We start from the raw sequence: 115,343 nt of genomic DNA, 5'->3' as shown, positions 1-115,343 counted from the left end.
TAAAAACGTTAAAGTCTCTTCCCCTGATGCAAAATCAAGCGCGATGATGGGCAGGTTGTTTTTCATGTTTCCAGCTCCTTCCGATGCATTCACTTACAGATTGAAAGCCGTGTTGGCGCAGCACACGGGGGAGCTGTTCTATGATTTCCGGGCAGACGAACGGATTGACGAAGTTCGCCGTGCCGACGGCAACCGCACTCGCTCCCCCAAGAAGAAATTCTAATGCATCCTCTGCGGTCTGAACGCCGCCCATCCCGATAATCGGAATTTGAACGGCCTGGCTGACTTCGTATACCATCCGGATGGCGACCGGTTTGATCGCCGGGCCTGACAGTCCGCCCGTTTTATTTGCTAAAATCGGCCGGCCCGTCTTGAGATCGAGCCTCATCCCGATGAGAGTATTAATCATCGTCAGACCGTCAGCACCGGCCGCTTCAATCGCTTGGGCAATTTCGGTTATGTTTGCGACATTAGGCGAAAGCTTCACATACACAGGCACTGCGGAAACTTCTTTCACCGCTTTTGTCAGTTCGGCCGCCATGACGGGATCAGTACCAAAAGCAATCCCCCCCGTTTTGACATTCGGACATGAAATGTTAAGCTCAAGCGCATGCACATTCGGCGCTTGGCTGATGTGCTCGGCCACTTCTTTATAGTCGTCCACCTGAGAACCGGCGACATTTGCGATAATCGGCGTGTCAAATTGTTCGAGCCAAGGCAGCTCATGATTGAGCACATGCTCAAGGCCGGGATTTTGCAGTCCGATGGCATTCAGCATTCCCGCGCTTGTCTCCGCCACTCTCGGTGTCGGATTTCCGAAGCGGGCTTCGTTCGTCGTTGCTTTAATCATAATGCCTCCGAGGCATGATAAATCGTAAAATCCGGCATATTCTTTCCCGAAACCGAAACATCCGGAAGCGGGGATGATCGGGTTTTTCAATTGGAGACCCGGCAGATTCACCTCTAACATTACAGCGCCACCTCCTCAGCTTTAAATACAGGCCCGTCCAGGCAGACCTTTACATAGGATGTATCGCTTTCACCCGTGCGGCACACGCAGGCGAAGCAGGCCCCGATGCCGCAGCCCATCCGCTCTTCCATCGAAAGATAAACCTCTTTATGGCCGTACTGCTGCTTCAGAGCTTTCAGCATCGGTGTCGGTCCGCAGCTTAGCAGGACATCGAATTCGAGCTGCTTTTCACGGATGACATCGGTGACAAATCCTTTCTCTCCATATGTTCCGTCAGCCGTCGCCACATAGGTGTCTCCGTACGCACGGCATTCCTGTTCGTAAAAAACATCCTTTGCTGATTGAAATCCAAGCACATGAATGACGTTTACGCCTTTTTCCGTCAGGCGCTTTGACAGTTCCTGCAAAGGCGGAACCCCCACTCCGCCTCCGACTAACAGCGCGGTTTTGCCGGGTTCAATCCGCCGGACGGGAAATCCGTTGCCGAGAGGGCCGAGAACGTCTATCCTGCCGCCCTTTTTTTTCCCGGACAAAAGACGCGTTCCCTCACCGTCAGCTCTGTAGATAACGGATACTTCATCCGCGGCGAAATTGACGTCCGCAATGCTGAGCGGTCTTCTTAATAGCGGTGTGACCGCGTCACTCACCTTCAGATGAAGAAATTGACCCGGCTCGGTAAGGTGCCGGACAAGCTCTCCTTTCAGCACCATCTTATAAATCCGGTCGGCAATTTCTAAGTTGGATTGAACAGTCAAATGCGCTTTTTTCATATCGTGACTGCCGCCTTTTGATTGGTTTCGGATGCAGGCATATGATCCGCCCGGAATGTCATGCTTTCCAATACCCGCAAAATGGCTTCGGCCGTATCTAAAGATGTCAGGCAGGCGACTCCGTTCTCAACGGATTCGCGGCGGATTCTGAAGCCGTCTCTGGCCGGCTGTTTGCCCTTGGTCAGCGTATTGATGACAAATTGCGCTTCGCCGTTTCTGATCACATCGAGCAGATTTTTCCCTTCTTCGCCGATTTTCCCGACGACTTGAGCCGGAATCTGAGCGTCTTTCAAATAAGCCGCCGTTCCTTCCGTCGCCAAGATTTTATAGCCGATGGCGTGGAATCGCTTGGCGATCAGCAGTCCTTCTTCTTTATCTTTATCAGCAACGGTCAACAGCACTGAGCCGTAGTTCGGGATTTGAATGCCAGAGGCAATCAGCGCTTTATAGAGCGCTTTTTCCAAGGTTGAATCTTTGCCCATGACCTCTCCCGTCGACTTCATTTCAGGGCCTAACGTAATATCCACTCTTCTCAGCTTCGCAAATGAGAAGACAGGCGCTTTCACGAATACCCCCTGCTGTTCAGGCTGCAGCCCCTCTTGATAGCCGAAATCAGCAAGCTTTTGGCCGAGAATGACCTTTGTCGCCAGATTCGCCATCGGAATCTTAGTGATTTTGCTTAAGAACGGCACGGTTCTGCTTGACCGCGGATTTACCTCAAGCACATACACCTCACCTTGCGAAAGTACGAACTGGATGTTCAGCAACCCGATGATGTTAAGGCCTTTTGCCAAGGCTACAGTGTATTGTTCGATTTTTTTCTTAATGTCTCCGCTTAAAGACTGAGGCGGATAGACGGCGATTGAATCCCCTGAATGGACGCCGGCCCGCTCGATATGCTCCATAATTCCCGGAATAACGACTGTTTCGCCGTCAGATACGGCATCGACTTCGATTTCTTTCCCCGTCAGATAACGGTCGATTAACACCGGATGCTGCGGGTTGATTTTGACCGCATTTTTCATATAGTGAAGCAGCTCTTCTTCGTGATAGACGATTTCCATCGCCCGGCCGCCGAGCACATACGAAGGGCGGACAAGTACCGGATAGCCGATGGATGCAGCGATTTTGACCGCTTCGTTCACCGACACGGCGGTTTTTCCGAGCGGCTGCGGCACATTCAGCGCCTCAAGCGCCTGCTCGAACTTATCCCGGTCTTCCGCACGGTCTAAATCTTCAAGTGATGTACCGAGAATTTTGACGCCGCGGGCGCTCAATTCTTCCGCAAGGTTGATCGCCGTCTGGCCGCCGAATTGGACAACAACGCCTTCCGGCTGTTCCAAATCGATGATGTGCATGACATCTTCTACCGTCAGCGGTTCAAAATACAGTTTGTCTGATATGCTGAAATCAGTGGACACCGTCTCAGGGTTGTTGTTGATAATAATCGCTTCATAGCCTGCCTGCTTGATGGCCCAGACAGAATGAACGGTCGCATAGTCAAATTCGACGCCCTGTCCGATGCGGATCGGGCCGGAGCCGAGGACGACGACGCTTTTTCTTGATGTTACCTCAGACTCGTTTTCTTCCTCATATGTGCTGTAAAAATACGGGGTTTCTGATTCGAATTCCGCCGCGCATGTATCCACCATTTTATATACAGGCTTGATGGCTGCTTCTTTTCGCATTTGATACAGCTCTTGTTCCGGCATATTCCATTCCCGGCTGATATATTTGTCGGAGAAACCGAGTTCCTTCGCTGTCTGCAGGACGGCGAGGCTGCCTTTTTCCGCTTTCAGCTCGGTTTCAAAAGCGACCAGCTTAGAGAGCTTGTGCAAAAAGAATACGTCAATTGCGGAAAACTCATGAAGCTGCTCCACTGTGTAGCCTCTTCTGAACGCTTCTGCGAGATAAAACAGCCGTTCATCTCCGGCCTTTCTGATTCGTTTTTCCAAAAGCCCGTCAGAAATCTCTTCCGCATCCTTCAGTTCCAGGTGATAGACATCGGCTTCCAGTGAGCGGACCGCCTTTAACAGCGATTCTTCAAGGGTGCGTCCGATGGCCATGACCTCTCCGGTGGCTTTCATTTGCGTCCCGAGCCTGCGGTTTGCCGACTCAAATTTGTCGAACGGCCAGCGCGGGATTTTAGAAACGACATAGTCAAGCGCGGGCTCAAAAGCCGCATATGTTTTTCCCGTTACGGGGTTCATCATTTCATCAAGAGAAAGCCCGACTGCGATTTTCGCCGCAAGCTTTGCGATCGGGTAACCCGTCGCTTTTGAAGCGAGGGCAGATGAGCGGCTCACCCGCGGATTCACTTCGATAATGTAATATTGGAAGCTGTCGGGATCGAGCGCGAGCTGAACATTACAGCCGCCTTCAATGCCGAGCGCGCGGATCAGCTTTAATGAAACATTGCGCAAAAGCTGATATTCCCGGTCGCTCAAAGTCTGGCTCGGGGCAACGACGATGCTGTCGCCCGTATGGATGCCGACCGGATCGATATTTTCCATATTGCAGACGACGATCGCGTGATCTCTGCTGTCTCTCATGACTTCATATTCGATCTCTTTGTAACCGGCAATGCTTTTTTCCAGAAGGCACTGATGAACGGGGCTGAGCTTTAATCCGTTTTCGACGATCTCTTTCAGTTCCGCTTCATTAGAGCAGATGCCGCCGCCCGTTCCGCCTAATGTGTAAGCGGGGCGCACGATAACCGGAAACCCGATCCGGCCGACAAATTCCTCGGCTTCCTGTAAAGTGCGGATGATCTCACTTTCCGGCACCGGTTCATTCAGCTCATTCATCAGCGTACGGAATAAGTCGCGGTCTTCCGCCTGCTGGATGGCGGACAGCTTTGTGCCGAGCACTTCCACCCCGCATTCCTCAAGAACCCCGAGTTCAGACAGCTCGACGGCAAGATTCAGTCCGGTCTGTCCTCCCAGAGTCGGCAGGATGGCGTCCGGCCGTTCTTTTCTGATAATACGCGTGAGAAACTCCGGCGTCAGCGGCTCTATGTATACCCGATCAGCCATTTCCGTATCCGTCATAATCGTTGCCGGATTCGAGTTGACGAGAATGACTTCATAGCCTTCTTCCTTTAAAGCGAGACACGCCTGTGTGCCCGCATAATCAAATTCCGCCGCCTGTCCGATAATAATCGGGCCTGATCCGATCACTAAAATCTTTTTAATATCTACGCGTTTTGGCATACCGCTTCCCCTTCTTTCTCAGTTGTTTCGATCAAGTCAATGAATCTGTCAAATAAGTGATTGGCGTCTTCCGGTCCCGGTGAAGCTTCAGGGTGGTACTGAACCGTAAATGCCGGCAATGTTTTATGCTTGAGTCCTTCGATCGTTTGATCATTGATCGCAATGTGCGTCACTTCAAGCTCTGTCTCATCTATTGAAGAAACTGTATATCCGTGGTTTTGGGCTGTTAAAGCGACTTTCCCTGTCGCAAGCTCTTTAACCGGATGATTGGAACCCCTGTGTCCGAATTTCATTTTTTCCGTTTCCGCTCCCGATGCCAGCGCAAATAATTGATGGCCGAGACAGATTCCGAATAACGGCACCTTCCCGAGTATGCCTTTTATCATTTCAATGGCTTCCGGCACATCTTTCGGATCTCCGGGTCCGTTAGAAAGCATGATGCCGTCCGGCTTGAGCTGAAGCACTTCTTCCGCCGTTACATTGTACGGTACAACGATGACATCGCATTTTCTTTTGTTTAACTCTCTTAAGATGCCGTGCTTCATACCGAAATCGACGAGCACGATGCGTTTGCCGCGGCCCGGACTCGGATATGCCGTTTTCGCCGATACTTGAGCGACTTGATTTCTCGGCAGTTCCGTTTCTTTCAGCCTTGCAAGAACCTCTCCGACATTCTCCTCACTTGAAGCAAACGTTCCTTTTAATGCCCCGGCCGTGCGGATCATTCTGGTGAGTTTTCGCGTGTCGATCCCTTGTAAGCCGGGAATATTTTTCATTTTCAGATACTCATCAAGCGTGTAAGCCGAGCGCCAGTTGGAAGGCAGCTCGCACAGTTCTTTTATGATCAGCCCTTTTACAAAAGGAGTGATAGATTCAAAGTCATCTCTGTTAATTCCGTAGTTGCCGATCAGCGGATACGTCAGCGTCACTATCTGCCCGCAGTAAGAAGGGTCTGATAAAATTTCCTGATAACCGGTCATTCCCGTGTTGAATACGACTTCACCCGCGGTATGCTCCAGGCTCCCGAATGCTTCACCCTCAAATACCGCTCCATTTTCCAGCACTAGTCTTCTTTTCATTTGACGAGTCTCCCTTCTTCATATGCAAGCTTACCGGCAGCCATCGTTGCAACAGGCCAGCCGAAGCACTTCATCTTGTTGAATGGCGTATTTTTTCCTTTAGATAAAAATGTATCTTTGTCAATGGCCGCTTCTTTTTCCAGATCAATCAGGGTGATGTCAGCCGGCGCCCCCGGTGCAAGCGTTCCGTACGGAAGACCGAATGCCTCGCAAGGTTTTACCGTCATGAAATCAACCAGCTGCTTCAGCGTCCACGCCCCGTTTTTCACAAAATGTGTGTACAGAAGCGGAAAGGCAGTTTCTAAACCGACGATACCGAAAGGCGCAAGCTTCATGTCCGTGTTTTTCTCTTCTTCTGTATGCGGCGCATGGTCAGTGGCGATGAAATCAATCGTACCGTCTAAAAGCCCTTCGATCAGCGCCTCTCTGTCCTCTTTGCTGCGAAGCGGCGGATTCATCTTAAAATTGGTATCAAGTCCCGGGATATCTTCGTCACAAAGCAGCAGGTGGTGCGGCGATACTTCCGCCGTCACGCGGATTCCCGCTTTTTTTGCGTCTCTTACGGCTCTGACGGATTCTTTCGTGCTGATATGACACACGTGGTAATGGCAGCCCGCCGCTTCCGCCAGCAGGACGTCACGGGCAATATGTACCGCTTCACAAATGGAAGGTATGCCGTTCAGGCCGTTCGCTTTTGAAAAAGATCCTTCATGCACGCTTCCGCCGTAAATAAGCGAGTTATCCTCACAATGAGCGACAATCGCTTTATTTATTGAAGCCGCCCGTTTCATGGCTTCATACATCATTCCGGCCGTCTGAACGCCGACGCCGTCATCGGTGAAGGCGAATGCGCCCGCTTCATGAAGCGCCTCAAAATCTGTCATTTCTTCCCCGGTTTGTCTGATCGTAATGGATGCGTAAGGAAGGACCCTGACAGATGAGGTTTCTTTGATCCTGTTTTGCAGCCATTCCATCTGCTCTTTCGTATCCGGCACGGGCCTTGTATTCGGCATGGCGGCGACTGTGGTAAAGCCGCCCCGCGCCGCGGCTTTAGAGCCCGTCTCAATGGTTTCTTTTTTCTCCCCGCCCGGTTCTCTGAAGTGGACATGAAGGTCTACGAGCCCAGGTGAAACGAACAGTCCCTCAGCGTCGATCACCGTTTCTCCGTCTTTCGCTGTCAGAAGCCCGGTTTCCGAAATGAATTCACCCGTTACCCGGATATCCTGTACCGCTTTTTCTCCCTGTTCATTTAATATCCAGCCGTTTTTAATGAGATAAGACATAAGCCGCTTCTCCCCTTTTCACATTGGTTTGCAGTGCTCTTTTTAAGACCGCCATTCTGATATACACACCATTTTCCATTTGTTTAAAGATTCTTGATTTTCCGCATTCCACTAATGTTGTGTCAATTTCGACCCCTCTGTTCACCGGTGCGGGATGCATGATGATGGCATGCCGCTTCATGCTCTCCGCCCGCTTTGCGGTCAGCCCGTATGCTTCCAGGTAGCCTTTTTGGTCGGCTTCTGTCTGATGCCTTTCATTTTGGATGCGGAGCAGCATGACGACATCTGAAGCTTGTATGGCTTCATCCGTCTGAACACAGGTGCCGAAGGCGTTTTTCTCATCCTGCCACTGCGGCGGCCCGGAAAACAGCACACGTGCGCCGAGCCTTGTCAGCACCTCGGCATTTGACCTTGCCACCCTGCTGTGTTTGATATCGCCATGAATGGAAACCGTCAGGCCCTGAAAGGTCTCAAATTCCTCTTGAATCGTCATTAAATCGAGCAATGACTGAGTCGGGTGCTGGCCGCAGCCGTCGCCGGCGTTTAAGACCGGAATATTGACTCTGCCGGTCAGATCTTTGTAATATTCATCCGTGCTGTGCCTGATGACGCAGGCATCCGCTCCGATTGATTCCAGTGTTTTGACCGTGTCGTATAAGGACTCGCCTTTTTGAACGCTTGTGCTCGTGCCGTCTAAGCTGAGCACGTTCATCCCGAGTTTTTTTTCCGCCACTTCAAAGCTGAACCGCGTTCTCGTGCTCGGTTCAAAAAACAGATTCGCAACGAATTTTCCCGCGAGATCGGGACGGACTGTACCCTCTTTTATCGCTTTTGCCTCTCGCAGCAGTTCTGTAATTTCAGCCGCGCTCAGTTCAGACATCGCCGTTAAATGATTCATGTTTTTTCTCCTCCGTTTCCGCTTGAAGGCCGTAAAAAACACCCCGGTCTATAGACTCGGGGTGCGGTTAAAGAGAGAAGAGCCGTACAGCTTCTTCCCGTTATAACCCTTCCAAGCCTCTCTGGACTTTCTTTAAAAGGTTTACATATGATTTTGTTTTTCTGATGCAATCGCGTCTTCTTCATTTGCATGCGGCAGGATAAGGTTCAGGATGACTCCGACGATTGCCGCAAGCGCCATGCCGGATATTTGGAACCCGCCTTTTGATACTTGAATAAAAGCCCCTCCGACGCCGATCACGAGGATGACGGATGTGATAATTAAATTTCGCTTGTTTTCATAATCAATGTTGTTGTCAATCAGCATTCTCAAGCCGCTGGAGGCGATGATTCCGAAGAGCAGGAAGGAAACGCCTCCCATAACCGCGGACGGAACAGAGCTGATCAGCGCTGAAACTTTGCCGATAAATCCGAAGCACAGCGCAATCACTCCCGCGCCGCCGATGACAAAGACGCTGAAAACTCTCGTAATTGCCAGGACACCGATGTTTTCGCCGTATGTTGTCGTCGGCGGGCCGCCGATTAACGAAGCGATAATCGTCGCTACGCTGTCCCCCATTATGGAGCGGTGCAGTCCCGGCTTTTTAATGAAATCCTGTCCGACAACTTTACTCAGCACCATTTGGTGGCCGATATGTTCTGACATCGTCACGAAAGCGACCGGCACCATCGCAGCGGCAATGCCCAATGTCACTGACGGCGTGTAGTCTTTGAAAGGGATGATAAATTCAGGAACGGCGAACCATTTTGCATCAATGACCGGCTGAAAATTGACGATGCCCTGTGTCAGCGCAAACAGATATCCGCCTATAATGCCGATCAATACCGGAATCAAGCTTAAAAATCCCCGTAAAAAGATGGCGCAGATAATGGTGATGGCCAAAGTGACGCCGGCTACACTGAAATGTTTCAGGCTGTAAACGAGTTCCTTCGCATTCGGATCAGCATACATTGCCATATTGACGGCTGTGCTTGCCAGTCCGAGACCGATGACGATGATGACCGGCCCGACGACCACCGGGGGCAGCAGCTTCATCAGCCACCCCGTTCCAAGCTGCCTGATGAGAAGCGCGATCAGGCCGTACACAATTCCCGCCAGGAAAGCGCCGACCATGGCAGCCCCCGGTCCTCCCGTCGCCTTCACCAAGATAATCGGTGATATAAAGGCGAATGATGAGCCGAGATAAGCGGGAATCTGGCCTTTTGTCACCAAGAGATAGGCGAGTGTCCCGATTCCGCTCGTGACAAGCGCCACTGCCGGGCTCATTCCGACCAGTTTCGGCACGAGTATGGTTGAACCGAACATGGCAAATAAATGCTGCAGGCTGAATGACAGCCAGGACAATGGATTGGGGACGTCCCTGACTCCCAGGTTTACTTTTTTCTTACTCATGGCGTTTTCCTCCCGGTTGACTTTCAAATGGTATAAAAAAACCTCTTTGCTTTTTGCGCAAAGAGGCATACAAAGCCCGGCCGCGTCGATCCGCCCGGCTTTGTGTTTTAAAATCCTCTTTGCAAACTCTCTGGAATGCATTTAAAAAGGGTGATTATTCATTTTCGTAAATGGCGACCATATCAGTCTGATCAACTTCGCTCAGCTGAACCATCACTTTTTCAGCTTTTGAGGTCGGAATGTTTTTCCCGATATAGTCCGCTCTGATCGGCAGCTCCCGGTGTCCTCTGTCGACAAGCACGGCAAGCTGTATCGATGACGGCCGCCCGACATCAACGAGAGCATCCATCGCAGCTCTCACCGTCCGGCCGGTATAAAGCACATCATCAACCACAATGACCTTTTGGTCTGTGATATCGGCCGGAATGTCCGCGCCTTTTACAAGCGGCTCTTCATTGCTCGTTTTTTTTGTGAGATCGTCACGGTAAAGGGTGATATCGATTTCCCCGACGGTGACCGGATTTCCTTCAATCTGTTCGATCCGCTCGGCCAGCCGCTTCGCTAAATAAATACCTCTTGTTTTAATCCCTACAAGAATGCAGTCATTCATTCCTTTATTCCGTTCGATCATTTCATGGGCTATCCTTGTCAGCGCCCGCCTGATCGCCTGTTCGTCGAGAATAACAGCTTTTTGATTCACTCGTGACACCTCTCCATTCGTATATAAGAAGAAAAAACCCCTCCTGCCAGAGCATAGAGGGGTTCCTTTCCAGGACGAAGACACACATGTATCTTTTCTGTCCTATCCGTTATCCTTCTCAGCCTCTCTGGACTGTGTTAAAGAATCTATTCAGCTTGTTTTTATTATTCCAGAAAAGAAACTCGCTGTCAATGGCTATTTCTCAAATGTTCAATGAGTTTTTTCATATCTTCAGGAAGGGGCGCTTCAAACTCCATGTATTCGCCCGTCCGCGGATGGTCAAAACCTAATATTCCGGCATGAAGCGCCTGACCGTTGAAATCAATGGTTTTTCTCGGTCCGTACTTCGGGTCGCCTGCCAAAGGAAATCCGATATATTTCATATGAACACGGATCTGATGCGTTCTTCCGGTCTCAAGACGGCACTCTACGAGCGTGAAATCTTGAAAACGCTCAAGCACGTGGAAATGCGTAACGGCGTTTTTGCTGCTTTCTCTTGTTACGGTCATGCTTTGACGGTCTTTTTTATCTCTTCCGATCGGAGCGTCAATCGTTCCGTCATCATGTGAAATCAACCCGTGGACAACCGCTGTGTACTTTCTCGTCACGGTTTTATTGACGAGCTGATTAACGAGTGATTCATGCGCCATATCGTTTTTAGCGACCATTAACAGGCCGGAGGTATCTTTATCAATCCGGTGGACGATCCCCGGGCGCATGACGCCGTTAATACCTGAAAGATCATTGCAGTGAGCCATCAGTCCGTTTACGAGCGTCCCTGTCACATGGCCGGGCGCCGGATGTACGACCATGCCCCGCGGTTTGTTCACAACCAAGACATCCTGGTCTTCATAGTAAATGTCCAAATCCATCGGCTCTGCAAGCACGTCCAATTCTTCCGGTTCAGGAATGGTGACGTTTACCTGATCGCCGGGCTGCATTTTATAATTCGCTTTTACGGATTTGCCGTTAACGGATACCAGTCCCTCTTTTACCCATTGCTGCACTTGAGTGCGTGACCAGTTTTCTCCCGTTGAAGCCAAAAATTTATCAATCCGTTCGCTCTTTTGTTCAGGCTGAACGGTTATCTCAAATTGATTCATGTTATTGCTCCTTCTTTTTCCCGCTGTCAAACAGCATATGAATAAATAAAAGTATTACACCGACGCACAGTGAGGAGTCCGCGATATTAAAAATCGGATAGTGATAATCCACGATGATGACATGAATAAAATCCACCACTTCCTGGCGCGCCGCCCGGTCAATAAAGTTTCCGGCCGCACCTCCCAGCATTAAGCCGAGAGAAATTCCGAGTAACATCTGCCCTTTTGCATAACGCTGTATGTAATAAACGATTCCGATAATCACGGCGATGGTAATGACGTAGAAAAACCACATTTGGCCGGCTAAAATCCCCCACGCCGCTCCCGTGTTGCGATGAGATGTGATATAAAGCACCTGGTCGATGACAGGTATGCTTTGTCCCAATTCCATATGGCTGACGACAAGCCATTTGGTCAATTGGTCGGCAATAATAATAAAAAGAGCGATAAGATAATAAAGCACACACGTTCCTCCAGTATACAGTTACTTTTATCCTTTATGAATTTTATCAGTAAAAGATGCCGGAGTAAAGGCAGATCATAAGCGTATACAAACAGACGCTGTCACTCATACAGCGCCTGATCATATGCATAATCTCCGGTTACCCAGTATGGAAGGGTTTTCTTTTCAAATTGAGCGGGATAATAAAAATCATCAGCGGTTCTGGCCGTCGGCAGCACCGCAAGTTTTTCAATCGGAATGGGGGCGCCTGTTTTTTCACAATAACCGTACGTATTGTTTTCAAACTTAGACAGGGCAAGAAGAACATCCTGAAGTTCTTCTTTTATATGATAGATCAGAGTTGCTTCTTGGTCGTTCATTGAAGGTTCAACAGATGCTGACATTTGAAAGCAAGAATATTCGAATAATCTTGATTGAAGTTCTTCTTTCATCATGAGAAGCTCCGTGTGGATTGCGGTCAGTTGATCATTCATTCATCACAACTCCTGCTCTTGATGTTATAGCTTTATTGTTGCCCTCAGAGCGCCATTTGAAGCCCATAAGAATTTTCCTGCCGTTCTAATCGATGACATTGCTGGCATGTAAAAAAGCGCCCGGCTGACACCGGGCGCTTTCTCATTTATTATTTTTGATAATATTTTTCAACGATTTCCGCATTGCGCAGTGATAATGTCGGATATTTCGGATTGGCTCCGACATCTTTAGAAATTACGCGGGAACGCTCACACATCTGGCCTTCCGCTTTTTCTACGGTCATTTTTCCTGTTGTGAAGCTTTGCGCGTTTTCCGGCGCTTCACTTTCGTCTTTTACTGTCAGTTCTGAGACGATAAACAGCTGCGCGATGTTTTCTTTAATGGATGACAAGAGGTCGCGGTTTTCTTTGTTCGGATACAAAGTCAGGCTCGCTTCCAATGATCTTCCGATAATTTTTTCGTTACGGGCTGTTTCCAAAGCTTTCAGCACGTCGTTTCGAAGCTCCATGAAGCGGTCGAATTTTTCTTCTGTCGCTTGACTGTCCGGAACAGCAATGGTTTCCGGCATATCTGTCAGCTGCACGCTCGCTTCTTCAACAAATGATAAGTGAGACCACATTTCATCCGCCGTATGCGGGAGAATCGGCGCCGTCAGCTTCACTAACGCCAGCAGCGTTTCATAAAAGACAGTCTGCATGCTGCGGCGGTCCGGATGATCCGCATGCTCGATGTACACAACATCTTTTGCAAAATCAAGATAGAATGAGCTGAGCTCGATCGTACAGAAATTGTGAATGCTGTGATAAACAACCGCAAATTCGTATTCATCGTACGCTTTTTTCACCTTATCGATCAGCTTATTCAGCTTGATCAGCATATATTGATCCACTTCGCGGAGATCTTTTACATCCACGGCATTGACGCTTGGATCGAAATCGAACAGGTTGCCGTGAAGGAAGCGGAACGTGTTGCGGACTTTCCGGTATACTTCCGCGACCTGCTTCAGAATATCTTCAGAAACCGGGTGATCGGCCTGATAGTTTACGGAAGATACCCATAAACGCAGAATTTCAGCTCCAAGCTGTTTTGCGATTTTTGTCGGGTCAATCGTATTGCCGAGTGATTTACTCATTTTACGGCCGTTTGCATCAAGTGTAAATCCGTGGCTTAATACGCCTTTATACGGCGCTTTGCCGGTGACTGCAACAGCGGTGGAAAGAGATGAGTTAAACCAGCCGCGGTATTGGTCAGAGCCTTCAAGGTATAAATCAGCCGGACGGACAAGATCATCTCGTTCTTCAAGAACAGCCTGATGGGAAGAACCCGAATCAAACCATACATCCATAATGTCTTGCTCTTTCGTGAAGATTCCGTTCGGGCTTCCCGGATGTGTAAATCCTTCCGGCAGGAGGTCTTTTGCCTCTCTTTCAAACCAGACGTTTGAGCCGTGCTGTTTGAACAGCTCAGACACGTGTTCAATCGTTTCGTCAGTGATGATCGGCTCACCGTTTTCTGCATAAAATACCGGGATCGGAACACCCCACACGCGCTGCCTTGAGATACACCAGTCACCGCGGTCGCGCACCATGTTGTAAAGGCGCTGTTCGCCCCACTCCGGCACCCACTTCGTTTGTTTGATGGCATCAAGCAGATCGGATCTGAAATCTTTAATTGACGCAAACCATTGCGCTGTCGCTCTGAAGATGGTCGGTTTTTTCGTTCTCCAGTCATGCGGATAGGAGTGTGTAATAAACTCGAGTTTCAAGAGCGCGCCGTTTTCTTCAAGCTTCTCTGTGATCGGTTTATTGGCTTTATCGTAAAACATTCCTTCAAAGCCCGGCGCTTCGTCGGTCATGTTTCCTTTTTCATCAACGGGGCACAGTACTTCTAAGCCGTACTTTTGGCCGACGATAAAGTCATCTTCCCCGTGGCCCGGGGCAGTATGAACACAGCCTGTTCCGGCATCGGTTGTGACGTGGTCACCGAGCATGACGAGTGAATCTCTGCCGTACAGCGGATGTTCTGCAGTGATGTATTCTAATTCTCTGCCTTTATATGATGCGACAACTTCAGGATTTTCAAAGCCGCATGCCTCCGCTACATTTTCGATCAGTTCAGCCGCCACTACATAACGCTTGTCTCCAACCTTGATGACATTGTATTCAAGATCAGGATGAACGGAAATTCCGAGGTTGGCAGGCATCGTCCACGGCGTCGTCGTCCAGATGATGAAGCTTTCTCCGTTTTCCAGAACGCCTTTACCGTCTTTCACCTTAAACGCAACATAAATAGACGCGGAACGTTTGTCCTGATATTCAATTTCCGCTTCTGCTAAGGCAGATTCACTTGAAGGCGACCAGTTGACCGGCTTCAGACCTTTATAAATATAGCCTCTTTTCGCCATCTCGCCGAAAACGCGGATCTGCTGCGCTTCAAATTCAGGCTGAAGCGTAACATACGGGTTTTCCCAATCGCCTCTGACGCCGAGACGCTTGAATTGTTCGCGCTGTCTTTCGATCTGCTGCCATGCATAATCTTCGCAAAGCTTGCGGAAATCAGCGACGGACATTTCTTTCCGGTTTACTTTTTTGTTTTTCGTCAGCGCCGTTTCAATCGGCAGTCCGTGCGTATCCCAGCCCGGCACGTACGGTGCGTTGTAGCCGCTCATTGATTTATAGCGGACGATGAAGTCTTTCAGGATTTTGTTCAGGGCATGGCCCATGTGGATGTCTCCGTTTGCATAAGGAGGTCCGTCATGCAGCACGAATTTCGGGCGGTCTTTCGTCCGTTCTTGAACAAGACGGTAAATGTCCTGCTCCTCCCAGTCTTTTTGCATGTCCGGCTCACGATTCGGCAGATTTCCCCGCATCGGAAAATCTGTTTTCGGCATTAACAGCGTATCTTTGTAATCCATTTTCATTCCTCCACAACATTTTTCAGAAAATAAAAAAAGCCCTCTCATCCCATAAGGGACGAGAAAGCTTATCTCGCGGTACCACCCTTTTAGAAAAAACGGATCATCCGTCTTTTCCTCTCGAACATCGTAACGTGATGGAACGTCCTTTCCTACTCTCGGTTCAGAAAGGAAACTAAAGGGCTGATCTGCATGATTCCGGCCATCCCGGGCTTACACCTTCCCCGGTTCGCTTTATAGCCTGTTTTGAGTCATGCCGGTCCCTTTCAATCGTCTTTTCATCTGAATTTATGAACGTATTATATTCGAACGGGCCGGAGAATGTCAAGAAAATCTGAAAATTATTCTTTTTCCTCAAATACCGCGTCGACTTCGTATTCCAGCAGATGATCCCAATCATCGTTCTTCAGCAGGTCGAGCTGCGCTTCAATCAGCATTTGGAAACGTGTTCTGAAGACTTTAGACTGTTTTTTCAGCTCTTCGATTTCCATTGCGATTTTTCTTGATTTGGAAAGTGACTCATTGATGATGCGATCGGCATTTTTTTCTGCTTCACGGACGATCAGCTTCGCTTCTTTCTGCGAGTTGCGCTTTACGTCTTCTGCTGCTTCCTGGGCTACGAGAATTGATTTATTCAGCGTTTCTTCGATATTGGCAAAGTGGCCGATTTTTTCGTCCAGCTCGTTCACTTTCGCCTCAAGCTCCGTTTTTTTACGGAGTGCGATTTCGTAATCTTTTCTGACCTGCATTAAAAATTCATTTACTTCATCTTCATCATATCCGCGAAAACCTTTTGTAAACGTTTTGTTATGGATATCATTCGGCGTTAATGGCATATTGCCACCTCCATTTTTACATTTCAGTACGGTTATCTAGTTCACATTATAAAACAAATACGGCACAGATGGAGAAAAAAACTGAAAAAACGACTCATTTTTGCCGTTCAAATGTAACTTTCCATTTGTCTTTTTTCGTTTTTCCGTCAACTTTTGCCAAACTGCATCGTCCGAAGCCGCGAATCGAGAGCATGTCCCCTTCAGCAACCTGATAAGACGGATCTTCAATAGCTTTCCAATTCACCTTAACGAGCCCGTTTTTCACAAGCGCCTGCGCTTTCTGCCGGGATTGCCTGCTCATTGAAGCGCAGACGGCGTCGAGACGCAATGAAGAAACCGTGTCATCCCTTATTTCGACATCTGAAGCGGGAATGTGAAGAGCGGAAAGCTCGATTTTCTCAAGCTTTACCGGCGCTTTGCCCGCCTTGGTCAGCTGAGTGCTGACAAAATCGGCGATTTCAGCGGAGACGATGAGCTGCACGGCTTCCTCTGAGAAAATCAGATCGCCGTATTTCTGCCGCTTTAAGCCGATCCCCATTAATGATCCGAGAAGAGAGCGGTGGTCAATGCTGACGAATTTTTCAGCGTATTGAACGTCAAAAGCCCGAAGCTCAAAATCATCCTGTTCAGGTTCCATATATTCAGGGTATAAAATCGCGCGTTTGCGCTCAGCTCTGTCATATCCTCCGAAAAACGCAAGACCGCAGGCGTCGCCGATAACAGCTTTTACAATCACCTGTTCCCTGGGATCTAAGAAATCAGTCAGCTTCATCCGATACTGGTCCAGGACAATCTGTTTCCATTCAAGCACCTGATCAATAAAAGGCCGCTCGTCTTGTCTGAAGTGCTGGTAAATATCGCTCATGTTCTTTCCTTTCTATGTAAAGAGGCTTGGCTGGTGCCAAGCCCGTATCAAACTGTCGCATTCAAGTATACATTGCGATCATGCGGTATAGGCCCCAAAGCCCCGTCGTGGCAAACCGAAGCACGATAATCGCTACAATCGGGGATATATCCAGCATGGCAATGGGCGGAATGATCCTTCTGAACGGCTCTAAATACGGTTCGCAAATCGCTGCGAGAAACCGTCCGACCGCCGTTTCTCTCGTACTCGGCACCCATGACATAAAGATATAGATGATCAGGGCAAACGAGTAGATGTAAATTAAATAACTCAGAACGGAAAAAATTTGATAAAGAATCATCCTGCTTTACCACCTCTGATGTTCGTCTTCATTTATAAGCTCCGAAATCGTGCCGGAAACGTCGACATTATCAGGCGTGCACAGAAAAATATCTGAACCGATTCTCTGAATGTCGCCGCCGATGGCGTAGACGGTACCGCTTAAAAAGTCGACGATTCTTTTCGCCTGATCATGCTGGATGCGCTGCAGATTAACGACAACCGCCCGCCTGTTCTTTAAATGATCGGCGATTTCCTGCGCTTCCGCATATACACGCGGTTCACTCAAGACCACTTTAGAGGATTTCTGAACACTTTGCAAGCTTACTACGTTCTGCTTGCCCTGCGGCTTCTGAGCGTAAGCAGGCTGTTTATCTTTCTGCTGTTCATGCTCTTCCTGATGATCCTGCTCCGTTTCAATGTATTCGTACTCGTACTCCTCCTCATCCATTGAGAAAAAGTTTTTCAGTTTATTTTTCATGCTCATTTGTTTACACCCCCCGGTTCATTTCCGACTAATGAAGAGCCGATTCTGATAAAAGTTGCGCCCTCTTCAACAGCGATTTCATAATCATTTGACATGCCCATTGACAGTTCCCGGCACGGCGCGTTTGTCTGATTCAGTTTTTGCACCTGATCCCTCAGATCACGCAATTGCCGGAAGCAGGCTCTGATCGTTTCTGTATCGTCTGTCAGGGGAGCCATCGTCATCAGGCCCTCTACAGAAATGTTTCTAAACTCAGAAAGCTCTCTGATAAAGGGGATGACCTCCTCTGCTTTCAAACCGTGCTTAGACGGCTCAAGCGAAGTATTCACCTGCACAAAACAGCGAACCGCATGCTGCGCCCGTTTTTCAATCTCTTTTGCCAATGACAGTCTGTCTAAGGAATGAATATAAGATACACGGTCAACGACGGCCTTCACCTTTCTGGACTGAAGACTGCCGATAAAGTGCCACTCCGGGCTTCCTTTGATGACTTCCTGCTTATGGATAAGCTCGGCATCCCGGTTTTCTCCCAGACTTGTAATACCGGCATCAACGGCCTCTTGAGCCCTTTCAGCTGATACGTATTTTGTAACCGCGATGACGGTAACATCTTCGGGGCTTCGGCCCGATCTGTTACATGCTTCGTTTATTCTTTCGTTTATATGTCGTAATTGATCAGCAACACGCAAGATCTTATGCCTCCTTCATTCCGATAAAGGACATCATGCGTCCCGTTTTCCCTTTGTCGCGGCGGTGTGAAAAGAATAGTTCATGCTCTCGTTCGGTGCATAATCCGCTGACTGAAATGTTTTCTTCCGGAATGCCGCAATGTATCAGAAGAAGACGGTTGACCTCTTTTAAATCAAGCTGATACTGGCCTTTTTCCGTTTCGCATATGGCGGATTCAGCCGTAAAGGGCAGCGCCCGCACTTCATTGATGACGCGGTCGTCGACTGTATAACTTCCCGCGCTGATGGACGGACCGATGACAGCCTGAATATCTGTTAAACGGGAGCCTTCTTCGTTTACCCAGCGTTCCGTCATGATGCGTCCGATTTGTTTGACCGTCCCCTTCCATCCGGCATGGGCAGCGCCGATAATGGATTTCACCGGGTCATAAAAATACAAGGGCACACAGTCCGCAAAACAAAGGGCCAAAAAAAGATTCGCATCTTTCGTGTAGAGCCCGTCCGTCCCGCGGAATGCGGAAGAATAGTCTCTCGCTCCTTTTCCTTTATCCCCGGCTGTCACGTGCCGGACGCGGTTTTCATGTGTCTGGTCGGCGAACACCCAGGAATCCAGATCAGTACCGCATAAGGACGCTATGACTTCACGGTTTGTCACAACATCATGAGCTTCGTCCCGGACGTGCAATCCGGTATTTAATGACTCATACGGAGGATTGCTGACACCGCCGTTTTTCGTTGTGAATCCGGCGATGACCTTTGTGTTAAGCTGATTCACACAGTTCCAGTCTTCTATCATGAGTGCCGAGGGGGTGGTAAGACTAAACGGGTGATATGTATTCATGGAGATCCAACCTTTCGACAAACATTAAAATAGCGTAATTTCCCACTCATTTTAACACAATTTTAAGCATACGTTTAGCGGCTGATTGAAAAATGAGATAAATAAATGTGCCGGAAACATTGAGATTTCCGGCTTTTTACAAGTAAAGGGAGGATTACGCTCCCCCCTTTGGTTCATTTACACGCACTAAGATGACATCTTCCCCAATTTTAACTATATTTCGCCAAGGAATGATCATTTCCTCTTCTTTTCCGAAAAAACCGAGAACTTTTCCGCTGCCGCCTAAAATAATCGCCTGAATTTTTCCCGTTGTCACGTTAATATCAATATCCCCGATGCTTCCGAGTTTTTTTCCGTTCGACACGTTTACCACATCTTTTATTTGAAATTCAGATATGCTGATCATCCGTATCACGCCCTTTGCCCGTTCTTTTTCCTATTATATGAACGGCCGGGCTGAACCTTGTCACATCGGGCAATCTTTTTTGCGGCTGCACCAGCCGAGAATAAATCTCAGCATGATTTTCGTATAGTCCATAAGCTCATCAACGGACACTTCCTCGTTTACGGAGTGGGCGTTTTTTAAATCGCCGGGGCCGTATATGACGCTCGGAATCCCGGCCTGATAAAGCCACCCTCCGTCTGTTACGGTTTGGGAAACATCAATGACGGGCTCCTGTTTTTTGACGGCTGAGTGTGATGCAGCCAAGACAGAAACTGCCGGATGATCCGGATCGATTTCCAGCGCCGGGAACACCTCCCCTCTGTCTTCAATCATCGAAGATCCGCCCCATTTGAACACCGGCCTGTTTTCTTTGAGCCACAGATCACTGTCAGCGACACGATTAATATAGTCTTCGATTTCTGCGGCTGCTTGTTCGTGCGTTTCGTTCGGATAAAAGTGGACGGTGATCCATAACCGGCATTCATCGGCGACAAACGCTGCGTGTCTTCCGCCTTCAATGACGGCGGGGTTGATCGTATTGGTGCCGGGCGCAATGCCGGGATAGCTTTTCGTTACCGCCCAGTGGCGCTCCAGCTCTCCCAAGGCAGTGATGATTTTCGCCATTTTTTCGATGGCGCTCGCTCCGAATGTGCCTCCGCCCGCATGAATCATATTGCGCCTCATGCCGTCATGAAATGTTTGTTTGCTTTTCAATTCTATCCAGCCGGTGATAACACCGCCCTGCCCTTGAATATGCAGGCTGCTCGTATCCGCGACAACCGCAAAATCCGCGTGATAGCCGCGTTTGCAGCATTCCAGCGTCCCCGCCTCGCCGACTTCTTCTCCGATTACAGACTGTACAATGAGGTCGCCCGGAAGCTTAATGCCGGCATCATGGATCAGCTTCAGAGAGAAAAGAACACACGCCAACCCCCCTTTCATATCAGCGGCGCCCCTTCCGATCAGCATGCCGTCTTTTACGAGCGGCTGAAACGGGTCAGAGTTCCAGTCTTCGCCCCCGGCTTCTGCCACATCAATGTGTCCGTTTAAAATCAGGCTTTGATGCCTGCTTGAATCTGTCCCTTTTAAAACACCGACTACATTCGGATCTTCCGGATACACATCCCACATATCGACCGAGCAGCCCGTTTCTTTTAAAAAGCCGGCCACCCACTTCTGAGCTTCTGCTGTATTTCTTGCAGGCGGAGCCGGAGTGGGAAAGGCTATCAACCTTTCAGCAATATGTATGAAGTCGTGCCTCCGTTTCTCCGCCTGGTGTAACAGCATATCAATCTGATGCATTGGAAATCTCCCCTTTGGCTGTATCAAAAAACCCGTTTCATTAAAATGAAATGGGTAAAAAAACGGATTTTCCTCCGCTTTTTTTCACCGCTTCCCTCCGCCGGCATGATCCGGATCAGGTCCGTTAAGGGTTGAGACCAACGTCTCTCTCAGCTGCATGTCAGCAGCACCCCCAGGGTGAATTGATGTTATTTGACGGATGATACCGCTTTTGCACGCGTTAAAAAAGGGCGGCCATTGTTCCATAAGACATTGACAGGCGTATCGAAAAACGCTGTAAGCCGCTCGTCAGAAAGCATATCCCTGATTTTCCCGGAGGCGAACACCTCGCCTTGTTTTAAAAGCAGCGCCTGATCAAATACCGGCAGAATTTCTTCAGCGTGATGGGTGACATAAAGGATGGACGGCGCATTTTCTTTTTCGGCGATCGACGTAATCGTGTCCAGCAGCTGCTCCCTTGCCATAAAATCAAGACCCGTCACGGGCTCGTCCAAAATCAGCAGTTTGGGATCAGCCATAAGCGCCCGCGCAATCAGCGCTCTTTGTCTTTCCCCTTGTGATAATGTTTCATACCGTCTGTCGGCGTAACTGATGGCGCCCAAATCCTTCAGAAGACCGATCGCTTTTTCCCTTACCTGCTCACTCGGAGTTTCGTACAGCCCGATTGAGGCGTACGCGCCGCTGAGGGCGATTTCAAAAGCGGAGTCCGCGGCATATAATTTGTGCTGAAGACCTGCCGAAACAAGGCCGATTTTCCTTCTGAGCCTGTCACCGAGCTCTGTTTTGCCGAATTGATGGCCGAGCACCTGCATCTCTCCTGAAGTGGGGAAGTAATAAGAGCATAACATATTCAGCAAAGCCGTTTTTCCGGCTCCGTTTAATCCGTACAGCACCCAATTTTCGTTTTTCTCAACGCGCCAGTTGATATCTTTCAAAATCCATTTCCCGTTTCTTTTTAATGACACACTGTCCAGCTGTAAAATCATTGCAGTTTCCCCCGTTTACTTTATTTAAATTTTCTAAAAACTTTTACACATTAGAATACATCACTTTTTTGCAAACGTAAACCATCGCATGAAAAAAGCCTTTAAACAAGGTTTAAAGGCTTTTTCCGTTATTGATGGATATTCTTATTCATTTGTTTAATGGCTGCCTTTTCAAGCCTTGAGACCTGAGCTTGGGATATCCCGATTTCCTCAGCGACTTCCATTTGGGTTTTCCCTTGGAAAAAGCGCTTTCGCAAAATCATTTTTTCCCGTTCGTTCAGTCTTCTCATGCCTTCTTTCAGAGCGAGCTCCTCAATCCATTGTGTATCCTTGTTGCGCTCATCGCTGATCTGGTCCATCACGTAGATCGGATCGCCGCCGTCATTATAAATCGGCTCAAACAGTGAAACCGGATCCTGGATGGCGTCAAGGGCAAACACAATTTCTTCATGGGGCACTTCAAGAACTTTGGCGATTTCCTCTGCTGTCGGCTCCCTGCTTGTCTCACTGATTAACCGCTCTCTTACTTGAAGCGCTTTATATGCGATATCGCGAAGCGACCTCGAGACGCGGATCGGATTGTTATCCCGCAAATATCTGCGGATTTCTCCGATGATCATCGGTACAGCGTATGTTGAAAACTTAACATTATGGCTTAGGTCAAAATTATCAATGGATTTCATTAGTCCGATGCAGCCGACCTGAAATAAGTCATCAACATACTCTCCTCTGTTGTTAAACCTCTGAATGACGCTTAAGACAAGGCGCAGATTGCCGTTTACAAGCTTTTCCCTCGCTGAATCATCGCCCTCATCCTGCAATTGCCTAAACAGCTTTCTCATCTCTTCATTCTTGAGCACCGGTAATTTAGAGGTATCCACCCCGCAAATTTCGACTTTATTTCTTGACACGTTTTTCCCTCCCACTAGGAGCTGCTGTACAACGTTAAGTATCTCCTCGGGTGGGAAAAATATGCACCGCCATTTTACAGAAATAAACATCCGGCGGCGGCAATCCTTGCAGCAGTAAGGGCTGTCAGATGGAAAAAATTTTACACCATTTTGTTAAACTCTTTTCTCAGTCTTTTGATAATCCGCTTTTCGAGCCGGGAGATATAAGATTGTGAAATCCCCATCATGTCGGCTACATCTTTTTGTGTTTTTTCTTCTTCTCCGACAAGCCCGAAACGCAGTTCCATAATCTGCTTTTCTCTTTCGTTTAATTGCTCAAGCGCTTTTTTCAAAAGTTTTTTATCCACATTGGCTTCAATGTCTTTTGTAATAATATCATCATCTGTGCCGAGCACATCCGAAAGCAGCAGTTCGTTTCCGTCCCAATCAATGTTCAGCGGTTCATCAAAGGACACCTCTGAACGGATTTTATTGTTTCGGCGCAAGTACATTAAAATTTCGTTTTCAATACATCGCGATGCGTAGGTGGCGAGTTTGATTTTCTTTTCCGGATTAAACGTGTTTACCGCTTTGATCAAACCGATGGTGCCGATGCTGATTAAGTCCTCGATATTGATGCCGGTGTTTTCGAATTTGCGGGCAATGTAAACGACAAGACGTAAGTTTCTCTCAATCAGGATGGCCCGCGCCGCCTGATCCCCGCTCGGCAGCTTTAATAAGAGCACCTGCTCCTCTTCTTTAGACAAAGGCGGCGGCAGCGCCTCGCTTCCTCCTATGTAATACACTTCATCGCTTTTCAGTCCGAGTTTCATCAGCCATTTATACCACAAATATGTCAGACGCAGCTTAAGTTTTTTCATCTTCCTCCCCCTTCTAAATACAACGCGTTTTGAGTATGATGAATAACAGACTTTTCGTCAGGAAACATGTTTTACAGCCTTCCCTGTCAGCATCTTCGGGTGAACGATTCCGTCAAACTCACCGTCCGCGGATAATGGCTTCGTGCTGATGCCGATCAGGCATTTTTCACATGCGATCATTTCATCTTTTGTTAAAATTGTGACGTAATCCGGCTTTAAACAGAGTAAAAATTGATTGTCCTGGCCGACGCCCCTGTATGGAATCAGCCTCAGCTTATCCGCATGACGGAACGAATCATCAAGCTGCTCTATCACTTCAAGCGGACTGGCGGATTTGATGAGGTCCGTTTCCTTTTCGCTGAGAATCGGAGCGAATTTGTCAATGCGGAGAATCATGACCGGCGTTTTCGTCAGCGGATCATACAGCTGATTCCCGGAATCCACCAATCCTTTCGCGCGGATTGTCTGTCCGCTGAATTCCGCCTGCACCATGACAAGTTCATCGTACTGAATGGACTTCGTCTCGATGTCTTCAATTCTCTTTTTCGAAAAAAACCATATGGCCGGAAATCCGATAACTACAAACATCCAGCTGATCGGGTCGCCGAATCCGGTCTGGCTTGTGACCATTACGCCTTGCTGCACAATTGATTCTGTTTGCAGCAGGGAATGTACGCCGATCATTCCCCCGCCGACGAGAAAAGTCGCGAAGTAAAAGGCGAACAAATTTTGAAAAAAGTATCGGAACCGTTTAAAGCCAAAAGCCGTAAGCACGATGACTACCGAAAACGCCATTTTTCCTGCCGGATGCTCCACAAAGGGAGAAACAGGCGTAAACATCAGAAGCACAATGGCTGACCCGATGAAACCGCCGGCGGCCACTCTTCTTTTTTTCACTTGGCGTTTTAAAATAAAGGCGGTCAATAAAAGCAAAAGAGAATCAAAACAAAAGTTCAACAGCCAAATGACATCCAGATAGATTTTCACATCTGACCCCTTTCCTCTTTTGTCTTACATATCTGTTTCTCTCTCTTGTTTCATAAGTATAAAGCAAGCTCTGTGGGAAAGTCTGTCAATTAATGTTGAGGGTAAAGTACAATTTTTAAGGGATAACCGTTTTATTTGTCGAGGGCCGAAAGGGTTGATTTTCTATTGTCCCCTTCAACTAAAAAAGCGCTGCCGTGATTTGGCAGCGCTCTGTTTTTACTCATTGATATAAAGTTTTCCTTTAGCCGTCTGTCTCGTTTCATTTCCGTAGTCATCTCTTGCGATAACATCAATTTTTGCTCCGCTTGCTTTGATGGAAGAAGCCGCCGTCCAGTAACCCTCATATCGTCCCGGAGAAATTTCTCTCAGCGGAAGCTCTGTTGCGTTTTGGCTCCCTGCCCGGGCGTTTGTCAGAGGCAGACGGATCACGAAGGAAGCGTCTAATTTCTTTCCGCTTGAAAAAGCGATTTTCACTGATTCTCCGGCTTTTAATTCCTTATCCGCTCCGGGAACCAATCCGGAAATGACGGGAGCATTGTAATTGACATCGATTACCGTCTTTTTCGTTGTTTTGTTACCCGCTTCATCTGAGGCCGTGACCTTGATCTCATTGCTGCCGTTTTCCAAAAGGATTCTCGCTTGATAAGAACCGTTATTTACTTCAGCTTTTTTTCCGTTCACCTTTACCCATTTTAAATGGGCGTCATAAGCTTCTCCTTTTACAGTCACTGCTTCTTTATTTGTTTTATCACCGTTTGCCGGACTGTCAATCGTCACATCAGGCTTATCCTCATCCAGTATGACCGTGACAGGGCGTGACTCGTCGGTTGACCCGCTGTCTGTCACAGATGCGGCTGTCAGCCGATTGGCATCTTTAGTGAGTGTGACACCGGCCTGGAAATTGCCGTCTGCATCTGCTTTTGTTTCTGCGGCGTTTTTACCGTTATTGGTAAGACGGACAGCGGTTTTTGGTGAAGCCGTTCCTTTCACCGTGATTGACTTCTTGTTTATAAATGACCGGTCTTCAGGCGACGTTATCTCAGGCACAGAAGCTTCGTAGTCGACCAAAGCCCTGATCATAAAGTTTCCGTCTGTTTTATCGGCTTTTGACCAGCGGCCGTCAAGGTATTGCCAGTTTCTGTTCGAGTACGGACTGCCGTCATCAGATGACAGGGCAGGTGTATAAGGATCGGGTTTCGTCTGGCGGAACACAAGATAAAAATCCTTTCCGACCGCGATTCCTTTTGAGCTGAGATCCACTTTGGTCCATTCGCCGTTTCGAAGCGCTTCAGCTTGGAACGGGCCGGCAATTTTGCTGCCAGGAGCTCCATCAGGGCCGGATGCATCATATACTTCTGCTTGAAATTCGGTACCGCCCGGATCAGGCCAGTCGGCGCCCCAAAATTTAAAAAGGCCTCCCGTCAGCATACCGTGTTCTTTTCCATCTTTGAGGGTCATCTTAACGGCAGATTTGCTGCCGGCTTTAAAATATGACAGCGCGGCTTCTTCCGTCCCGTTATCATAGGCGATTTCCCCTTCATAACCGACATACGGCTTAAGCTTGACGTTTTTTTCAGCATCTCCTTTGATGTCGACAGAAAATTCGCTATTGTAAAAGCCTTTTGCCGCTACTTTAATGGTGTAGGAGCCTTCGTACGCCTTAAGCGAATATTCCCCTTTATCGTTTGTCACCGCCGGTTCAATTGCGGCATCCTCGGCCACATAAAGCGCAGCCCCTTTTACCGGTTCGCCTGTGGACTGATTGGTGATGGTTCCTTTTAGCGTGCCGGACGGCATTTGCTCCAGTGTAAAGTCTGCCTGTGCGGTTTTGTCTGCTTGAACAGAAACTTGTTTCGAAGCGGACTTAAATCCGTATGCCTCGGCTTTCAGCGTATAGTTTCCCGCTTTATGTGACAGGCTGTAGCTTCCGCTTGCAGGGTCGGAATATACGGATTTCCCCGTCTCGGCGACACTGATTTGCGCTCTGAGCGGCAGGAGGTTTGTTTCACGTTTCACTCTTTTTCCGGGCGATTTCACTGCCGGTTTGGCCTGTTTCGGACTGATGGCTTTTTTCTTCAGGTGGCCGGGAGGTGTTTGTCTATTGTGTTTACTTTTTTTAGCCGCCTTGCCGAGAGGGCTGCTTGAAAGCCGGACATCATCGATATACCATCCGTCTTCATTGAGTACTTCGTCAGACTGCATATTAAACATGAGCTTTATGTTTTGGCCTTTATACGCAGATAAATCTGCCTCTTCATCATTCCATCCTGCGGAATCACCATTGTAAACGGCCGCCTGCTCCCAATTTGATTTCCCTTCCGGCAGAACGAACACATACCCGTAATCAAAAAATTCTTCGAGCTTGTGCCAGCTTTTAAATTGTAAAAACAGCCGCCCTGTTTCCGGAACTTGTATCGGAGGCATCACCAAATTCATGTTGGCCGAATCGGCATAAGGGCCGGACAGATTCGTCGCATACACTTTTTCTCCGGAAAATGCGGCGCCGGGCCCTGAACCCGGGATACCCCATTCCCATTGATCATGTGTCCCGTAACTGGACCAGCCCGCCGGCTGTGATTCAAAATCCTCTTTGTATCCCGCCGTAATGCTCGGTTTCACGTCAGCCCGGTACGTATCAGATTCTGCAGAATGACCTCCGAAATCTTTTATGGTCCATTTATAACTTATCTTGCTTCCCGTTACGTCCGGAATCTCCGCCTGGTATGTTCCCTTTTTTTCATCGCCGCTTTTTTGAACGGCGGCTGTCGTTTTCCACTCTCCTTCATCAAACTGATAGGAGAGGATCACCTCAGTTACGCTTACATCATCTTCTGCTGTAACCGTTAACGGAAGGTTTGTCCCTTTGTAAGCCTCTGAGACCGGTTCATGACGAAAGCTGGGCGGATTGTGATCTTCGCCCGCAGAAGATACCTTGCCTTCTACGCTTCCGATTCCGTCCGTTACGGCAGAAACGGCATCAAAAGCGTTAACGAGACCGTGGCCGTAACCGTTATTCGGTGATTCCGGAAAAACTGAATCTGTCAGCTTTTCGGCGGTGCGCGTCAAAACGTCTTCCATTTCATCGACCGTAATAGAGGCGTTCGCCTGCCTTAACAAAGCCGCCGTCGCCGCCACATGCGGCCCGGCCATTGAAGTTCCGTCCCAGCCGCCTTCGTATGTTCCTCCAGGAATAGAAGAACGGATATTCACTCCCGGAGCCGAAATGTCCGGTTTTGTTTCATGATACGGGGAGGGGCCTTGAAGTGAGAAATCAGCGAGTTTCTTGTCGATGTCAGTCGCACCTGTCGCAAATGCTTCAGGATAATTGGCCGGATTTGCGATTGAACCCGGTCCTCCCGGTGTAAATAAGTCTTCATTTCCCGCAGAGAATTCAGGAAAAATCCCTGCCGCTCTCCACGCATTCACCATATCGCGGTACCACTCGTCCATTCCCGAACCGCCTGCCCAGGAATTATTGACAACATCCGGCGCCATCTCGGGATGCGGCGTGCCGTTTTTATCTTTAGGCGCGAGCACCCATTCACCGGCATCCAAAATATCGGCATCGGTTCCTCCGTCATCTGAAAATGCTTTTACTGCGATCCATTTCGCCCCCGGAGCCACACCGATTTGATTTGAGCCGTCAGGTTCTGAACCCGTCATGGTCCCTGTTACATGAGTGCCGTGTTCAAGATCATCGTAGGGAGCGTCTTTATGGGACACGGCATCATACCAGTTCATTTCATGATTCGGCGCTGCGGGATTTTCAGGATCGTAACCCCGGTATTTTTCCTTAAGCGCGGGATGATCCCACTGAACTCCCGTATCAATGGAGGCGACAACCGTCCCGGTTCCGTCGTATCCTGAGGCCCAGGCCTGCGGCGCATCAATTTGGCTGATATTCCATTCGATGCCTTCCTTTGCTTTGATCTCTTTTTGTTTTTTCTTCATTTGAAAAGGAGCTTTTGATTGCCGTTGAGTAAGCTGACGTTTTTCATTCGGAAGAACTTTTTCTACTTCAGGAAATGAGGCGGCTTTTTCCATTACCTCTTTCGAAGCAGTGACTGCCATTCCGTTGACAATATAATAGGAATGGATGTGATCAGCCTTTCCTTTCTTTTTTTGTTTTTCCAAATATGTTTTCAGATTCTGCTGCGCATCATGAGCCGCCAGTTTTAAAGAAGAAACGACGGCTGACCGCTTTTGATATTCGGTTTCTGCTGCGGAAAGCGATTGAGACTCGGCATTTTTTTCTGCTTGTTTGACCGCTTTTTTCGTATTGGCTTTCTCTTTAAATTTGATAAGAAACGTGACTTTATCATTTTTTTCAAAACGCTTCTTGACTGAATCGGAAATCTTATGCTGAATGCTCTTAGAGGAAGAAAGATATTTGGTGAAAGAAACTGCCCCCGGTGTGCTGTTCGCTCCGGCTCCACCCGGAAACAACAGTGAACTGACGACAATCGCGCTTAAAACGGAGCCTGTCCATCTGTTTCTCGTTTTTTTCTTCAATCGTATCCCCCCTTATTTGGTAACGACCTATAAAATGTGTATCCCTCCTTCATAATTGGAATCGTTTGTCATTTCGATGCTGTACGTTAAATGTAGACAATCTTCCATTCAGATATTGTCACATTCTGTAGAAAGCCGTATGAAACTAAAAAACAATCAATTCGTCATAGGTATAAAGTTTCTTTTTTCACTGTATAGATCATGGGGGATAGGAAGGAAGACTGTGCACAAAAAAGAAAAAGGACAAAACCATGTGGTCTTGTCCTTTTTTACATCAGCCGCGTTTGTTGCGGTTTCTTAAAAATGTAGGAATGTCGAGAGCATCATCCGCCGGCTGTGATGTATGGCGGTTCACCGTGTTTTGATGCTGTGTTTCTTCTCGTTTCGGCTCACGTTTCGCAGCGTTTTGGCTTTGAGACTTCAATCCTTGGTTTAAATTCGGACGCTGCGGTTTTGAGTCATCTTTTTCCTGTTCGATAAAACCGGTCGCAATAACGGTGACGACGATTTCATCTTTCAGATTTTCATTGATAACTGAACCGAAAATCATATTGACATCAGGGTCAGATGCAGAAGCGACGATGTCGGCTGCTTCCTGCACTTCGTAGAGGCTCAGGTTTGTACCTCCCGTAATGTTCATCAAAACACCTTGCGCTCCGTCGATTGCCGCTTCCAGTAACGGACTGGAGATCGCCTTTTTGGCGGCTTCAGCAGCACGGCTTTCGCCCGTAGCGATCCCGATACCCATCAATGCTGAACCTTTGTTGGACATGATGGTTTTGACATCGGCAAAGTCCAAGTTGATTAAACCAGGCGTTGCGATGAGGTCAGAGATACCTTGCACCCCTTGGCGAAGCACGTTATCAGCTTCACGGAATGCTTCAAGCATCGGTGTGTTTTTATCGACAATTTCAAGAATGCGGTCATTCGGAATAACGATCAGTGTGTCAACGGCTTCTTTCATTGCCGTGATACCGCCTGCAGCCTGCAGCTGGCGTTTTCTTCCTTCAAATGTAAACGGTCTTGTTACGACACCGACAGTCAAAGCGCCCAAGTCCTTTGCGATTTGCGCGATCACCGGTGCGGCTCCCGTTCCGGTACCGCCTCCCATTCCGGCTGTAACGAACACCATGTCAGCACCTTTTAGCGCTTCTTCGATTTGTTCCTTACTTTCTTCAGCGGCTTTTTTGCCGACTTCCGGATTCGCTCCCGCTCCGAGACCGCGGGTCAGCTTTTCCCCGATCTGCATTTTCACTTCCGCTTTTGACAGGTTAAGAGCTTGCGCGTCCGTGTTTACCGCAATGTACTCTACACCCTGCACTTCATTTTCAATCATTCGGTTGACCGCGTTATTACCGCCGCCTCCTACTCCGATTACTTTAATTGATGCTAAGCCGTCTATGTTTGTTTCGAAATCCAACATGCTAAATCCTCCTAATCTGCCGAATGACTATCAATCTATTCCCAAAACATGCTTAATAGTTTTTTCATTTTGCTCGGTTTGTTGTGTTCGGCTTGTGTTTTTTGTTTTGCTTTTGGACGCTGCTGCGCCTCAGGCCGCTGATGATGTTCTTCTTCGTGAGAGACCGCGATTTCCTGCACGGCTTCTTCCGGCATATGAAAGCCTATTTTTCTTCCCTGAATTCTGGCATTTCGGCAGGCAAATTGTATCAAGCCGACACCCGTCATATACTGAGGGTCTCTTACACCGATATAATTCGGGCTTGCGACCCTTACATTGTGCCTCAGCACTTCCTGTGCCAATGAAAGCACTCCGGGCATTGCGGCCTGTCCGCCGGTCAGCACAAAGCCGCCGGGCAGATCTGTAATTCCCATCTGCTCAATTTCGGCTGCGGCAATCTCAAGAATCTCTTCCACTCTTGCTTCAATAATATTGGCAATTTCCTGCTGTGTAAAAGATTGCTTTTGATTCGTTCCTATGACGGTGACTTCAAATACTTCATCTTCTGAAGCCTCATCGTAGAATGCATGTCCGAATTGTTTTTTTACTCTTTCAGCCTCTTCGGTGGAAGTGCGCAATCCGATCGATACATCTTTCGTGATGTTTTCGCCTCCGAGCGGAATGACGGCTGTCTCCTTCAGGTGCCCCTGTTCAAATACCGCCACCGTCGTCGAGCCGCCGCCGATATCAATCATGGCGACTCCGAGGTTTTTTTCGTCTTTTGACAAAGCCGCCGAACCGGCTGCAAGCGGCTGCAGGCAGATATCAGTAATTTCAACGCCCGCTCTCTCCACACAGCGAAGTAAATTATGTAAGATCGTTTTGGAGCCGGTAATCAGCGTGCCTTCTACTTCCAGGCGCACGCCGAGCATTTTTTTCGGATCGGTAATTTCGTCTCTTCCGTCAACGATAAACTGTTTCGGAATGACGTCAACGATCAGCTGCTCGTGCGGAACCGACACGACCTGTGCCGCTTCCATTACCCTGCGGACGTCTTCAACGTGAATTTCTTTGTTTTCACTGGAAACAGCGACAACGCCGTTCGTATCTTGAATATGAATATAATTTCCATTAACGCCGACAATGGCTTTTTTCAGCGGAAAACCTACCATTCTTTCAGCTTGGTCAAACGCTTTTCTTATAGAATGAACGGTTTCATCTATATCAACGATTGAGCCTTTTTTCAACCCTTCAGACGGTACATTTCCCACTCCGATAATGTTAAGGGAATCATCTGTCATTTCTCCGACGATCACTTTTGTATTGGACGTACCGATGTCAAGACTGACGTAAAGTTCATTGTTGTTCATTCTATGGCACCTCCTCACATTTCGATCAAATTCTATTCTATTATTTGCGGAACAACAATACAATGAATGTGGCTTTACAAGTGTGTAACAAAAACAACAGCATCAACAAACTTTTATCTGATTTCTCACAATTTATGTTTAATGAAACTATTCGTTATATTCTATGTATATCCTCTTTTATATCGCATTTTTTTTATTTTTTTTAGAGACGGACCACCTTACCGTAAGATTTCCTGTCACGGTGCCATAATGTGCAAACCAGATGCAAATATACCCGCTTTCCATTAGTCTACACTAAGATGAACCTCCAGAAAAGCTATAGATATTGCCAGAAACATCCGAAAAAAGAAGAAACAGGAGGAAAATTCCAAATGCAATGCTCATTGAAGAAGACACGCCCATTGCATTGAGAATTTTCCCCTTGTCCGGCAGCCATATCCCGGGCAAAAACAAACATAGTCATAATTATTCCGCTATCGGTTATATCGGCTGCCCCACTGATTGTAATAGATTCTTTTGAATCACCTTAAAATTAGTTCTTTAGAACTATTAATCATTTTCTTTTTTCTTGCCGGATTTACCTTTGTTAAATTCTTCAAAATACGTAGCGACTTCTAAGTGGATAATCCCCTTTTTCCCGCCGTCCAGCTGGGAAACGATAGAAGGATAGGTCTTCATCCGGTCGGCAAATGTTTTAATAGAAGCGGTAACTACATACCCGTCGTTCATATACAGCTTGATCCGGTCCTGATCCATTTTTACCGGTGTATAATAGATTTCAGAAATCGACTGCTTTAGCGAACCGGAAAGCTTATCAAGCTGTTCCGCCATTTTGACCCGCTTTTTCGCGTTTGTCCAGTCAACCAAAATCGGGCCCGCGTCATCCGGCGTGACTTCGTTCGGCAGCACGGTGCCGTTCTCCAGCACTTCATAATACACATCATTCCGCTGCAGATACGCGATCGTCTTGTATTCTTCAATGTGAATGCTGACTTTATTAGGAAATACTTTTGAAAGATCCGCCTTTTTCACCAGTTTATTCTGCTCAATCTTTTCTTCTGTTTTTTTCTTGTTCAGACTCCAGAACTCGGTTTGTCCGTTATGTATATCAGAAAGCGCGTTGATCTCTTTTACAGACACGTTTTCGTTTCCGGAAACGGTGACAGAAGAGACTTTGCTGATCGGCATCTGCAAGTACACGATGATCAGCACCATCATAAAAAAGAGCACAATGAATGAAATCAGCCGGCGGTTTGCTTTTTGTTTCCGCTGCTCTTTGATTTTCGGAATCCGCTCTTCAATATTTACGATTTTTTCTCTTTCATGATTTGGGTTCACTGCCTGTCCACCTCACTAAGAATGAAACAGCTTGACATTCGTCTGATTGAAAAACAAACGGCATGCTGTGATGCCGTTTGACATTTGTTAAAAGTATATCACATGAGCTCATGTAAATCAGAGAACCTTTTAACGATTCCCGCCGATGATTTCAACTTCTGTATGCATGTCAACATCATACTGCTCACGGATTGTCTTTTTCACATACTCAATCAGGTCGAGAACGTCCTTGGCAGTCGCTCCGCCGGCATTGACGATAAAATTCCCGTGCATTTCGGATACTTTCGCTCCGCCGATCTGATGTCCTTTTAATCCCGCTTTTTCAACGAGGTTTCCGGCATGATTCGGCAGCGGATTTCTGAATATGCTTCCGGCGCATGGGCTTGAATACGGCTGCGTATTTTTTCTGTAATCTTTGTTCTGCTGCATTTGCGCCGTAATGGCTTCCCGTTCCTTTTGCTCAAGCTGAAGAACTGCCTCGAGACAGACGCCGGGGCGTTTTTTCTGCAAAACAGACGTTCTGTAGCTGAAATCCATCTCTTCGTTTGTCAGCCATTCGATTGTGCCGTCTTCAAATAAGATACGGGCTTTCACAAGAATCTCACTCATATCAGATCCGTGCGCCCCGGCATTCATATAGACGGCCCCGCCGATTGATCCGGGGATGCCCGCTGCAAATTCGAGACCGGACATTCCTTTTTTACTCATGGAAGTCGCAAGCCGGACGACCGAATAGCCGCCTCCGACCGTCACCTGATCACCGTCAATCTCCAAATGATCCAGACCTGCGCCCAGTTTGATGACAACTCCTCTTATGCCTTCATCAAGCACGAGCAGATTTGAACCGCGGCCGATAACCGTCCATGGCAGATCATGTTTCTTCACAATATCCATAATATCTTTGACCGCTTCCACACGGTTGGGGATGATTAAAATGTCCGCCGGACCGCCGATTTTCATCGTTGTATGGTTCGCGAGCGGTTCTTGTTCCAGCACTTTGCCGACTTCGCGGTCTCTTAATTCCTGAATTACGTTCTCCATCATAAACCTCCGCATTCCATTTGCTCTATTTTTTTATGTCTTCCATGATACTGTACAGTCTGGCTGCCGCATCCGGAACACCGAGTGATTTTGTCCGCTCACTCATGTCTTTTAAGGTTTCTTCATTCATGACGATTTTGTCCAGCGCAGCGATCAGTTTTTCTCCGCTGAGCTCGGTTTCCTTCAGTACGATTGCAGCGTCATGCTGGCTGAGCGCCTTCGCATTGACTTCCTGGTGATTGGCTGTCACATACGGGCTCGGAATAAGCACGCTCGGAATGCCGAGAGCGGTGATCTCCGCAATCGTCGTCGCTCCGGCTCTTGCCACAATGACATCAATTGATTGTAAGTACTCCGGCATTTGGTGCAAAAACGGTTTTGTCACCATATTATCAGCGGCTTTTCCGCCTTTCAGCTCAGCCGTTACCTTCTCGTAATGCACTTCCCCGGTAATATAAAGCACTTGGTAAGGTCTCGTTTTCAATTCTTCCTGCATATCTATCACGGCACGATTAATGGGAGCCGCGCCTCTGCTTCCGCCGAAAATGAGCACCGTTTTTTGATTATCTTTCAGCCCGAACTCAGTTAATGAGCGGCCTGTCTTAATTGAGACGACTTCAGAGGCTCTCGGGTTTCCCGTAAACACAACTTTTTCAGCAGGAAAATGTGATTTTGCCTCTTCAAAGCAAATTGCCACCTTATTAACATATTTCGAGAGAAACTTATTTGTGATGCCTGGAAGGCTGTTTTGCTCATGAATGATCGTCGGAATTCCCATTTTTGCCGCCGCGTATACAACCGGACCGCATACATAGCCGCCTGTACCGATAACGGCATCCGGTTTAAACTCTTTTAAATATGATTTGCTTTTCTTCACGCCTTTTAAGAAACGCATGACGGTTTTTACATTTTCAAAAGAAAGTTTTCGTTTGAAACCTGTAATTTCAATGGCGCGGAACGGGATATTTTCCCGTTCCACAATTTTTTTCTCAAGACCGTTCTCTGTTCCGATATACAAAAATTCCACATCCGGATGCCGGCGCTGAACTTCTTTAATAAAGGCCAGAGCCGGATAAATATGTCCTCCGGTTCCGCCTCCGCTTACTGCAATACGCATTCGTATGTCCCCCTTAATCACATAGCGATAACCCTGTTTTTTAGGACAGGGTTATTGATGTTGTCTGTTTTTTTATAGATAACGAATAGATCATGAGTGATGAGGCAAGATACAGATCAATACCTCGAGTACCGGCTGACATTTAAAAGCACGCCGACCGCTGCGAGCATCAGCGTCAGTGATGAGCCTCCGTAGCTTAAAAACGGCAGCGTAATTCCTGTTACCGGGATCAGCCCCGTCACAACGCCGATATTAATCATGACTTGAATAGCTATCATAGAAATAATACCGATGGCGACAAAGCTTCCGTATAAATCCGGCGCGCCGAGGGCAATCCTGACGCCCCGCCATAATAAAATACTGAACAGCAGCAATATGAGCGAACCGCCGATAAAGCCGAGTTCCTCAGATAAAATAGCAAAAATGAAATCGGTTTGCGGCTCCGGCAGGTAAAAAAACTTTTGCCGGCTTTGGCCGAGCCCCATCCCGAACAGTCCGCCCGGACCTACGGCATAGAGCGACTGAATGATCTGAAATCCGCTTCCAAGCGGGTCCTCCCACGGGTTTAAGTAAGAGGTAATCCGTTTAATCCGATAAGGAGCGGACAGAACAAGCGCCGCAAATCCGCTTAAACCGATGAGTCCGAGGAACGCAAAATGAGCGATTCGCGCACCGGATACAAAAATCATCACGATGCACGTGCCCACCATTACCGTCCCCGTTCCCAGGTCCGGCTGGCACATAATAATAATAAATGCAGAAAACACGATTCCGAGCGCGGGAACGAATCCGCGTCTGAATGACGTAATATTCTTCTGTTTTTCAGAAAGAAATTTAGCCAGAAACGCAATCATCGCGAGTTTCATAAACTCCGAAGGCTGAATGCTGAACGCTCCCACTCCGATCCAGCTTCTTGAACCGTTCCGCACCATTCCGACTCCCGGAATCAGCACAAGCACAAGCAGAAAAAAACAAATGATCAGAAGCAGCTTCGACCATGTGCGCCATGTCCAATAATCCACATTCATAATGAAAAACATGGCAATGACGCCGATCCCCGCAAACAGCAGCTGCCGTTTTGCGAAGAAAAACGAGTCGTCAAATTTATAATCCGCCCATACCGCACTTGCACTGTAGACCATAATTAATCCTATTGTTAAAAGCAATAACGTAATAATAACTAATAACAAATCAGGCGCTGTTTTTTTAGTAGTCAAAGCAATCGACACCCCAAGCATAAGTCATTTAGGGCTGCCGATGAACAGAGACAAGCCCTTACTTAAGCATATGCACGGCATCTATAAACATGTCACCGCGTTCTTCAAATGTTTTGAACTGATCCCAGCTTGCACACGCGGGTGACAAGAGAATGACGTCTCCTTCATTTGAGAGCGCAAACGCCGCAGATACTGCTTGTTCAACATTATCGACACGTTTGACATGTTGTATTCCCAGCTCATTGCCCAGTTTTTCTATCTTCGGCGCTGTCTGTCCGAACGTCAGGACCGCTTTGACATTGTCCATATACGGTTTCAGATCGTCAAAACCGTTGCCGCGGTCCAGTCCGCCTGCAAGAAGAATAACCGGTGCTTTGAACGCGGAGAGCGCTTTGCTTGTGGCCAAAATATTCGTCGCTTTGCTGTCATTATAAAATTTACGATTCCGGATCGCTGTTACATACTGCAGACGGTGTTTGACACCGGTAAAGCTTGTCAGCACCTTCTGAATCGCTTTATTAGACGCGCCCGCCGTTTTTGCCGCGGCTACAGCGGCCAATATATTTTCTAAATTGTGCGCGCCCGGCAGCACGATGTCATCAACAGGCAGAATCGCTTCATCGCCGAACATCAGCATTCCGTCTTTAATAAATGCGCCGCTTGACAGTTCCTGGTGAACTGAAAACGGAACGGTGCCGGCTTTTCCGCTTTCGGCAAGCCGCACGACTGTTTCATCGCTTTGATTCACGATGGCCGTATCACTCTCAAGCTGATGAAGATACACGTTCTGCTTGGCTTTTTCATAGTTTTCACGGCTGTGATGGTAATCCAAATGAGCGTCGAACACATTTAAAATCAGGCCGATTTCAGGTCTGAACGCATGAGTCCCCATAAGCTGGAACGAAGAAAGCTCTGTGACGATCCATTCATCACCGTCAGCATGATAAGCCACTTCACTGGCGACAGTGCCGATATTCCCTGCGATCAGCGTCTTTATCGAATCAGCTTTCAGCATTTCATAAATCAGGGTCGTCGTTGTTGTTTTCCCGTTTGAACCTGTAATGCCGATGAATTTTGCATTGGTGATATAATACGCAAGCTCGATTTCCGTCCAGATCGGGATGCCTCTTCTTTGCGCTTCCTCCACCATGATATTTTCATACGGGATTCCGGGGTTTTTGATCAGAATGGTAATGTGATGCTGATCAAAAAGTGACGTCGGATGCTCACCGCAGATGACCTCGATTCCTCTTTCTGAAAGCCTTTTAGCAGGTTCGTTCTCTTCAAAGGCTTTTTGATCATTCACGACGACGTTAATGCCTTTTTCATGAAGAATCGACGCAGCCGCATATCCGCTTTTCGCCAGTCCGAGGACCAGAAAGTTTTGTTTTTGCAAAAAAAGTTCGTTTTCCACTTATAACCACACCTCGATGTAAATTCCTAAAACGGCAAGCAGCAGTCCTGCAGTCCAGAATGTGACGACAACTCTCCATTCAGACCATCCGACCAATTCGTAATGGTGGTGAAGCGGACTCATCTTAAAGATTCGTTTTCCTGTCGTTTTAAAGCTGATGACTTGTAAGATAACAGATAAGGTCTCAATAACAAAAACTCCGCCGATAATGACGAGCAGAATTTCAAGCTTCGTCAGAATGGCAACGGTCACGATCGCTCCTCCGAGCGCAAGCGAACCTGTATCCCCCATAAATACTTTGGCGGGATGGGCGTTGAATACAAGAAAACCGAGAACGGCGCCGACAACGGCAACCGAGAAAATCGCAACGTCATATTGTGACTGGTTCCACGCAAGGATGGCGAAAGCGCCGAATGCGATAGCCGCGGTACCGGACAAGAGACCGTCCAGACCGTCTGTCAGGTTGACGGCATTTGAACCTCCGACAAGCATAAAGAGAACGAGGATAAAGTATCCCCAGCCGAGATCGATTGACAGATGTGTGCCCGGCACCCTGATGCCGGTTGAAAAATGGCAATAATGATATACTCCGTAGAATACAATGGCAATAATGATCTGGCCGATCAATTTCTGCTTCGACGTCAATCCGAGATTCCGTTTCATTACTACTTTAATATAGTCATCCAGAAAGCCGAGCAGGCCGTATCCGATCGTAACAAACAGCAGAAGAAACATTTCCGCGCTCAGATGCGAAAATTTCTGCGTCATGACAATCGCCGTAATGGCGATGGATACGATAATCATGACCCCGCCCATCGTCGGCGTCCCTGATTTTTTCATATGTGATTTCGGCCCCTCTTCCCTGATACTTTGGCCGAATTTTAAACGTCTTAAAAACGGGATAAGAATCGGAGATATCAGAACACTGATTAAAAATCCCATTATTATTGTAAATAAAATCACTTGCTCAAGCATTGCTCTTTTCTCCTCCCGTTTCGTTCAAACGACATACGTATTTATCATATTCACATTGTGTCCCCGTAATTCTTTTCATTTCCCTCATTCTAACACTCTTTCCTGTTTTACTTTTTATTCAGCTCAACAATAGCTCTTCCCGCTACTTCGGCGTCATCAAAGTCGAATGTTTCATTGCCGATCTGCTGATAGGTTTCATGCCCTTTCCCGGCAATCAGAACCACATCTCCCTTTTTCGCGTTGGCAATGGCAAAAAAGATAGCCTGCTCGCGGTTTGCGATACTGTGATAGTAGGTGCCTTCTACCCCTCTTTCCATATCTCTTAATATGGCCAGCGGGTCCTCGCTTCTCGGGTTATCTGAAGTGAAAATCGGTTCGTCGGCAATCCGCACCGCAATTTCCGCCATTTTCGGGCGTTTCGTTTTGTCCCGGTCTCCGCCGCATCCGACGACGACGAAAAGCTTGCCCTCTGTCATGTCTTTGCATGTATTCAGAACGTTTTCCAGACTGTCAGGCGTGTGCGCGTAATCGACGACCACAGGAAACGGCTGATTGTGATTCACCAGTTCAAACCGGCCTCTGACACCTTGCAGCTCTTCAAGAGCGCTTGTGATCGTATCAAACGGCAGACCCGCTGCGATCGCTGTCGCCGCTGCAGCCAGTACGTTATACACGTTGAAGCGGCCGACGAGTGAAACCGTGATCTGCTTTGTTCCTTTTGGCGTAACAAGTTCAAAACTTGTGCCTTGCGCAGAGATCTCGATTTGTTTCGCCATGACATCGGCATCGTTCTCGATTCCGTATGTAAGGATGTGCGCCGCCGTCACTTTTTCAAAGTAAGCACTGGCTTTGTCATCTGCGTTTAAAACGGCCCGCTTCGGCTTTTCATGGTTAAAGGAGCCGCCCAGCTGGGAAAACAGGAGGCTTTTAGCCTGTCTGTAGTCTTCCATCGTCTTGTGATAGTCTAAATGGTCCTGCGTCAGGTTCGTGAATACGGCGATATCATAATCGCAGCCGTGAACCCTGCCGAGTGACAGAGCGTGCGAAGACACTTCCATAATAGCTGTGTCAACATGCTCATCATTCATTTTCTTGAACGTTTTTTGCAGTGTGACGCTTTCGGGCGTTGTATTTTTGACCGGGAATGTCTCATCCCCGATTTTAATGTACATCGTTCCGATTAAACCGGTCTGTCTTCCCGCTTTTTTGAAAATCTCATCAACCATGTGCGTCGTTGATGTCTTGCCGTTTGTGCCGGTGATGCCGATAAGCTGAAGCTGCTTTGTCGGCTGCCCGTAAAACGCGTCAGAAAGAACGCTGAGCGCCCGCTGTGACCGGCGGACGATAATGACAGGGACATCGACGCCAAGCTCTTTCTCGGCAACGATGGCCGCTGCGCCGTTTTCTGCGGCTTTTTGGGCGAAATCATGTCCGTCTACCGTATACCCTTTTATACACACAAAAAGACTCCCTTTTCTCACTTCCCTGGAGTCCATCTCAATTGAAGTTATGTCAGGGTCATGAAAGTCATTTTGAACAGGTTCGGCCATTAAATATGTAAGCAGCTTTGTAAGTTTCATTGTATCAAACCTCTCAGAAATTCTATTCATTCTTTTATCATGATAACCGTTTATAAAAGTCAGAATGGCTTTTAAACATACAGTTCATATTTTAGCGTAAATAAAAGGATACATCCAGTTAATCTTAAAAGTTATCTTCTTTTTTTCTCTTTATGATAAAAGGCAGCCGAAAACAATCGGCTGCCTCAAAAAGACTCATTCTTCACTCAAGTAAACACGGATCTTTGAGCCTTCTTTTACTTTCGTTCCGGCTGCAGGTGATTGTTTCACAATTTTGCTTCCTTTTCCTGAGGAGTCAATATTCAAATTGACAAGCAGCGACTCAAGATCAGAGACAGACATCCCTACAACATTCGGAACCTCTATTGTTTTTGTGTCGTTCCATTGATATTTTTTCTCGATCTGATTTTTTCGCGGTTTCACGCCGAGCTCCGGCAGACTGTCTCTCATCATATTTCCGACAATCGGCGCGGCGACGGTTCCCCCGAATTGAATCGTGCCTTTCGGATTATCAACCGCGACATACACGACAAGGCTCGGGTCATCAGCCGGCGCAAAACCGATAAAGGAGACGATATGGTTGTTTTCTAGATATTTGCCGTCTTTGACCTTTTGTGCGGTACCTGTTTTTCCGCCGACGCGATATCCTTCCACAAAGGCATTCCGCCCCGTTCCCTGAGCGACGACGCTTTCTAAAGCATATCTGATCTGCTTTGACGTTTCCTGGGAAATAACTTGCCTTTTCGCAATCGGCGATTGTTTCTTAACGGTTTTTTTCGTAACGGGATCAACCCACTCTTTGGCGATAAACGGAGTATAAAGCGTTCCGCCGTTTATTGCTGCGGAAACGGCTGCCACCTGCTGAATCGGCGTGACGGAAACCCCTTGTCCGAAAGCGGTTGTCGCCTGTTCGACCGGGCCGACTCTGTCAAGCGGGAATAAGATCCCCGTTCCTTCCCCTTGCAGATCAATGCCTGTTTTCTTTCCAAAGCCGAAGTCCTTAATATATTGAAACAGCTTTTGTTTTCCGAGCCGTTCCCCCAGCTGTACAAACCCAGGGTTGCAGGAATTTTGAACGACTTCAAGATAAGATTGCGAACCGTGGCCGCCCTTTTTCCAGCATCGGAGGCGGGCGCCGTCAACCTCGGCAAATCCTTTGTCATAAAAGTGGTCTCTTTGCAAGTTTACTTTTTGCTCTTGGAGAGCCGCCGCAAGCGTAATAATCTTAAAGGTCGAACCCGGTTCATATGTGCTCCATACCGGCAGATTCCGGTTGTAAACGGACGGATCTACGGATTGATAGTCAGCCGGATCAAAATCAGGACGGCTTGACATACCAAGCACTTCCCCGTTTTTCGGATTCATTGCGACCGCAATCATTCCGTCGGGATTATATTTCGCCGCAGCATTATCGAGCTCTCTTTCTATAATCGTCTGAACCTTGGCGTCAATCGTCAATTTCATATCAAGTCCGTCTTTCGGAGGGGTGTAATCATCCGCTTCATCAGGCATTTTCTTCCCCTTGGCATCCGTATAAAATTTCACGGATCCCTTTACACCTTTTAAGTCATCATCATAATAAGCCTCCAATCCGAGAAGGCCCTGGTTATCAATACCGGCAAAACCGAGAACATGGGACAAAAAGCTTCCGTACGGATAATGGCGGATGCTGTCTTCAGCCACATAAACCCCTTTTAAGTCGAGCGCTTTGATTTCTTTCGCTTTTTTATTGGAAATTTTCCGCCCCTCGGGTGAGATTTTTTCGATGGAGGTTTTCTTAGTAATGTGTTTGTAGACCTTCTCTTCCGACATATTTAAAACTGACGCGAGAAGCTTGCCCGTTTTTATGGGATTTTGAATCTGGCGCGGTACGACAAAGACGGTCGGTGCGCTTTTATTCGTAGCCAGCTTCACGCCGTTTCGGTCAAGGATCTCTCCCCGCTCAGGCTCAAACGGCAAATTCCGGCTCCAGGAATCCTTAGCCAGTGAAGTCAGCTTTTCTCCCATCACAAATTGGACATAGCCTAATCTGCTGTCAATGATCAAAAAAATGATTACGCCAAAAAGCAAAACCAGTAATAAACGTTTTCGAACCGTTACATTTGAAACGCGCAAGGGACCGTCCACTCCTTATTTAGGCTTGTTTCAATTTATGCCTCAGCTTGGACACATAGAACGGCCGCGCATAAAAAAGAAGCCCGCGGGATCCGCGGACTTCTCTGTCCCGTTAATCAGGATTTTTAAATTTCACCTTGATCACGGTATTTTCTTTCAATTCTTTGCCTTTTTTCACACTTTGGCTTGAAGCGTAACCTTCACCGCTCACATCGATGTGAATGCCTGATACTTTGCTGAATTGAAGCACTTCCCGTCTCGACCATCCGGACATATCCGGCATCGTCATCTTTCCGTCTGTTTTTAAGAAGATTTTCTGATTGGTGATCACATCTTCTCCGGCTGTCGGATACTGGTCTTTTACGGCAACATCGCTGCCGATGACAATCGGTGTGAGATGTTCATTTTTCGCTTCCTTCTCAGCGCCCGTGACTGTCTTATCTGTCAGGTCAGGCATCTTTTGGCTTTTCGTTTCTTCCTGACCGGAATCCGTTTTTTCCGTCGGTTCGATATTCATGTAGTGGAGGCTGTTTTTCATCGTCGGGTTAAAGATTTCCGCAACAGGATCAGAGCTGCTTTGACCCGCTTTTAACTGCGGCTGCTGCACGGCTACATAGATGACGAGCTTAGGATCATTTTTCGGCGCCATGCCCATGAATGAAAACACATAGTTGCTCGTTCCCCTTAAATATCCGCCTGTCCCGGCGATTTGTGCGGTTCCCGTTTTACCCGCGACGTCAAAACCTTCAATTTTATAAGGTTTTCCCGTTCCGATGTCTGACGTCACGACTTCTCCGAGCAGGTTCCGGACTTTTTTCGCCGTATCGGCTGAAATCGGCGTGCCAACTTGCTCCGGTTTTGTCTGCTTGACGACTTTTTTCGTATCGGGGTCGACAATATGATCAATGACGTAAGGTTTCATCATTTTGCCGTTATTGGCAATCGCCGTGACGGCCTGAAGCTGCTGGATCGGTGTTATCGCCGATGCTTGGCCGTAAGCCGTAGACGCTTTGTCAAAATCATATTTGTAGTTAATTTTACTTGATACTTCACCGGGCAGATCAATCCCTGTTTTTTGATAGAGCCCGAATTTGTGCAGGTACTCATTAAACCGGTCAAACCCCAGTTTTTCATTGGCCAGTTTGGCGAAAGCAACATTCGATGACCTCATGAGGCCGTCATGGAAGCTTGTCATACCCCATCCGGCGCCATCGTTCCAATCTTTAACAGGTCCGCCTCCCACTTTATATGTTCCTGATTTATATTTCTCGTTTGCGGAAAACACATTTTCCTGAATCGCCGCGGCAAGCGTAAAGATCTTCATCGTCGATCCCGGTTCATACGCGTACGACACTAAGTCGTTGTAATAATTGGTGACGTTTCTGATATTCGGGTCAAAACTCGGACGCTGCCCCATCGCAAGCACTTTGCCTGTTTTCGGTTCTACGACAGCCGCCATAATTTTTTTCGGTTTATATTTTTCCGCTACTTTCGTCATGCTGTCTTCTAGAAAGGTTTGAATTTTCTGATCAATGGTTAAATATACATTGTCACCGTTTTTAGGTGCGGTGATTTTTTCTTTGCTGTTCGGAAGTTTCCAGCCGGATTTATCACTTTCGTAAGTGACGGACCCGTCACGTTCCGTCAGATAGTTATTCAGTATTTTTTCAAGCCCTAAAGAGCCTTGTATCTCGTTTGTTTTTTCATTCACATCGGCATAGCCGAGAACATTTGACAAAAATATGCCGTTCGGATAGTAGCGCTTCGTATCTCTTAAGAAAGAAATACCCGGAAGATCCATTTTTTCGATCTTTTGTTTTTTCGCATAAGAGATATCGCGGCCGGCTGAACCGAATTCCACCTGCTTCGCGCCATTCCTGTTTAAGATGTCCAGAATCTCGCTTTTATCAAGATTGATAACGGTCGCCAGTTTTTCCGCCGTTTTCTCTTTGTCTTTGACATGCTGAGGATGCTTCGGATCACTCGTCATTTTTTTATCAAGTACGGCAATGAGCTTATATGTCGCCGTGTCCTCTGCAAGCACTTTGCCGTTTCGGTCAAGAATAGAGCCGCGGCTCGCTTCTATCGTCCGCTTTTTTTCGTGCTGCTCGGTCGCTTTTGTTGCAAGTTCTACACCGTTTGCTTTACCGGTTAATTGAATGTACGCCATTCTCCCGAGAATGACAAAGAAAAAGAGAGCGAAACAAATACTGAGTATCGCTGCTCCTCTGTTCATAAACTTATTTTTTTTCGGCATGGGTTATCATTCCTGTATGTTTTTCACTTTTTTATCTTTCAGATTCAAACCGTGCTTTTTAGCGATATCCATCAGGCGCTGCGGCTGGCTTAAGTCAGCCGCCGTCTTTTCGAGATCACCGATCTGCTTATTCTTCTCAGATACTTTCTCCTCCAGTTTTTGCACCTCAATATTGGATTGGTACGCCGCGTATGCCTTTGATACGATAAACATTGAAGTGGAGAGAACGGCAATGGCAAACAGGACGAGCAGCACCTTTTCCCCGAGTGTAATGGAAGCCCTCTTTTTGACAATCACCTTTTTTTCGGGACTTATCACTGGCCGTTGTTGTTTTTCCTGCTGGTAAGCTAAGTTGCTCATAGGCTGATGACCTCCTTTAATGTTGTCATTTGCTGCCCGTTATTTTCGTTTCTCCGCGATGCGGAGCTTCGCTGACCGGGCGCGGTTATTTTCTTCAAGCTCCTCTTTTGATGCCGTAATGGGCTTTCTCGTAATCAGTTTTAATTCCGGTTCAAATTCTTCCGGTATCACGGGAAGACCCGGAGGCAGTTCGGGAAGTGATGATTTTTCCTTGAATGTCGTCTTGCACATTCTGTCTTCCAGCGAGTGAAAAGTGATCACAGACACCCTTCCGCCCGGCTTCAGCACCTCTATCGCTTGCAAGAGGGCCTCTTCAAATACTTGAAGCTCGTCGTTTACGGCGATTCGAATGGCTTGGAATACACGTTTGGCCGGATGACCTCCGCTTCTTCTTGCCGGAGCCGGTATCGCGTCCTTTATTAGATCGACCAGTTGGCCGGTTGTTTGAATAGGCGATTTTTCTCTTGCCTCTTCAATTTTCCGGGCGATCTGCTTGCTGAATTTTTCTTCTCCGTATTTAAAGAAAATCCTCACAAGGTCCTCATACCGCCATTCATTTACGACTTCTTTCGCCGTAAGGGCGGCCGACTGGTCCATCCTCATGTCCAGCGGTGCGTCATGATGATAACTGAATCCCCGTTCCGGTGTATCAAGCTGCGGAGAGGATACTCCTAAATCAAATAAAATTCCGTCGACACTCGTAATGCCGTGTTCATGTAAACACTCTTTTAAATAACGAAAGTTGCTTTTTACCAGAATGAGCTGTCCTTTGTATTCGGACAATGTTTTCTTTGCGTTTTCAAGTGCCGTGTCATCTTGGTCAAAGGCGATCAAACGTCCTTTTTCCGATAATTGCTGCAATAAATATGTACTGTGCCCGGCGCCGCCAAGGGTGCAGTCCACATAGGTTCCGTCCGGTTTGATATTTAAACCGTCGACGGTTTCACGAAGAAGTACTGTCTTATGCTGAAACATTTGTGTCGGTCCCACCTTTATCAGGAATGAATTGAATTGTCAGTTGTTGTTGTGATGCACGAAGATCCATTATATATCAAATCCAATCATGTTTTCAGCAATTTCAGCGAATGAATCTTCTTGCTCTTCTGTGTATTGTTCCCATATTACCTTACTCCACAATTCAATTCGATTGGAAACCCCGATGACAACACATTCTTTTTCCAGTTTTGCGTAATTCAGAAGAGATGACGCAATATTAACCCTTCCCTGCTTGTCCAGTTCGCATTCGGTCGCACCGGAAAAAAAGAATCGGGTAAATGCGCGGGCGTCTTTTTTGGTGAGCGGCAGAGCCTTCAGCTTTTCTTCAATCAGCTTCCATTCATTCATCGGATAGCCGAAAAGGCATTGGTCAAGTCCTCTTGTCAGCACAAACTGCTCACCGAGGCCTTCTCTGAATTTTGCGGGTACGATCATGCGGCCCTTTGCATCAATTGTATGCTGGTATTCACCCATAAACATGATAAGGACCCCCACTTTCCCTCCTAAACTCACCACCATCCGCCACTTCTCTCCACAACCTCATTTTACACTGTTTACACATAAAAAAAAACCCTGAACTATTCAGGGTTCTTTAAAACTTTATTTCAAAGTTTGACAATCTGATGTTGGTTTTGAAAAGAAAATGGCAGATGTTTGAAGGTTGTGAAGAATTTTGGACCGTAGCGGTTCAGATAATACATCACATTCCAAATCCGTTCCTGCGGAGCGCCGAGCGGTCTGATGCTGTTTTGGATTCTTTCATAGTCACGCAGCACAAAACCTTCTTTTTCTTCAATTCTTTTCGTTACCGTCCGTTCTAAAAACAAGAGCTGATCCTGAATGAAGGCGGCATTCTTTTGTAAGAGCGGCTCAAGGCTTGAATCGACCTTCAGCGCTTCGTTCCTTGCGCTTTTATGGACGGCTTCAATCTGCGACTTCGTCTGTTCCATTACAGAAGAAAACTCTTCCGGAATCTGCTCTTCAAAATAAGCGTCTTTCAGGTGTCCGGTGCCGTGTTCAATCGCTTCCTGAAGCGGAATATTCCGTTCTGAAAGCTTCTTTTCAATATGGCGCTCAAGAATCGTAATGTTCAGTCTCGGCACTACCGGCGTCATGCGGAAGCCCATTAATGAGAAAGCCTGCTTCAGCTCACCCCAATAATTGATCTCCCCCGGTCCCGCGATAAACGCCAGAGTCGGAATGAGAAACTCCTGCATAAGCGGCCTTGTCACAACGTTATTGCTGAAACATTCCGGTTTTTCTTCCATATGAGTATGAAGCTCGTCGTTCGTCCACTTCAGGTCAAGCTCCTTAATGACAAAAACGCCGTTTTCTTTTTCAATTAAGAAACGCTCTCCCTCGTGTTCGTAAAACAGATTAGCCTGATCTTTGTCCGATTCAATAATCGGTTGATAACCGGCTTCCCGCATAAGACGCTGCTGGTCTGACACGGCTTTGGCAAGCTCGTGATTGTGTTTTAAAATCTGCTGAAACATACCCGTTTCCAGCTTTTTAATCCCCGGATCTCCCGAATTCATCAGAATAAGGCCTTCTTCTTGAAACAAGTCGGCGATCAACAGCTCAAAAAAGTCCGTGAACGTCTCTGATGAGCGTAAACATCGCTTCACGTTTTGAAGGAGTGTGTTTGTGTGATCCGTTTCCTCAAAAGCAGCGAACACTTCATCAATCCAAGCCGCGCATTTTTCCTGATCAAGCTCGGTTTTAGCCGCCGATGTTTTTTTCCAGTACGACTGCGGCAGTTTCTGTTTCACCGGACCTTTATTCTCTGTTGACGTATGCACAAAATTGATTTCTTCCAGATCGTGATCTTCACCCGCCACCCAGAAAATCGGAACGACAGGAATCTGTAACGCCTCTTCCTGCTGTCTGGCAAGTACGATAATGGAGATAATTTTATGTATGGTGTAAAGAGGCCCCGTTAAAAGACCGGCCTGCTGGCCGCCTACAACCGCTGCGCTTTTTGGATCTCTCAGTTTTTCGATGGAGGCCTGCATGGCGGCGGAGTGAAATTTTTCGTGATAGGAGGATAAATAATCCGCTAATTCCTCTCTGGCAAACGGCCGCGAAGACAAGTCATGGAGCCGCTTTTGCCATACGTCCTCTGAATGAATATCATAATCAAAAAATGAAGACATGTTTTCTCCATCTATATAGTGCTGCACAAACTTATTTTGACTTTTGATGGAAAGTTCAGTTAGCTGCATCTGTCTGGAACTTCCTTTCTCCAATAAATAGTTAGGTTTCCGAAATGAGTATAGCATGTTACCGGAAAACCTCAAAAGACTTTGTTTCAATTTCTTTCTAACGCTTTTATGCTGCGGTGTAAAAACGTGAGATGAACGGCCGGCAATCCTCGGCTTTCCGCTTCTTTTACAAGGTAGCCGATAATCGCATCGGCCTCTGTCCGCCTGCCTGCCATGATATCGACGAGCATGGAAGAATGATTTTTTTCCGTCAGTCTGCAAACTTCGCAAACCTTGTTCCACGCTTTTTCTCTATCGGCGAGGCCAAGTATTGTCTCCGCTTCTTCAAACACGTTTCTCATATATTTTTTGTAAGCGTCATTTCTTAACAGCTCTCCGTTTTTCACGCGCAGCAATGCAGTTAACGGGTTGATGCATACATTGATGATCAGTTTTCCCGTTAAAAGCCGATACCAGTCGTTTTCATCATATACGGGAAAATCCCGGTGCATGCCGGAAAAGATGCTTTTGAGCATTTCCGGCCGGGATGCGCTGAATACACTCCATCTTACGGCTCCCGCTCCCGTATGTTCAACGGCATGATCCGATATCTTTTTTGCTCCGTGCTCAACAGTGCCGGCATAAAGCGAATGATCCGTATGCCAATCTTTAATGTCGTGTATGTGTCCCATGCCGTTTTGCAAAAACAGCACATTCGTCCCTTTTATCGTCTCAAGATCCCGCAGCACAGCACTGAGCTGGTGCTGTTTAACGGCTGCGATTAAGAGGTCGAATCCGGAAGTGAGGCCGGTTTGCGCTCTGCATGCCGCCGTACATTCTATTCCGTCTTTCAAAAGCCGGATACCGCCTGAGTTAATCGCATCAGCCTGTTCCGTCCGCCGCGTAATGACCGTTACCTGATGGCGGGACGATAAGTAGTAAGCACATAAAAGACCTACCGCTCCGCCGCCGATAATTCCGATTTTCACACTGTCACACCCTATATCTGCATTTTTCCATATTATCATAGCAGAAGCCGCCGCAAATTACTTCAATTTCGTTTTGAGCAAAAAGACAGGCAAGCATATTATAGTTGGAATTTTCAATTAAAGCGTTTACAATAATGGTAGAACACAACAAAGGGGGAGTTTGTGTTGAAAATAGAGCGCCTGCTCATCAACTTTAAGACACTCGAAGAATTTAAAAGGTTTAAGGAATACGGGATGCAGGAGCTGTCGATGCTTGAAGATCTTCAGGATAATATCATTGAAAATGACAGCACCTCGCCTTTTTACGGGATTTACTTCGGGGATAAACTAGTGGCGAGAATGAGTTTATATCAGGTAAACGGAGGCGCGAATCCGTATTTTGATCAGCGTCAGGACTTTTTGGAACTGTGGAAGCTTGAGGTTCTTCCGGGCTATCAAAACAACGGATACGGAAAAGCGCTTGTTGATTTTGCAAAATCTTTCAGAATGCCGATCAGGACAAATTCACGCATGAAATCAGCAGAATTCTGGGATAAGATGAATTTTGAGCCCGTTAAATATGATATGGCGCGTGATAAAGGAGAAAATCCTTACATCTGGCATCCCGATATGGACGGTGAAATGACATCCGGAGAAACGGCATAATAAAAAACCGGCCGGGCCGCCGCCCTCAGGCCGGTTCATTTTACAGGCTCTGCGCCGATTTCCTGTCGTCTTCTTTTGAATTGACCATCCTTCTCGCTCTGTCCATAATGTCAATTAACGCTTTATAATCTTCTTCCGTCATCTCCAGCTTGTTTCTCAAGCTTTCATTTTCCTCACGCAGATCCTCGACTTCTTTTTGCAGCGCGGTCAGCTGTTCTGTGAGTTTTTCTTTTTCATGACGAACATCCGCTGCGGCCGGCGACTCTTTAAATTGCTGAAGAAACAAAATGACATCATCAATGGACAGCTCTTTTTCTCCTTCCGCCCTGCGGATCGGAGGCTGTTTGACGGTTCCCGGCAGATTGGCGGAATGCACCCCGATCTGCTTTCTTAATTCCTTCCGCTGTTTTTTCGCCAGTTCTATCCCTGACTGATATTGTTTTCTGACATAAGAATTCCATCTGAACCCGCAGGCGGCAGCCGTTCTCGTCAGCGCTCTGCCGACTTCTTCAAAAGCGGAAAGCTGGGTCCCGCCTTCCCGAATATGCCTGAGCACCACTTCGGCCAGCAGCAAATCTTCATCTTGCGTCCAAGCGTCTTGTCTCGTTATCGTCAATCGTATCTCCCTCCATATTTGCTCATTTACCTCATACATATGCCGCTGATAGATTAGATAGACTACTGGCGCTCACAATTTTTTCGGCGGAAGCAGGCCGGAGGGGCAAAAAAAAAGAAAAGCGCAGGAACCAAGATTCCCGCGCTTTTCTTCATACATTAATTGCTTTTAACATTTATGTCTTTGCCGTTGTATGATCCGCATGCTTTACATACACGGTGAGACAATTTCATCTCTCCGCATGACGGGCATTCTGTCATACCAGGTACATTTAGTTTGAAATGTGTACGGCGCAATCTTTTTTTCATTTTAGAAGTTCTTCTAAAAGGTACAGCCATTATTCCCACCTCCTTAAAGAGTTAAGATTCATCATCTTGTGTTAAGAGCTTTTTCAGATCCGCAAGTCTGGGGTCGATTTGATTTTTCTTGTCTTCCTCAGAAATCACTTGCCAATCCTTCCCCACTTGGGGAGCGGCTCCTTCTTTTTGTTCAGTTTCACAAAAGACTTGCATAGGAATTTCTAAAAGAATCTCTTCTTTTACGATCGGAGTTAAGTCAACGATATCGTCTTCAGCAATATGAACGTCCTCATCTTCTATATCATCCGACTTATGAAATCTAAACAGTTCTTTTGTCGCGATTGTAAATGGATACGGCACATCAACTAAAGTTCTTGAGCACGGCAAAACCATTTCGCCTGAAATCGTAAAGTCAAACGAAACTTGCTTGGATTCAATCTCCGCGCGACCCTTCACCCGGACGGGAGAAATGCGGCGGATGTCAGAATTCAATTTTGTCAGCTCATTTAACTCAACTGTTTCATCAAATTCAAAGCTCTTTTTCGCCATTTGATGAAGCTGATAAATCGTCCATTTCATTTGTATCACCTCAGGAAAGCAACAAACATGATTATAGCTTTTCAGAATGTTTTTGTCAATATTTTTTCTTTACAGCATAATGCCGCCGTCATGCAATCGTTGACAGCCGGATAGGCTATGCATACACTAAACGAAACGGACTAAAATATGCACTTCATTTGCAAATGTACCACACGAAGCAAAACATAGCAAGAAAGGCGGGACAAATATGAAAGCAGTCGGCCTGGTTGTTGAATATAATCCCTTTCATAACGGACACCGCTATCATGCGGAACAAGCAAAAATCAAAACGGACAGCAGCGTCGCGGCGGCGGTGATGAGCGGCCCTTTTTTGCAGCGCGGGGAACCGGCCGCCGTCTCAAAGTGGGCCCGGACAAAAATGGCGCTGGAAAACGGCGTGGATATCGTCATTGAGCTCCCTTATATGTATGCCGTACAAAAAGCGGAATTATTCGCGCGCGGCAGCGTTTCGCTTCTTCATCATTTAGGATGCAGCAGCTTGTTTTTCGGCAGCGAAAACGGGAGGATCGAACCCTTTATTGAAGCGTCTGAAGCGTTCAGCCGAAAAGAAGACGACTGCAGCCTGATTCTGAAAGAGGAGCTGAAAAAGGGTCTCAGCTATCCGGCCGCCGCCTCAAAAGCTTTTTCACACATATTCAAAGGGCGGGACATGCTCGATTTGTCCAGGCCGAACAATATTCTCGGTTTTCACTACGTTAGAGCGATACACGCCTTCGGTTCCGCTATGAAGCCTTATACGACAGCCAGAATCGCTTCCCAGTATCATGACGCCGAGCTTCCCGGAGATAACAGCCGGATAGCCAGCGCAACAAGCATCCGGAAAGCGCTGATAGAAAAAGGAACGGCGGCCGCAAGGAGCTTTCTCCCGGAAGCGTCTGCGCGTGAGCTGGAGGCATACAGAAATTCATACGGGATATGGCACAGCACGGAAGACTATTTTACATATGTAAAATACAGCCTCAGCACTCTGTCCGCTGAAGAATTGAGCCGAATCTACGAAGTGGAAGAAGGCCTTGAGCACAGAATTTTGCGCACCATCAGACAAGCCCGATCCTATCGCGAAATGATGGAACGATTGAAAACAAAACGATACACATGGACGAGGCTGCAGCGGATGAACACGCACATTCTGACACGGACGAAAAAGGAGGACATGCATCGGCTCTTACAGCCTTCAAGCGCTCCTTATATCCGTCTTCTCGGAATGACAAAAAAAGGACAGGCGTACCTGTCGGCAAAGAAAAAAGAGCTTACCGCACCTCTCGTCAGCAAGCTCTCTTCTTTCTCTCATCCCGCTCTGGATCTGGACATACTGGCGGGACGGGTTTACAGCCTGCCGATAAAAGAACCTGAACGCACATTGTTTGAGAAACAGGAATTTTCACAAGCGCCGATCCGCTATGATGAAGACGAACAGCGTTTTTTGAATGCGTAAAAAAAGCACCTGCCTGTATCAGGTGCTTTTTACTTTCAGCTGATCCAAATAGTCAAGTGCGTCCTGCATGGTGTCGACAGGGACGATCTTCATATCGGACTTGATTGCTTTCGCCGTTTTTACCGCATTTTTGTAATCAGAATTTTCAGCTCCGTTTTGATTCGGCGCAAAGAAAATATCTTTTCCCGCTTTGTCTGCGGCGACGACTTTCTGATCGATTCCGCCGATCGGTCCGACCTTGCCGTCCACGTCGATTGTCCCCGTTCCGGCTATATTATAGCCTTTTGTTTCGTCAGGTTTTGTCAGCTGGTTGTAAATTTCTAAAGACATCATGAGACCCGCAGAAGGCCCGCCGATGTTTTCAATGCTGAAATGGAGATCCGGCTTCACTTTCACGTTCCGGTCCGTATATAACGCGACGCCGATTCCCGCTCTTTTCGGGTCGTCCGGGAATGATTTCAGCACAATGTCAACTGTCTTTTCTTTCGTGTCCCGTTCAATGTGAAACGTTACTTTTTCCCCCGCTTTTTTGCTGCTGATATAATCAATCAGCTTTTCAGCGGATTCGTATGTTTTCCCGTCCGCGCTGATGATTTTATCACCGACCTCTATTTTTCCTTTTGCCGGCATGTCAGAGACGACTGAGCTGGCGAAAATCCCGTTAAATGAGTATTTCACCTGTTTCCCGGCTTTTTGATAAGCGGCAATGACCGCGTTTTCTTGGGAGCTTTTCATCATTTGCAGCTGGCGCTTCATATAATCCGAGTCCGATTCGCCCTCTTCTTTTATGCTTTCATCAGGGACGATTTCATCGTAAGGATGCACTTTCGCCCAAAGATATGTATACGGATTGGCGGGGCCTACTTTGACAGTCATCAAGGAAAGGCTTCCTTTTTCAGGATAGCCTCCGTCCACCTTAATCAGCGGTCTCAGCTCTGATGCTTCTCCCGGCTGTGTAATGTAATACGGAAGCTTAATAAATGTAACAGCAATTAATAAGATCAGGATGATAAACACCCAGCGAAAATGTTTTGCTTTCATATGAGTTAGCCCTCCCAGTTCTCTATTTCTTGTTTAATCCGGCCGATCATCCGGTCTGCGGCTTCTTCGCCCGCTGTGATCATATGATCAATGTTGGCAAAAGAACTTGAGCTGAATGATTCAAGAGAAGGGCGGATCATGACGTCTGCGGCAATGGTCTGGTGACGGACCAATTCATTTTGCAGTATATCCATACTTTGCATGATTACATCAAAAATATGTGCCGCTTTTTCCGTTTTTTTCACTCGGGATACGTCAGAGGCGATGACGATATCAGCACCCATATCTTTTACGGCGGAAACCGGGATTCTGTCAACCACCGCGCCGTCGACTAACATACGTCCGTTCATTTTTTGCGGGACGAAAACGCCCGGTATGCTGATGCTCGCGCGGACGGCTTCGGACACTGAACCTTTCGTAAAAACGAGTTTTTCGCCGGTCTGAAGGTCGCAGGCCACGATGCCGAGCGGGATCCGCAGTTCTTCTATCGGCTTGCCGTACGTATAGGCATGAACAAGCTGCCTGATGCGGTCTCCTTTTAAAAATCCGAGCCTCGGCATCGTATAATCCGCGTACAGCCGCCGCTTAAATGCTTTGGCGACTTTTTTCATCGTAGCCACGTCATGCCCGGCCGCATAAAAGCTTCCGACTAATGCTCCCATGCTGCTGCCGGCAATCATATCAATTGGAATCTGATGCTTATGTAAACTGGATAACACTCCGAGATGAGCGATGCCTCTTGCCCCTCCCGAACCTAACGCTAACCCGATTGTAGGTTTGGCCAACGCGACGAACCCCCTAATAGACATCCTATACATGAATTCTATGGTCTAAATTGAACCCCTATGCTCGTATATTAGTACAGGATGACAAATAGGTACTTGCCCGGCCGCCTTTAAGGTCTGTTCTATATTTTATCATGATATAAATGTCAGTGTGCAATTTTAGCATCGGGGAGGTAAGAATGAATTTGTCTAAGTTTCATACATTTTTGATTTCATTGTTTTTCATTTTTTTGACAGCGACGGTTATTTCACACCCTCAGGCCTCATTCGAAGCCTCCAAAACCGGTCTTTCCATGTGGTGGGAGGTCGTTTTTCCTTCATTGCTTCCGTTTTTTATTCTATCTGAGCTTTTAATCGGATTCGGCATTGTCAAATTTGTCGGCCTTTTACTCGAACCCTTTATGCGTCCCATTTTCAGAGTGCCGGGGGTCGGCGGATTTGTACTGGCTATGGGCATGGCTTCAGGCAATCCGGCCGGCGCGAAGCTGACTGCACGGCTGCGCCAGGATAAACAAATCTCCAGAGTAGAGGCTGAACGCCTCGTCTCTTTTACCAATTCATCCAATCCGTTATTTATATTCGCTGCTGTGGCGGTCGGCTTTTTTCATAACGCGTCTCTCGGCATTCTGCTGGCATCGGCTCACTATCTCGGAAACATCGCCGTCGGCCTGACGATGCGTTCATACGGACGGAAAGAAGAAGCGGCGTATACCGGTAAAAAGACGATCGCTCTCCCTTCTCTGAGGGAAGCATTTCTGGCCCTCCACAAGGCGCGGCTTTCGGAAAAGCGGCCGCTCGGAAAAATTTTGGGCGACGCCGTCACCTCTTCTGTACAAACCTTGCTGATGGTGGGCGGTTTTATTATATTGTTTTCGGTTTTCAGCCGGTTATTATCAATCGTACAAGTCATGGATGTGCTTTCTGTATTTACAAACGCGCTGCTTTCCCTTTTTCATCTTCCGGCAAATCTGGACATCCCTCTTATCAGCGGAATGTTTGAAATTACACTTGGGAGCAAGCTGGTCAGTGAAGCTGATGCCGCCTTGCTGCCGAAAGCCATGATTGTGAGTTTTATTCTCGGGTTCAGCGGCCTTTCCGTACAGGCCCAGGTAGCCGGCATTTTATCGGAAACAGATATCCGCTTTAAACCGTTTTTCGCGGCGCGTATCCTTCAGGGCATTTATGCCGCACTCTTTATTCTCTTACTGTGGAAGCCGCTTTACCTTGCGTTGGACGAACCTTACCAGTCCGTATTCCTCCCTTTCCGCGATCAGGACGCGGGATCTGCTGCCGTCAGCGGTTGGAATACACTTGTTGAAATCGGTCCCGCCATCACACTGACAGCTCTCGCCGTATACGCATTGATTTATTGCTACAGGCTGTCAGCACGGACAAAAAAAGGATGAGACGCCTATCAGCGCTTCTCATCCTTTAAATTTCTGCTTCAGCGCCTGTTCAACTTCCGGAGGAACAAACTCTGAAACAGGCCCGTTATATTTTGCGACTTCTTTTACGATGCTTGAACTTAAAAAAGAGTACTGATTGTTCGTCATCATAAAAAAAGTTTCTATTGATTCGTCGAGCACGCGGTTGACGGAAGTCCCCTGCATCTCATATTCGAAGTCAGAAACGGCTCTGAGCCCCCTGATAATCGCCTTCGCCCGCTTTTTTTTCGCATAGTCGATTAACAGTCCCTGTGACGTCTCGACCGTAACATTCGGTATGTCTTTTGTCACTTCTCTTAACAGCTCACATCGTTCCTCAACTGTAAACAGCGGCTGCTTAGAAGAATTATTGAGCACGCATACGTACACCTGCTCAAACACGTTTGCCCCCCGTCTGATAATGTCCAGATGTCCGTAGGTGACGGGATCAAAACTTCCGGGACATACAGCTATACTTGCCACATCATTACCCCCTATTTCGGTATATCGTCACTCCTGTAAGCCCGTAAATTTCCCTTCTTGTTACAGAAAGCGCGCCGACGGCTTCAGGAAGCGCAACGGCTTTATCATGCTCGGCTACGACAAAACCGTCTTCATTCAGCATGTTCTGCTCATCAATCATTTCGATAAGCGCTTTCAGCTTTTGTTCCTTATACGGAGGATCTAAGAAAATTCCGTCAAAACCTTTTTCCCGTTTCGCCGCGGCATAGAGGGCCCGCTCTGCATCATTGCGGTATACTTCCGCTGAAGACAGCAGATCGAGCGCTTTGATATTTGCTTTTACCGTTTGGATGGCTTTGAAATCACGATCCACAAAGATACAGCGGTCAAATCCGCGCGACAGCGCTTCAATCCCGAGACCGCCGCTCCCCGCAAACAAATCCAGCCCCGTTCCTCCGTCAAAATACGGGCCGATCATATTAAAAATAGACTCTTTTACTTTATCCGTCGTCGGCCTTGTTGATGTGCCCGGCACAGCCTTTAAGGCTCGTCCTTTTCTTGAACCGGAAATTACTCTCATTATTCACACCACTTTTTCTGAAAACTTTGATGTTTCTCATCGGCTGAGCCGTTATGTATCAAAACAATCCCTATCTTATCATAAAGCATTCTTTCAAACAATGAACGTGAAATCGTGTATACATATTCACATTCCTGTCAAGACTACGTGTAACAGCATCAATGAATGATGTTGTTGCCAACCGCGGAGAAGACTTACGTTTCCCCATAAGTTCTTCCTCCGGTTTCTCCTCTCCCTTTTCCTTCTCCTTAACTTGTTAAGGAATAGAAGGACCCCGCAGGTATCTGCGGGGATTTTTTTTATATGCCGACTTTATAATCGTACTCTTTCGCTTTATCAAGCTTTGACTCAAATTCCAGCTTTAAAAAAGGTTTATAAGAAGGCTCTACCTTCTTCACATAAGAATAAGAAGAAATCTTTTCCATTGTTTTTTCGATCAGGTTCATATCGCAATACAGCACAACGTATTTCAGCCGCTTGGAAACATAATGAACGTTGCCGAATTTTCTCAGCATTTTGCTGTGTTTTAAAGAATGCAGATATACGATTATGCCTTGGCGCTTATTTTCCATCATGATCACCCGCCTGACTTTCTGTTCATTTTATGTAAAAGACGAGACGGCCGTCTCGTCAGGAAACTTTGCATCCGCAGCCGCCGCCGGAACCGCAGCCGCCGCCGCAGGATGACAGGCCGTCAAAATAAGGATTCCCCGTCGGCACTTTTACATGCTCCGAGACGGCCGTTCCGAGTTCAATGCTGATCTCGTCAAGCAGCGACTGAAGCTCAGTCTCCGCTTTTTTAAATTCGGCCACCTTATCGTTTAAATCGAGCTCCCGCTTCATTTCTCTCATTTTGCGGGAAATCTCTCTATAATCAGGATGGTATTTGCCAAAGCGCTGCACATCCTCATACTGCTCTTTAACGCTCATAAAAGAACGAATGATCCGCCCTGCCTCTTCATCTTCACGGAGACGCTTGTAACAATCGCGGTAATTTTCAGCCGTCTCAGACTGCAGAATCATGCCGGCAAGCTGCTCCGCTTCACTTTGAAGCTTGACGGACTCAATTGTTGCATACATAAATACGCACCTCCAGTTGCTAGTTTACCATGAAACCACCCAATTGGAAAATGCGGCGTTTAAACGCTTTTTAATCCTGCGAACGCATGGCGTGTACCATCTGCATCATCATCTGCGCCATTTGAATCCCGTTTGAGAATTGACTTACCCGATGCGGTATCGTCTTTTCATAAAAATTCATCATGTCAAGCTGAAAGGAATTGAGATCGTCCGGTTTTCTCGCAAGTCTGCGGTACCAGACGGGACGCTGCCGTATAAACCGTTTCCGTTCCTCATCTGCGGATATGAATTCCTGAACCTCTTTTCGCATACACGATCCCCTTCTTTAATCCTTTCTGAATGAAAAAGGATGTTGTCCGGAGCCTTGCCGGGGCTGCTTCGTGCTGCTCCCCGAAAATTGGCTTAAAAGGCTTTGCAATGATGAAATGGACTGGCTCATTTTATTGATCTGCTCATTCATTTGGTTGATATCCATCTTTTTGACGGCAGTGACCATTTTTGAAACGAAATCGTTCTTTTCAGCTGGTTCCTGTTTGGTTTCCGCGTCGGAAGAAGGCTGAACGGCCTCGTCTTTAAAAGGGTCCCACATCGGATCATCCTCGCCCAGAAGAACCCAGTTTTCATAGACTTCCTGCCAGCTTCTTTGTTCCTTGCGAACATTTTGGATCAGTTTGGGATGCTTTTTTACGAATTGTTTAAAATCATCGATTGATTGCCGTGATTGCTGATTCGCCACAATTCTCACCCCCTCCGAAAAGTTTTGCCTGCTATAATGTATCGGTTCATGCGCCTTAATGTTCGCCTAAATTGCGAAAAAAAGCAGGTATATTTTTTTCAGCAGGAGCGCCGCTCGCGAAAAAACATAAAAAACCGCGGGGGACGCGTCCCTCTGCGGTTTTTTACTGCCAAGGCTTAATGAAGTTTTGCGTATAATACTTCCGGTCCACGCCGACACCGAGGTGCGTATAATCCGGGCTTAACAGCGCCTTCCTGTGGCCTTCGCTGTTCAGCCAGCCCTCCACGGCTGCAGGACCGTCCACATAGTTATAGGCAATATTTTCACCGGCCTCCCGGTATTTCACATCGCCTTTTTCCAAGCGGTCCTTCAGAGTCCCGTATTTCTTTGAGACGTGAGAGAAATACTTGTTATCCTTCATGTCCTTGCTGTGGCCGAATGCCACTTTCGCGGCGCCTTCGTCCCATTTCAGCCTTGCCAGTCCGTGTTTCACGCGGATGACATTTGTAATGTCGAGAATCTGCTGTTCACTCGCTCGTTCAATGTCATTCCATTTTTTATCAGAAACTGGTTCGGGTTCTGTCAGCTTTCCTCTGTACATGACCTCATACGGCCTTTGTTTCACAAGCGTTTCCGCATCAAAAGCCCTGATGCTTGACAGATTCCCGTCAAATTTGTCCATGTACAGCTGAACATACATTCCGCCTATCTTGACGGTGGGACGGGTATTGATATCTTCTTCGGAAAACTCAAACCGATACGTGTTTCCCTTGTCAGTCACATTGACAAAAGGAGAAACCTGCGTCGTTTTAAAAACTTCGCCCGTCGATTCGCCGATCTTAAACGGTTTTGCGTTGATGCCGCTTCCCGAAGCGTATAAAGTCACGGCTTTATCATTCAGAATACCGACTTGTACGTATTGGTCTTTCCCTTGGTTGTACACCCACCACTCGTAATCGTAGGCAGAAGGATCTTTCCGGGACGGTTCCCCAAGTTTCTTTTTCACATCGGCGGCAGATTTCCCCATGAGAGAAAGCAGTCCGGATGACGGCATTTTCAGCCGTTTTCCGCTCTCTTCTTCATTGGAAACCTGAGGCTCCTCCTGATTGGTCTTTTTCTGAGGAGCCGATCCATATTGTATAAACAGAACATACGCTCCGTAAATAAGCAAAAGGATAACGAGAGCCCTTGCGATATTTTTCAACCTCTCACCCCCATATCATCAAACCGTTCTGTTTTTGTGTACTCTTATACAGTACAGCCTATTTGCATCGTCCGTGATTTATGTTTAATGGATAAACCCCTCCGGACCTCCGTCTTCAGAAATGTCAGACAGCGCCCGGCCCGCTTGCTCATTTGATTGCTCGGCCAACGAAAGATCGCCGAGCGTAACAATGCCGACCAGTTTTTTATCCCTTGTGACGGGAATTCTTCTGAGCTGATGTTCAGCCATCAAATGGAGCACCTCCTCCACAGAGGCGTCTTCTTCTGCACTGATAACCCGCTCTGTCATTGCGTCGGTTATTTTTTGAGAGTTCGGCTTTTTTGAAGCAATTCCCCGTAATACGAGATCTCTGTCTGTCACGATCCCGACAAGTGTGGCGCCGTCTTCATCCACTATCGGAATGGCGCCGACATCCGCGTCTTTCATCTTCACCGCAGCTTCATATACATTATCTAATACTGTACAATATTGCAAGTCTGACGTCATGAGCTTATTGATCTTTGTCATTGCGGAATTCCTCCTTTTTTCTGCTACTATTGTCGTCAAATTTTTCTTTTTGCATACTTTCACCGTATGAATCATTGAAAGTGTAACGCTTTCATACTATGATTGTCAGGAAAGGGCATTTTTAAAAGGAGGGGGAAGGTTTGAAGTTTGAAAACAGCGGTCTTGAAGGGGTAACAGCGGAGCTCAGCCGCTTGAATGATCTGATGGAAGGTAAAGGGCTCATTCTGGCTGGACAATGGGATTATGAAAGAGTGACTTACGACAAAAAGTTTTCAGTACCTGAGGGGACATTTTATCTGCGGATTCAAGGAACGGCAAAAGAGGGCGATGTCGGCGGCAGACGGGCCGTGATTCAGCTGAAGGCCCCTCTTTTAGGAAAGCATTATTATCCGCACGGCGTAGAATACGGCAGCGCTGAAGAATTTCCGGAACATGTCGTCGCTGAAAGCAAAGCTTTACTGCTTGAATTGGAAGAGTCATTAAAAACAGTGCAAATGTAATAAAAAAGTACAGCATATTCTGCTGTACTTTTTTTTATGAGACGGTATGCTCGATATACGGCGGCTCTGACAGCGTATCTTTTTCCCGTTCCGTTCTGACCCACTGAAAAAAGATGACAGCCAAATATATTCCGTAGACCGCCTCTTGAATGATTTTCATCAGCACTGCCCCAAGCTGCTGATCTTCCAGAGGAGGCAGCGTGTTAAACATCTCCGGTCCGGATAAAGGGATCTCCTCCAGCAAATCTAAAGGAACGCAAAGCTTCATTGCTTCGGCCCAAGCTGCCGGATCTGTATACGTGGCATACATGGGCGCCCCGCTGAACATAATGAGCGCGCAGGCCGGCGTTAACAAAATCCCGTCTGCCATAATATACCCCAGCTTCATTAAACCGCTGAGACGGGGCAGACCGTCCACCTTATGCACAAGCGGCCACCACATAAAAAACGCCGTTACAAAGATGAGTCCGTTCATCAGCGTGTGATACAGCGAATCCGTTTTGACGAAATCAAATATAAACGGGATGTGATACAGCGAAAAAATACCGTTAAACAGCACTAAAGCGATAAGCGGCATTGAAAAAAACGAAAACAGCGGCTTTACGACAGGACGGAAGATCAGTTTTTTCCATGCCCAGCCGGGAATTCCGGAGATCAACAGCGGCGGTACGACTAAAAACAGAACCGCCATCTGCGCCATATGGGCGCTGAACATCACATGGCCCAATAAATCAACCGGACTTCCCGCAGCCGCGTAAAAAAATAGCGCGGAAAGCACAAACAGCACCTTCTCCTTAACGGCCACACGTCCTTCATGCCGGCTGCACCAGTAAAAGTAAACACCTGTTATCACGGCAGTTATACAAAACAGATACGGGCTCCACATTGCGCGAAACCCGAACATTTCCAAATTAATCAAATCTCTCACTCCCCGCCGCCCCGATTACCACCAAATAATCGTGACAAATGCAAGCACGGTGATAAACGCGACAAATATTCCCGAATACAGAAATAATGACGGCGCTTCATGCCCCTTCTGGCTCATATGCATAAAGTAAAACAGCTGAAAGATGACCTGAATGACCGCAAGCAGGATCAGAAACGGCATCGTAAACCATCCGGCAATGCCGTCTGCAGCCACCGTCAAAAACGCGACAAGCGTAAGGCCGATCATCAAGCCGAAGGATATGACCTGATATTTCATCTCCTCGGCATTTTTCCTTCTCCGATATTCGAGATCCGTACTGACAGTCCCTCTGTTTTTGTTATCGTCCATCGTTATCCCACCATCCCCATCAAATATACAACGGTAAAGATAAAGACCCACACGACATCGATAAAATGCCAATATAAGCTGGCCACATAATATTTCGGCGCATTATAAAGGCTGAGCCCTCTTTTCGCATTCCGGATCATGAGCACGCTGATCCACAACAGCCCGAACGCCACGTGTGCTCCGTGTGTGCCGACGAGCGTGTAAAACGCTGAGCCGAGCGCAGAGCTTGTAATGGTAAAGCCGAATTCGTGAGTGTAATGCATAAATTCATAGATTTCAACCCCTAAAAATCCCGCTCCCAATAATACGGTAACCAGAAGCCACACCTGCATTTTTTTAAAGGAGAAATTTTTCATATGATACATCGCATACACACTCGTTAAGCTGCTCGTCAAAAGAAGCATCGTCGCGATAAACACGATCGGCAGCTCAAACATCTCAGCCGTTGACGGCCCTCCGGCTTTTGATTCCCGTAAAGCAAGGAATGTCGCAAATAGCGAGGCGAACAGAACTGTTTCGCCGCCGAGAAACAGCCAAAATCCCAAAAACTTATTTTTCCCCTCCAGCGTTGCTTTTTCAGGAGAAGCCGGAAAGGTTTCAGCCGTCATTTTTTCCTGCAGCTGCATTACGCCTTCACCCCTTTATCATCATTCGGCAGATCTTCTTTGTGAATATGATAGCCGTAATCATCGACCACAGAGCGAAGCAGCATGGTAAAGAATGTGATGCCGAGCCCTATGAAGATAACCGGAAGCCCCCATGAATAATCGGAGTGGTATAAAAACCCGAACGCTGCGACAAACAGCCCGAAAGATATGATAAACGGCATGATGGAGCCGTTCGGCATATGAATGTCCTCTACAGGCTCTGCAGGCGCCATCACTTCATTTCCGGCCTGCTTTTCAATCCACAGCGGGTCAAGTCCCCGGACAAACGGAAGCTGTTTAAAATTATATTCCGGCGGCGGCGAAGAGACCGCCCATTCAAGCGTACGACCGTCCAGCCACGGGTCGTTCCCGACGTATTTCCCCTTTATTGAGGTATAAATAATATTGACGACGAGTAAAGCAGCCGCGCCCGCCATGAAAAACGCGCCGATTGAACTGATCAGGTTGCCGGTATCAAGCCCCTGGCCGGGCAGATATGTGTAAACGCGCCGCGGCATTCCCATCAAGCCGAGAAAATGCTGAATGAAGAAGGTAAGATGAAACCCGATAAAAAATAAGACGAACGAAATTTTCCCCATCGTTTCATGAAGCACCTTCCCGAACATTTTCGGCCACCAGAAATGCACGCCCGCCAGGATGCCGAACACAACGCCGCCGATAATGACGTAGTGGAAATGCGCTACGACAAAATACGTATCGTGGAACTGATAATCTGCCGCTGCGGCCGCCAGCATGACACCTGTGACTCCTCCGAGTACGAAAGAGGGAATAAAGGCGACGGCATACAGCATAGGCGTCGTGAATTTGACGTTTCCTCCCCAGATGGTCAAAAGCCAGTTGAAAATTTTAATGCCGGTAGGCACCGCGATCGCCATCGTCGCAACCGCAAATATCGCATTAGCGATCGGTCCGAGTCCCGTCGTAAACATGTGGTGAACCCATACCATGAACCCGAGAAAGCCGATCAGCACGATCGCAAAGACCATAGACGAATAACCGAACAGACGTTTCCTCGCAAATACGGGAATGATTTCTGAAAAAATCCCAAAGGCGGGAAGAATTAAAATGTATACTTCCGGATGCCCGAAAATCCAAAACAGATGCTCCCAGATAATCGTATTGCCGCCCAATTCAGGATTAAAGAAATTCGTTCCGAACAAACGATCCAGCATCATCAGCGCCAAACCGACGGTGAGCGGAGGAAATGCGAATAAAATGAGAGCCGACGCCACAAATGTCGTCCACGTAAACAGCGGCAGTCTCATATACGTCAAACCCGGCGCCCTCATATTAATAATTGTGGCGAGAAAATTGATCCCCGCAATGAGCGTCCCTAAGCCTGATATTTGCAGGCCGAGCACGAAAAAGTCTATGCCGTGCCCTTTCGAATTCAGCGCAAGCGACGCGTACGACGTCCAGCCTGCATCAGGAGCGCCCCCTAAAAACCAGCTCAGATTCAAAAAGATGCCTCCGAAGAAAAACAGCCAAAATCCGAGCGCATTCAGAAATGGGAATGATACGTCACGCGCCCCGATCTGCAGCGGCACAACCGCGTTCATCAGCCCGAATAACAGCGGCATCGCCGCCAGGAAGATCATTGTCGTGCCGTGCATCGTCATAATTTCATTAAACTGCTGAGCACCCATAAAATCGTTCCCCGGCCTCAAGAGCTGAATCCTGATAAGCATGGCCTCAAGTCCGCCGACGACGAAGAAAAATCCCCCGGCGATCATATATAAAATCGCGATTTTCTTATGGTCAACCGTCGTCAAATAATCCCAAAGTAAAGAGCTTTTTCTTTGCTGTCCTGTAAGCGTATTCATCATTTGCGACCTCCCCCCTGATATCTCCCTGTCCTCACTTGTTCTCCGCTTTCAGCCCTTTTAAATATTCATACAGCGCATCCGTTTCAGCGTCCGAGAGCTTCGGATAAGTGCCTGTCATTTTATTGCCCGGTTTAATGCTGTCCGGATTTTTCAGCCAGGCTTTTATATTCTCTTTATTCGCATCCTTAATACCGGCCACTTTGACCCGTTCACCGAAGGTAGCGAGGTTCGGAGCCGTTCTTGCCGCTTCAGCCCGTTTATCATTGGGCTCAACCGCATGACAGCTCAGGCAGTTTTTTTCCTTAAACAGCTCTTCTCCTTGCGCGGCTAAACCGGAATCTGTTGTATGCTTATAATTTTTCATCGCTTTCGTCCATTGTTTAAATTCTTTTGACGGCAGCGGTTTCACTTTGAAATCCATCAGCGCATGTGAAGGTCCGCACAGCTCTGCGCATTTTCCGAAGAAATATTCTCCCGCTTCTTTGCTGCGTTTAGAATCGAAGGTCAGAAAGAAAGTATTGTCATTATCCGTATTCGTATCGATTTTCCCCCCCCCTGACGGAATCCAGAAAGAGTGTTTCACATCTGAGGACTTCAGCTTGAAATAGACGCGTTCATCTGTGGGAACGATCAGCTCCTGACTTGTCACAAACCCGTAATCAGGATACTCGAATTCCCACCAGTATAAATTCGCCCTTACATTAATCACGAGCGCATCCTCTGCTTTACGGTTTTTCTTATCCATCGGCGACGTATCCGCTAGCGCCAATGTATCGATGACAACCGGGATGACAAGAATAATCAAAAGCAGGATCGGAATAACGGTCCAGGTGATTTCTAAAAAACGGTTCCCCTCCACCTGTTTCGGTATCGTGTCTTCCCCTATACGCGACCGTCTGAATCTCACAATGACGTAAAAGAAAATAACTGCTACGACCGCAACGACCACAACCATGATAAGTGTGCTGAGCACCGTCAGATCATATTGTTTATCAGCCACTTCGCCGGCAGGCTTGAGTGTGGACAGAAACGGTTTTCCACAGCCGCTCAATAAAAGCGGCACTAAGGCTAATAATGATAAAAGACGCCAACGCTTTAACATTTCACCCAACCCCTTTTTTGAATCAGTACGAGATGCATAAGCAGTAAATCTGCTTCCAGCCGAAATACTTCATTTCCTCATTTCTTAAAATATGAGATTTTTTACTTAAAATTCCATCTATGTATAAAAGCAAAGCCGCCTGATTAAACAAAAGGTCAAGGCGGCGTTTACTAGTTGTCATTGTTTGTTTTGGCGATCAAACAAGCTCATTATTCAATTAAAACAGTGTGAAGACCACCATCGCTACAAAATAAATGGTCATGTAGTTAAGCGAATAGACAAACATAAGGGTTGCCCACTTCATGATGTTTTTCATGCGGAATCCCATCAGTCCGAGAACAAGCCATCCGACATTCAGCAAAGTGCCGAGAATGACGATCGGAAGACCGAGACTGCCGAGGAAAAACGGAAGCGGCAGCAGGCATGCGACCCAGACGATAATCTGTCTTTTCGTCACTTCAAAGCCGTGCACTACCGGAAGCATCGGAATATTCGCTGCTCTGTAATCTTCCGTCTTTTTAATCGCAAGCGCTAAAAAGTGCGGAATCTGCCAGATGAATAAAATCATGAATAAAACCCACGCGACAACACCGATGTGCCCTTCAACCGCTGTCCAGCCGATTAACGGCGGCACGGCGCCTGATACACTTCCGACAACCGTATTAATCGTATAACGGCGTTTCGTCCACATTGTATAAAGAACAACGTACGTAAACACGCCGATAAAACCGATGACTGCTGCCATCACGGTGGTCATCAAAAGCATGATAAGTCCTAAAGCAATGAGTAAAATTCCTGACCACAGCGCTTGATTCGGCTGAATCTTTCCGGTTACCGTCGGTCTTACTTTCGTGCGTTCCATTAAATGATCAATATCACGGTCGTAATAGTTGTTAACCGCACAAGAACCGGCGATGATCAAAGAAGATCCTATTAATGTAAGAAGCACGGTGTTTAAATTGCCTAAAAAACTCAGACCGGATATATGTAACGCAAGCCACATGCCGGTAAAAGTCGTAATTAAATTCGAATTGACGATTCCTATTTTGATAAGCGAAAGGAAATCCTTCCATGCCGTCGTCTCTTCAATCTGTCCGTCTATAGCTGTATCGTTTAAAATTCTGGAATTAGCCATAACGTAAACCTCCCTTACAAACCTAAAGCAGGTTTTTTAAGACCTGCAACTCTATCATACAAGATAATGACCTGTAAAAAAACATCCTCTTAAATATTAAACGAGAAACAGGAATTTATTTGTGAACTTTTTATGAATTTTACCAAATCCGCCGGTTTCATAATAAAGCGGTTACTTTATTTCTATCAGACCCATCTGGAATAATCAACCCCATTATCTAAGAAGTCCTGATTCTATTATATTTTTGTGAACAAACAGAATTGAGAATTGCCACAAAACACATATTCGCTTACACTTGGTACGTATATCATTTTGTCCAGTTTGTTAAGAAGGTGAATGTAAAATGAATAAAGCTTTGAAAGCGCTCGGCGTGCTGACGACATTCGTTATGCTCGTCGTGCTGATCGGCGGCGCTCTTGTCACAAAAACAGGATCGGGTCTCGGATGCGGAAGGCAGTGGCCGCTTTGCCACGGCCGGTTTTTCCCGGAGCTTAACGCCGCTTCTATCATTGAATGGAGCCACAGACTCGCAAGCGGTGTCTCAATCGTTCTCGTGCTGAGTCTCGCTTTTTGGGCATGGAGAAAAGTCACGCCTGTTTTCCGTGAAACAACCTTTCTCGCCATTATGTCCATTATCTTTTTATTTTTACAGGCGCTTCTCGGCGCATTAGCGGTTGTTTTCGGATCAAATGCGCTCGTTATGGCGCTTCATTTCGGCATATCGCTGATTTCTTTCGCTTCTGTTCTGATTTTGACGCTGCTCATATTTGAAGCTGATAAATCAGACAAAAAGCTCGTCAAGCCGCTCAGAATCGGCAGGACAATGCAGTTTCATATGATCGGCCTTTCGATTTACACGTATATCGTCGTTTATACGGGGGCTTATGTGCGCCATACGAAATCAAGCCTTGCCTGCCCTGACGTTCCGCTTTGCAGCAGGCTGAATCACGGGCTTCCGTCCCATTTTCAGGAATGGGTGCAGATGGGCCACAGAACGGCAGCGCTGCTTCTGTTCGTATGGATTCTTGTCGCTTTTGCGCATGCGGTGCGCTCCTACAAAGACCAAAAACAGATTCTCGGGGGCTGGATAGCGGCTCTTGCCTTTGTTGTATTACAGGCGCTGTCCGGAATCATGGTTGTTTATTCAGAAATGGCCACCGGCTTTGCACTTGCCCATTCGCTCTTTATTGCCGGTCTGTTCGGCGTCTTATGCTATTTCTTATTATTAATCGCCCGCTTCCGCTATGAATCAAAACAGCGGAACATCTGAGGCACACGAAAAGGCCGAAGCATCAGAGCTTCGGCCTTTTCACATATAAAAAACCTGATCGCACACGGGGCGGATCAGGTTTTTTATGTTCATTTTTTACGCTTTTTCAATTTCGATCAGTAAATCGCCTGTCTGAATCGGTTCACCGTTTTTCACATGAATCTGCTGTATCGTCCCGGAGAACGGCGCCTGTACCGTCGTCTCCATTTTCATCGCTTCATTAATCATCAGATGATCGCCTTTATTCACCTTTGCCCCGGTTTCCGTTAACAATTTAATGACTGTTCCCGGCATAGATGCCGCAATGTGGCTTGGGTTTGTCCGATCTGCTTTTAATTTTTCCTGCACGGACGATTTAATGCTTTCATCTTTAATGACCACCTCGCGCGGCTGGCCGTTCAATTCGAAATAAACGACACGTGTCGCATCTGGCTGCGGTTCACCGATAGATACAAGCTTCACGATCAGCGTTTTTCCGCGCTCGATTTCCACTTCGATTTCTTCACCAAGTGTCATGCCGTAGAAGAAAGTCGGTGTGTCCAATACGGAAATATCACCGAAGCGTTCAGCCGTTTTAACATATTCAGTAAACACCTTCGGATAAAGAGCATACGCGATTGCGTCCTGATCACTCAATTCCATCTGATGCGTTTCTTTCCATTCTTCTTTAATGCCTTCAAAAGATACCGGTTCAAGCAGCTCACCCGGTCTTACCGTGATCGGCGTCTGTCCTTTCAGAACGAGCTTTTGCAGTTTTTCCGGAAATCCGCCGTGCGGCTGGCCGATCTGCCCTTTAAAGAGCTCAACGACTGAATCCGGAAAATCAAGCGTTTCGCCTTTATCATAAACATCTTGTTCTGTTAAATTGTTTTGCACCATGTAAAGCGCCATATCTCCGACGACTTTGGAAGAAGGTGTTACTTTCACGACGTCGCCGAACATGCGGTTGACGACGCTGTACATGTCTTTCACCTCATTCCAGCGATCGCCCAGGCCGACTCCTTTTGCCTGCTGCTGGAGATTGCTGTACTGGCCGCCCGGCATTTCATGATTATAAATCTCAGTATGCGGAGACTTCATCCCGCTTTCAAATTCACTGTAATACTGACGGACGGATTCCCAATATTGTGACAGTCTTTCCACCTGGCGGACATCCATTTCAGGACGGCGGCTGTTTCCTTCAAGCGCATGATAAAATCCGCTTGCGCTCGGCTGTGAAGTCAGACCCGCCATTGAGCTGACGGCGACATCCACGATGTCCACACCCGCTTCAACAGCTTTGGCATAGAGAAAGACGCCATTGCCGCTCGTATCATGCGTGTGAAGATGAACAGGAATATCAATCGTTTCCTTCAGCGCTGAGACAAGTTCGTATGCGGCTTGAGGTTTCAAAAGACCGGCCATATCTTTAATGCCGAGAATGTGCGCACCAGACGCCTCAAGCTCTTTCGCCATAGAAAGATAATATTGCAAATCATATTTCGTCCGGGTCTTATCAAGAATATCTCCCGTGTAACAAATCGCAGCCTCCGCCACTTTTCCGGTTTCACGGACGGCATCGATGGCCAGCGTCATCCCTTTTACCCAGTTCAGGCTGTCAAAGATCCGGAATACGTCAATACCGGACTCCGCTGACTGCCGGACAAATTTTTGGATGACATTGTCGGGATAGTTTGTATAACCGACGGCATTTGATGAACGAAGGAGCATCTGGAACAATGTGTTCGGCACTTCCTTACGAAGATCTTCAAGGCGTTTCCAAGGGTCTTCTTTTAAGAAACGGTACGCTACATCAAATGTCGCGCCTCCCCACATTTCAAGGCTGAACAGTTCAGGCCACAGGGCAGCCGTAGGATTCGCGATTTTTTTCAAATCATTGGATCTGATCCGGGTTGCAAGCAGGGACTGATGGGCATCCCTGAACGTTGTATCGGTCAGGAGCACGGATTTTTGCTCTTTCACCCAGTCTGCAAGCCCCTCAGCGCCTCTTTCATCAAGGATCTGTTTCGTACCGCTTGCCGGCTTTTCCCCGATACCTAACGTAACGGTCTGAGGCTTATCAAATGCAGGTTTTTCTTTTTTCCTGATTCCCGGAAAACCGTTCACCGTGACATTGCCGATATAGGAAAGCATTTTTGTTCCGCGGTCCTTCTGTTTTGGGAAAACAAACAGCTCAGGCGTTGTGTCGATAAACGATGTGTCGTATTGGCCCGTCAGGAATTTTTCATGCTTTGCCACGTTTTCAAGAAACGGAATATTGGTCTTAATGCCCCTGATCCTGAATTCCTGCAGGTTGCGGACCATTTTCGCTGATGCCTGTTCAAACGTCAGCGCCCATGTCGACAGCTTGACGAGCAGTGAATCATAGTAAGGCGTGATGACGGCGCCCTGGAAGCTGTTTCCCGTATCAAGGCGGACGCCGAAGCCGCCGCCTGAGCGGTAAGCCATAATTTTACCCGTGTCAGGCATAAAGTCATTCAGCGGATCTTCAGTGGTCACACGTGATTGTATCGCATACCCGTTTGTAAAAATGTCTTTCTGCTCTGGGATATTGACGGCGCGGCTGTGCAGTCCGTGGCCCTGCGCGACGAGAATCTGCGTCTGAACGATATCAACCCCCGTTATCATTTCCGTAATCGTATGCTCCACTTGTACGCGCGGGTTCACTTCAATAAAGTAAAATTCACCGCCCGCTACGAGAAATTCCACGGTCCCCGCGTTGATATAGCCGACATTTTTCGCAAGCGCCACAGCCGCTTCACAGATTTCGTCCCTTAATTCAGGCTGCAAAGATACACTCGGCGCCACCTCAATCACCTTTTGATGGCGTCTCTGAACGGAACAGTCCCGCTCATACAGATGAACGACATTGCCTTCTTTATCTCCGATCACCTGAACTTCAATATGCTTAGGATTTTCGATCAGTTTTTCAACATACACTTCATCATTTCCGAATGCGGCTTTCGCTTCTGATTTGGCCCGCTCAAACGATTCTTTCAATTCGCTTTCGCTTCGGACGATTCTCATGCCGCGGCCTCCGCCTCCGAGCGATGCTTTAATAATAAACGGAAATCCGTGGACTTTTGCGAATTGTTCGACATCTTTTGATGTTTCAGCCGGTCCGTCACTCCCCGGAATAACGGGGATACCGGCTTTTTCCGCCTGCTCCCTCGCCTTTACTTTATCTCCGAACATATCCAAATGCGCTGACGTCGGTCCGATGAATACGATGCCCTCTTCTTCACAGCGTCTCGCAAATTGGATATTTTCAGAGAGAAATCCGTAGCCCGGATGAATGGCATCTACGCCGTTTCTTTTTGCGATCTCAATAATCCCTTCAATATCAAGATACGCGTCAATCGGTTTTTTGCCTTCGCCCACAAGATAAGCTTCATCCGCTTTATAGCGATGATAGGAGCCCGAATCTTCTTTTGAATAAACGGCTACCGTTCTGATGTTCAATTCTGTGCACGCCCGGAAAATCCGGATCGCAATTTCTCCCCTGTTTGCTACTAACACTTTTTGGATGGATTGTTGTGACAAACTTTTCTCCCCCTTGGCCTAATAAATATGTAGTTTATAATAAAGGAATATCCGCCCTGTGTATACACTTGTTTTTTAGAGATACACAGATTTTTCCGTCTGCCGTCTTTTTACCCCTTTAGACGGAACGGGCTCCCTCTTTTTCTTCTTTTCTGAGTACTTGACATGCATGCTGACATTCACCAATATACCGGCGCTCGTTAATAACAAAAACATTGATGAGCCCCCGTAGCTGATAAACGGCAGCGGAACACCTGTGATCGGAATTAAACCGCTGACACCGCCGAGATTGATAAAGGTCTGAATCGCAATCATGCTGGATATCCCGATTGCCAAAAGGCTTCCGAACGGATCTTCACATTTTCTCGCAATATAAAAACCTTTTAACACGACAAAAGCCAGCAGCAAAATGACAAACAGGACGCCGAAAATGCCGAGCTCCTCTGAAATAACCGCCATAATAAAGTCTGTATGCGATTCAGGCAGATAACCGTATTTTTGAATGCTTTCTCCAAGACCGAGACCGAAAAAACCGCCTGAGCCGATTGCATAATACGAATTTATAATCTGCAGGCCTGATGTGCTGGCATATTTAAATGGATTTTCAAGGCTTTCAAACCGGCTCATACGCCCGGGTGTCAAAATATCGTCCCATTTCAGATAGATGATCGGGCTGACAAGGAGTAATACGATTCCCGCCATGAGAACCAGCCTGAGCAGGGTCCTTCCGCTGAATCCCGAACACATAATGACGCAAAACGCGATCAGACCGATAATCATCGCCGTTCCGAAGTCGGGCTGAATAGCGATAAGCGCACAAATGACTACGGTGACGATCACCGGCGGCGCAACCCCCGTCAAAAGCTGATCGATGTAGCTTTGTTTCTTTGCGTACACTGCGGCAAGATACAGTATCAGGGTCAGCTTGACAAATTCCCCCGGCTGAATGGCCATTCCGCCGATTTTAAACCAGCTTTGCGCATTTCCGGCAACATGTCCGAAAACAAACAGCGCGCAAAGCGCAGCCACTGACGCAAGCAGTATGATTTTCTGAATCTTTTGATGGGCGAACACTTTGTACGGAAAAACGGCCGCGATAATAAACAGCACAAACCCCGCGATGACGGCGAACAGCTGCCGTTTAAAGAAATAGTCGCTGCTCACGCCGTAACGCATAACGGCGGTAATCATGCTTGAGCTGTATACCATTACCAACCCGAAACTGCACAGCAGAATGATAGCGCATATCAATGAATAATCGTAAGATTTTAACATTCTTTTAAACATAACATCCTCTTTCCTGCTTAAAGCTTACGTTTAATACCTATTGCGTATTATATTTTACTATAATTCATAAACAATTTACGCAGTTTCTTTATAGTTTTTCGGATGAAATGCAGATTAAGAGACCGTCTTACGAAAAGAAGATGCAAAAAAAAACGGTTTACGGTTATAAAAAAACCCAAACCGTTGAATAGTTTGAGTTTGATCATTTATTTTCCTGTAAACGCGTCATGCAAAGCAGACAGTTCTCTTTCAAGTCTGTCCAGCAGCTCTTTGCCGTCGTTTTCGTCAACTAATCCCAGGCGGACAGCAAAATCGATTTCCCTCGACAGTCCGAACATCTGAGTATCCAAGACCTCTTCATACAGAGGACATTGAGGCATCGTTAAGTTATCCATTTGTACTCGGATCAGCTTCAAAATCTTCTCAGCATCTAACTTCAACAGCTCGAATGCTTTCTGCTGATGGTCAACTATAATCTCTGAAGCCAAAAGTATCCCTCCGTTCCCCAGGCGAGTACCTAATTCTTCTATTTATCATAAAGGGTATCAGATAAAATTGCAAGAGGATTTAAGCAGATGTTATGATAAAAAATGTTTCAAAAAATACTCAGCCTGTATTTCTCAGACATGATTTCCAAAAGCTTCACACCCGCGATGCTGTTGCCTTTTTCATCAAGCGCCGGGCCGAATATACCGATTCCGAAGTTGTACGGCGAAATGCCCATGATTCCTCCCGAAACGCCGCTTTTAGCGGGAATGCCGACCTTTATTGCGAATTCCCCGCTCGCATTGTACATGCCGCATGTCACCATAAACGTCTTGCAGATTCTCGCCACATCTTTTTTAATGACCTGCTCCCCGGTTTCCGGATGCTTCCCGTCAAGGGCGAATACACAGCCGATTTTGGCTAAATCCAGACTGCTCATCTTAATCGCGCACTGTTTTGTATACAAATCCATGACCTCTTCAACATCGCCTTTAAAAATGTCATACTGCTTCATGTAATAACACATGGCCCGATTAATCATGGAAGATTTGAATTCCGATTCCGCGACATGTCTGCAATATGTAATGTCCTGATTGTTCGCAAGTCTTCTGATGAATCCGAGCAGGTAATCCAGGCGGTCTTTCGGCGAATGCCCTTTAATTAAACCCGTAACGATGAGAGCTCCCGCATTAATCATCGGATTTAAAGGCTTGCCCGGATTCACTGTTTCAAGCTTAATCATGGAGTTAAACGGGTCGCCGGTCGGCTCCTGACCCACGCAGCTGAACACCTTTTCCTTTCCGTAATCCATCAGTACGAGCGCCAGAGAAAGCACTTTCGAAATGCTCTGCAGCGTAAATGTCCTGTCGGCGTCTCCTGCCGTCAGACATGTATTTTCCGCATGATAAATCGTGACCGAAAGGCTGTCTTGTTCGGATTCAGCAAGAGCCGGAATATAGTCTGCCACTTTGCCTTCTTCGGTCCTTTTTTTCGCTTCCTGAACTAATGCGTCCAGCTCTTGGTAATGCCGGCATACCATGTCGATCATCCTCACTTCGCTGCCGTTGTATACATCTAAGTTTGCGACGCAAAGTGACAATTCATGCGAAAACTTTTATACTTTAAGTAAAGGGGGGGCTTCAACATGAGCGTTATTCAAGTAAAAGGCAATGTTACATACCCGATTACAATTGATCCGAGTGTCTGGATTTTCGATGACCGCAAATTTCCGTTTGAAAACAATCAGCCCGTTCATCCGGACGGCTCTGCAGAAACCCAGGAGCATACGCTTGATCCTGAACGGGTGATCAGAGAAGGGCGCATTTCGCCGCCGACTTTAAAAAGCGAAAAACGTTATGAAAAAGAAAGACTGATGAACGGCAGCTTCGCCATGAAGCTCGGCGCTGTTTTAGCAAATGCCGAGCCGAAAGAAAGCGCTGTCCTGTGCGCATTTATTTCAAAATCAGAAAGAATCGAAGTGCCGCTTGAAAAGGCGATGGACGCAATCGCGCATTTCAGCGATGCGGGGAAACCGCTTCAAGACGGCGGTCCGGTCCATTTTTACGTGGACGGAGACTTTGAAAAACCGATAACGGGCGTCACAGAAATCGAAGTTTTATAACAAATCGGCGGCAAGCTGTGCAAGGCCGGATCTCTCACCTTTCACAAGCTTCACGCTGCCGGAGACGGTTTGTCCTTTAAACCGCTCTACAACATAAGCAAGTCCGTTGTTTAAACTGTCTAAGTATGGGTGATCTATTTGCTCCGGATCGCCCATCAGGACAATTTTGCTTCCCTCTCCCACCCTTGTCAAAAGCGTTTTGACCTCGTGCCTCGTCAGATTCTGAGCCTCATCAATAATAATAAACTGATCCGGAATGCTTCTTCCCCGAATGTATGTCAGCGCCTCCACCTGAATCGATCCGATTCCTGCCAAAATCGCTTCAAGTTCACCCGGCTTTTTCGCATTGAATAAAAATTCAAGATTATCAAAGATCGGCTGCATCCACGGCTTGAGCTTTTCCTCTTTTTCGCCCGGCAAATATCCGATATCCTTTCCCACCGGGACGATGGGACGCGCGACGATCAGCTTTTTATAAATACCGAGATCCTCCGTCTGCAGAAGCCCTGCCGCGAGAGCAAGCAAGGTTTTTCCCGTTCCCGCTTTTCCGATCAGGGTGACAAGCGGGATATCTTCCCTCAGCAGGAGTTCAAGCGCCATTGTCTGCTGGACGTTCTTCGGCCTGATACCCCATACGTGCTCATCATCGAAAACAAGTCTTTTTACGGTCTCGCCTTTCTTATCCGCCATGCCGACCGCAGACGATGATCCTCCTAATTCATCTTTCATCAGCACAAATTGATTCGGATAAACCTGATGCTGCTGAAGCTCCTTGACTGAAATTTGTTTGTTTTTATAAAACGAGGCAAACCGCTCTTTATTCATAAATATATCTTTGTACCCGCTATATATTTCATCATGGTCAACGACTCTGTCGTTTAAAAAATCCTCCGCCAAAAGCCCGATGGCATCCGCCTTTACCCTGACAAGCACATCTTTGCTGACCAGGATGACGAGGCGGCCGTTTTCTTTCGTTTCCTCCTCAAGGCTTAAATTTTTTGCCACCGCCAAAATGCGGTTATCATTCGTTTTTTCGATAAAAATTTCTTGGAGCTGATGAAATGACCGGTGGTTCAGTTCAATTCTGAGCGTTCCTCCGCTTTCAAGCGGAACTTTCTCATGCAGCCTACCTTTCTCCCTGAGCCCGTCTATCAGCTTAGATACGTGCCTTGCATTTCTCCCGACCTCGTCCATATACCGCTTTTTTGAATCGACCTCTTCCAGCACGACGGCGGGGATGACAACTTCGTTTTCTTCAAAGGAAAAAATGGCGTTAGGATCCTGCAAAAGTACATTCGTATCTAACACATAAATTTTACTCAAGTCTCAGCCTCCTGAAATAAGGATCAAAGCCCATCGTGTGCTTCTCTTTCCGCGAAAAACGGGGATGCCTGCTAAAATATATGATTTGGTGAATAAAGATAGAAGGTTAATTCAACAATAAAATAAATGAAAGCATTCAAGGAGGGAATCTGACGTGCGAATTCTTTTCATTATCATACAAGCCTTGTTTATCCTGACCGGCTGCACTGCTGTACAGGACGGCCGCGGCCGCAATATCCAGAACGAATCAACCGATCAGCGTGATGCAAAACCGATTCATGTGAAAAATACGGCTCCTGAGACAGCTGAAAATCCCGGCCGGACAGACATCGCTAAGCATCTCGTCGAAGTAACCGAAAAAATCCCCGGCATTTCAGATGCCACCGCGGTTGTACTCGGAAGATACTCCGTTGTCGGAATCGATGTGGATGACAATTTAGAAAGAAGCAAAGTGGAGAGCATTAAATACACCGTTGCCCAGGCGTTAAAAAACGATCCTTACGGCGCCAATGCCGTTGTCGTGGCTGATCCTGATACGGTTTCCCGTCTGAGAGGCATGGGCAGCGACATTAAAGCCGGCCGCCCCGTTTCAGGCATTTTGGACGAACTTGCCGCCATCGTCGGTCGTGTCATGCCGGAAGTCCCGAATGATGTGACCGACAATGAAAAAGAATCACCGACTCAATCGAATGATGATCAGCTGAACCAAAGAGACCAGAACAAGCTGCAGAACGAACAGAACGATCAATCAGATCATCATATGAAAAACCGCCAGTAAAAAGCAGCGCCCGCTCCAAAGGAAGGGCGCTGCTTTCTTTCCCTTTGGCAGGAGGGGCATCCATGATATAATGCTTGTCATAGTGAAAGAGGTGAAAATCAATGAGAGTAAAATGTTCCATTTGCGACAAAATTGAACAAATTGATGATGAAACACTGACAGCCAAACGCCTCCGCAATCGTCCGATTCATACATATATGTGCCGGGAATGCCATGACCGAATCAAAATCAAAACGGAGGCGCGGCTGAATACCGGACACTTTTCCTTTCATCCTGGACAAAAAGCGAAAAAAGATAAACTGAAAAAATAAACCGAATAAAAAATGACCCGCCGGAAGGCAAGGTCATTTTTTTATTGCGGTTTAGCTGACTGGCTTTTTTTGGACTGGTGCAGACGGATTTTGTAAATGATCAAAATCAAGGCGGCGACAACAAGCCCTTCTCCGACCGGCAGAAACACACCGAAAAAAGTCAGCACGGTGCAGCCGAGCAGGAGAAAGAGATAAACTGCCGCAGCCTTCAACACCGGCAGCCGTTTGGCAAAGCCGAGTTTAAATACAATCACCGAAAGCACGACGATCGTTCCGTATAACAGCCACATTCCCGCCAGCGGATGCTCATCCACTTGGTAAAGAGCCGCAAAGAACGACAGCCGTTCACTTACTTCATTCAAAAAGATCCCCCTCCCCTTTTCCGTTCGGGTTCTACCTTTTCAAATTCTGCAAGTGATTAAGACATTCCTGCTGTTTTTTTCTTTTTCGCCGCTTTTTCACGTTCGTTTTTATTCAGGATTTTCTTTCTTAAACGGATGGATTCCGGCGTTACTTCGCAGTATTCATCCTCGTTTAAGTACTCGAGTGATTCTTCAAGCGACATAATGCGCGCTTTCTTAATCGTAGTCGTTTGATCCTTCGTAGCGGAACGGACGTTTGTCTGCTGTTTCATTTTGCTGACATTGACGACAAGGTCATTGTCACGGTTATGTTCGCCGACAATCATGCCTTCATACACTTCTGTTCCGGGCTCAACGAAGATGACGCCGCGGTCTTCAATACCTTGAATTCCGTAAGATGTCGCTTTTCCGTTTTCCATGGAAACGAGCACACCCTGACGTCTGCCTCCGACTTGGCCTTTTTGCATCGGCTGATAGCTGTCAAACGTGTGGTTCAGGATACCGAAACCGCGTGTCAGTGACAGAAACTCAGTAGAATAGCCGATGAGTCCGCGTGAAGGTACGGTAAAGATCAGGCGGACCTGGCCGTTTCCGTTATTAATCATATCAAGCATTTCGCCTTTTCTCGCACCCATTGATTCCATAACAGAACCGGTATGCTCTTCAGGCACGTCAATCTGCACGCGCTCAACAGGCTCGCAGCTGACGCCGTCGATTTCCTTAATGATAACTTCAGGTTTAGACACTTGAAGCTCATAGCCTTCACGGCGCATGTTTTCAATTAAAATGGACAGGTGAAGCTCACCCCGTCCTGAAACAACCCATGCGTCTGGTGATGCAGTCGGTTCGACACGAAGACTGACGTCTGTTTGAAGCTGCGCGTTCAGACGCTCTTCAATTTTGCGGGCTGTGACATATTTGCCTTCACGGCCTGCAAACGGGCTGTTGTTTACGACAAATGTCATTTGAAGCGTAGGCTCATCAATGCGCAGAACCGGCAGCGGCTCATGGTGGTCAGCCGGACAAACCGTTTCACCGACGTTGATGTCTTCCATGCCCGAAACGGCAACAAGGTCTCCCGCTCTCGCTTCTTCAATTTCCACGCGTTTCAATCCTTGGAAACCGAAGATTTTCGTTACGCGGAATGATTTTACCGTTCCGTCAAGTTTCATCAATGAAACCTGCTGACCCACTTTCATCGTGCCTCGGAAAACGCGTCCGATACCGATACGGCCGACATAATCATTGTAATCAAGCAGCGCCACTTGGAATTGAAGAGGCTCTTCGGCGTTATCTACCGGGGCAGGGACATGTTCAAGAATCGTTTCATACAGTGATTCCATATTTTCGTCCTGCTTTTTCGGATCCAGACTTGCCGTTCCGTTAATCGCAGAAGCGTAGACGACAGGGAACTCAAGCTGTTCTTCATTTGCGTCAAGCTCGATGAACAAATCAAGCACTTCATCAATGACTTCTTCCGGGCGGGCGAAATCACGGTCGATTTTGTTCACGACGACAACCGGATTTAAGTTCTGCTCAAGGGCTTTTTTCAGTACGAAACGGGTTTGCGGCATGCAGCCTTCATATGCGTCAACGACTAACAGAACGCCGTCAACCATTTTCATAATCCGTTCTACCTCTCCGCCGAAGTCGGCGTGTCCCGGAGTGTCCAAAATATTAATGCGTGTATCTTTATAGTTAATCGCAGTATTTTTCGCAAGAATTGTAATACCGCGTTCACGTTCAAGATCGTTTGAATCCATTGCGCGCTCGGCAATATTTTCGTTGGCACGGAATGTTCCGGCTTGGTGAAGCAATTGGTCTACCAAAGTCGTTTTCCCATGGTCAACGTGGGCAATAATCGCGATGTTGCGAAGATCGTTTCGAAGTTTCACATTTTCATCTCCTAAAAAAATTAGATAACTTTCATATTATACCACACATCCTCTTTAAAAGCGTTACGTTTTTCTGTAAACTGAAAGTATGACGTTAAAGGGGATGGAAATATGAAAAAATTGAATTGGCTCTTATTATTATTTGCATTCGCAGCAGTCTTCAGCATGATGCTGATCGGCGTATCAATCGCTGAGAAAAGCGCATGGGGCATCATCGGAAGCATTGTTCTCGTTATCGCCATGATGGGAAGCGGTTTCACCGTAAAGAAAAAAATGCGCGAACAGGGACTGCTTGATTAAAAGCATGACCCTTTGCAAAATTCCGTAAACATGGAAAGACAATATCTTATGAAGCCTGAATCAAAGATTCAGGCTTTTTTATATCCTCAAAAACAGGCTCCAGATGTAAGGCTTATCTCCCCCGCCTTCTAGTCAGGAAGCCGGAAATGACGGCCCCCATTCTAGTTACATCAGCAGATTCCCTCAGAAAATGCAGTCTGAAATAGTCCGGCATCGTTATGCAGAAAATACCATACCTCCTATATCAATTCCATCATTGTCTTTTTATACTTGTGGCTGTAAGCAAATACACATGACAAGGAGAGAATGACATGAAAACATCTTTTTTGAAAAAAACCGCTGTAACTGCCGCCGCAACCGCCTCAGCCGCCTTGCTTGCATTCAGTCCGCTTGATTCTGCCGGCGCAAAAACGATCCAGGCAAATGAACCGCATGCCCTGCAGGCTTCCGCAGAGAAAACACCGGAAGACGCGGCAAAACTCATTGACATCATCAGCCAATCCATTTACGAAAAAGACGGTGTCTATTATTTTGACGGTGAAAAAGCGGTTGAATTGGGATTAGATAAAGAAGCCGCACAGACCATTCAAAAGCTGTGGGACAGGTCAACCGAATTTTTAACCGTTCTTTCTCAATGTATTGAGAAAACGGACGGCGAATATACATTTAATAAAGAAAAAGCGGTGGAGCTCGGATTTACGGAAAAAGAGGCCCTTATCGTTGATCAGCTGTTCACCGCTTTTTCCCAAAGTCTTCATATCCTTCAATCTGCGCTGATTGAAGAAGACGGTGTGTATACGTTTGATCAGGACCTTGCTGAAAAAGCAGGAGCAGGAAAAAAAGAAGCAAAGCTGTGTGCCGGATTCTTTAATTCACTGCCTCAGGACTTGCTTGAAGGCATTTATACAGCCTTTCATCCGGCTGAGTAAACGGATAAAACGCCCGGTCATGCAGCCGGGCGTTTTTTTAAATCAGCAGTTTAAAGATCAGCATGATAAAGAAAACAGCGCCGAACAAACAGGCTGCTTTTATCAGCAGCTTCCCGTAATACCGTTCCTTAAACCGCCTTTCTTCTTCTGCATAACAGGCGGGCTCCTTCATCTCGGGGCTGCCGAGGTCAAGCGGCTCCTTCATCATATGATATAAACTTTCGCACTTACCGCATGATTCAAGGTGGCGGGAAATAAACCGCTCCGTTTCTGTTTCACAATCGCCTTCAATATATAAAGGGAGTAAATCTCTCACTAAACAGCAAGTCATATCTGTCCGTCCTTCCTTTTTTCCGCCAAGTGCTGTTTCAGCTGCATTCTCGCCCTGTACAGGGTGCTCTTCACCTTTGAAAGACTCCAGTCCAAAACATCAGCAATCTCTTCGTAAGACAGCTCTTGAAATTCCCTTAAAATTAAAACGGTCTGCTGATCGCTTTTCAGACGCTGAATCTGCCTGGTCAGCGCATTCTGAGTGTCTGTCCGGGCGACGTAATGCTCCGGCAGTTCATATGTTGTTTGCTGAAGCCCTTCATTCAGAGTGATATCTGAAAATTGATATTTTCTATCACGTCTGTACCAATTGATGAAGGTATGATGGGCAATTGCATAGAGCCACGTTCTGATAGACGAGTGGCCCTTAAATGAATCAAGCCCGTTAAATGCTTTCATAAATGTATCCTGAGCGAGGTCTTTAGCGGTTTCAGCATGTTGTGTGCGTCTGTAAAGGTAATACATAATATCTTGATAATGTTCACGATACAGCTGTTCAATTGACATCTTGTTTTTCATTTAAAAGTAAAACCACACTGTCATCCAGATTGAGAGCACAATGAAGAATCCGTACAATCCATACGTCAGGCATTTCATGTATTTAATCTGGCGGATATCGCCGGACGGCGCACTCAAGCCATGTTCATTCTGCCGTTTTCTGTTTTCCGCCTCTGCTCCGAATAAATGCTCATGTTCTTTCATCCACTGGAGCGTGCCGCCTTCAAGTTCTCCTTCTTTATAAAGGTCGTATAAATCGAAGAAGACAGCCTTTTTTTCTTTATTGTTCATAAAGGTTCACCGCCTCGTAAGTATCCGCGTTCACTACATATACGTCATGACGGTTTGAACCGAACGGCTGAATAATGACGAGCCATGCGTTATATGTTACGCCAGCTTTCACCGCTATGACAGGCTTCACCCGCTTTTTGTAAATGATGCCGTTATATGCCCCCGCCACTCTTTTGAAGGCTGTTTCCCCGTCTCTGTATGTATGCGGGAATGTTTTGGCGCTTACCTGTCCGTAGAATGAGACCTCTTTCATGCCTTCTTCATTCCGGAGCGTAACGAATGTGCCTTCAGAGTTTTCAAAAACGAGAGTGCCTTCCGATTTTTCAATTTGTCTAAGTTTTGAAGTATCCGCGCCCAGCAGCAATGAAAAGAGCTTCTTCTGAAGTTCTGTTTTTGTTAAAACGGTGCTGTCAAGTGAGACTCTGATTTTCATAAGACGTCCGGATGCTGCATCAAATATCAGCTCCGTTCCGTTAGTCGCAGTTACGGTCAAACTGCTGCCGATCAGGCTGTTTATATCTGTATTTTTAATTTCAAATGTCTGATCAGGCATTTGCAGCGTACGAAAGGCGGCTTTTGTTGCTTTCACTATGTCTTTTTCCGTCATATGCACCTGCGGCAGTGACTCAAGCTGATAAATAGACGAATCTTCTGAAAAACCCATAATGGTGTCTTTTTCCCAGTAAAATACTGTGCCTGAATTTTCGTGTTTCGTCCCTTGTCTTTTCGGCGCAATCTCCACGACAAACTGTCCGTCTTCTTTTTTCACTGTTGTCTGAATGCCTTGTGTTTTTATTTTTCGGCCGTGCGCCGACAAGAAATCCAGCGACTTTTTCCGGTATTCCTCTTCTGTAAAAGTGCGGCCTTCCGGTTTTTTAAGACATTGATAATTTGTAATCAAACGGGAAACCTCGTCCACTTCCGCTTCATAATCTTCCGTTTTAAAACGGTAAAAGTAATGGAGGTCCTGATTGGTCTCTGTTAAATAAATCGGATTCTCAGCCGGAAAAAATGACGTAAGGATCCGTTCCGCTTGGTCTGAAGTGATATGTTCACCCACATTATCAACAGAATCTTCAGCTATCGGCTTTGAAACCGCAAAAGCTGCATCGCCCGCATTGTATACCGGGTTCAAAAAGACAATAAAACCAGCGGCCGTTGCCGCCGCAAGAAAGCTTTTCGTCCGCTGTCTGATCCTGTCTGACCGATGAAATAAATGATGGGTCATCAGAAAACCGACCATCGTTAAATACACCGTAAATGGGAGAAGTCTGCCGTAATCTTTTGTTACACCTGCCGAGGGCGCAGCGAGCACCCACACCAACAGCCCGATGACCCCGGCATAAAACACTCCGATAAAAACGGGTCTCGGTTTCCAATACATTTTAAAGAATAAAACATTCATAGAAATCAGAAGTAGTAAAACAACCGTAATAAAACATAGCATCGAAACTATATCCTCCCCCGCCATCGCATCGGGACTGTTATTCCAGAAAGTGAAAAAACTGAAGATCAGCTGAATGACGGGCAGTGTCACCACAGTGAGATCAAAGGTATAAAATATGCCCTTTCCCCTCTGCTTCTGCGGCATGAGCATATAGTGAAACGCGGTGAGCAGCACATACCCATACATTAAGAGATGAACGATCGGAAGAAGCTCTCTTTCTTCCGATATCAAATAGTGCGCGCTAAAGCGAGTACTCTGCACCTGATGAACCAATTCAACTGTTATGCCCGCCAATAATACGGCCCTGAGCAGAATTCCTGAATAAAACCAAACTCTCTCACGGCTGATTTTCGGATGAAAAGTCAGCGCGTATAAAACAGCAAGGCAGACGGCTGACCACTGAATGATCAACACGCTCTGTCTGCTTAAAATGAAATATCTGTCGAAATGCTGAATAAAATGACTGAAAATCTCTGACATCTGAAACAATCCTTTTCGTTTATTAAGGCCTCACCCGTTTAGACAAACGGCTATAAAAAAAGTTTTACAGATTGGAACATTTTTCCCCTATCATTTTTCCCGACTTCATTTGTCATTTTTTTCAGAATAAATCGCATCATTCGACTCATGTTTGATTCAACACGTGCCTCTCGGCTTATCCCCTGACGATGCCCGCCGGAAGCCTTTACGGGACGATTCTATCAATTCATCAGCGGAGTCTAGTTTTATATTGCAGAATGAGAGAATGCTGGTTTATTATAACAATATAAGTTTTCATTATTTTCAAAAAGGGGGATTTATTGTGGGTTTAGGTAAGAAATTGTCTGTTGCTGTCGCCGCTTCCTTTATGAGTTTAACCATCAGTCTTCCGGGTGTTCAGGCCGCTGAGAATCCTCAGCTTAAAGAAAACCTGACGAACTTTGTGCCGAAGCATTCTTTGGTGCAATCTGAATTGCCTTCAGTCAGTGACAAAGCAATCAAGCAATACTTGAAACAAAACGGCAAAGTCTTCAAAGGCAACCCTTCTGAGAGACTGAAGCTGATTGACCACACGACCGATGATCTCGGCTACAAGCACTTCCGTTATGTGCCTGTCGTTAACGGTGTGCCTGTGAAGGACTCGCAAGTCATTATTCACGTCGATAAATCCAACAATGTCTATGCGATTAACGGCGAATTAAACAACGATGCTTCTGCCAAAACGGCAAACAGCAAAAAATTATCTGCAAATCAGGCGCTGGATCATGCTTTTAAAGCAATCGGCAAATCACCTGAAGCCGTCTCTAACGGCAACGTTGCAAACAAAAACAAAGCCGAGCTGAAAGCAGCGGCCACAAAAGACGGTAAATACCGCCTCGCCTATGATGTAACCATCCGCTACATCGAACCGGAACCAGCTAACTGGGAAGTAACCGTTGATGCGGAAACAGGGAAAGTCCTGAAAAAGCAAAACAAAGTGGAGCATGCCGCTGCAACCGGAACAGGTACGACTCTTAAAGGAAAAACGGTCTCATTAAATATTTCTTCTGAAAACGGCAAATATGTAATGCGCGATCTTTCGAAGCCTACCGGAACACAAATTATTACGTACGATCTGCAAAACCGACAATATAACCTGCCGGGCACGCTCGTATCTAGCACTACAAACCAGTTCACAACTTCTTCTCAGCGCGCTGCGGTTGATGCGCATTACAATCTCGGCAAAGTGTATGATTATTTCTATCAGACGTTTAAACGCAACAGCTACGACAATAGAGGCGGCAAAATCGTATCTTCTGTTCATTACGGCAGCAAATACAATAACGCGGCCTGGATCGGCGACCAAATGATTTACGGAGACGGTGACGGTTCATTCTTCTCGCCTCTTTCCGGTTCAATGGACGTCACGGCTCATGAAATGACACACGGCGTTACACAGGAAACGGCCAACCTGAACTATGAAAATCAGCCGGGCGCTTTAAACGAATCCTTCTCTGATGTATTCGGGTACTTCACCGACACTGAGGACTGGGATATCGGTGAGGATATTACGGTCAGCCAGCCGGCTCTCCGCAGCTTATCCAATCCGACAAAATACGGACAGCCCGACCATTACAAAAATTATCAAAACCTTCCGAACACTGATGCCGGCGACTACGGCGGCGTGCATACAAACAGCGGAATTCCGAACAAAGCCGCTTACAACACGATTACAAAAATCGGCGTGAAAAAAGCGGAGCAGATTTACTATCGCGCACTGACGGTATATCTCACTCCGTCATCAAGCTTTAAAGATGCAAAAGCAGCTTTGATTCAATCAGCGCGGGACCTTTACGGCTCTCAAGACGCTGCAAGCGTAGAAGCGGCCTGGAATGCGGTCGGCTTGTAAACAAGAAAAGAGACCGGAGAAATCCGGTCTCTTTTTTATATCTGCAACATTTCACAATGGCTTCACCATGATCATATATGTCTTTTCCCGATCGTCTTTTTCAAGCTTAAGCTGTTCAAAGCCGCATTGGCTTAAAAACAAAACCCATTCCTGCCTGTCCAGGGGAACGGCTGAAAACATCGCTTTATGCTCTCCTCTCAGCCGGCCCGCAATCTCTTCAATGACCGCGCGTCCGATTCCTTTCTCTTTTGCCTCCGGAGCGACGGCCACGGTTCCGAGCCACGGTTTTCCGTTTGAAGGGGCCCATTCCAAATGAAAACTGACGGCGGCAGGAGCGCCGTCAATCTCCCATACGAGCCACGTTCCATTGTACATGGAGTATGCAAGCATAAACTCCGCCGCATTTTTTGTTCCGAACTCTTCCTTTTTCCACACCGGGTGCGATGCCGCCAGCTGCTCCAGAAACCCGAGATCTTCTTCTTCAAAATCTCTACCTGTCAGCATGTAAATAGTCGTCAAAGATAATTTTATGTATAGCCGGATTGCCCGCAAGCACGCTGTGGTTGTCTAAAAACGTGAACGGTTCGCCGTCTGTGGTCGTGTAAATGCCCCCGACTTCGTTCAGCAGCACGCAGCCGGCAGCGTAATCCCACGGCGCGAGCCTCATCGTAATGTATGCGTCAATGCGGCCGGCCGCAACACTGGCCAGCTCAAGTGCCGCCGAACCGTAGGAACGCGTTCCTCTGACCCGTTTTACGAGCGGCGCCAAAATACTCGGGTCAATCCTTCTGTTTTCCGTCACCCATGTGGCATTGATTGCAATAATGGCTTCTTCAATGGAAGCTTCTTTTAAAGGAGCAAGCGGCGCATCGTTCAGATAAGCCCCTTTTCCGCTGAATGCGTGATACAGTTCGTCCTGCATCACATCATAAATTAAGCCGATTTTGCCTTTTCCGTCTTCAAAGATGCCGATGGAGATCGCGAAATGCCGCTTTTGATGGACAAAATTCATCGTCCCGTCAATCGGATCAATGATCCAGACGATTCCGTCAAGGGAGCGGAGTTTATCCCCCTGCCCTTCTTCTCCGAGAATCCGGTGTCCGGGAAAAGTTCCTTGTATACGGTCAATGAAAAAGCGCTCCGTCTCTTTATCAATATTTGTGACTAAATCATTCGGATTTGATTTTGTTTCAATCGTCAAGCTTTCCTGCATGGATTGTCTGATTCTCGTTCCGGCTTCTTTTACCCATTGTTTTGCGATATCATCAATTTCCGTCCAATTTGTCATACCGTGTACCTCTTTTCTATGTATAGCTTATTCTATAGCATACTGATAAAGGCGATGAAAAAGCAAGGAAAATGAAAAAAATGCCTTCTCACGTAAAAACGAACCATTTCCTGCGGTTCGTTTTTACTATTCTTTATCCGTTAAGCCGAATCCACTCTTTTCTGAGACGTTCCAGTTTTCTTTTGCTGAGATCGATTTGATCTTCATTCTCTTTTTGCATGGCCTCATACAGGGTTGCCAATTCATAATCAACCTCTAGTCTCCAGACAGCTACACGGTTATTTTTTTCCTCCCTGAATCCTTCCTTCACCACTTGCCTCATTGTCTTTCGCCCCTTCCAGAGATCATTTGTTAAAAAAGCATCCCATTTTTCCAATTCATTAATGATACTTCTTATATCGTATGGAAACTTATATTCGGCTGTAACAACATTCTTAAAATTGTGTGTTTACCTATTCGTTTTTTACCACCATTCCTCTCGGCTCAAACGTTCTCAATGTTTTTGCGGCCGGCGGCGGCTGTGGTAAAATATGAATACTTACGTTAAGGAGGAAAAAGATGACTCAGATGCGTTTTACAAAAGAAGACTTCGATACATTTACAATAGAAGGTTTAGATCCGCGCATGGAGGTGTTAAAAGAACAAGTCCGTCCGAAGCTGACCTTGTTAGGAGAGCATTTCGCACCGACATTGTCAGCATTGACAGGAGATGAAATGTTTCCGCATGTCGCCAAGCACGCGAGAAGATCTGTCAACCCGCCGGCTGACAGCTGGGTTGCCTTTGCCAACAGCAAACGCGGGTATAAGAAACTCCCTCACTTTCAGATCGGATTATGGGACACCCATATGTTTGTATGGTTTGCCATCATTTATGAATCTCCGATAAAAGAGGAATACGGCAGATTGCTGGAAGCGAAGCAGGAGGAAATCACAAAACAGATTCCCGGTCATTTTGTATGGTCGCCGGATCATACGAAGCCAGGTGCGTACAAGCAGTCCGACATGGATCAGGAGCAGCTGAAAACATTATTTGAACGCCTGCAGACAGTGAAAAAAGCAGAGCTTTTATGCGGCATTCAGCTGCAAAAAGAAGACGTGATCAACATGAACAACAATGAATTCCTGCAAACCATTGAAGATGCTTTTAGGAAGCTTTCCTTTTTATACACACTGACTCAGAAAGTCTCATAACATAAAAAGCGGGCCGATTGCCGGCTCGCTTTGTCTACATTTTGATAATCGCTTGATCTGATTGTTTCGCCTGTTTCACAGTCCGATACGGGGAATAGGTGCTGTCAGCTTCAAATTGGCTGCAGATTTTCTTTTCTTCCGCTTTCCCGGGAACGATTTCTTTAAAGCGGCGGTACGCATTCAGAAGTCTGTCTCGGTCAGCTCCTTTTTCATAGGCGTTTTCCACCTGCTGAAAAAAAGCAATGACGTCCACGGCCTCCTCTGTCGTCCAGTCCTCATTCATCGGATATTGATATTCCAAATGTCTTCACTCCTTTATCATCATGCTCAAAAATAAGCATCTTCCATAGATCATAAATTGTTCTTTACTTTCTTTCAAGTTCATAATATAATTCATTTGTTTTACGTTTAAAAAACGGGTAATAAAACTGAATGTAATACAAACTAATCCGTAGGTATTATGATAAAGGTGGGAAAACAATTGCCGCAACATGAAACACCCCTGTACAGCGGACTGAAAAAGCACGCGGACAGACAGCCTGTCCAATTCCACATTCCGGGCCATAAAAAAGGCGCGGGAATGGACCCGGAATTCAGACAATTTATCGGAGAAAACGCGTTAAGCATAGATTTAATTAATATCGAACCTCTGGATGATTTACATGCGCCAAAGGGCATCATTAAAGAAGCCCAGGATCTGGCCGCGGAAGCATTCGGCGCAGACCACACCTTCTTTTCCGTACAAGGGACGAGCGGCGCCATTATGACGATGGTCATGGCCGTATGCGGACCCGGAGATAAAATCATCATTCCGAGAAACGTTCATAAATCCATTATGTCGGCCATTGTATTTTCCGGAGCGGTGCCGATTTTTATACACCCGGAAATTGACGATGAGCTCGGAATTTCTCACGGCATTACGCTTGAGTCCGCCGAGCGGGCTTTGACGGAACACCCTGACGCAAAAGGCCTGCTTGTCATCAATCCGACATACTTCGGTGTGGCAGCTGACTTGAGCAGCATTGTAAAGCTCGCGCATTCTTTCGATGTGCCTGTTCTTGTCGATGAAGCGCACGGCGTGCATATTCATTTTCATGATAAGCTTCCTCTGTCCGCCATGCAGGCGGGCGCTGATATGGCAGCCACAAGCGTGCACAAATTGGGAGGCTCCCTGACGCAGAGCTCCATTTTAAATGTGAGAGAAGGCCTTGTTTCCAAAGAAAGAGTACAGTCGATTTTAAGCATGCTGACGACAACGTCAACATCCTATCTGCTTCTCGCTTCACTGGATGTCGCAAGAAAACGCCTCGCTACAGAAGGCCGCGATCTTCTTGAAGATACGATTCTGCTGGCGGATCAGACACGGGAACGCCTCAATCAAATTGAAGGCATCCGCTGTGTCGGCGAAGAAATCACAGGGTCTAAAGCTGCCTTCAGTTATGATCCGACTAAATTAATCATTTCGGTCAAAAACCTCGGCCTGACGGGTCATGACGTTGAAAAATGGCTCCGCGAATCATTTAATATCGAAGTCGAGCTGTCCGATTTGTATAATATTTTATGTATTTTCACCCCCGGAGACAGAGCAGGAGATGCCGACCGTCTTGTAAGCGCGCTTACAGACATTTCAAAGCAGGCTTCTGCAAATGACTATGCTCATCAGCAAGCGGAAGTTCTGCTTCCTGAGATTCCTCTGTTAGCGATGACGCCAAGAGACGCTTTTTACGCAAATACGGAAGTCATTCCGTTAACAGAATCCGCGGGACGGATCATTGCAGAGTTTGTCATGGTGTACCCGCCGGGAATTCCGATCTTTATTCCGGGTGAGATCATTACTGAAGAAAATATCAGCTACATTTTTAAAAACTTGGACGCCGGCCTTCCTGTGCAGGGTCCCGAAGATGCCACGCTTGAAATGATCAGAGTCATCAAAGAGCAAAAAGCCATCCAATAAACATAAAGAAGCCCGAAACGAAATCGTTTCGGGCCTTTTTTACGCTTTTTACTCTTCTTCAAGATGACACTGGCATTGTCCGCAGCATGTTCCGTATAACGTCGTGACCTTCTCATCCTCAAAGTAATGAATCGCTTCGTTACAGTCTTGGCAAACAATTGTACCCATCTGTCATTCCCCATTTCTCAGAATTTGAAAACGCTTAATTTTCACTTGTTGTTATTATATTATTATGTCACATTTAATATGTCAACTGATAAATTGTATAACACATTTATTTTTTACGGTCTTTTTATAGCTCTAGGGTCAATCACGGTATAACCTTTATGACGCAATCCTTTTACAATGTCCGGCATGGCTTCAGCCGTCCATTTCCGGTCATGCATCAATATGTTGGCGCCGTCCCGCAGGTAAGGACTGCTCAGGGTGATATCGGTAAGCGCTTTTTTGGATTGATATTTCTGATCCCAATCATACCCGAAGGTCCAGTTCATTTTCACCATACCTTCTTTTTTTATAAGTCTGTCACTGTAGTCCGTATTGCTTCCGAAAGGCGCCCTGAAAAATGCGGGTTTCTCTCCTATTACCTTTTCAACCGCTTTATTGACGCCAATGATTTCTTCCCGTTGTTTTTGTTCGGAAAGATCTTTTAAGTTTTGATGAGTCATTGTATGATTTCCGATCATAAAGCCTAACTCATGAATATGCTTAAGCGCTTTCTTATTTTCATCTTTTTTCAAAAAATGTCCGTTTACAAAAAAGATCGCTGACGCATTGAGATCATGCAGTTTGTCCGCAATCTCAGCGGCATGCTGATCAGGCGCGTCATCGATCGTTACCAATGCGATCGGTTTTTTTTCTTTCTGTTCATCCATTTTTTCCACAGAAAAGGTTTTCGGATTGATATAGTAACGGGGCTCCGCCTTCTGTTTTTTCTCTTTTGTATGATGGTTTTCCCGTTTGGCATGATTGGCCGCGGCTTGAGAATAGGGTTTGTTTGTTTGCATCTTTTCATTTGATTGGCAGCCGGCGAGTAAGCACATACATATGACGGCTGCAGCGGCTTTATACATGACAATCCCTCCTGATATGGTTTTGCCCCCAGTATAACGAAAAAACAGCGCTCTCACGAAAAACAATGTGCCTTTTTTACACATCGGCTGTACAAGTTGTCACACGTATTATTTCTTCATTAAAAACGGTTTCAATTATATAACAATTCAGTAACAAGCCTTAGGTTTTTCACCTCTCGTGATACACTTAATATAGTCCTTATAAATGGATGAACCAATATATTATATAAAACAGAGGAGTAAGATAGATGCGCTACCGTACGGTGATTCCCTTTTTTTTGATGCTGTTCGTTCTGTCAAGCTGTTCGGTTTCTACTGTCATTCCATTCAAAAATAACCGGATCGACAGCATTCATCACACTCAAATCTTGTTTTTTTCCGATGAAAATCATATAGATAAAGAAGTTCCTTATTACGATGCGATTCTTGATTTAGAAAAGAAATATCCCCATCATGTCGATCAAATGAAGGTTTATGACAACAGAAAGGGATGGGAAGAGGAAATCAATACGTTCCCTGCGCTGATGGTGATCAATCATCGGCATGTGGTCATGAAGATTGAGGGATCCGTAAAGAAAAAAGAGGATATCATCAAACCTATGCAGCATGTGCTTGCACAATAAAAACAGCCCCCGCTTTTACAAACGGGGGCTGTTTCTTTGTTACATCATTATTTTACGATGTGGATCGGGCTTCCGATTGCTACTTCGGCAGCTTCCATAGTGATTTCGCCCAATGTCGGGTGAGCGTGAATTGTCATCGCGATATCTTCAGCAGTCATTCCGCCTTCGATCGCCAGGCTCAATTCAGAAATCATGTCAGAAGCGCTTGCGCCGGCAATTTGCGCACCGATTACAAGACCGTCTTCTTTACGGGTGATCAGCTTCATGAAGCCGTCAGTTTCGTTAAGAGACAGCGCACGTCCGTTTGCTGCAAACGGGAACTTAGCTGCAACGACTTCAATGCCTTCTTCTTTCGCCTGTGCTTCAGTGTAACCGACAGAAGCCAGTTCAGGCTCAGAGAATACAACCGCCGGAATACCGAGGTAATCGATTTCAGCCGGCTCTCCTGAAATAGCTTCCGCAGCGATTTTACCTTCGTAAGACGCTTTGTGAGCCAATGGAGGTCCGTCAATGATGTCACCGATTGCGTAAATGTTCGGTACGTTTGTGCGGCACTGCTTGTCTGTTTTAATGACACCGCGGTCAGTCATTTCGATACCGACTTGCTCAAGGCCGAGCTCATCAGTGTTCGGACGGCGTCCGACAGTGATTAATACGTAATCAGCATCAACCGTTTTTTCTTCGCCTTTTACTTCGAATGTAACTGTTACGCCGTCAGGTCTTTCCTCAACGCCTTTAGCCATGGCGCTTGTATGGATTTCAACGTTGCCTTTTTTCTTCAGTCTGCGGGTAACGAGGGAACTCATTTGTTTTTCGAAGCCAGGAAGAATTTCATCTCCGCCTTCTAAAATAACCAATTCAGTTCCGAAGTTCGCATACGCTGTTCCAAGCTCAGTACCGATATATCCGCCGCCGATAACAACGAGCTTTTTCGGAATTTCTTTAAGCGCCAGTGCGCCTGTAGAGTTCAGAACGCGTTCGCTATATTTGAAGTTTGGCAATTCGATAGGGCGAGAACCGGTAGCAATGATCGCGTTTTTAAATGTGTATGTTTGCGCAGAGTTCTCATCCATTACGCGGACAGAGTTGCTGTCTACGAAATAAGCTTCCCCGTTTACAACGTCCACTTTATTTCCTTTTAAAAGACCTGCAACACCGCCGGTAAGCTTATTTACAACAGAAGCTTTCCATTCTTGGACTTTTGTAAAGTCAACCGTTACGTTCTCAGCAGTGATTCCCATGTCATCTGAATGTTTTGCATTCTCGTAACGATGGCCTGCATTGATGAGCGCTTTTGAAGGAATACAGCCGACGTTCAGACAAACGCCTCCAAGAGTTGCTTTTTCAACGACTGTTACTTTTTGTCCAAGCTGAGCAGCGCGGATGGCAGCTACATAGCCGCCTGGTCCCGCACCAATCACAAGAGTATCTGTTTCAATAGGGAAATCTCCTACTACCATAACATTACGCCTCCATTAAAATAAGTTGTGGATCGTTCAGTAAACGCTTGATGTGGTTTAACGCATTTTGTGCAGTTGCTCCGTCAATCATACGGTGGTCAAAGCTGAGAGAAAGAGCTAAGACAGGAGCAGCTACAATTTCACCGTCACGGACGATCGCTTTTTCAGCAATACGGCCGATACCGAGAATCGCAACCTCTGGGTGGTTGATAACCGGTGTGAACCATTGGCCTCCGGCAGAACCGATATTTGTGATCGTGCAAGAAGCGCCTTTCATTTCCGCAGGTGCAAGCTTGCCTTCACGCGCTTTTGTAGCAAGGCTGTTGATTTCATCAGAGATTTCGAAAACGGCTTTACGGTCGGCATTTTTCACTACCGGCACAAGCAGGCCTTTTTCGGTATCCGCTGCAATTCCGATGTTGAAGTAATGTTTTTGGATCACTTCATCTGTTTTATCATCAATCGATGTGTTTAAAACAGGGAATTTTTTCAAAGCGGATGTTAATGCTTTGACGACGTAAGGCAGATAAGTCAGCTTGATGCCTTGATCAGCAGCAACTTGTTTGAACTGTTTGCGGTGAGCAACAAGATTTGTTACGTCAACTTCATCCATAAGAGTTACGTGCGGTGCAGTATGCTTAGAGTTCACCATTGCTTTCGCGATCGCTTTACGGATACCGCTCATTTTTTCGCGTGTTTCAGGGAATTCGCCTTCAGGAGCCTGAGCCGCTGCAGGTTTAGCTGTTTCCTGAGGTGCAGCTGTTTCTTGCGGTGCCGCTTCTTGAGCCGCTCCTCCATTTGCAAAGCTGTCGATATCTTCTTTTACAACACGTCCGTTATTGCCTGAACCTGTTACTTTACGGATATCCACGCCTTTTTCACGGGCATATTTGCGTACGGAAGGCATCGCGATCACGCGTTTGTTCGGATCAGCTTCCGCTTGGTCCTGCTGTCCTGCGCCGGTTTCTTTTGCAGGCTCTTTAGGAGTCTCTTCTTTAGAGATGTCCTGCCCTGCTTCAGCAGACGACTGAACTTGAGCCTCAGTTTTCGCCTCTCCTGAATCATGGCTTCCTTTGAATTGAAGATCTTCGTAACCAGGTGCGTCAAACGTAATAATCGTTTGTCCAACAGTTGCAACTGTTCCCTCTTCAACTTTTAATTCTAATACTTTTCCTTTAACAGGTGAAGGAATTTCTACCACTGCTTTATCATTTTGCACTTCAGCCAGAACATCGTCTTCTTCTACCTCGTCGTTCGGCTTCACAAACCATTTTACGATTTCGCCTTCGTGGATACCTTCCCCGATATCCGGAAGTTTAAATTCAAATGCCACAGTTTTCGACCTCCTAGTTGATTAAGCAAATTTTAGTTATGCATACGCAAGCATTGAACCTAGTAAACAGACTCCTTCATCATAAGAGAAAAGGACTCTCTTTACCGTCTTTTATGATGCCTGATTAAAATTCAAGAACTTTTTTCGCAGTTTCAAGAACGTCTTTATGGTTTGGAAGCCATACGCTCTCAGCAAGCGAGAAAGGAAATACTGTATCAGGCGCCGCAACACGCAGAACCGGAGCTTCCAGGCTCAGAATCGCGCGGTCATTGATTTCAGCTACAACGTTGGCAGCGATGCCGGCTTGTTTTTGAGCTTCCTGCACGACAATTGCGCGGCCTGTTTTTTCAACAGAAGCAATAATCGTATCAATATCAAGCGGGCTTACAGTGCGAAGGTCGATAACTTCAGCAGAAACGCCTTCTTTTTCAAGCTCTTCAGCAGCCTTAAGCGACTCATGAACCATCGCGCCGTATGTGATGATAGAAAGGTCAGTACCTTCGCGTTTCACATCAGCTTTGCCAAGCTCGATTGTGTATTCCTCCTCAGGAACTTCCTGACGGAAAGAACGGTAAAGTTTCATATGCTCTAAGAAAACAACCGGATCATTGTCTCTGATAGAGGCAATCAGCAGTCCTTTTGCATCGTAAGGAGTGGAAGGGATAACAACTTTAATACCCGGCTGCTGAGCGATAAGGCCTTCCAAACTGTCAGCGTGAAGTTCAGGTGTATGAACCCCTCCGCCGAATGGAGAACGGATTGTCACCGGAGAAGTCCAGCGTCCGCCGGAACGGTAGCGGAGACGAGCCATTTGTCCTGAGATTGAATCCATTACTTCATATACGAATCCGAAGAATTGGATTTCCATAACAGGACGGTAATCTTGCAGGCCTAAACCGAGAGCGAGACCGCCGATACCGGATTCAGCAAGCGGCGTGTCAAATACGCGGTCCTCACCGAATTCTTTTTGAAGGCCTTCAGTTGCACGGAATACGCCTCCGGCAACGCCTACATCTTCCCCGAAAAGCAGAACGTTTTCATTGTTTTTCAGTTCTGTGCGTAACGCATCAGTGATCGCTTGAATCATTGTCATTTGCGCCATGGCTTACTTCGACTCCTTCGCTTTGTAAATTTCAAGTTGTTCTTTCAAGTTGAACGTCGGCTCTTCAAACATATTCTCAATCAGCTCTGTTACTTTCGGTTTTGATTCGCCGTCAGCCTTTTTGATAGCTTGTTTGATTTCTTCTTTGGCCTGTTCAATCACTTTGTTCTCTTCTTCTTCAGACCATAGTCCTTTGTTTTCCAAGAACTTGCGGAAACGTACGAGCGGGTCTTTTTGCTCCCATTCATTTTCTATTTCTTTCGTACGGTATTTAGTCGGATCGTCACCGGACATTGTATGAGGTCCGTAACGGAATGTAAGAGTTTCAATCAGAGTCGGACCTTCACCGTTAATTGCGCGCTGGCGTGCTTCTGCAGTTGCAGCGTAAACGGCTAGTGCGTCCATTCCGTCTACTTGAACACCTGTAATACCGACGGCAACTGCTTTTTGGGCAATTGTCTGTGCGGATGATTGCTTTTCTACAGGAGTTGAAATCGCATAGCGGTTATTCTGAACAACGAAGATCGCTGGCGCTTTAAAAGCTCCGGCAAAGTTCATTCCTTCATAGAAGTCACCTTGAGAAGCTCCGCCGTCACCAGTGTAAGTAATAGCAACCGCTTTTTTACCGCGCTTTTTAAGACCTAAAGCTACACCTGCGGTTTGAATAATTTGAGCACCGATAATAATTTGAGGTGATAAAGCATTTACTCCCTCAGGCATCTGATTACCTTTAAAATGGCCTCTTGAGAAAAGGAATGCCTGATGTAAAGGAAGCCCGTGCCAAATCAGCTGAGGAACGTCACGATAACCCGGAAGGATAAAGTCGTCCTGTTCAAGCGCGAAGTGTGATGCAATTTGAGAAGCTTCCTGGCCCGCTGTCGGTGCATAGAAACCTAAACGTCCTTGACGGGAAAGAGAAATTGAACGCTGGTCTAAAATGCGGATATACACCATTCTTCTCATTAATTCTTTTAACTGATCATCTGAAAGATCAGGCATTGCGTCTTTATTTACGACTTCTCCTTCAGCATTTAAAATTTGGAACGTTTCAAACTGCTTATGAATAGCATCAAATTGTTTTTTGCTATCAACAATTGAAGTTTTTGTCTTTGCAGCCATTTTTTAAACCACCTCTTCTTTTGATTTAACAGGGTTAGGATACCGTTTAGCCATCCGTATTAAAAACAGTCTTATCATGCTCTGCAATTCTAAAATTAATCATTCAGAAATTCACATAGCGCTTAAGCAAAGATAATGACGTTTAAACTGTACTAATAAAAAAAGATTTTTTATTAGTACAATATGATCAACAACCATAGTTTACAGTAATTAAACAAAGCCGTCAATTATTTATAACCTTATTTTGAAACCGCTTATAAAACTTAAGATCATACTGCGCCAAACTGTACTATAAAAGACTTTAAACTGTATTATAAAAAGGCTCTACTGTACTATAATTTAAAAAAATTACAAAGAGTAAATTAAGTTATTTAACTTCGAGGGCGGGCTTTGAGAAGATGCAACGGGATAAAAACGGGCAGTTAGCAATCGTCCCGCCTGCCGGACAGACGGGACGATGCTTTTGTCTAATTATTCAATACCCGCCCACACGATATTCAGCGGCGTCAGCACGGCATGAGGATGAAACTCGGAAATCGGAGTGAAAAATACATACGTAAAATCTTCGGCTGGATCAGAAAACATGCCGCACCAACCCATTCCAAGATGTGAGAAGGTGCCTTCTGTCATGAAATAATGGTCACCGGCCGGCCACAAATTAATGCCTAAACCAAAGCCGCCCTCCTCTCTGGGCGCTCCGAAGAAGTAAAAAGGAAGACCGGGCTTTATTTGATTTCTCAGCATGGCCTCGACTGTTTTTCTGCCAAGCAGCTTCTTATCTTTCAATCTGCCTTTATTTCTAAACATTTCAGCTAACTTCCAAATATCTTCCAACGAAGAGTACAGACCGCTTGTCGCTTTATTCGGAAAATGCGGGTGATGACTTTTTTCCAGCTGTACGCACTCGTGCTCATTGATCACACAAACTTCTTCTTTTAAAGCATCAGGCACATAAAAAAACGTTCTTTCTAATCCGAGCGCTTCAATAATATGCTTTGTTACATACTGTTCGTAGGATACGCCTGTTACTTTTGAAATAATGATGCCAAGTATGACAAAGCCGGTTCTGGAATAGTTCCATGCTTCATCCACTCCGTACTCTAAAGGCGTACTGACCAGATAGTTTATCCATTCTTCCTCATTCGTTAAGTCAATCGCTTCAGCCTTTTGAATATCCAGCTCAAAACTTAATCCCGCCGTATGAGTCAAAAGGTGTAAAATCTTAATTTCTCCGAAACCCGGTTTATCAAACGCAGGCAAAATGAGCTTGACCGGCATTTTCAGATCGAGCAGACCTTTTTCGACGAGCTGCATGACAGCTACAGCGGTAAACACTTTTGTCAAAGAACCGATTTCTCTGATTGTATCAAGCTGAAATGTTTGCTTTTCTTTTTGTCCGCCGGTAAATTCCCCTAACGACTCAGCTGCAAAAACCTCGCCTCCTCTTGACATCATATAACTCGCACATTGCAGATCTCCATTGTCTATCATCGTCTGATAATGGCTGTTAAGAGCGTTAATTTGTTTCATATCAAATGCCGGATTGCTTATTGTTTGTTTCATTGTTTTCTCCCCCTGTACTGTATGTATCGTTTTCATCCCTTACTTACTGATTTCTTGATGAATTCTGACACCGCTTTATTAAATTCTTCCGGATGTGTGATGTTCGGAAGATGCCCCGCTCCCTTAATTTTCTTTAATTCTGCATTGCTCAGCAGTTTCTGCAGCCTTTTTGTTTCTTTCTGATCAACTACGCTTTCCTTCTCACCCGTAAGGATAAGCGTTCTTGTATGAATGTCTTTTAAAAAGCCGATCGTAGAATAGCCTTCTTGTTGATGTATCTTCATAAAACGTTCAATAGAAGCATTTAAGAATTGATTCCTGTATAAACTTTCATATTCATGCGATTTTCCTATAGCTATAAAATCATTTTTCAGTTTTTCCTCGACACTGCTTTCAGGGTCTTCTTCGTATTCGGTGTAACTCCCGGAAAGAATGAGTGTTTTTACTTTTTCAGGGTATTCATAGGCTATCCTCTGCCCTATCATGCCTCCCCAAGAAGCTGCCGCAATGTGGATCGGCCAAGCAACCCCTATCTCGTTCAGCACTTCGATAAAAGTCTGAGCCAGCCCGCTCAATGTAAAATCGGCGCTCCCCTCACTCAGCCCGTAACCCGGTGTGTGGATGACAATTACATTAAATTGGTCTGTCCACTCCTTCATTTGTTCTTTCCACATGTAAGCAGTGGTAGCAAAACCGCAAATCAGTAAAATTGTTTCCCCCTTACCGCTCATCAATATTTCCATATGCCGGGCATTTTCTGTGTTTGCCAGAAAATGAACCGTTTCCGTTTCTTCTGTCTGGTAAAAAGCGATGAGTTTTTTTGCGGCATCGCTTTGATCGTGCTGAAGGGCTCCTTTCTTCAGTCTGCTCCAATAATGCAAATAATCGTCGAGATGACGATTGGAAGCTGTGCCGAGTATTCGGAATGGACTTTCAGCTTCTTCCGTAACGATTGACGAAGCATCAAAATCGGCTGCAATCGCTGAATCTCTTACTAGAGGCGGTGCTGAACGGGCGGATAACGGCTTGAAATCATTTTGTATTTTTTCTTTTTCTCCGTATAACACGATCAGCTGGTGGCCTTGGCCGAGAAGCGAGTGTTCAAAAGCTTTGATTCCGGCAGTATTTTCTAATGGGTGAAGTCCGTACTCGGTTTTCATAATGTCTTGAATGCCGGGATCAACTGACATGCCTCCGTCCTTCCAGAAAGGCCAATTTACAGCGATGGTTTTTCCTGATCTCCCCCCCTCCTTTCTCATACATTCCCTCCACTCGGCAAAATGCTCCAGAAAACGATTGGCGTAGGCGTAATCGGCTTGACCCAGACTTCCGATTTCTGATGAGATGGAAGAAAACAAAACAAAAAAGTCTAAAGGCATATTTCTGAGCGCTTCATCCAAATGAATCACACCATTGACCTTTGATTGCAGCACCGCCTGAGCTTCCGCGTCTGTTTTATTCATAATGAAAGAGTCTTTCAACACGCCTGCACTGTAAATGACCCCGTTGATTTCGGAATAATCAGCATGAATTTTTTCCGCTAACTTGATGACCTGCTGTTTATCTGACATGTCAGCCTGGATGTAAGAAATGCTTGCCCCGTCATATCGGATGCTGTCTAATTTTTCTTTCATTTCTGCTGTCATTTTCGATCGTCCGGCAATGATAACGCTGGCTCCGTGATTTGCATAAAGAAACGCTGAAATAATCCAGCCGATGCCGCTGAACCCTCCGATGATGAGATACACTCCGTTTTTTACAAACTTTGCGGCCTTTTGCCCTGGTTGCAGCGAAGCATCTTTGTATGCTGTCACCCGCCTTTTTTGATCGCCGTCATATTTCACAGCCTCATGATGTCCGGCACTTAATTCATTGAGAAGCAAAGGTGCTTTTTCAATGGTCTGTCTTGAAGAAATCTCAACCGTTTTACACTTTATATTCGGCTGCTCCGCATTCAGCGTTTTAAAAAAGCCTCCAATCGCGGCGTAAACCGGATTTGTATATTGATCCTTGTCATGTACGTACAAAATGTTGATGTTATCTTTTATTTTTTGACGGATCAACGCTTTGCTTAAATAAAGGATTGAATAAAAGCTGTGAGTCAAATCTAACGCTGCCTCAGTATAAGCTTTTTTTGACAGGTAATGAATGATTGACGCCGGAAACGCTCCGGACTTTTTCATATCATCTAACAGTCTGGTGTAATGAGCAGACTGCTCCGGATTAAATTTATAATGCTTTTCATTTACCATTTCATATTCAGCGGCGGCTTCCGCATAAATAACATTTTCACTGCCGATGTACTTTCGGATTTCATCACTCAATGAACTGCTGAAATCGAAAAGCAATGTATTTTCCTTAGGCACTTCTCCGGACTTTAATGGCGATTCTATCCATTCTTTTTGTAAATATAAAGATTCAAGCACCGGCTTTTCAGACGGCTCTTTCGTTTGCGTTTTTTCTTTAAAAGCTGCAGCCGGTGTATTGCGCACATCATATTTTTCTTCTAAATAAGCTGCTAAATCATGAATATTGTTATAATCAAAAAGCAATGTCGGATACAATTGTGTATCCAATCTTTCCTCTAGCATTTTCGATATATGCAGCAGCTGTTTTGAGTCAAGACCCAGTTCGTAAAAAGATTGATGTTTGTCCGCTTTATTTGGCGGCGTGTTTGTCACATCTCCAATAATGGATGACAGCTCATCTGTCAATGTTTTTTGACTGTCTTGGTGCTGAACTGTATCAGAGATAGAGTCTGTAACGCGAGCTCCGTATTTCTCCTGCAGAAATTCTGTCAATTCACCGATTGTGGAGTAATCAAATAATAAAGTCGGGTACAGCTTTGTATCTAACATCAGTTCTAATTTTTTGGATAAGTCTAATAACTGTTTAGAATCCAAGCCCATCTCGTAAAAGGAAATATCATTCTTCACCGTTTCAGCAGGCTTTTCAATCATGCCTGCTATCTCTTGGATCAAATTATTTCTGATCATTTCTTTATTGTTCGTTACGCTGCCGACCTCTTTTGCTTTATGGGAATGCTCCAGCCTTTGTATTGATTTTTCATTTCTGACTCTTTTCACACCGAATCGTTCATAATAAAAAGCAAGCTCTCCATCAGGCCTGTATACTTCTATGTCCGCATATAAAATGTCTTTAGAAGGCGGCTGCGTTATACTGTTTTTATTAATATACACAAAACAAGATCCGGTTGTTTTATGCAGTGCCCGGAATGTCTCAATATATATAGGGATAAACGCATTTGTTCCTTCATCCGGCAAGTCTGATGTAAGGATTCCCAACAGGCTGAGAGACCCATCCAAAAATGCGGGATGCATGTAAAAGTCATTTGTATATTCTTTTGAAAGTCCGCTTAAACTGACCTCTCCCAGAATATAATTTTCACCTTCATATACCGTACCTTCCAATTTCATAAAATCTTTATGAATCAGGCCGCCCCTGCGCAAATTACGATAGGCGGCTTCAGCATCCGAAGTCCGGACGGCCCCTTTCTTTAATGCTTCGATTGAAATTGTCTTTTCGTTTATCGCATTTTTTCTTATGATTTCCGCCTGCAAGTTGACTGACGCTTCACCTTCCGCCTTTTCAGCGACCCATTTCCTGCTTGTTGTTTCAACAAGCCAGCCGTTTTCTTGTTCCGTAAACTGGAAGGTGACTTTTTTATCAAAATGGACTGACGTCGCAACAGGTTCACGGAATAAAACATGTTTGATTTCAAAACTTCGGGGTGATATCCCTTTCTCAGCTAAAAATCGTGTTATTAAATCCAGATACGTTACGCCGGGTATCGTACGCACTTGATGAAGGACATGGTCTGAAACAATATAATCGTCATGTTTGACTAATACGCTGAACCTCATGCAACTCGACAACCTTTCTTCTTTTACAAAGTAAAGAAACAGAGCAGGTGCTACTCTGTTTCATCAATAATTTCAAGAAGCCGTTTTTTATTCTGTTTGATTTGTTTTTTCCGATTTGAATCCGGCCAGTACTCTTTTCTGACAAACTCGGCAGGCGGCAGCGGAGTTCTGACGGAATGATATGAATCATCCAGGCCGCTTACCAAAAGGTGGGCGTTTGTTCCGCCGAAACCGAAAGCGCTGATGCCCGCCCTCCGTTTTCCATCCTTCCAGCTTCTCAGTTCTGTATTCGGATAAAAAGGCGACTTTTCAAATTCAAAGCGGGGATTTGGCGTTTCACAATTCAATGTAGGCGGAATTTCCTTATGCCATATTGATAAAATCACTTTAATGAAACTTGCCGCTCCGGCAGCGCTTAATAAGTGTCCGATATTGGTTTTTACACTTCCTACTCCGCAAAATTGCGTTTTGTTTGTGTCTCTTCGGAATACTTTTGTCAGAGCCTGAAGCTCAATCGGATCTCCAATCATCGTGCCTGTGCCGTGAGTTTCGACGTAGCTGACTGATCCGGGAGTGATATCGGCTTTTTCAAATGCATCTTGAATAACCTGCTCTTGAAGCTTAGGATTCGGAGTCGTAATTCCCATTGTCGCACCGTCGTTATTAATAGCTGATGCTTCAATGATACCGTATATCCGATCTCCGTCAGCTTTTGCTTTCTCCAGCGGTTTTAACAGAACAGCGCCAAAACCCTCTCCGGGTACAAAGCCGTTTGCCCTTTCATCAAAAGTAAAACACTGACCGTCCGGCGAAAGAGCTCCTCCTTCTGTTAACATCAGGTAAGGAATTTCATCCAAAAGCAGATCCGCCCCTCCTGCCAGCGCCATTTCTGAATCACCGTTTTTTATGCTTTGGCAGGCTAAATGAATGCTGACTAATGAAGAAGAACAAGCGGTATCAGAAACCATGCTTGGACCGTGAAAATTAAAGAAATGCGACACATGTGAAGCAATAAAGTTTTGACTAAGCCCGACGATGTGGCTGCTGCTTTCTTTCGGCAGTTTGTGACCGTAGCCGGCCATTCTGGAACCGACAAATACGCCGACTTTTTTTCCCGATAATTCTGTTTCTTCATAACCGGCATCCCGTACAGTCTGTACACTCGTTTCTAAGAAATGTCTTATCAGCGGATCCGTTTGGATGGCTTTCTCCTCTTCCATACGGAAATACTCCGGATCGAAACTGCCGATTCCATTGATAAATCCTCCCCATTTGCTGATGCTTTTTCCCTTTTGCTGCACCGGAGAGTAATTTTCTTCTATATTCCACCGGGAATCAGGTACTTCTTTAATATGGTTCTTCCCTTTTCTCAGATTGTCCCAAAATTCCTCTTTATCAGCCGCGCCCGGAAACTTACATCCGATTCCGATAACAGCTATCTTTGCAGAGGAAGCCGTCTGCGGTTTTGTATTTCGGCTCGTACAAGACTGTATATCATGCTGATTGCTGCTTTGAGAATCAGTCTGTTCGATTTGTTTTTTCAACGGCGGTGCCGTCTTACCGATATATTCCGCAAGACCATGAATCGTGTTGTGTTCAAGAAGCACAGTAGGGTCGATTTTTTTCTGAATCATTGCTTCTATACGATGTATAATGCTGACAAGAAGTATAGAATCCACACCGTATTCCTGAAAATCCGTATTTGGGTTAAGCTTTTCAAGGGGGATGCTCAATTCCTCGGCAAATACGGCAGAAAGTTCACTGACAAGCCCTTCTGAACGATCAAAAGTGCCGGGAGTCTCCTGTCTTCGGACCGGAAATGAAGTCTTGCCGGTTTTATTGATGTTCAGGAGACTGTCTGCATGAAACACTGTTCCTTTTTTCACGATAGGAATGATATTGGCCGATTTTTTCTCCAGTGCATGATACAAAATCGCCAGTCCTTCCCGCGTGGATAGAGAGTCCAATCCCAATTCATCATATAAAGGACTCGTCACAGTACCCATTCCGACTTCTTTCCAGCTCGGCCAATTGATGGACGTAAAATACGTTCTCCCCTTTTGAAAATGATAATCCGCGAAATAGTCCATATATGCATTTGCAGACGCGTAATCAGTCATTCCTTTCGACAGTTTGGGTGACTGTGCTGCAATTGATGAAAACAGAATAAAGAAATCCAGCGGCCTATTATTAAAAATCCGCTCTAAATTCTGAAGTCCAGTGACTTTCGGCCCGTACACCGTCTTAAATTCACTCATTCTTTTATGAATAAAGGCCGGATTTCCGCCGCTATGCAGTCCGGCACAGTGTATGACACCGCTAATATCTTTAAATTCAAGGCTTACTTGGTGAAAGAATGAACGAAGCTTCTCTTCATTTGTGAGAGAACCGCTGTAATACAGATAGTCGACACCTTTCTCTTCAAAACTTTGAAACAGTTTTATATTGCTGACTGTCTTTTCGTCCTGTCTGCCCTCTTTCAGCAAATGATCCCATTCACTTCGCAAAGGTAATGGACGCGTACCCGTCAGCACGAGTTTTTTCACTCCCCGTTTCACCAAATCTTCAGCTATTGCTCTGCCAATGCCCCCTGTTCCGCCGGTAATGACGATGGCTTTATCCGCAGGAAATGAAACAGGCCCGCCGCCGGTATGGATTCTTTCTTCTTCAAAATACGGAACATATCTGACGCCGCTGCGGTAGCATACTTCATTCTCTCCGGTACATTGCGCCCTTTCATTCTCAAAGATTTGTTTCAGCTCATGCGTTTCTTTCATGCTGTCTATATCTATTGTTTTCACATGAACAAAGCCGTATTCCGCAGAAAGGGCTTTCAGAAAAGCCGCTGATTCTGCACCCGTCAGTTTTGGTTTTTCCGCTTTAAATACCTGCAAGCCATTGGTTAGTTGTAAAATGGATAATGGTGTTTCCTTTTTACTCCGCTTAATTATTTCTTGTATAAATAAGAATTTACCATATGGGATGCCGTTCTGATTGTCACTCTGGTTTCCGATATCTGAGAAATCAAATATATTTTCGACCTGCCGCTCACCGCCCGAGAAGATCTCACAGATAACGTCGTATGCGTGGTTTTCATCTAATAAAGAACACTCAAACATTTGATCAGAGTGTTTTATAAATGAAGAGTGATGTTTTATGACAATCAGATTCTCCTGATCTATATCTGAACAAATGGTGCGGGCAATTGATTCTGTGTCTTGATTCACAAATACAACTGTCAGTCCGTACTCTTTTGTTTCGGAAGGATTTACAAACGGATTCTCCCTCCATTTTTTTTGCAAGTGATGTTGAAAAGAATGCTGAGGGATCTCTGTCCTCTCAGTCCTGAACGGAACCCAATAACGTTCTTTCGCAAACGGATAAGTCGGAATTGAGATCCGTTTACCCGGCTGCTGTAAATGTTGATGAACGGATTTCCAGTCGATATCCGCCCCCCAAACCCATAATTGAGCCAGCTTTTCCGCTTCACCGTTCTCAATAATGGTCTTTACAAACAATTCACCTGCTCTGCCTTCTGTTAACGCCTTCATTTTTTCAGCAAATGCATCTGATTGCTGATTAACATATACGCCTGGAACTTGCTTGTCACCGCGGCAAAACTCAGATAATTTATCTTTCATTTCTTTCAGAGAGGTACCGGTAATCGCCGCTCTGGCCTCCATCGCTTCTCTGCCCGATTGTGTAGTGTATGCCAGATCCCGTAAAACGACGCTTTCCGATTGGCCGCCTTCCATCACTTCATTCGGGAACATGTCTCTTATCGCTCCGGCATATTCCTTCAGTAAGTATTCAGTAACCGCTTGAATAGAGGGGCAATCCGTTAATTCATACATCGTGAGTTCAATATGAAACATTTCGTTAATAAAATCCGCCATCCGGCTTAATTCCAAAGGCCCTACACCAAATTCACTCAGGTGATCAGAAATATTAATTTCTTCCGGATGGATATGAAGCAATTCCGAAATAAACGGTTTGAGTACTTCATTCACCTTTTCTTTCATATCAGGCTGTTTATCCTTTACTTCAGGACTTAGTGAACGCTGAATAAAATCTTTCATGTTTTCGGCATACTCAAGAAGACGTTCGTTGTCTTTGGCAGATAACAGGACAATATGCGGTTCGTTCTCAACATGTTCTGTTGAGACGTTTGTTTCTTCATATTCTTCTATAATAATATGAACATTCGTTCCCCCGGCTCCGAATGAGCTGATTCCCGCTCTTCTCGGAACAGTTACTGTTTTTCCGTTTTCCTGCAGTTTCGGTTTCTTCCAGTCTTGCAATGACCGCTGTACATAAAAGGGAGATGCTTTAAAATCAATATTTGGATTCAACGTCTCCGCATGTATGGAAGGAAACAGTTTTTTCAATTTCATTTGCAAAAGAACCTTTGTCAAACCGGCAATTCCCGCTGCGGCCTCAAGATGACCGATATTTGATTTGACAGAACCGATTGAACAATATTGAGTGTGCTCCGTAAATTCCCGAAACGCTTTTGTTAATCCGGTGATCTCAATCGGGTCTCCCAGAGAAGTTCCCGTTCCGTGAGCTTCAATATAACTAATTGTACGGGGGTCAATACAAGCTTTCTGAAGCGCGTCCTGTATCAGTTCAGACTGACCATTCGGATTAGGAACCGTAAAACCGTTTGTTCTCCCTCCGTGATTGACCGCTGTCGCTTTAATCAGCGCATAAATATGATCTCCGTCCCTTACCGCTTCCGCCGCCGGCTTTAAAAGTACGGAGCCCACTCCTTCTCCCGGTACATAACCGTCACCGCCCTCGCCGAATGTACGGCATCGGCCATCACTTGCAAAGAAGCGGCTTTGATTTAATAATGTATATTTATTCGGATGAAGTGTAAGATTGACCCCGCCCGCAACAGCAAGTGTGCTCTCTCCTCTTCGTATACTTTCACAGGCTAAGTGAATGGCGTTAAGAGAGGATGAACACATTGTATCCACCGCCATACTCGGCCCCTTAAAATTAAAGAAATACGATATTCTGTTTGCTATTGCAGAAAATGGAGACCCGACGGCCAGTTCATTTCCTTTAAGTGATTCTTCAACACCGAAAAATTGATAGCTTCCATATGTGACGCCTGCAAATACTCCGACCTTTTTGCGGGTCAGATCAGAAGGTTTATAACCCGCATCCTCTATGGTATTGTATACTGTCTCTAAAAAGAGACGTTCCTGAGGATCAAGAAAAGCCGCTTCTTTCGGTGATATCCGGAAAAATAAAGGATCAAACCGGTCTGGATTTTTCAGAAAACCTCCCCACTTATAGCAGCTTCCCTCGAGCATTTCCTTCCGGTCATCAGGAATTTCGCTTACGCAATCCCGTCCATTCATCAGCACATTCTGGAACTCTCTGATGTTTTCCGCACCCGGATATCTGCCGCTGACACCGATAATGGCTATATCAGCAGAAAGGGGATCGGCCGCAATGTGCTCTTTTGAATCTTCTCCTTCAGAGCGTGCCGGCGCTTTTGTTTCCACTGGTTTTCTTTTTTGCTTTTTTTGATATGAAACAAGTTCAGATCTGCCGGCCGAGTTCAGCAGTTTCATCATTCGTTCACTGTGATGACTCAGGAAATATTCGGCTAACTGCGATATTGAATGATATTCAAAAAATAATGTTTTCGACAATCTGCCGATACTTTGCTCCAGCTTTTTGGTCAGACGCATGATCATCACTGAATCAATGCCGTATTTCTCCAGGTATTGTTTTTCATCTATGAGTGAGGCCTGTAATTTCAATTCCTCTGACATTATATTTTTTAGATAACTGATGATATTTTGTCTTAATTCATCGCTTTGTAAATCGGCATCTTCCTGCTGGTCTGAATGTAAGCTGATTGTGCCGGCACGCTTCAGCACATCCTCAATCTTTTCTTTTCGGCCTTTCAGGGCAATCAGCTGTTCAGATGATTGACACAAGCTGTTCTCCAGAGCCTGTATTCCGTCACTGTCATCTAACGGGTCAAGGCCGAGTTCCTGTTTCATGTAGGATATTCCTTCATCGTCAATATTCATCCCTCCGGAAGTCCATAGCGGCCAATTGACTGACACTACCCTTTCGGCAGACTCTTTTGCGGTCATAACTGCTGCATACTGATCCAAAAAGGCATTGGCGAAAGCATAGTCACATTGGCCGGCTGAGCCGAAGACTGCCGATGTGGATGAAAACAAGACAAGTAATTCAACTTTCATTTTTTTGATTTCTTCCGCCAGCCAGAGCGTGCCATAAACTTTCGAACCTGTGACTTGATCGATTTCTTCTTTTGTCTTTCTTAAGATAAAAGAGTCACGGAGTACGCCGGCACTGTGAAATACTCCATGTAAGATGCCGAACTGCTCTTTTGCAAAAGCAAACATCCGTTCAGCATCACTTTGTTTTGAAACATCAGATCGGATATATTCAACTGTTGAACCTGAACTTCTTAAATATTCGATCTTTTTTTTCTGCTCTTCAGTTAAATCAGAGCGCCCTGTCAATATGAGATTCGCTTTCCATTTTTCCGACAGATGTTTTGCCAGTATATAACCGAGACCGCCCAGACCTCCTGTAATCAGATAATTCCCATGATGTTTCAGCGGCTGGGTTAAATCGAATGAGCCGGCTTTATTATAGCTTTTCGTAAAACGTCTGCCGTTTTCATAGCGCACTTCTAAATGGCTATCCCGTTTTTCGTCACACTCTCTCTGATATATATCAGCTATTGCTGGAAGAGCGGCTCCCGCACCCTCTGATTGCGTGATATTGATAATCTGGTAGTGAAAATTGGGGTGTTCCTGGTGAACGGTTTTCACCAATCCGCCGAGAGCATGATGCAGCGGCAGTTGTTCTTTATTCTCAGTTTGAAAAACATGCGTCAGTTTTAGTATCTTTTTCCATTTCAGTTCAATCAGCGCCTGTGTAATATACAGAAGAGAAAACAATCCGTTTTCCAATTGTTTCTGTATACCTCCCTTACTCATGTCAGCCTGAGAATCAGACCACAAGTGAAGAATCTTTTCGGGCGGCTGATAATGATCATGAATGTATCGGAACAGCTTTAGATAATCGTCTTTTTTCACGTGGTTCATACAAATCGTATCATCATGTAAAACAGCAAATTCTTTTCCGCGGATGACAAACAAGAGAGTGCAGTCCTTAAACAAACCGCTCAATTCTTGTATTTGCCGTTCATTTTCTGCAAAAATCAGGAGCAATCCCGTCAAGGACACGCTCTTCTTACTCGGAATGAACGATTCTGTCCATTCCGGCTTGTAATATAAAAGCGGATGGTTCGATGCCCGTGATTTTTGATTCTGAATGGATGTCACACGGGCATAGCCTTCGTCAGCCGACATTTGTCCTGTTTGAATCAGATCAAGAATATCGCTGATTTGTTCACGTTTTCCGTTCATCATTCTTCCCCCATTAATTGTTTCAATACAGCCTTCTGATCAATATCATTGGTTTCTAATTGACGCAGGAGACGAATGAGTTCATCGTCCGTCCGAACAGTGTCTTTTTCATGACCATATCTGAATCTCACATCTCTGCACTCCGCCAGAATGCTTCCGTTTCCATCTGTAAATGTCATATGACACGTTACATCACGGCTGTTCTGCCGGTTCTCTTTTTGAGTATAGACATAAAAATTTTGAGCGAGAGGCTGATAGACATCCGCCGCTCCCATTCCGATCAATTCCGGGAAGGTTTCTCCGCTGACAAAAAACGCACTGGCTTGAATCGCGGACTCAAGCGCTTCAGGTGAAATCGTAAAATTTTCTCTTTTTGCATAAAGCTCATCCGGCATTGAATGAAGCGACAGCATTCCGTCACTGTTTTTCGCTGATTCAATGACAAAAGGCGCTTCAGCCGGATGTTCAGTCATTTCTGATTTGACTTCAGCAATATCAAGCGCTTCAGGAAGCATACCGCTTTCAGGCTTAACAATATGCGCATTTCCCCTGGCAAGACGTACTTTATTCTCACTTTTTGTGTTTGCATATATGTCAAATCGCGCAAAGTCGCGCTCAGGCGTCAGCGTAATCATCAGTTCCCGTATATCAGTCATTCCGTTCATGCTTTCGGTCCACAATAAATCAGTTAATGTATGAACTGGTTGTCCAAATGCCTCCGTTGCATTGACGATAGCCATTTCAGCCAAAGATGCATAAGGGAAAAAGGACACGTTTCCTTCAGACAGACTTAGTGCGAACGGATGATTACGGCTGATTTTTTTCGTGAAACTGAACTGATTAAAATCGGACGTGTTACTCCCCAAGAAAGGGTGACCCGGCTTACTCACATCCGCTGGAACAAGTGCTTCCCCTTTTTCCGCTATCCAATACCGCTGTTTGATCAGCGGTTGTCCCGGAATAGAAACCCTGCGGGCATTCCGATTCACCTCAAAAGTCTCCCAATCTATCTTTCTACCGTTTACCCATTTGGATGCTGCTTCGGCGTAATCTGAACAAACGTGAGGCATTTCATTGTGAACTTCTGATTCGAATGTATTACCGGTATAGCTCAAGCTGCTTTTTTCACCCCTGATATAAGCTGAAAGCTCTTCAGCAACGACCTGCCCGGAATCTGCCACTATCGCCAGCCGTTCTTCCATATGATCGCGTCCCGTTTGAAGTGTGTAGGCAATATCCTGAAGACGCAGTTTATGATTGTTATCCTTCGATTCATTTTCTGATAGAAAATCAGCCATAACCTTCGCATATTTTATCAGCCGTTGTTTGTCTTGAGCCGATAAAACAAAGATCACTCGGCCGCTTTGATGATCAAAAGCTTTTGGCGGTTCATACGCTTCCAATATAAGATGCGCGTTTGTTCCTCCTGCCCCAAAAGCGCTTACCCCGGCTCTCAAAGGATGAACAGCATGGCTGTTTTGCGGAATATTCCATTCAGCCGCTTTCCGCTGCACTTGAAAAGGAACCTGATCAAAATCTATAAACGGATTAACAATATCGGAATGCAGAGAGGGAACAAGCTGCTTATTCTTCATTTGGAGAAGCACTTTCGTTACCGCAGCGATTCCTGCCGCAGATTCTAAATGTCCGATATTTGATTTCACCGAACCGATGGCGCAAGGATGGTTCAATTGATAGGAATCTTTCAGTCCTTGAATTTCAATCGGATCGCCTAATGACGTCCCTGTTCCATGCGCTTCAATATAATTGACGGTGTTCGGATCAATGTCAGCTTTACGAAGCGCTTCTGAAATGACCTCCGCCTGCGCATCCGGATTCGGTATGGAATACCCGCTCGTCTTTCCTCCATGGTTAACGGCGCTTCCCTTAATCACACCGTATATTTGATCTTGATCTTCTATTGCTTTTTTCAATGGTTTTAACAATACGGCTCCGACTCCCTCACCGGGAACGTAACCGCTTCCGTCTTTTCCAAAACTCCGGCATCTGCCGTCACTTGATAGAAACTGTCCCATGCTGAGGAACTTATATTTATTCGGATGTATTGACAAATTCACTCCGCCGGCTAATGCCATATCGCTCTCTCCGCAATGTATGCTTTGGCATGCGTAATGAATAGAGGTAAGTGATGAAGAGCACATTGTATCCAGAGCCAAACTCGGACCTTTTAAATGAAAATAATAAGACACCCGATTGGCAATTGAAGAATAGACGGAAGCCGGCGAGAAAGCCACTCCGTTTTCTTCTCCTTCAAATAGTTGATATTGGCCCCACATGGCACCGACAAATACACCGACTTTCATCTTTTCCAGCATGTTTCTCGGGTACCCTGAGTCTTCAAAACAATTTTTGGCCGTTTCTAAAAAGAGCCTTTCCTGGGGATCCATAAGTTCTGCTTCCCTTGGGGAAATATGAAAGAAAAGCGGATCAAATTGATCGGCTCCGCTGATAAAACCTCCCCACTTGCTGTAAGACTTCCCTTTCATATCTCTGTCTTCGCTGAAGAAATCATCCATATTCCAGCGGTCAGGCGGGATTTCTGTAATACAATCTTTTCCGCTCTTTAAATTATCCCAAAATTCAGATAAGTCTTCAGCCATGGGATACTTTCCGCTTAATCCGATAATGGCAATGTCTTGATGCCTTGTATCAGCTGTTTCATTTATTTGGATCTCACGGCTTTCATCCTCCATGAAGGTATCTTGAAGTGCAGATTCCAATTTTTCTTTGTCGCCTTCAAACACGATCAGCTGTGATGCGTTCAGAGAGAGTGAATCTTGAAAAGCTTTGATCCCATTGGTTTTACTAAGGGGAACCATACCGATTTTTTGTTTCATCCATTTTTCAGTTTGTTTATCCACTTTCATGCCGCCGTCTTCCCATAGGGGCCAGCCGATGGCTACTGAGACGCCGGAGCGTTCTTTTTTCCGCCTCATTCCTTCACGCCACTCAGCGAAAAGATCGATGAACCTATTGGCCAATGCGTAATCCGTCTGTCCGATATTCCCGTACATCGAGCTGCTTGATGAAAACATCACAAAAAAGTCCAAAGGTTCGGTTTGCAGCAAGCTGTCCAATAAGACCGTCCCATTTATTTTCGGAGCGATCACTTCCTGAATTTCATCTTTTGATTTTTGAATCAATAAAGCGTCGTGCGTCACACCGGCACTGTGTATCACACCGTTGATTTCTCCGAATTTCCTTTTAATGGTTTTTATGATTCGCTCTGCATCGCGGCTATCTGAAAAATCTCCTCTTATATATTGAACCGAAGAACCGCCTGCTTTCATTCGGCTGATTTTGTTCTTTTTGTCTTCCGTCAGTTCAGAACGGCCCGCTAAAATAATATTGGCTTTCGTTTGGGCTGCGATATGTTCTGCAAATATAAGGCCTAAGCCGCCGGCCCCTCCTGTAATCATGTATACTCCGTTTTCTTTAAAGGAGAAACTTGAGTTTTGAGCCGGTTCTGCTTCCCGTAAGGCACGGACCCAGCGCACATTTCCTTCATAATAAAGATCGGTTTCTCCCGGATGCGCTTCAGTTGATTCGCATCTGATGATTTCAGCTGTAAGAGCCGGCAACAATGACTTGTCTGAAACTGATATCCCGATTGTCTTAAGGACCAGTTTCGGGTTCTCAAGCAAAATAGACTGCCCTGCGCCATGGACTGAAGCGTAAAGCGGCTGATCATTTTTATGATCCGCCGGATAAAGGAAAAGCGATACAACCTTTTTTTCCGCCTTGCTGCGCATCAATGCCCGGCTGAAAAAGAATAGCGGGTAAGCCCCTTTAGAAAGCTGTTCACTTATTTTTTCCGGGCCGGCAAATGATCCTTCCGGCCACCCGTACACCACAGTGTCGGGCATTTGCCCCCTTTTTTTCAGATCAGCTGCAAGCCTGTCAAAGTGAGCTTCCTCCCTGTGGTCTATCTCATAAACACCGTCTCCGTGATAGGAGAAACGATTCCCTGATAAAACGAGAATGATCTGTGTATTTTCGAATTCATTTTCCCGCATAAAATGAAAAAGCTCTCTGTCATATTGAAACAGCAGACATGTTCTTTTCTTTTTATTTCCGCAATGCGGGTCCCAAGCGGCAGCCTTTTGTCTCCAATACGGCGTTAAATAGGTCAGAGCCGTATGATTCTCTCCATGATGAAGAGGGAGGTCTTTGTCAACGGAAGTCTTTTCGCCGCTCTCTGCAAAATAATTTGCAAGTTTTTGAATCGTCGGATACTCAAACAATAAAGTAGGATACAGTTCCCTGCCTGTTTTCTCCTCCAATGCTTTTACGGCTTGCATAAGTGTGACGGAATCCAGGCCTTGTTCATAAAAACCTTTTACCACAGAGAGTGTTTCAGGGGCAGTCCCTTTGATGTCTGCGATCAGCTGCTGAATGTCTCCTTCTGTTATAAGAGCGGAAAGATTTTCGTTCTTACTTTCTTTCATGTCAGGCAGTTCAGCCGGTTGATTTTGCGTTAAGAAATAACTGGACATTTTTTTATTTTCTTTAATATACGCGGCGAGTTCCCGGATCGTTTTCTGCTCAAACAGGAGTGTAGGATACAGCTGTTCCCCTGTTTTGTT

The 115,343-nt window shown here is 46.2% G+C and carries 100 protein-coding genes and 1 riboswitch (2 of these 101 running past the window's edge); of the genes, 14 read left to right on the top strand and 86 right to left on the bottom strand.

Features of this window, described 5'->3' with window-relative positions; genetic code table 11:
- From pyrF to G9F48_RS03220, 42 genes are all read right to left on the bottom strand, one after another.
- Nucleotides 1-66, bottom strand: partial view of an orotidine-5'-phosphate decarboxylase gene (gene pyrF, locus G9F48_RS03425; RefSeq protein WP_138092299.1) — the 5' portion only. The gene continues 654 nt to the left of window position 1, outside the view; the window shows 66 of its 720 coding nt (coding positions 1-66); it begins with the start codon at nt 64-66; its stop codon lies beyond the left edge, outside the window.
- Nucleotides 35-970 (bottom strand): dihydroorotate dehydrogenase, encoded by a 936-nt coding sequence (locus G9F48_RS03420; protein ID WP_165409029.1) that lies wholly within the window; start codon nt 968-970, stop codon nt 35-37. Before G9F48_RS03420 ends, pyrF begins: the two co-directional genes overlap by 32 nt.
- Nucleotides 970-1,740 carry a dihydroorotate dehydrogenase electron transfer subunit gene (locus tag G9F48_RS03415; RefSeq protein ID WP_165409028.1) on the bottom strand — a complete coding sequence of 257 codons (771 nt, stop codon included), beginning with the start codon at nt 1,738-1,740 and terminating at the stop codon, nt 970-972. Before G9F48_RS03415 ends, G9F48_RS03420 begins: the two co-directional genes overlap by 1 nt.
- Nucleotides 1,737-4,952, bottom strand: a complete 3,216-nt coding sequence (gene carB, locus G9F48_RS03410) for a carbamoyl-phosphate synthase (glutamine-hydrolyzing) large subunit (RefSeq protein ID WP_071391856.1) — start codon at nt 4,950-4,952, stop codon at nt 1,737-1,739. The genes G9F48_RS03415 and carB overlap by 4 nt, the downstream gene beginning before the upstream one ends.
- The gene (locus tag G9F48_RS03405; protein WP_165409027.1) at nt 4,937-6,031 is read right to left on the bottom strand and encodes a carbamoyl phosphate synthase small subunit; all 1,095 of its coding nucleotides are present in this window, start codon (nt 6,029-6,031) and stop codon (nt 4,937-4,939) included. The genes carB and G9F48_RS03405 overlap by 16 nt, the downstream gene beginning before the upstream one ends.
- On the bottom strand, nt 6,028-7,314 hold the full coding sequence (locus G9F48_RS03400; RefSeq protein WP_071391857.1) for a dihydroorotase: 1,287 nt from the start codon (nt 7,312-7,314) through the stop codon (nt 6,028-6,030). The genes G9F48_RS03405 and G9F48_RS03400 overlap by 4 nt, the downstream gene beginning before the upstream one ends.
- Nucleotides 7,298-8,212: an aspartate carbamoyltransferase catalytic subunit gene (locus tag G9F48_RS03395; RefSeq protein ID WP_165409026.1), complete on the bottom strand. Its 915-nt coding sequence runs from the start codon at nt 8,210-8,212 to the stop codon at nt 7,298-7,300. The genes G9F48_RS03400 and G9F48_RS03395 overlap by 17 nt, the downstream gene beginning before the upstream one ends.
- Before the next feature lie 141 nt (nt 8,213-8,353).
- Nucleotides 8,354-9,664: a uracil permease PyrP gene (gene pyrP / locus G9F48_RS03390; RefSeq protein WP_007409727.1), complete on the bottom strand. Its 1,311-nt coding sequence runs from the start codon at nt 9,662-9,664 to the stop codon at nt 8,354-8,356.
- 154 nt (nt 9,665-9,818) lie between these two features.
- On the bottom strand, nt 9,819-10,364 hold the full coding sequence (gene pyrR, locus G9F48_RS03385; RefSeq protein WP_003154392.1) for a bifunctional pyrimidine operon transcriptional regulator/uracil phosphoribosyltransferase: 546 nt from the start codon (nt 10,362-10,364) through the stop codon (nt 9,819-9,821).
- Nucleotides 10,365-10,552: 188 nt separating this feature from the next.
- A complete protein-coding gene (locus tag G9F48_RS03380; protein WP_003154395.1) occupies nt 10,553-11,467 on the bottom strand; it encodes an RluA family pseudouridine synthase in 915 nt (304 codons plus the stop codon).
- 1 nt (nt 11,468) lies between these two features.
- Nucleotides 11,469-11,930, bottom strand: coding sequence for a signal peptidase II (gene lspA, locus G9F48_RS03375; RefSeq protein WP_003154398.1), 462 nt, complete (start codon nt 11,928-11,930; stop codon nt 11,469-11,471).
- Nucleotides 11,931-12,031: 101 nt separating this feature from the next.
- Nucleotides 12,032-12,403, bottom strand: a complete 372-nt coding sequence (locus G9F48_RS03370) for a TraR/DksA family transcriptional regulator (protein WP_014304976.1) — start codon at nt 12,401-12,403, stop codon at nt 12,032-12,034.
- Nucleotides 12,404-12,552: 149 nt separating this feature from the next.
- Nucleotides 12,553-15,318 carry an isoleucine--tRNA ligase gene (gene ileS, locus G9F48_RS03365; protein ID WP_024085284.1) on the bottom strand — a complete coding sequence of 922 codons (2,766 nt, stop codon included), beginning with the start codon at nt 15,316-15,318 and terminating at the stop codon, nt 12,553-12,555.
- A 341-nt stretch (nt 15,319-15,659) separates the two neighbouring features.
- Nucleotides 15,660-16,154, bottom strand: a complete 495-nt coding sequence (gene divIVA, locus G9F48_RS03360; protein ID WP_003154406.1) for a septum site-determining protein DivIVA — start codon at nt 16,152-16,154, stop codon at nt 15,660-15,662.
- 94 nt (nt 16,155-16,248) lie between these two features.
- A complete protein-coding gene (locus G9F48_RS03355; RefSeq protein WP_003154407.1) occupies nt 16,249-17,019 on the bottom strand; it encodes a YlmH family RNA-binding protein in 771 nt (256 codons plus the stop codon).
- Nucleotides 17,020-17,080: 61 nt separating this feature from the next.
- On the bottom strand, nt 17,081-17,359 hold the full coding sequence (locus G9F48_RS03350) for a YggT family protein (protein WP_003154408.1): 279 nt from the start codon (nt 17,357-17,359) through the stop codon (nt 17,081-17,083).
- 6 nt (nt 17,360-17,365) lie between these two features.
- Nucleotides 17,366-17,824 (bottom strand): cell division protein SepF, encoded by a 459-nt coding sequence (sepF, locus tag G9F48_RS03345; RefSeq protein WP_003154410.1) that lies wholly within the window; start codon nt 17,822-17,824, stop codon nt 17,366-17,368.
- Nucleotides 17,821-18,513, bottom strand: coding sequence for a YggS family pyridoxal phosphate-dependent enzyme (locus tag G9F48_RS03340; protein ID WP_052585879.1), 693 nt, complete (start codon nt 18,511-18,513; stop codon nt 17,821-17,823). Before G9F48_RS03340 ends, sepF begins: the two co-directional genes overlap by 4 nt.
- 4 nt (nt 18,514-18,517) lie before the next feature.
- Complete coding sequence (gene pgeF, locus G9F48_RS03335) at nt 18,518-19,354, bottom strand: peptidoglycan editing factor PgeF (RefSeq protein ID WP_238785798.1); 837 nt, start codon at nt 19,352-19,354, stop codon at nt 18,518-18,520.
- Between the two features lie 154 nt (nt 19,355-19,508).
- Nucleotides 19,509-19,760 carry a YlmC/YmxH family sporulation protein gene (locus tag G9F48_RS03330; RefSeq protein WP_003154415.1) on the bottom strand — a complete coding sequence of 84 codons (252 nt, stop codon included), beginning with the start codon at nt 19,758-19,760 and terminating at the stop codon, nt 19,509-19,511.
- Nucleotides 19,761-19,820: 60 nt separating this feature from the next.
- Entirely contained in the window at nt 19,821-21,101 is a 1,281-nt protein-coding gene (locus tag G9F48_RS03325; RefSeq protein WP_024085282.1) for an acetylornithine deacetylase, read from the bottom strand.
- 75 nt (nt 21,102-21,176) lie between these two features.
- Nucleotides 21,177-21,285: riboswitch (TPP riboswitch) on the bottom strand.
- Between the two features lie 4 nt (nt 21,286-21,289).
- On the bottom strand, nt 21,290-22,087 hold the full coding sequence (locus G9F48_RS03320; protein WP_031378757.1) for an ABC transporter ATP-binding protein: 798 nt from the start codon (nt 22,085-22,087) through the stop codon (nt 21,290-21,292).
- A gap of 128 nt (nt 22,088-22,215) precedes the next feature.
- Nucleotides 22,216-22,998, bottom strand: coding sequence for an RNA polymerase sporulation sigma factor SigG (sigG, locus tag G9F48_RS03315; RefSeq protein WP_003154420.1), 783 nt, complete (start codon nt 22,996-22,998; stop codon nt 22,216-22,218).
- Between the two features lie 140 nt (nt 22,999-23,138).
- On the bottom strand, nt 23,139-23,858 hold the full coding sequence (gene sigE, locus G9F48_RS03310) for an RNA polymerase sporulation sigma factor SigE (protein ID WP_007409714.1): 720 nt from the start codon (nt 23,856-23,858) through the stop codon (nt 23,139-23,141).
- A gap of 57 nt (nt 23,859-23,915) precedes the next feature.
- Nucleotides 23,916-24,845, bottom strand: coding sequence for a sigma-E processing peptidase SpoIIGA (gene spoIIGA, locus G9F48_RS03305; protein WP_094246956.1), 930 nt, complete (start codon nt 24,843-24,845; stop codon nt 23,916-23,918).
- Between the two features lie 216 nt (nt 24,846-25,061).
- The gene (locus G9F48_RS03300) at nt 25,062-29,357 is read right to left on the bottom strand and encodes a S8 family peptidase (RefSeq protein ID WP_165409025.1); all 4,296 of its coding nucleotides are present in this window, start codon (nt 29,355-29,357) and stop codon (nt 25,062-25,064) included.
- A gap of 274 nt (nt 29,358-29,631) precedes the next feature.
- Nucleotides 29,632-30,780 (bottom strand): cell division protein FtsZ, encoded by a 1,149-nt coding sequence (ftsZ, locus tag G9F48_RS03295; RefSeq protein WP_070081790.1) that lies wholly within the window; start codon nt 30,778-30,780, stop codon nt 29,632-29,634.
- Nucleotides 30,781-30,815: 35 nt separating this feature from the next.
- Complete coding sequence (ftsA, locus tag G9F48_RS03290) at nt 30,816-32,129, bottom strand: cell division protein FtsA (protein ID WP_071391863.1); 1,314 nt, start codon at nt 32,127-32,129, stop codon at nt 30,816-30,818.
- A gap of 549 nt (nt 32,130-32,678) precedes the next feature.
- Complete coding sequence (locus G9F48_RS03285; protein ID WP_024085278.1) at nt 32,679-33,467, bottom strand: cell division protein FtsQ/DivIB; 789 nt, start codon at nt 33,465-33,467, stop codon at nt 32,679-32,681.
- Between the two features lie 129 nt (nt 33,468-33,596).
- A complete protein-coding gene (murB, locus tag G9F48_RS03280) occupies nt 33,597-34,508 on the bottom strand; it encodes a UDP-N-acetylmuramate dehydrogenase (protein ID WP_015388267.1) in 912 nt (303 codons plus the stop codon).
- A 25-nt stretch (nt 34,509-34,533) separates the two neighbouring features.
- Nucleotides 34,534-35,625 (bottom strand): undecaprenyldiphospho-muramoylpentapeptide beta-N-acetylglucosaminyltransferase, encoded by a 1,092-nt coding sequence (murG, locus tag G9F48_RS03275; RefSeq protein WP_003154428.1) that lies wholly within the window; start codon nt 35,623-35,625, stop codon nt 34,534-34,536.
- Between the two features lie 116 nt (nt 35,626-35,741).
- On the bottom strand, nt 35,742-36,842 hold the full coding sequence (spoVE, locus tag G9F48_RS03270) for a stage V sporulation protein E (RefSeq protein ID WP_003154430.1): 1,101 nt from the start codon (nt 36,840-36,842) through the stop codon (nt 35,742-35,744).
- Between the two features lie 58 nt (nt 36,843-36,900).
- Nucleotides 36,901-38,256 (bottom strand): UDP-N-acetylmuramoyl-L-alanine--D-glutamate ligase, encoded by a 1,356-nt coding sequence (gene murD, locus G9F48_RS03265; protein ID WP_165409024.1) that lies wholly within the window; start codon nt 38,254-38,256, stop codon nt 36,901-36,903.
- Nucleotides 38,257-39,231 (bottom strand): phospho-N-acetylmuramoyl-pentapeptide-transferase, encoded by a 975-nt coding sequence (gene mraY / locus G9F48_RS03260; RefSeq protein ID WP_007409707.1) that lies wholly within the window; start codon nt 39,229-39,231, stop codon nt 38,257-38,259.
- A gap of 107 nt (nt 39,232-39,338) precedes the next feature.
- Nucleotides 39,339-40,811, bottom strand: a complete 1,473-nt coding sequence (locus G9F48_RS03255; RefSeq protein WP_165409023.1) for a UDP-N-acetylmuramoyl-L-alanyl-D-glutamate--2,6-diaminopimelate ligase — start codon at nt 40,809-40,811, stop codon at nt 39,339-39,341.
- Between the two features lie 195 nt (nt 40,812-41,006).
- Nucleotides 41,007-42,926 (bottom strand): stage V sporulation protein D, encoded by a 1,920-nt coding sequence (locus tag G9F48_RS03250; RefSeq protein ID WP_003154438.1) that lies wholly within the window; start codon nt 42,924-42,926, stop codon nt 41,007-41,009.
- 112 nt (nt 42,927-43,038) lie between these two features.
- Nucleotides 43,039-45,183: a penicillin-binding protein 2B gene (pbpB, locus tag G9F48_RS03245; protein WP_014304966.1), complete on the bottom strand. Its 2,145-nt coding sequence runs from the start codon at nt 45,181-45,183 to the stop codon at nt 43,039-43,041.
- Nucleotides 45,184-45,189: 6 nt separating this feature from the next.
- Complete coding sequence (gene ftsL, locus G9F48_RS03240) at nt 45,190-45,543, bottom strand: cell division protein FtsL (protein WP_003154442.1); 354 nt, start codon at nt 45,541-45,543, stop codon at nt 45,190-45,192.
- 39 nt (nt 45,544-45,582) lie between these two features.
- The gene (rsmH, locus tag G9F48_RS03235) at nt 45,583-46,518 is read right to left on the bottom strand and encodes a 16S rRNA (cytosine(1402)-N(4))-methyltransferase RsmH (protein ID WP_007409704.1); all 936 of its coding nucleotides are present in this window, start codon (nt 46,516-46,518) and stop codon (nt 45,583-45,585) included.
- Between the two features lie 69 nt (nt 46,519-46,587).
- A complete protein-coding gene (mraZ, locus tag G9F48_RS03230) occupies nt 46,588-47,019 on the bottom strand; it encodes a division/cell wall cluster transcriptional repressor MraZ (protein WP_013352164.1) in 432 nt (143 codons plus the stop codon).
- A gap of 125 nt (nt 47,020-47,144) precedes the next feature.
- Entirely contained in the window at nt 47,145-48,764 is a 1,620-nt protein-coding gene (bshC, locus tag G9F48_RS03225) for a bacillithiol biosynthesis cysteine-adding enzyme BshC (RefSeq protein WP_165409022.1), read from the bottom strand.
- Between the two features lie 86 nt (nt 48,765-48,850).
- A complete protein-coding gene (locus G9F48_RS03220; protein ID WP_238785797.1) occupies nt 48,851-49,732 on the bottom strand; it encodes a 2-dehydropantoate 2-reductase in 882 nt (293 codons plus the stop codon).
- 162 nt (nt 49,733-49,894) lie between these two features.
- Here G9F48_RS03220 and G9F48_RS03215 point away from each other — a divergent pair, with 162 nt between their 5' ends.
- Nucleotides 49,895-50,377, top strand: coding sequence for an N-acetyltransferase (locus tag G9F48_RS03215; protein WP_015388272.1), 483 nt, complete (start codon nt 49,895-49,897; stop codon nt 50,375-50,377).
- 40 nt (nt 50,378-50,417) lie between these two features.
- Here the strand turns inward: G9F48_RS03215 and gerR are convergent, their stop codons facing one another.
- The 3 genes from gerR to G9F48_RS03200 all read right to left on the bottom strand — a co-directional run bounded on the left by gerR (nt 50,418) and on the right by G9F48_RS03200 (nt 51,871).
- Nucleotides 50,418-50,993, bottom strand: a complete 576-nt coding sequence (gene gerR, locus G9F48_RS03210) for a sporulation-specific transcriptional regulator GerR (protein ID WP_003154450.1) — start codon at nt 50,991-50,993, stop codon at nt 50,418-50,420.
- A gap of 158 nt (nt 50,994-51,151) precedes the next feature.
- Nucleotides 51,152-51,331, bottom strand: coding sequence for a 50S ribosomal protein L32 (gene rpmF / locus G9F48_RS03205; protein ID WP_003154457.1), 180 nt, complete (start codon nt 51,329-51,331; stop codon nt 51,152-51,154).
- Between the two features lie 21 nt (nt 51,332-51,352).
- On the bottom strand, nt 51,353-51,871 hold the full coding sequence (locus G9F48_RS03200; protein ID WP_003154459.1) for a YceD family protein: 519 nt from the start codon (nt 51,869-51,871) through the stop codon (nt 51,353-51,355).
- Nucleotides 51,872-52,079: 208 nt separating this feature from the next.
- On the opposite strand from G9F48_RS03200, the gene G9F48_RS03195 reads away from it, so the two are divergent.
- Complete coding sequence (locus G9F48_RS03195; protein ID WP_165409020.1) at nt 52,080-53,327, top strand: nucleotidyltransferase; 1,248 nt, start codon at nt 52,080-52,082, stop codon at nt 53,325-53,327.
- An 18-nt stretch (nt 53,328-53,345) separates the two neighbouring features.
- On the opposite strand, the gene G9F48_RS03190 is transcribed toward G9F48_RS03195, so the two are convergent.
- Nucleotides 53,346-54,368 carry a SepM family pheromone-processing serine protease gene (locus tag G9F48_RS03190; RefSeq protein ID WP_003154464.1) on the bottom strand — a complete coding sequence of 341 codons (1,023 nt, stop codon included), beginning with the start codon at nt 54,366-54,368 and terminating at the stop codon, nt 53,346-53,348.
- Nucleotides 54,369-54,373: 5 nt separating this feature from the next.
- Complete coding sequence (locus G9F48_RS03185) at nt 54,374-55,153, bottom strand: patatin family protein (protein ID WP_014304961.1); 780 nt, start codon at nt 55,151-55,153, stop codon at nt 54,374-54,376.
- Between the two features lie 179 nt (nt 55,154-55,332).
- Here G9F48_RS03185 and ylbJ point away from each other — a divergent pair, with 179 nt between their 5' ends.
- Nucleotides 55,333-56,559 carry a sporulation integral membrane protein YlbJ gene (gene ylbJ / locus G9F48_RS03180; protein WP_165409019.1) on the top strand — a complete coding sequence of 409 codons (1,227 nt, stop codon included), beginning with the start codon at nt 55,333-55,335 and terminating at the stop codon, nt 56,557-56,559.
- 18 nt (nt 56,560-56,577) lie between these two features.
- On the opposite strand, the gene coaD is transcribed toward ylbJ, so the two are convergent.
- From coaD to G9F48_RS03140, 8 genes are all read right to left on the bottom strand, one after another.
- Nucleotides 56,578-57,060: a pantetheine-phosphate adenylyltransferase gene (gene coaD, locus G9F48_RS03175; protein WP_014417707.1), complete on the bottom strand. Its 483-nt coding sequence runs from the start codon at nt 57,058-57,060 to the stop codon at nt 56,578-56,580.
- Between the two features lie 4 nt (nt 57,061-57,064).
- Nucleotides 57,065-57,619: a 16S rRNA (guanine(966)-N(2))-methyltransferase RsmD gene (gene rsmD, locus G9F48_RS03170; protein WP_007409693.1), complete on the bottom strand. Its 555-nt coding sequence runs from the start codon at nt 57,617-57,619 to the stop codon at nt 57,065-57,067.
- Nucleotides 57,620-57,918: 299 nt separating this feature from the next.
- On the bottom strand, nt 57,919-58,191 hold the full coding sequence (locus G9F48_RS03165; RefSeq protein WP_165409131.1) for a YlbG family protein: 273 nt from the start codon (nt 58,189-58,191) through the stop codon (nt 57,919-57,921).
- Nucleotides 58,192-58,249: 58 nt separating this feature from the next.
- Nucleotides 58,250-58,699, bottom strand: coding sequence for a YlbF family regulator (locus G9F48_RS03160; protein WP_003154472.1), 450 nt, complete (start codon nt 58,697-58,699; stop codon nt 58,250-58,252).
- Nucleotides 58,700-58,769: 70 nt separating this feature from the next.
- The gene (locus G9F48_RS03155; RefSeq protein ID WP_003154475.1) at nt 58,770-59,009 is read right to left on the bottom strand and encodes a YlbE-like family protein; all 240 of its coding nucleotides are present in this window, start codon (nt 59,007-59,009) and stop codon (nt 58,770-58,772) included.
- A gap of 15 nt (nt 59,010-59,024) precedes the next feature.
- Nucleotides 59,025-59,435 carry a YlbD family protein gene (locus tag G9F48_RS03150; protein ID WP_071391875.1) on the bottom strand — a complete coding sequence of 137 codons (411 nt, stop codon included), beginning with the start codon at nt 59,433-59,435 and terminating at the stop codon, nt 59,025-59,027.
- Between the two features lie 163 nt (nt 59,436-59,598).
- Nucleotides 59,599-60,639, bottom strand: coding sequence for a CAP domain-containing protein (locus tag G9F48_RS03145; RefSeq protein WP_003154477.1), 1,041 nt, complete (start codon nt 60,637-60,639; stop codon nt 59,599-59,601).
- 84 nt (nt 60,640-60,723) lie between these two features.
- Nucleotides 60,724-61,167: a CBS domain-containing protein gene (locus G9F48_RS03140; protein WP_003154478.1), complete on the bottom strand. Its 444-nt coding sequence runs from the start codon at nt 61,165-61,167 to the stop codon at nt 60,724-60,726.
- 140 nt (nt 61,168-61,307) lie between these two features.
- Here G9F48_RS03140 and G9F48_RS03135 point away from each other — a divergent pair, with 140 nt between their 5' ends.
- Nucleotides 61,308-61,667 (top strand): YugN family protein, encoded by a 360-nt coding sequence (locus G9F48_RS03135; RefSeq protein ID WP_003154479.1) that lies wholly within the window; start codon nt 61,308-61,310, stop codon nt 61,665-61,667.
- 34 nt (nt 61,668-61,701) lie between these two features.
- On the opposite strand, the gene ctaG is transcribed toward G9F48_RS03135, so the two are convergent.
- From ctaG to cyoE, 6 genes are all read right to left on the bottom strand, one after another.
- Nucleotides 61,702-62,586, bottom strand: coding sequence for a cytochrome c oxidase assembly factor CtaG (ctaG, locus tag G9F48_RS03130; protein WP_101536278.1), 885 nt, complete (start codon nt 62,584-62,586; stop codon nt 61,702-61,704).
- A 24-nt stretch (nt 62,587-62,610) separates the two neighbouring features.
- Entirely contained in the window at nt 62,611-62,943 is a 333-nt protein-coding gene (gene ctaF / locus G9F48_RS03125; protein WP_015388278.1) for a cytochrome c oxidase subunit IVB, read from the bottom strand.
- 2 nt (nt 62,944-62,945) lie between these two features.
- A complete protein-coding gene (gene ctaE, locus G9F48_RS03120; protein WP_165409018.1) occupies nt 62,946-63,569 on the bottom strand; it encodes a cytochrome c oxidase subunit III in 624 nt (207 codons plus the stop codon).
- Nucleotides 63,569-65,437, bottom strand: a complete 1,869-nt coding sequence (ctaD, locus tag G9F48_RS03115) for a cytochrome c oxidase subunit I (protein WP_165409017.1) — start codon at nt 65,435-65,437, stop codon at nt 63,569-63,571. The genes ctaE and ctaD overlap by 1 nt, the downstream gene beginning before the upstream one ends.
- Nucleotides 65,438-65,468: 31 nt before the next feature.
- Complete coding sequence (gene coxB / locus G9F48_RS03110; protein WP_165409016.1) at nt 65,469-66,539, bottom strand: cytochrome c oxidase subunit II; 1,071 nt, start codon at nt 66,537-66,539, stop codon at nt 65,469-65,471.
- A gap of 217 nt (nt 66,540-66,756) precedes the next feature.
- Nucleotides 66,757-67,674, bottom strand: coding sequence for a heme o synthase (gene cyoE, locus G9F48_RS03105; protein ID WP_003154486.1), 918 nt, complete (start codon nt 67,672-67,674; stop codon nt 66,757-66,759).
- Nucleotides 67,675-68,017: 343 nt separating this feature from the next.
- Here cyoE and ctaA point away from each other — a divergent pair, with 343 nt between their 5' ends.
- Complete coding sequence (gene ctaA / locus G9F48_RS03100; protein ID WP_156735080.1) at nt 68,018-68,944, top strand: heme A synthase CtaA; 927 nt, start codon at nt 68,018-68,020, stop codon at nt 68,942-68,944.
- A gap of 96 nt (nt 68,945-69,040) precedes the next feature.
- Here the strand turns inward: ctaA and pyc are convergent, their stop codons facing one another.
- The 4 genes from pyc to glsA form a co-directional block, all read right to left on the bottom strand.
- Nucleotides 69,041-72,487, bottom strand: a complete 3,447-nt coding sequence (gene pyc / locus G9F48_RS03095) for a pyruvate carboxylase (RefSeq protein WP_165409015.1) — start codon at nt 72,485-72,487, stop codon at nt 69,041-69,043.
- 75 nt (nt 72,488-72,562) lie between these two features.
- The gene (locus tag G9F48_RS03090) at nt 72,563-73,774 is read right to left on the bottom strand and encodes an FtsW/RodA/SpoVE family cell cycle protein (protein WP_165409014.1); all 1,212 of its coding nucleotides are present in this window, start codon (nt 73,772-73,774) and stop codon (nt 72,563-72,565) included.
- A gap of 206 nt (nt 73,775-73,980) precedes the next feature.
- On the bottom strand, nt 73,981-74,262 hold the full coding sequence (locus G9F48_RS03085; protein ID WP_003154494.1) for a YlaN family protein: 282 nt from the start codon (nt 74,260-74,262) through the stop codon (nt 73,981-73,983).
- Nucleotides 74,263-74,369: 107 nt separating this feature from the next.
- On the bottom strand, nt 74,370-75,299 hold the full coding sequence (gene glsA / locus G9F48_RS03080; RefSeq protein WP_003154495.1) for a glutaminase A: 930 nt from the start codon (nt 75,297-75,299) through the stop codon (nt 74,370-74,372).
- A 105-nt stretch (nt 75,300-75,404) separates the two neighbouring features.
- On the opposite strand from glsA, the gene G9F48_RS03075 reads away from it, so the two are divergent.
- Nucleotides 75,405-75,881 carry a peptidyl-prolyl cis-trans isomerase gene (locus G9F48_RS03075; protein ID WP_165409013.1) on the top strand — a complete coding sequence of 159 codons (477 nt, stop codon included), beginning with the start codon at nt 75,405-75,407 and terminating at the stop codon, nt 75,879-75,881.
- Here G9F48_RS03075 and G9F48_RS03070 read toward each other — a convergent pair.
- On the bottom strand, nt 75,876-77,204 hold the full coding sequence (locus tag G9F48_RS03070) for a PhoH family protein (RefSeq protein ID WP_146276708.1): 1,329 nt from the start codon (nt 77,202-77,204) through the stop codon (nt 75,876-75,878). The two genes, G9F48_RS03075 and G9F48_RS03070, sit on opposite strands and share 6 nt — an antisense overlap.
- A 154-nt stretch (nt 77,205-77,358) precedes the next feature.
- Here G9F48_RS03070 and G9F48_RS03065 point away from each other — a divergent pair, with 154 nt between their 5' ends.
- Both G9F48_RS03065 and G9F48_RS03060 read left to right on the top strand, forming a co-directional pair.
- Nucleotides 77,359-77,982: a YhcN/YlaJ family sporulation lipoprotein gene (locus tag G9F48_RS03065; protein ID WP_003154498.1), complete on the top strand. Its 624-nt coding sequence runs from the start codon at nt 77,359-77,361 to the stop codon at nt 77,980-77,982.
- 101 nt (nt 77,983-78,083) lie between these two features.
- Nucleotides 78,084-78,293: a YlaI family protein gene (locus G9F48_RS03060; RefSeq protein ID WP_003154499.1), complete on the top strand. Its 210-nt coding sequence runs from the start codon at nt 78,084-78,086 to the stop codon at nt 78,291-78,293.
- A 41-nt stretch (nt 78,294-78,334) separates the two neighbouring features.
- Here G9F48_RS03060 and G9F48_RS03055 read toward each other — a convergent pair whose 3' ends face one another.
- Both G9F48_RS03055 and typA read right to left on the bottom strand, forming a co-directional pair.
- Entirely contained in the window at nt 78,335-78,655 is a 321-nt protein-coding gene (locus G9F48_RS03055) for a YlaH-like family protein (protein WP_165409012.1), read from the bottom strand.
- Nucleotides 78,656-78,711: 56 nt separating this feature from the next.
- Complete coding sequence (typA, locus tag G9F48_RS03050; protein WP_003154502.1) at nt 78,712-80,550, bottom strand: translational GTPase TypA; 1,839 nt, start codon at nt 80,548-80,550, stop codon at nt 78,712-78,714.
- A 111-nt stretch (nt 80,551-80,661) separates the two neighbouring features.
- Between typA and G9F48_RS03045 the strand changes: the two genes are divergently transcribed.
- On the top strand, nt 80,662-80,850 hold the full coding sequence (locus tag G9F48_RS03045; RefSeq protein ID WP_003154504.1) for a YlaF family protein: 189 nt from the start codon (nt 80,662-80,664) through the stop codon (nt 80,848-80,850).
- Between the two features lie 311 nt (nt 80,851-81,161).
- On the top strand, nt 81,162-81,779 hold the full coding sequence (locus G9F48_RS03040; RefSeq protein WP_165409011.1) for a hypothetical protein: 618 nt from the start codon (nt 81,162-81,164) through the stop codon (nt 81,777-81,779).
- Between the two features lie 37 nt (nt 81,780-81,816).
- On the opposite strand, the gene G9F48_RS03035 is transcribed toward G9F48_RS03040, so the two are convergent.
- Genes G9F48_RS03035 through G9F48_RS03020 form a run of 4 tightly spaced genes read right to left on the bottom strand, consistent with a single transcriptional unit; the run spans nt 81,817 to nt 84,825 of the window.
- The gene (locus G9F48_RS03035; RefSeq protein WP_003154508.1) at nt 81,817-82,110 is read right to left on the bottom strand and encodes an anti-sigma factor family protein; all 294 of its coding nucleotides are present in this window, start codon (nt 82,108-82,110) and stop codon (nt 81,817-81,819) included.
- A complete protein-coding gene (locus tag G9F48_RS03030; protein WP_165409010.1) occupies nt 82,107-82,628 on the bottom strand; it encodes a sigma-70 family RNA polymerase sigma factor in 522 nt (173 codons plus the stop codon). The genes G9F48_RS03035 and G9F48_RS03030 overlap by 4 nt, the downstream gene beginning before the upstream one ends.
- Nucleotides 82,629-82,898 carry a hypothetical protein gene (locus G9F48_RS03025; protein ID WP_070081772.1) on the bottom strand — a complete coding sequence of 90 codons (270 nt, stop codon included), beginning with the start codon at nt 82,896-82,898 and terminating at the stop codon, nt 82,629-82,631.
- Entirely contained in the window at nt 82,888-84,825 is a 1,938-nt protein-coding gene (locus G9F48_RS03020; RefSeq protein WP_165409009.1) for a hypothetical protein, read from the bottom strand. The genes G9F48_RS03025 and G9F48_RS03020 overlap by 11 nt, the downstream gene beginning before the upstream one ends.
- 322 nt (nt 84,826-85,147) lie before the next feature.
- Here G9F48_RS03020 and G9F48_RS03015 point away from each other — a divergent pair, with 322 nt between their 5' ends.
- Nucleotides 85,148-86,713: a M4 family metallopeptidase gene (locus tag G9F48_RS03015; protein WP_069473399.1), complete on the top strand. Its 1,566-nt coding sequence runs from the start codon at nt 85,148-85,150 to the stop codon at nt 86,711-86,713.
- 51 nt (nt 86,714-86,764) lie between these two features.
- On the opposite strand, the gene G9F48_RS03010 is transcribed toward G9F48_RS03015, so the two are convergent.
- The 3 genes from G9F48_RS03010 to G9F48_RS03000 form a co-directional block, all read right to left on the bottom strand.
- Nucleotides 86,765-87,217 carry a GNAT family N-acetyltransferase gene (locus G9F48_RS03010; RefSeq protein ID WP_128574608.1) on the bottom strand — a complete coding sequence of 151 codons (453 nt, stop codon included), beginning with the start codon at nt 87,215-87,217 and terminating at the stop codon, nt 86,765-86,767.
- On the bottom strand, nt 87,204-88,001 hold the full coding sequence (gene suhB / locus G9F48_RS03005) for an inositol-1-monophosphatase (protein ID WP_070081769.1): 798 nt from the start codon (nt 87,999-88,001) through the stop codon (nt 87,204-87,206). Before suhB ends, G9F48_RS03010 begins: the two co-directional genes overlap by 14 nt.
- Before the next feature lie 133 nt (nt 88,002-88,134).
- Nucleotides 88,135-88,323, bottom strand: a complete 189-nt coding sequence (locus tag G9F48_RS03000) for a hypothetical protein (RefSeq protein ID WP_003154513.1) — start codon at nt 88,321-88,323, stop codon at nt 88,135-88,137.
- Between the two features lie 236 nt (nt 88,324-88,559).
- Here G9F48_RS03000 and G9F48_RS02995 point away from each other — a divergent pair, with 236 nt between their 5' ends.
- Nucleotides 88,560-89,192: a DUF1054 domain-containing protein gene (locus tag G9F48_RS02995; protein ID WP_014470447.1), complete on the top strand. Its 633-nt coding sequence runs from the start codon at nt 88,560-88,562 to the stop codon at nt 89,190-89,192.
- Nucleotides 89,193-89,226: 34 nt separating this feature from the next.
- Here G9F48_RS02995 and G9F48_RS02990 read toward each other — a convergent pair whose 3' ends face one another.
- The gene (locus G9F48_RS02990) at nt 89,227-89,493 is read right to left on the bottom strand and encodes a UPF0223 family protein (RefSeq protein WP_007409667.1); all 267 of its coding nucleotides are present in this window, start codon (nt 89,491-89,493) and stop codon (nt 89,227-89,229) included.
- A 180-nt stretch (nt 89,494-89,673) separates the two neighbouring features.
- Here G9F48_RS02990 and G9F48_RS02985 point away from each other — a divergent pair, with 180 nt between their 5' ends.
- Complete coding sequence (locus G9F48_RS02985) at nt 89,674-91,146, top strand: aminotransferase class I/II-fold pyridoxal phosphate-dependent enzyme (protein WP_071391880.1); 1,473 nt, start codon at nt 89,674-89,676, stop codon at nt 91,144-91,146.
- 48 nt (nt 91,147-91,194) lie between these two features.
- Here the strand turns inward: G9F48_RS02985 and G9F48_RS02980 are convergent, their stop codons facing one another.
- Both G9F48_RS02980 and G9F48_RS02975 read right to left on the bottom strand, forming a co-directional pair.
- The gene (locus G9F48_RS02980) at nt 91,195-91,314 is read right to left on the bottom strand and encodes a GapA-binding peptide SR1P (RefSeq protein ID WP_003154518.1); all 120 of its coding nucleotides are present in this window, start codon (nt 91,312-91,314) and stop codon (nt 91,195-91,197) included.
- A 113-nt stretch (nt 91,315-91,427) separates the two neighbouring features.
- A complete protein-coding gene (locus tag G9F48_RS02975; protein ID WP_071391881.1) occupies nt 91,428-92,219 on the bottom strand; it encodes a polysaccharide deacetylase family protein in 792 nt (263 codons plus the stop codon).
- Nucleotides 92,220-92,467: 248 nt separating this feature from the next.
- Between G9F48_RS02975 and G9F48_RS02970 the strand changes: the two genes are divergently transcribed.
- A complete protein-coding gene (locus tag G9F48_RS02970; protein ID WP_014304946.1) occupies nt 92,468-92,842 on the top strand; it encodes a hypothetical protein in 375 nt (124 codons plus the stop codon).
- Nucleotides 92,843-92,889: 47 nt separating this feature from the next.
- Here the strand turns inward: G9F48_RS02970 and lpdA are convergent, their stop codons facing one another.
- From lpdA to G9F48_RS02930, 8 genes are all read right to left on the bottom strand, one after another.
- A complete protein-coding gene (lpdA, locus tag G9F48_RS02965) occupies nt 92,890-94,302 on the bottom strand; it encodes a dihydrolipoyl dehydrogenase (RefSeq protein ID WP_014304945.1) in 1,413 nt (470 codons plus the stop codon).
- A gap of 4 nt (nt 94,303-94,306) precedes the next feature.
- On the bottom strand, nt 94,307-95,635 hold the full coding sequence (gene pdhC, locus G9F48_RS02960) for a pyruvate dehydrogenase complex dihydrolipoyllysine-residue acetyltransferase (protein ID WP_003154526.1): 1,329 nt from the start codon (nt 95,633-95,635) through the stop codon (nt 94,307-94,309).
- 124 nt (nt 95,636-95,759) lie between these two features.
- Entirely contained in the window at nt 95,760-96,737 is a 978-nt protein-coding gene (gene pdhB / locus G9F48_RS02955; RefSeq protein WP_003154528.1) for a pyruvate dehydrogenase complex E1 component subunit beta, read from the bottom strand.
- A gap of 3 nt (nt 96,738-96,740) precedes the next feature.
- Nucleotides 96,741-97,856, bottom strand: coding sequence for a pyruvate dehydrogenase (acetyl-transferring) E1 component subunit alpha (gene pdhA, locus G9F48_RS02950; RefSeq protein ID WP_007611171.1), 1,116 nt, complete (start codon nt 97,854-97,856; stop codon nt 96,741-96,743).
- Nucleotides 97,857-98,327: 471 nt separating this feature from the next.
- Nucleotides 98,328-99,419, bottom strand: coding sequence for a serine hydrolase domain-containing protein (locus G9F48_RS02945; RefSeq protein ID WP_165409008.1), 1,092 nt, complete (start codon nt 99,417-99,419; stop codon nt 98,328-98,330).
- 32 nt (nt 99,420-99,451) lie between these two features.
- Nucleotides 99,452-103,303 carry an alpha/beta fold hydrolase gene (locus G9F48_RS02940; RefSeq protein WP_165409007.1) on the bottom strand — a complete coding sequence of 1,284 codons (3,852 nt, stop codon included), beginning with the start codon at nt 103,301-103,303 and terminating at the stop codon, nt 99,452-99,454.
- A 50-nt stretch (nt 103,304-103,353) separates the two neighbouring features.
- Nucleotides 103,354-110,736 (bottom strand): SDR family NAD(P)-dependent oxidoreductase, encoded by a 7,383-nt coding sequence (locus G9F48_RS02935; protein ID WP_165409006.1) that lies wholly within the window; start codon nt 110,734-110,736, stop codon nt 103,354-103,356.
- Nucleotides 110,736-115,343 carry the 3' portion of a type I polyketide synthase gene (locus G9F48_RS02930; protein ID WP_165409005.1) on the bottom strand. Its footprint extends 1,095 nt past the window's final position, so the window shows 4,608 of its 5,703 coding nt (coding positions 1,096-5,703); its start codon lies beyond the right edge, outside the window — the gene reads right to left on this strand; its stop codon occupies nt 110,736-110,738. Before G9F48_RS02930 ends, G9F48_RS02935 begins: the two co-directional genes overlap by 1 nt.

Origin of the sequence: Bacillus sp. EKM420B, assembly GCF_011065565.1 — a bacterium.
Classification (GTDB): Bacteria; Bacillota; Bacilli; order Bacillales; family Bacillaceae; genus Bacillus; species Bacillus velezensis.
Note: the sequence above shows the minus strand (reverse complement) of the source record. Positions and strands in the feature narration are given on the sequence as shown.

Excerpts from the sequence above, each read along its gene's own strand:
- G9F48_RS03420 (WP_165409029.1), bottom strand. The coding sequence starts at position 970 with ATGTTAGAGGTGAATCTGCCGGGTCTCCAATTGAAAAACCCGATCATC.
- G9F48_RS03415 (WP_165409028.1), bottom strand. The coding sequence starts at position 1,740 with ATGAAAAAAGCGCATTTGACTGTTCAATCCAACTTAGAAATTGCCGAC.
- carB (WP_071391856.1), bottom strand. The coding sequence starts at position 4,952 with ATGCCAAAACGCGTAGATATTAAAAAGATTTTAGTGATCGGATCAGGC.
- G9F48_RS03405 (WP_165409027.1), bottom strand. The coding sequence starts at position 6,031 with ATGAAAAGAAGACTAGTGCTGGAAAATGGAGCGGTATTTGAGGGTGAA.
- G9F48_RS03400 (WP_071391857.1), bottom strand. The coding sequence starts at position 7,314 with ATGTCTTATCTCATTAAAAACGGCTGGATATTAAATGAACAGGGAGAA.
- G9F48_RS03395 (WP_165409026.1), bottom strand. The coding sequence starts at position 8,212 with ATGAATCATTTAACGGCGATGTCTGAACTGAGCGCGGCTGAAATTACA.
- pyrP (WP_007409727.1), bottom strand. The coding sequence starts at position 9,664 with ATGAGTAAGAAAAAAGTAAACCTGGGAGTCAGGGACGTCCCCAATCCA.
- G9F48_RS03380 (WP_003154395.1), bottom strand. The coding sequence starts at position 11,467 with ATGAATCAATTTGAGATAACCGTTCAGCCTGAACAAAAGAGCGAACGG.
- G9F48_RS03370 (WP_014304976.1), bottom strand. The coding sequence starts at position 12,403 with ATGAATGATCAACTGACCGCAATCCACACGGAGCTTCTCATGATGAAA.
- ileS (WP_024085284.1), bottom strand. The coding sequence starts at position 15,318 with ATGGATTACAAAGATACGCTGTTAATGCCGAAAACAGATTTTCCGATG.
- divIVA (WP_003154406.1), bottom strand. The coding sequence starts at position 16,154 with ATGCCATTAACGCCGAATGATATCCATAACAAAACGTTTACAAAAGGT.
- G9F48_RS03355 (WP_003154407.1), bottom strand. The coding sequence starts at position 17,019 with ATGAGCGATATTTACCAGCACTTCAGACAAGACGAGCGGCCTTTTATT.
- G9F48_RS03350 (WP_003154408.1), bottom strand. The coding sequence starts at position 17,359 with ATGATTCTTTATCAAATTTTTTCCGTTCTGAGTTATTTAATTTACATC.
- sepF (WP_003154410.1), bottom strand. The coding sequence starts at position 17,824 with ATGAGCATGAAAAATAAACTGAAAAACTTTTTCTCAATGGATGAGGAG.
- pgeF (WP_238785798.1), bottom strand. The coding sequence starts at position 19,354 with ATGAATACATATCACCCGTTTAGTCTTACCACCCCCTCGGCACTCATG.
- G9F48_RS03330 (WP_003154415.1), bottom strand. The coding sequence starts at position 19,760 with ATGATCAGCATATCTGAATTTCAAATAAAAGATGTGGTAAACGTGTCG.
- G9F48_RS03325 (WP_024085282.1), bottom strand. The coding sequence starts at position 21,101 with ATGCATCAGATTGATATGCTGTTACACCAGGCGGAGAAACGGAGGCAC.
- G9F48_RS03320 (WP_031378757.1), bottom strand. The coding sequence starts at position 22,087 with ATGATTTTACAGCTGGACAGTGTGTCATTAAAAAGAAACGGGAAATGG.
- sigE (WP_007409714.1), bottom strand. The coding sequence starts at position 23,858 with ATGAAAAAACTTAAGCTGCGTCTGACATATTTGTGGTATAAATGGCTG.
- ftsZ (WP_070081790.1), bottom strand. The coding sequence starts at position 30,780 with ATGTTGGATTTCGAAACAAACATAGACGGCTTAGCATCAATTAAAGTA.
- ftsA (WP_071391863.1), bottom strand. The coding sequence starts at position 32,129 with ATGAACAACAATGAACTTTACGTCAGTCTTGACATCGGTACGTCCAAT.
- murB (WP_015388267.1), bottom strand. The coding sequence starts at position 34,508 with ATGGAGAACGTAATTCAGGAATTAAGAGACCGCGAAGTCGGCAAAGTG.
- murG (WP_003154428.1), bottom strand. The coding sequence starts at position 35,625 with ATGCGTATTGCAGTAAGCGGAGGCGGAACCGGAGGACATATTTATCCG.
- mraY (WP_007409707.1), bottom strand. The coding sequence starts at position 39,231 with ATGCTTGAGCAAGTGATTTTATTTACAATAATAATGGGATTTTTAATC.
- G9F48_RS03255 (WP_165409023.1), bottom strand. The coding sequence starts at position 40,811 with ATGAAACTTACAAAGCTGCTTACATATTTAATGGCCGAACCTGTTCAA.
- pbpB (WP_014304966.1), bottom strand. The coding sequence starts at position 45,183 with ATGCCGAAAAAAAATAAGTTTATGAACAGAGGAGCAGCGATACTCAGT.
- ftsL (WP_003154442.1), bottom strand. The coding sequence starts at position 45,543 with ATGAGCAACTTAGCTTACCAGCAGGAAAAACAACAACGGCCAGTGATA.
- rsmH (WP_007409704.1), bottom strand. The coding sequence starts at position 46,518 with ATGTTTCAGCATAAGACAGTACTTCTTCGTGAAACCGTCGACGGTTTA.
- mraZ (WP_013352164.1), bottom strand. The coding sequence starts at position 47,019 with ATGTTTATGGGTGAATACCAGCATACAATTGATGCAAAGGGCCGCATG.
- bshC (WP_165409022.1), bottom strand. The coding sequence starts at position 48,764 with ATGCAGCTAACTGAACTTTCCATCAAAAGTCAAAATAAGTTTGTGCAG.
- rpmF (WP_003154457.1), bottom strand. The coding sequence starts at position 51,331 with ATGGCTGTACCTTTTAGAAGAACTTCTAAAATGAAAAAAAGATTGCGC.
- G9F48_RS03200 (WP_003154459.1), bottom strand. The coding sequence starts at position 51,871 with ATGAAATGGACGATTTATCAGCTTCATCAAATGGCGAAAAAGAGCTTT.
- G9F48_RS03195 (WP_165409020.1), top strand. The coding sequence starts at position 52,080 with ATGAAAGCAGTCGGCCTGGTTGTTGAATATAATCCCTTTCATAACGGA.
- G9F48_RS03190 (WP_003154464.1), bottom strand. The coding sequence starts at position 54,368 with ATGAAAGCAAAACATTTTCGCTGGGTGTTTATCATCCTGATCTTATTA.
- ylbJ (WP_165409019.1), top strand. The coding sequence starts at position 55,333 with ATGAATTTGTCTAAGTTTCATACATTTTTGATTTCATTGTTTTTCATT.
- rsmD (WP_007409693.1), bottom strand. The coding sequence starts at position 57,619 with ATGAGAGTAATTTCCGGTTCAAGAAAAGGACGAGCCTTAAAGGCTGTG.
- G9F48_RS03165 (WP_165409131.1), bottom strand. The coding sequence starts at position 58,191 with ATGGAAAATAAGCGCCAAGGCATAATCGTATATCTGCATTCTTTAAAA.
- G9F48_RS03160 (WP_003154472.1), bottom strand. The coding sequence starts at position 58,699 with ATGTATGCAACAATTGAGTCCGTCAAGCTTCAAAGTGAAGCGGAGCAG.
- G9F48_RS03155 (WP_003154475.1), bottom strand. The coding sequence starts at position 59,009 with ATGCGAAAAGAGGTTCAGGAATTCATATCCGCAGATGAGGAACGGAAA.
- G9F48_RS03140 (WP_003154478.1), bottom strand. The coding sequence starts at position 61,167 with ATGACAAAGATCAATAAGCTCATGACGTCAGACTTGCAATATTGTACA.
- ctaF (WP_015388278.1), bottom strand. The coding sequence starts at position 62,943 with ATGGACGATAACAAAAACAGAGGGACTGTCAGTACGGATCTCGAATAT.
- ctaE (WP_165409018.1), bottom strand. The coding sequence starts at position 63,569 with ATGCAGCTGCAGGAAAAAATGACGGCTGAAACCTTTCCGGCTTCTCCT.
- ctaD (WP_165409017.1), bottom strand. The coding sequence starts at position 65,437 with ATGATGAATACGCTTACAGGACAGCAAAGAAAAAGCTCTTTACTTTGG.
- coxB (WP_165409016.1), bottom strand. The coding sequence starts at position 66,539 with ATGTTAAAGCGTTGGCGTCTTTTATCATTATTAGCCTTAGTGCCGCTT.
- cyoE (WP_003154486.1), bottom strand. The coding sequence starts at position 67,674 with ATGGCTAATTCCAGAATTTTAAACGATACAGCTATAGACGGACAGATT.
- ctaA (WP_156735080.1), top strand. The coding sequence starts at position 68,018 with ATGAATAAAGCTTTGAAAGCGCTCGGCGTGCTGACGACATTCGTTATG.
- G9F48_RS03090 (WP_165409014.1), bottom strand. The coding sequence starts at position 73,774 with ATGTTTAAAAGAATGTTAAAATCTTACGATTATTCATTGATATGCGCT.
- glsA (WP_003154495.1), bottom strand. The coding sequence starts at position 75,299 with ATGGTATGCCGGCATTACCAAGAGCTGGACGCATTAGTTCAGGAAGCG.
- G9F48_RS03075 (WP_165409013.1), top strand. The coding sequence starts at position 75,405 with ATGAGCGTTATTCAAGTAAAAGGCAATGTTACATACCCGATTACAATT.
- G9F48_RS03060 (WP_003154499.1), top strand. The coding sequence starts at position 78,084 with ATGAGAGTAAAATGTTCCATTTGCGACAAAATTGAACAAATTGATGAT.
- G9F48_RS03045 (WP_003154504.1), top strand. The coding sequence starts at position 80,662 with ATGAAAAAATTGAATTGGCTCTTATTATTATTTGCATTCGCAGCAGTC.
- G9F48_RS03040 (WP_165409011.1), top strand. The coding sequence starts at position 81,162 with ATGAAAACATCTTTTTTGAAAAAAACCGCTGTAACTGCCGCCGCAACC.
- G9F48_RS03035 (WP_003154508.1), bottom strand. The coding sequence starts at position 82,110 with ATGACTTGCTGTTTAGTGAGAGATTTACTCCCTTTATATATTGAAGGC.
- G9F48_RS03030 (WP_165409010.1), bottom strand. The coding sequence starts at position 82,628 with ATGAAAAACAAGATGTCAATTGAACAGCTGTATCGTGAACATTATCAA.
- G9F48_RS03025 (WP_070081772.1), bottom strand. The coding sequence starts at position 82,898 with ATGAACAATAAAGAAAAAAAGGCTGTCTTCTTCGATTTATACGACCTT.
- G9F48_RS03020 (WP_165409009.1), bottom strand. The coding sequence starts at position 84,825 with ATGTCAGAGATTTTCAGTCATTTTATTCAGCATTTCGACAGATATTTC.
- G9F48_RS03010 (WP_128574608.1), bottom strand. The coding sequence starts at position 87,217 with ATGCTGACAGGTAGAGATTTTGAAGAAGAAGATCTCGGGTTTCTGGAG.
- suhB (WP_070081769.1), bottom strand. The coding sequence starts at position 88,001 with ATGACAAATTGGACGGAAATTGATGATATCGCAAAACAATGGGTAAAA.
- G9F48_RS03000 (WP_003154513.1), bottom strand. The coding sequence starts at position 88,323 with ATGAGGCAAGTGGTGAAGGAAGGATTCAGGGAGGAAAAAAATAACCGT.
- G9F48_RS02995 (WP_014470447.1), top strand. The coding sequence starts at position 88,560 with ATGACTCAGATGCGTTTTACAAAAGAAGACTTCGATACATTTACAATA.
- G9F48_RS02980 (WP_003154518.1), bottom strand. The coding sequence starts at position 91,314 with ATGGGTACAATTGTTTGCCAAGACTGTAACGAAGCGATTCATTACTTT.
- G9F48_RS02975 (WP_071391881.1), bottom strand. The coding sequence starts at position 92,219 with ATGTATAAAGCCGCTGCAGCCGTCATATGTATGTGCTTACTCGCCGGC.
- G9F48_RS02970 (WP_014304946.1), top strand. The coding sequence starts at position 92,468 with ATGCGCTACCGTACGGTGATTCCCTTTTTTTTGATGCTGTTCGTTCTG.
- lpdA (WP_014304945.1), bottom strand. The coding sequence starts at position 94,302 with ATGGTAGTAGGAGATTTCCCTATTGAAACAGATACTCTTGTGATTGGT.
- pdhB (WP_003154528.1), bottom strand. The coding sequence starts at position 96,737 with ATGGCGCAAATGACAATGATTCAAGCGATCACTGATGCGTTACGCACA.
- pdhA (WP_007611171.1), bottom strand. The coding sequence starts at position 97,856 with ATGGCTGCAAAGACAAAAACTTCAATTGTTGATAGCAAAAAACAATTT.
- G9F48_RS02945 (WP_165409008.1), bottom strand. The coding sequence starts at position 99,419 with ATGAAACAAACAATAAGCAATCCGGCATTTGATATGAAACAAATTAAC.
- G9F48_RS02940 (WP_165409007.1), bottom strand. The coding sequence starts at position 103,303 with ATGAGGTTCAGCGTATTAGTCAAACATGACGATTATATTGTTTCAGAC.
- G9F48_RS02935 (WP_165409006.1), bottom strand. The coding sequence starts at position 110,736 with ATGAACGGAAAACGTGAACAAATCAGCGATATTCTTGATCTGATTCAA.